Consider the following 112,530-nt stretch of genomic DNA (forward strand, 5'->3'; position numbering starts at 1 on the left):
ACTTGGGTATCGACCTGGAGCATCAATCGGTCTCAGTGTTTCGGCACTTCGAGCAATTTCAACAGATCAACCCGGTGGTCAAGGCGCCCACCCTGGTGCTGGACGACGGCGACGTGTTGATGGATTCGAGCCTGATCATCGACTACCTGGAAGCCCTCGCCGGCCCCGGCAAAAGCCTGATGCCCGGCGACCTGAAGCAACGGCTGCGCGCCTTGCGGGTGATCGGCCTGGCGTTGGCGGCGTGCGAGAAATCAGTGCAGCTATATTACGAACGCAACCTGCGTCCCGCCGAGATTCAATTCCAGCCATGGATGCAACGCGTTGAAGGCCAATTGGCCGCCGCTTATTCATCACTGGAACGTGAACTGGAAAAGCATCCGTTAGCGAATGGGGCCTTGATTGCGCAAGACGGGATTACCGTGGCGGTCGCCTGGAGCTTCACCAATCTGGTGATTCCGGACCAGGTCGATGCCGAGCGCTTCCCGCGAATCGCCGCCTTCACCGCGCAGGCAGAAAAGCTTGAGGCGTTCATCAAAACCCCGATAACCTGAGCTGCCCACCCGCCCGGACTCACCCATGACCGCCGCCGAACAATCCGCCCCGGCGCTGAAGGAAATCTTCAACGCCGAGCGCCTCAAACACATCGCAACTGAAATGACGGCGGTTTACCCCGGGTTCAACGCCAAGGCCTTCCTGAAGATGGCCAACGACGGCCTCGCCGACCTGTCGATCATGCAGCGTATGGCGCGGGTCAGCGAATGCCTGCATGCAGTGTTGCCGCTGGGGTATGACGAATCGCTTGAAGTGCTGCGCGCCCTCGCCCCTCGGCTGAACAGTGGTTTTGTCAGTATTTCGCTGCCGCATTATGTGGCGATGTATGGCGGGCATGATTTCGAGCAGTCGATGGAGGCGCTCAAGTACTTCACCACGTTTGGTTCGGCGGAGTTTGCGGTTCGGTATTTCCTGCGCAGTGATGTGCAGCGCTCATTGGCGCTGATGCAGGAATGGTCGCGGGATCAGAATGAGCATGTCCGGCGTCTGGCCAGTGAAGGCAGTCGACCGCGATTGCCGTGGTCGTTCCGGCTGGAGCAGGTCCAGGCAGATCCAACGCTGGCGGCGGCGATTCTCGACAACCTGAAGGCCGATGAAAGCCTTTATGTGCGCAAGTCCGTGGCTAACCACCTCAATGACATCACCAAGGATCATCCGGAATGGGTGCTGGACCTGATCGAGGGTTGGCCGCTGGATAACAAGCACACGGCGTGGATTGCCAAGCATGCGTTGCGCAGCTTGGTCAAACAGGGCAATCAGCGGGCGCTGGCGATTATCGGCGCCAGTGGCAAGGCTGAGGTCGAGATTGTCGGGTTGACGGTTGAGCCGGCGGTGATTCGACTCGGGGAGAAAATCACCCTGTCGTTTGGTGTGAAATCCACGGTGGCGGAGAGTCAGCGCTTGGTGATCGACTATGCGATTGATTACGTCAAAGCCAATGGCAGCTCGTCGGCGAAGGTGTTCAAGCTCAAGGCCTTGACGCTGCCCGGCAACGCCACCGAACTCGTCAGCCGTGGCCAGCAGATCAAGGAACTCACCACCCGCAAACACTATGTGGGCGTGCATGCCGTGCACATCCTCGTAAACGGCGAACGCCTGGCCAGCACTTCATTCGAAATCCTTCCCTGACCTGTAGCAGCTGACGAGCAGCGCAAGGCTGCGTTCGGCTGCGAAGCAGTCGTAAGATCAGGCAACAGGTTCCGTCAGGAATACCGCGTTTGCCGGACGCCGAGGACTTCAAAACTGTCTAAATCCACCCCTTTCTTCCGCGCATTGTGGCGAGGAAGCTTGCTCCCGCTGGGCTGCGAAGCGGCCCCAACGCATCCACGTCAATGGTCAGCCGCTTCCTGCGAACAGGTTTGAGGGCTTTGGGTTCGGGTCTACGCTGAAGCGATGCGGGTCGTCGATCTAGTGTGATCCACTGTTCACGTTGCGTCCGTCTTTGGAGCGCCCCATGCCGCCCTTCACCACGCGCTTGATGACGCTGCTTTTTCTTTGCCTGCCCCTTGAAGTATCAGCCCAGCCCAACCCCTGCCCGGCTGGCGAGAAACAAGTGTGCCTGGATAGCTGTATCTGTCTGCCAGACGTGGGGCAATTACTCGGCCTCCCACCTGAAGGCATCTATCAGATAGCCGCACCTGCCCTGGCGATGTGGTTGACCCAAGCCCGCGCTGAAGCAGCCACCGCCGACACCCAACCCATTCCACCGCGCATTCGAGAGCAACTGCTGCGCTGGTACGACCCCAGCGTGCTCGATGCCGCGCGCTACAAAGTGAGCGACAACGGCCAATTCAGCGCCGCCACTGCCATGCTGCAAAATCCTGATGTCGGTGCGGTGACGTTGATCGACATCATCCTTTTTCGGGATGCTCAAACGGCAGAACAGAACGTTGCACTCTGGGCTCATGAATTGAAGCATGTGCAGCAGTTTCAGGAATGGGGGGTTCAGGGGTTTGTCCAACGGTATACGCAGGATTTCAATGCGGTGGAAGCGCCTGCTTATGCCGTGCAGGGTGAGGTCAGGCGCTGGGTGCGGGATGGGAATTTTTGAAAAGTTGCGAAGCTACCCTAATCGTGGGGAGCACTGGAAATAAATCCGCCCCCCTTTGTATACAATGCGTTGTTAGCCTTGTGTGTGGTAACAGGAGGCTTCGTTTAAACAGGTTGGATTTCTGTTGTTTAAGCTCCAGCGGAACAGAAGCAATTGACGCATTGCCTCAGGCAAATGAAATCCATGTGGGAGCGAGCCTGCTCGCGAAGGCGCCAGATCATTCAACATCGATGTTGACTGACACACCGCTTTCGCGAGCAAGCTCGCTCCCACAGGATTTGTGTTTTTTCTGATGGATATTCAGGGGCTTCAATAATTTGTGTACCGTCGTTCTGGCCTTACCGCACCCATTTCAAGATCATCGCTGGCGCTGATTCACCGCATTGCCGGATCGACCCGGCAGCATGCGGGTCAGGGTGTTGTCGCGGACCCAATAGTGATGGAACAGCCCCGCCGCCGCGTGCAAACCGATTAACCAGTAACCGGCACTGCCGAGCAGTTCGTGCCAATGCCTGAACTGCCGGGCCAGGTCGGGATCCACCGCCACCAGTGACGGCAGGAAGAACCCGAAATAAGGCATTGGCTTACCGCCTGCCGAGAGCATCAGCCAAGCCAGCATCGGCGCGGCGATCATCAATACGTAAAGCGCCAAATGCATCAGGTGCGAAACGCCGGTCTGCCACAGGGGCAATGCCGGGGTGATGGGCGGACGAGGTGTGAGTCGCCCGAGCAATCGCACCCAGACCAATATGAAAATGCTCAACCCGAACAGCCCGTGAAACCCCAGAAACAGCCCCTTCAAGGCATGCCCGCGGGGGAGCATGCTTCTGAGCTCGATGCTGGTGTAGACGCCGACAAACAACGCCAGCATCAGCCAGTGCAAGGTCATCGACAGTTTTCCATAGCGGGGTGTTGCTGAGTCTCGGGTCATAAGGGGCCTCATCAAAGTCGTTGCCGGCTGGCGAGTCATTCGCCTGCCTGGGTCCGGCGGGGCACCGAACCGACTGAGCGCACACTGCCCGCCAAGTCTTAAGGCAGTCTGAAGACCGCTGCCCTCCTCCTTTTTTCCACCTTCAGACTCTCTTAAGTATTGCCTTCAATACTCCTCCTCAATTGATCCGTGGAGGCGTCTTCCCATGCCCGATTTTGAGTGGAACATCGCGCTTCCCTTGCGTTTCGGCCAATCCGCAACCGAACAGATGTGTTTGCACAGAGCGCTGCCGGACGAGCCCCGGCGGCCCCCCTTTGAAGACTTTATCCAGCAACGCTTCCGCAAGGCCCACGGCGCCGACATCCGTCATTTCATGCCCGAACTGTTCGGCATGAGCAATGCGTCGGGTGAGCTCTGTGCGGTGGCCGGGATTCGCCTGGCGAGTCTTGGGCAATTGTTTCTGGAGCGTTATCTGGACGAATCGATCGACCCGCTGATCAGTGCGGCCGCCGATCACCCCGTGGACCGTAGCGGCATCGTCGAAGTTGGCAACCTGGCCGCCAGCAACACCGGCAGCGCGCGAATAAGCATCATCGCCATCACTTATCTTCTGGCCATGGGTGGCCTGGAATGGGTGGCGTTCACCGGCAATGTCGGCCTGGTCAACAGCTTTCATCGCCTGGGCTTGAAACCCGTGACGCTGTGCGCCGCCGATCCCGAGCGGCTGGGTGATGAACGCCACCACTGGGGCAGCTATTACGAAAACAAACCCTGGGTGCACGTGGGCAACATCCGCGCCGGCTTCATCCATTTGCACAACAGCGGGATGTTCGGGCGCCTGGGGTTGCCAACGTCCAACGAGGAATCCAGCCATGTCGCCTGAAACCGAACGTTTCAAACAGACCCTGCACAGCCATGCCGAACGCACGCCCACCGCGATTGCGTTGTGGGGCGATCAGGTGAAGGTCGACTACGCCACGTTGTACGCAGAAGTGCTGACTCGCCAACAGCGTCTGCGCGACGAACACATCAGGGTGCTGGCGCTGGCGCTGGACAATGGCGTGGAAGCGATGCTCTGGGACTTGGCCGCGCTGTTCGAAGGCCTGACTTGCCTGACGTTGCCTCCGTTTTTCAGTCCGGCCCAACGCCGCCACTGCCTGGAACAGAGCCACGCCGAACGGGTGATAGCCGAGCCGCAGCTGGACGCAGAATTGCAGGAGGCCGGCTACGAGAAAACTGGCGGAGTCTGGTGCCGGACCTTCATGGAGCCGAACCGTATGCCCGAAGGGACCGCCAAACTGACGTTCACCTCCGGCACCACGGGTACGCCCAAAGGCGTATGCCTGAGCGCTGAGAGTATTTTGACCGTCGCTCGCGAACTGGATCAAGCCAGCAAACCCACCGCCCCGCAGCATCACCTGGCGCTGTTACCCTTGGCGATCCTGTTGGAAAACCTGGGTTGCTATGCCGCGTTGTATGCCGGTGCAACCTTGAGCCTGCCCAGCCAGAAAACCCTCGGCATCCAAGGGGCCAGCGGAGTGGACGTGCCACAGTTGCTCGGCTGCCTGGCCGTCCGTGCCCCCGAAAGCCTGATCCTGGTGCCGCAGCTGTTACTTATGCTGGTCAGCGCCGCCGAGCAGAAAGCCTTCAACCCCGGCACGCTGCGTTTTGCCGCGGTGGGTGGCGCCCGGGTTGCCGAAGAATTGCTGCATCGCGCCCAACTTGTCGGCCTGCCGATTTACGAAGGCTACGGACTGTCGGAATGCGCCTCGGTGGTGTGCCTCAATCGGCCCGGCGCACGACGTCCCGGCAGCGTGGGCCAGCCCCTGTCCCATGTAGAGATTCGCTTGGCCCAGGACGGCGAGGTGCTGGTCAAGGGTTCGACCTTGCTGGGCTATCTGGGCGAAGCGCCGCCTACCGATGATTGGTGGCCGACCGGTGATCTCGGCGAATTCGACCCCGAAGGTTTTCTCTACCTCAACGGGCGCAAGAAGCATCAATTCGTCACCAGTTTCGGACGCAACGTGAACCCGGAGTGGGTCGAGTCCGAATTGACCCAGCGTCGCCACATCGCCCAGGCCTTCGTCTACGGCGAAGCCCTGCCGCACAACCATGCGCTGCTCTGGCCCTCGCGCCCGGACTGCACCGACGACGAACTCGCCGCCACCGTCGCCCAGGCTAACGAAGCCTTGCCCGACTACGCCCAAGTCCATCACTGGACCCGACTGGATCAACCCTTCACTCCCGCCAATGGCTTGCTCACTGCCAATGGCCGACTGCGCCGCGACGCCATCGTCGAGCGTTACCGGGCGCAACTGTCTGAACCTGCATTTTCCGAGGAATCCGCATCATGAGTTTTTTCGACCGGCTGCAAGAAGCCACGCAACAAGAACGCCATGCGCTGTTCAATCTGCCGATCATTGTCGACGCCCTGGAGGGCAAGGTCAGCCTGGAAAGTTACCGCGCGTTTCTGGCGCAAGCCTATTACCACGTGCGCCATACCGTGCCCTTGATGATGGCCTGCGGCGCGCGGCTGCCATTGCGCCTGGAATGGCTGCGTAAAGCCGTTTGCGAATACATCGAGGATGAATATGGCCACGAACAATGGGTCCTCAATGACATCGAAGCCTGCGGTGGCGACAAGGTCGCGGTACGCGACGGTCGTCCGAGCCTGCCGATCGAACTGATGGTCAGTTTTCTCTACGACCTGATTGTCCGGGACAACCCGGTCGGCCTGTTCGGGATGGTCAACGTGCTGGAAGGCACCAGCATCGCCCTCGCGACCCACGCCGCTGGCAGCATTCGCGAGCGCCTGGACTTGCCGGAAACTGCCTTCAGCTACCTCAGCTCCCATGGCTCCCTGGATATCGAGCACATGCAGACCTATCGCCGACTGATGAACACCCTCGACGATCCGGCCGACCAGGCCGCGGTGATTCACGCTTCCAAAGTGGTGTACACGCTCTACACCGACATGTTCCGTGGCTTGCCACGCGACGGGGAGACATCACATGCGCCTGTCTGAAGCTCGTGTGGTACTCACCGGTGCCAGCGGTGGCATCGGCCTGGCGATCGCAACCGCGCTGTGCGCCAGTGGTGCCCGGGTGCTGGCGGTGGCGCGGCAAGAGGCACCGTTGTCGCCGCTGCTCGCGAGTTATCCGCAGCATCTGTGCTGGATCGGCGCAGACCTCACCGTCCTCACCGATCGGCGCAAGGTGCTGGCTGCCGCCCAAGCCATTGGCGGGATCAACTTGCTGATCAACGCCGCCGGAATCAATCACTTCGCCATGCTCGAACAACTCGAGGACAGCGACATCCACGCGATGATGGCGGTCAACATCAGCGCGCCGATCTGCCTGACCAAACTACTGTTGCCGCTGCTCAAGGAAGCCGAGAGCGCGATGGTGGTGAACGTCGGCTCAACCTACGGTTCCATCGGCTACCCCGGCTACGCCAGCTATTGCGCCACCAAGTTTGCCCTGCGCGGGTTTTCCGAAGCCTTGCGCCGGGAACTGGCGGACACCCGCGTGAGCGTGCTGTACGTCGCCCCGCGCGCCACCCGCACCCGCATGAACAGCCCGGCGGCGCAGGCATTGAACGATGCGCTCAAGGCCAACGTCGATGATCCGCAAACGGTCGCGGCTGCCGTGATCCATGCCATCGCCGGTGATCACCGCGATTTGTACCTGGGCTGGCCGGAGCGTTTTTTCGTGCGCCTGAACAGCCTGTTGCCCCATCTGGTGGACAAAGGCTTGCGCAAGCAATTGCCGCTGATCCGTCGCTTGAGTGAAAAGCCCGATAACGAGAATCTCAAACCATGAAAAAAATCATCGCTTGCCTGCTGGTGGGCGCCTTGAGCCAAAGCGCCTGGGCGCTGGACCCATCCGACCAGCAACGCCTGAAGGGCATTCAACAAGAATGGGCGCACATTCAATACGAAGTTCCCGAAGCGCAGCGCACCGCAGCGTTTGAACAATTGGCGGCCCAGGCGTCGGCGTTCACCCAGCAACGCCAGTCAGTGGCAGAAGCCTGGATCTGGTCCGGCATCGTCACCAGCAGTTGGGCCGGCGCCCAGGGTGGTCTCGGCGCGCTGAGCAAGGTCAAGGCGGCAAAAGCCGATCTCGAAAAAGCCCTGGCCCTGGACCCCAAAGCCTTGCAAGGCTCGGCCTACACCAGTCTGGGCGCGCTGTATGACCGCGTGCCGGGCTGGCCCATCGCCTTTGGTGACTCGGACAAGGCTGAACAGTTGCTCAAACAGGCCTTGCAACTCAACCCGGACGGCATCGATAGTCTGTACTTCTGGGGTGATCACCTCTACCGTCAAAAGCGCTACAGCGAAGCCAAAAGCGCGTTGCAGAAAGCGTTGAAAGCGGCGCCAAGGCCCGGTCGGGAAACCGCCGACGCGGGGCGACGCAAAGAGATCGAAGCGTTGCTGGTGGACGTGAACAAGAAACTCGACTGACAGGAGTTCGTGTGCGCTTATTACTGATCGAGGACGACGTTGCCCTCGGCGAGGGCATCCATCAGGCCCTGGGCCGCGAGGGATACACCGTCGACTGGTTACAGGACGGCGCCAGTGCCTTGCACTCGCTGCTGAGCGAAACGTTTGACCTGGCGGTGCTCGACCTCGGCCTGCCGCGCATGGGCGGGCTTGAAGTATTGCGGCGTTTGCGTGACAGCGGCTCCAACTTACCGGTGCTGATCCTCACCGCGCGGGACGCTACCGAAGACCGCATTGCCGGGCTGGATGCCGGGGCCGACGATTACCTGATCAAGCCCTTTGACCTGGCTGAACTCAAGGCGCGCCTGCGGGCCTTGCTGCGGCGCAGTGTCGGGCGGGCGCAAATGCTGATCGAGCACGCCGGCATCAGCCTGAACCCTGGCACCCAGCAAGTCAGTTATCACGGCGAGCCGGTAGCGCTGACGCCCAAGGAATATCAGCTGCTACACGAATTGCTCTCGCCGCCTGGCCGGGTCATGACCCGCGATCACCTGATGCAGTTGTTGTATGGCTGGAGCGAAGAAGCCGAAAGCAACACCCTGGAAGTGCATATCCACCACTTGCGCAAAAAATTCTCCACCGACCTGATCCGCACCATTCGCGGTGTCGGCTATCTGGTGGAGGAGCGTCGATGACGTCGATCCGACGCCGCAGCCTCACGCTCATCATCGGCCTGATGCTGGTCGGCGTCGCAGTGATCAGCCTGTTCAATCTGCACGACAGCAATCACGAAATCGCCGAAGTCTATGACGCCCAACTGGCTCAAAACGCCCGGCTGTTGCAAGGCGTGATGAGCATGCCCATCGCCAACAAGGAACACGCCGACCTGTATCAGGCCTTCAATAAAGCCTTGGGTGAAGCAGATACCAGGGTCGATGGCCATCCTTATGAAACCAAAATGGCGTTTCAGGTCTGGAACCGTCACGGCGAAGTGCTGGTACACACCGCCAGCGCGCCCTCTTTCAGCACCCCGCCAGCCACACCCGGTTTCAGTGATGTGGTCGACCTGTCCAACCGCCACTGGCGCGCGTTCCTGCTGGAAGACAAACAAAATGAGCTGAAAATCTGGGTCGGCGAACGGGACGACGTGCGCGCGGACCTGGTGGATCGGATCATGCGTCATACCTTATGGCCCAATGTGCTGGGCAGCTTGATTCTGGCGTTGCTGATCTGGATCGCTATCGGCTGGGGCCTCAAGCCTCTGGAAAATATGGCGGCAACCTTACGGGCACGGCACAGCGGCTCGCTGGAACCGTTGCAACTGACCCCGCTACCCAGTGAACTGGAGCCGATGCAAGCAGCGCTCAATCGCATGCTTGCGCAAATTCAGGAAGTGCTGGCCCGCGAACACCGCTTCATCGCCGATGCCGCTCACGAAATGCGCACGCCTTTGGCAGTGCTGCGCGTGCATGCGCAAAATCTGCTGGAGGCTGGCACCGAAGAAGAACGCCGTGACTCGCTGGAGTTTCTGATCTCTGGCGTCGACCGCACCAGCCGCCTGGTCAATCAATTGCTGACCATGGCCCGCCTGGAACCCAAAGCCATGGCGCCGGTGCAGCACAGCATCGACCTGGCCGAAATTGTGCGCGGCAGCCTGGCTCAGCTTACGCCGTGGATACTGAGTAAAAACCTTGAGCTGGCCTTCGATGTCCAGGACCGCCCCTTTAAAGTGGTGGCCGACGCTCCCGTGATCGACATCGCGCTGAATAACCTGATCAGCAACGCGGCAAACTTTTCCCCTGATAAAGGCGTGATCACCGTGCAGTTAGGTCAGGCGGATGGGTTCTATTTACTGAGTGTCGAGGATCAGGGCCCTGGCATCGACGAAGCAGATCGCGAGCGGTTGTTCGAACGGTTTTACAGTCGTGGCAATGTCCAGGGCGCGGGACTGGGGCTGACCATTGTCAACACCATCGCGACCCGGTTGGGCGGATACATCAGGCTGGTCAACCGACCGGAAGGCGGGCTGCGTGCGACGCTGGCTATTCCGGATAGTCCGCCGCGTACTTCTTTACCGGACATTGCACGGGAGTTGCCGCCGGGCGGTTGAGTAAAACTTCTCGCCTCGCTAGCTGATCGGAGTCGATATGGGAGCGAGCAGGAGCTCCTGAGTACCTGATTTTTTGCCGATTGCAGGCTGTCGCGAAGTGCAACAAAAAACTGTCAGCGGACTATCGCAAGCTGCGGATCATCGATTTTTTGAAATAATACCCCCCATGTATTGATTCAAATCGCGCAGATCTTTAATACTCCATGAGTGCGGCGATAGCTTTACACCATTCTCTCGCAACGTTTTTGGAATCAAGTCTCCATTTGGACGAAGTATTATCGATGACACAATCACGCCCGGATAATCATTCAATCGTTTTTTGAAAGTGGAGGTTGTTAGATCAGGTGCAGGAGGATTACTTTTATTAGCCAATGGCCCTGTTGCCTTGAGATCTATTCCGTGGCACATGGTGCATCGCTGTAAATAGAGATTTTTTCCATTAACATTTTCAGCGAAGGCTAGTGATGTTTGAACTAGCGATAAAACCCCTAGCGAAGCGATGAATAATATTTTCATTGTTTTTATCTTCCTTGACGGGATCAGCGTTTGATTGGATGCGATTTGGAATTCCCTGTGGGAGCGAGCCGGCTCCGGGCGGCGTTCCGACGAAAGCGGTGTGTCAGCCAATATCCATGTTGAATGTGTTGGCCTCTTCGCGAGCAGGCTCGCTCCCACAGGAGGATTGTGTTGTGTCAGGCGGGTACTGGGGGACATGAACATACCCCCCTGCCCGATCACTTTTTGTTGGCTGCCAGATAGTGCGCGACCAACGCATTGGCATGGCCATGGCCCATGCCGTGTGCATCTTTCAGCCAGGCCACGATTTCCATGTGCTTCTTGTCGCTCACTGTTCCGAGCAACTCCAGCCAGTGGCTAATCGGTTGTCCATACTTTTTCTCAATGGACGGGAAGTACGACGCCGGTCCTTTTACTTTTGTCTCTTCGGTCATGCTGCTAGCTCCCTTTATCACGACGGAGTGTCGGATAACGCTCCTTGTCGTCAGTCAATAGAGTGGCCGCGATTGGCTATCCCAGCAACAACCCCTGCTCCGCCTCACACAACCCCACCACATAATCCCAGACCACCCGCAGCCGCACCGACTTGTGCAACTCGCGCCGGGTACTGATCCAGTAGCTGCGTTCAATATTCTCATCCGGCAACAACGCCACCAGATCCGCATCGGCACTCGCCATGTAACAAGGCAACACGGCAATCCCCAATCCGGAACGCGCAGCCTGTTGCTGGGCAATAACACTAGTACTGTGAAACACCACCCGTGGATTGCGGCAGAAGCTATTCAGGAACATCAGTTCCTGGCTGAACAGCAAGTCGTCGACATAGCCGATCCAGGCATGGCGGCCGAGGTCTTCGCGACTGCGCAATGGCGCGGAACGGTCGAGATACGCCTGGCTGGCGTAAAGCCCCAGTCGATAGTCGGTAAGTTTGCGGGTGACCAGCATGTCGGCGGCCGGGCGTTCGAGGTGGATGCTGATTTCGGCTTCGCGGTTGAGGATGCTGACGAAGCGCGGCACCGCCACCAGTTCCACTTCCAGCCCCGGATAGCGTTCGAACAGGCCGTTCATGCGGCTGGCGAGGAACATGATGCCCAGCCCTTCCGTGACGCCGACGCGAATCTTGCCCAGCGGTGCGGTGGACTGGGTGATTTCTTCCTGGGCCAGCAACGCGACGTTTTCCATGGCTTCGGCGTGTTTGAGCAGTGCTTCGCCGGCCGGGGTCATTTCATAACCCTGGGCATGCTGCACGAACAGCGCGGTGCCGAGGCTCTTTTCGATGGCCTCGATGTGCCGGGCAACCGTGGCGTGGGTGGTGTTTAAACGCCGGGCAGCGGTGAGCAAACGCCCGCTGCGCTGCAACTCGAGAAAAAACCGCAGGTCATTCCAGTCGAACATGATCCGTCCTTGAGGCAAGGCTGTTTAAAAACGCACAGCGGCTGCGCAAAAACTAACATTCTTTTGACGAAAGCGAACAACTAGGATGACGGACAACAAGAACAACAAGACGAGGTCAGGGATGAAGACTCTCCTGGATGAATTCGACTACATCGTGGTCGGCGCCGGGCCCGCCGGGTGTTTGCTGGCCAATCGACTGTCGGCCAACCCGCAACACCGGGTGCTGTTGCTCGAAGCCGGTGGCCGGGATAACTACGCGTGGATTCACATTCCCGTGGGTTACCTGTTCTGCATCGGCAACCCGCGCACCGATTGGTGCTTCAAGACCCAGGCGCAACCCGGCCTGCAAGGTCGCACCCTGAGTTATCCGCGCGGCAAAGTGCTCGGCGGCTGTTCTTCCATCAACGGCATGATCTACATGCGTGGCCAGGCCGGGGACTACGACCGCTGGGCTGCCGATGGCAATCCGGGCTGGAGCTGGAACGACGTGTTGCCGTTGTTCAAAAAGAGCGAAAACCATTATGCCGGAGACTCCGAGTTTCACGGCGCCAGCGGCGACTGGCGGGTCGAGCGGCAGCGGCTGTCTTGGCCGATTCTTGATGCCTTTCGCAACGCCGCCGAGCAAAGCGGCATTGCCAGCATCGATGATTTCAACCAGGGCGATAACGAAGGCTGCGGCTACTTTCAGGTCAATCAGAAGGCCGGGATCCGCTGGAACGCGGCCAAGGCGTTTCTCAAACCGGTCCGCCACCGCGCCAATCTCACTGTGCTGACCGATGTCGAGGTGGACCGCGTGCTGCTGGAAAACGGTCGCGCCTCAGCGGTGATTACACGCTGGCAAGGTCAGGCGAAAAGCTTCAAGGCGCGCAAGGAAATCGTCTTGTGCGCCGGCTCTGTCGGTTCACCGGGCATCCTTCAACGCTCGGGGATCGGTCCGCGTCCGCTGCTGCAAAAACTCGGGATCGGCGTCGCCCATGAGCTGCCGGGGGTGGGCGGCAATCTGCAGGATCACCTGCAATTGCGGTTGATCTACAAACTGGAAAATGCGCGGACGCTGAACCAGATCGCCGGCAGCGTGTGGGGCAAGATGGGCATGGGTTTGCGCTACCTGTATGACCGCAGCGGCCCGCTCTCGATGGCGCCGAGTCAACTGGGGGCCTTTGCTCGCTCGGGACCGGAACAGGCCTCGGCGAATCTTGAATACCACGTGCAGCCACTGTCGCTGGAGCGCTTCGGCGAGCCGTTGCACCCCTTCCCGGCTTTTACCGCTTCGGTCTGTGATCTACGGCCGCAAAGCCGTGGCCGGGTGGACATCAGTTCTGCCAATCCGCAGGACGCACCGCTGATTCAGCCGAACTATTTGAGTCATCCGGAGGATTTGCGCGTAGCGGCTGATGCCATTCGCCTGACCCGGCGCATCGTTGCTGCGCCGGCGCTGCGTGCGTTCAAACCGGTTGAATATTTGCCCGGCGCGCGCTTGCAGACTGAAGAGGAATTGCACGAGGCCGCTGCGCAGATCGGCACGACCATTTTCCATCCGGTGGGCACTTGCCGGATGGGGAACGATGCGGATGCGGTGGTGGATGCCGAGTTGCGGGTTCATGGTATTCCCGGGTTGCGTGTGGCTGATGCGTCGATCATGCCGCGTATTACCTCGGGTAATACTTGTTCGCCTACGCTGATGATTGCTGAAAAAGCCGCCCAGCTAATACTCGAGCCCACTGCCAACACAACCCCTGTGGGAGCGAGCCTGCTCGCGATGACTGACTGATATTCAACATCGATGGTGACTGATACACCGCTATCGCGAGCAGGCTCACTCCTACAGTGGGTATTGCGCTACATGGAACACGCAACACCAGTGGAACAACAAAAACAATCACTGTGAGGGATACCGATATGTCAGAACATGTTCAGCCCCTGGAAGCCGCGCCCGTCGCGGTGATCACCCATGACACCCGCAAAGTCATCTTCGCCTCGTCACTGGGGACGGTGTTCGAGTGGTACGACTTTTTCCTCTATGGCGCCCTCGCGGCGGTGATCAGCAAGCAGTTTTTCGCCGGGGTCAACGACACCACGGCGTTCATCTTTGCGCTGATGGCCTTCGCCGCAGGTTTCATCGTGCGGCCTTTCGGCGCGTTGGTGTTCGGTCGGTTGGGGGACATGATCGGGCGTAAATACACCTTCCTCGCGACCATCGTGCTCATGGGCCTGGCGACCTTCTGCGTCGGTTTGCTGCCGACCTACGCGAGCATCGGCATCGCCGCGCCAATCATCCTCGTGGTGCTGCGCATGCTTCAGGGCCTGGCCCTGGGCGGTGAATACGGCGGCGCGGCCACCTATGTCGCAGAGCATGCGCCGATCGGCAAACGCGGTTTCCACACCAGCTGGATTCAGTCCACGGCGACCCTCGGTTTGTTGCTCTCGCTATTGGTGGTGCTCGGTTGCCGGTACTTCACCGGCGATCAGTTTGAAGTCTGGGGCTGGCGCATTCCGTTTCTGTTTTCGATCATTTTGCTGGGCATCTCGACCTGGATTCGCCTGAGCCTGCACGAGTCGCCGGCCTTCGTGAAAATGAAAGAGGAAGGCAAACTCTGCAAGTCGCCACTGCGTGATTCCTTCGGCAAGTGGGAAAACCTCAAGGTCGTGCTGATTGCCCTGTTCAGCATCAACGCCGGGCAAGCGGTGACGTTTTACGCCGCACAGTTTTACGTGCTGTTTTTCCTCACCCAGTTCCTGAAGATGGACCCGGCCGTGGCCAATGGCTTGCTGATTGTCAGCGTGATCATCGGCGCGCCGTTCTTCATTTTCTTTGGCTGGCTGTCGGACAAGGTCGGGCGCAAACCGGTGCTGATGATCGGCCTGCTGCTGGCCACCGCGCTGTATTTCCCGATCTTCAAATCCCTGGCGCATTACGCCAACCCGGCCATTGACCAGGCCAGCCGTCAGGCGCCGATTACCGTATTGGCCGACCCGGCGACGTGCACGTTCCAGTTCGACCCGGTGGGCAAGGCGAAATTTGACAGCCCGTGCGACAAGGTCAAAACCTTCCTGGTCAAGCAAGGCCTGCCATACGCCAGCGCCGCCGCACCCGCCGGCAGTGGCGTGCAGGTCAGTGTCGGTGACGTGAAAATCGACGGTTACGACGAAGCGGCCCTGCGTGGCGCGGTGACGCTGGCCGGCTATCCGTCACAGGCTGACATGCAGCAAATCAACAAGCCGATGATTGTGGCGCTGATCGTCGCGCTGATCATCATCTCGGCCATGTGCTACGGCCCGCTGGCGGCGTTGATGGTCGAACTGTTCCCGACGCGCATCCGCTACACCTCGATGTCGCTGCCCTATCACATCGGCAATGGCTGGTTTGGCGGTTTCCTGCCGACCGTGTCGTTTGCATTGGTGGTCTACACCGGCGACATCTTCTACGGGCTCTGGTACCCGGTAGTGATTACCGCGGTGAGCCTGGTGGTGGGGATGATCTGTTTGCGCGAGACCAAGAACGTCGATCTCGATAAGAACTGACGAGGTCTTGTGGCGAGGGCCTCCCTCGCCACACACCTTGGGAAAAACGATCCTCAGACCTCGGAATCGAGCAACTCGAATTTCACCTGATCCGGGTAGAACGCCACGTAATTGCGAATCTGATCGACGGATACTTTAGGGTCCTCGTAACTCCAGACCGCATTGGCGCCTTCATGCCCCGGGACTTGCAAGCTGAAATAAGTGGCATCGCCCTTGTAGGGGCAATAGCTGGTGTGGTCGGTGCGGGCGTAATACTTTTCGTCGATATCCTCTCGCGGCACGTAGTACACCGGCGGGTAATTGGCCTCCAACAGCACCAGGGCGCGCGCGGAAGCGGCTACCTGAATGCCATGAAACTTCACCAGCAGGCAGCCCGGCTGCTCGGCGATGGTGATGACAGGACTGGGACCAGAGCTTTTCATGGAATACGTTCCTCATGACGGTGATGAACCTGGGAGCGTGCGGTGCGGCGATCCGACATGCCCGTGATCGCGCGTGCAGTTGCCCCGAAACCTGAGACCACAACTGTCAGGTATAACCCAAAATTCGACATCGCCACGACCCCGCAGCCGAACGGACCGTTTGACGGCCGCAACCAAACGCAACAGCTTTGCTGTACATCCATACAGATAAAGATTGATCCGGCGCTCATCACCGGCCATTCTGTGCGCCTCTTGCACACTTGATGAACGATGGTGGTTATGCGGCTGTACCTCTGTGAAAAACCTTCCCAGGCCAAAGACATTGCAGCAGTGCTCGGCGCCAAGCGTCGGGGCGATGGCTGCTGGCTGGGAACAGACGTCACGGTGACCTGGTGCATCGGCCACTTGCTGGAAACGGCACCGCCGGACGCCTATGACGCGCGCTACAAACGCTGGGTACTGGCCGACCTGCCGATCATTCCCGAAAAGTGGAAAATGACCGTCAAACCGCGAACGGCCAGCCAGTACAAAGCCGTCAAACGCTTGCTCGGCGAGGCCGACGAGCTGGTGATCGCCACCGACGCCGACCGCGAAGGCGAGATGATCGCCCGCGAACTGGTCGAGCACTGCCGTTATCGTGGGCCGATCCGCAGGCTGTGGCTGTCGGCGCTGGACGACGCATCGATCCGCAAGGCACTGGCCGCGCTCAAGCCGGGGGCCGAAACGTTCAGCCTTTATCATTCGGCGCTGGGTCGCTCCCGGGCCGACTGGCTGATCGGGATGAACATGAGCCGGTTGTTTACGTTGCTCGGCCGTCAGTCCGGTTATCAGGGTGTGTTGCCGGTGGGTCGAGTGCAGACGCCGACGTTGCGGCTGGTGGTGGATCGCGATCGCAGCATTGCCGATTTCGTCCCCGTGGCTTACTGGGCCATCGACGTGCAGTTGTTGCATGAGGGTACGGCGTTCACGGCTCAGTGGCGTGCGGCATCCGACGCTTGTGATGATCAGGATCGCTGCCTGAACCAGGGCCTCGCGCAAAATGCGGCTCAAGCGCTCGCTAACGCAGCGACTGCGAGGGTGATCAAACTGCGTACCGAGCGCATGCGTGAAATCGCCCCGTTACCGTTTGATCTGGGCACCTTGCAGGAAGTCTGTTCGAAGAAGCTCGGGCTTGGCGCCCAGGAAACCCTGGATATCGCCCAGGCGCTCTACGAAACCCACAAAGTCATCACCTACCCGCGCAGTGATTGCGGTTTTCTGCCGTTGAGCCAGCACAGCGAAGCCCCGAGCATTCTCGCCGCACTGCGCCAGGCCGATCCGTCCCTGAACGCGCTGAACGATCACCTGGAACCGCAACGGCGCTCACGGGCCTGGAACGATGCCAAGGTCACGGCGCACCACGGCATCATTCCCACGGCGGCAGCGAAGAATCTGGATCGTCTGGTGGGCAAACAGCGGGCGGTCTACACGCTGATCCGTGCCCGTTATCTCGCGCAGTTCCTGCCTGACCATGAATACGACCGCACCCAGGCCGACTTCAACTGTGCCGGTGAAGCCCTGCGAGCCGTCGGCAAGCAGATCGTCGAACCCGGCTGGAAACGTGCGCTGCCGGAAGCCCTCGCCCCCGCGAAGGGCCGCGAGGCGCCAGCGCCACAAACCTTGCCGGCACTGGCCGAGGGGCTGGATTGCGCCGTGGCCGATGTGAAGCTCAAGGACCTGTGGACGCAGCCACCCAAGCCATTCACCGAAGGCGACCTGATCAAGGCCATGAAGAACGTGGCCAAACTGGTGGAAGACCCGCTGCTCAAACAAAAGCTCAAGGACACCACCGGCATCGGCACCGAAGCGACACGCGCCTCGATCATTCAGGGCCTGCTCGACCGCGGTTACCTGATCAAGAACGGTAAAGCGCTGGCCGCCACTCCGGCGGCCTTCAGCCTGATCGATGCAGTGCCGCGCGCGATTGCCGACCCCGGCACCACCGCGATCTGGGAACAGGCGCTGGACATGGTGCAAAGCGGCGAAATGAGCCTGGAAGAATTCGTCACCAAACAAGCGGCGTGGATGAGCAAGCAAGTCGCCCGTTGCGCCGGTTTGAGCCTGACCATCAGCGGGCCAGCCAGCCCGGCCGGGCGTGGTGCCGCACCGTGGAAGAAAAAACGCAAACCGGCGACTCGCAAACCCTCGGCGGGCAGCAAACGCACCGCGAAACCGACCAGCAAGGCTTGATGGCACTTCGAACGGACCGGGATGGTCTAGTGTTCTTCAAGTCCGGCGACTGCCTGTTCTGAAAAGGCATCGCAGCCTCGTTCCACTCGACAGCTGCTACAGGAATCATATTTATGATTATCGTGCACCACCTGAACAACTCCCGCTCCCAGCGCATTCTCTGGCTGCTGGAAGAATTGGCGATTCCTTACGAGCTGAAACTGTATCAGCGCGATCCAAAAACCAACCTCGCCCCGCCGGAACTGAAAGCGATCAATGCGCTGGGCAAATCCCCGGTCATCGAAGACGGTACGCAGAAGCTGATCGAGTCCGCGGCGATCATCGACTACCTGATCCGCCGTCATGGCCAGGGTCGTCTGCAACCCGATCCCTCCACCCCCGCCTACGACGAATACGTCCAGTGGCTGCACTTCGCCGAAGGCTCGGCCATGTTGCCGCTGATGTTGAACCTGTATGTCGGGCGCCTGGGTGAAGCCGGCGCACCGCTGCATCCGCGTATCAACTCGGAAGTGGCCAATTACCTGGGCTACCTCGACACCGCACTGAGCCAGTCCGATTACCTGCTCGGTCACGAGTTCAGCGCCGCCGATATCCAGATGAGCTTCATCGGCGAGATCGCCCGGGCCCAGGGCAAGTTGGCCAACTATCCTCATGTAGCGGCCTGGGTCCAACGTTTCCAGGCGCGCCCGGCTTACCTCGCCGCGTTGAAGAAAGGCGGCAAGTACGACTTCGCGCCGCACTGAGTGATCCTGACAGGGCCACGGATGGCCCTGCGTAACCTGGAGCGCCTCGAATGCCTTCGATAGAACTGCACGCCGCCCAGCGTGACGACTTCGACACCCTCGAAAACCTGATGCAGTTCTACGTCTACGACTTCAGCGAATGGCTGCCGCTGGAACTGGGTGAGCATGGTTTTTTCAATATCCAACCCAAACTCGATTACTGGCGCAACCCCGCGACCCGAGCGTTTTTGATCCGGGTCGACGGTGAGCTGGCCGGTTTTGTGACTGTGGATGACGGCACACACCTCGAAGGCGCCGAGTACAACATCGGCTACTTTTTTGTCAGCCGGCGCTTCCGTGGCCAAGGTGTCGCGAAGTTTGTCGTTTCCACCCTCTTGAGCCAAATCCCCGGGCAATGGCAAATTTTCCACATCGATGCGAACCCGCCTGCACGGCGGTTCTGGGCCAAAGTGATGCCTGATCTTACGGGCAATCAATTCACCCTGCATCGGCAGCCAGCAGACGGTTATCCCTGCACCTTCTACCGCTTCCAAAGCCCGCAGCCATCGGCCTGACGGGCGTGTTCCGGCCTCGCTTTTTCATTCCAATCCGTTTTGTCCGACAATATGTAGTGACTGAAAAAAATCACTACATAACGGTTGACGCCTCCGTTTTGCCCTTGCATGATGCAGACATCTCCCCGATCGGGAGTACAGCAACATGTTTGAGCAAGCTCGTCTGACCGCCGAGCTGTTTTTCCCGGATACACGCTGCCCACAAGGCAGATTGAAGAAGCTGACCTGGCCCGAACGTCCAGTACAAGGACGAGAAGCGCTGGCGATCAATCCTCATGAAGCTTGTGGCCGACCCTGAAAAGTCGGCAGTGGCCTCCAGGTATTCGCCGCTTCTCTTCGTTGTGACGCTAACGCGTAGCAGTTATTCAACACGACTACATGCAACAGACGCAGGACCCCGTCGAATTCGACGGCCGACCGCTGACGTCCTGGTTTCGGTGCCAGGGATCAACTAACCGATGGGCTACTTGTATTAGCGACTCAACTTTGAAAAATCACCAAATGGTCAAGGGGCATATTATGAATCTGAACAATCAACCAACTATCGATGAACTGGCTCGTATGTTCGCGGCGCAAAAAGACAGCCTCGACAGCCACATTCTGTGGATCAGCAAATCGGGCCAGGTTCATATCGACTGCCTGTCGCCTCACGCTCATGAAGCGGAGTTCGACCAGAACAACCAGAACCTGCTTGCCCGACTGAAGATGTACCGTCGCGGCCAGGGCTATGTCGGCAAGAAAGCCGCAGCCGACAAGGACTTCATCGGTAATGTTCTGCAAACGCTGAAACAGGCATGGGCTTCGCTACAGAACCAAAACGAAGTTCGGGTGATTGATCGGTTCTACTAATAAACTGACTCACTGATAAAAAAGGGCCTGCTCCCATTAAAGAGCAGGCCCTTTTTTGTGCCTGAGTGTTTTACAGCGCCAACAGCAGATTCATAAACGCCACCGACGCCGCGCTGTGATAGTTGTTTTTACGACGCAACAACGCCGCCCCGCGAGTTGGCGCCTCCCCCAACAACGGAATCTTGCGCAGGGCGCGTTCCTGGCTGGCGATGGCTTCCGGCAGGATGGTGGCAATCGCCGTGTGCCGAATGACTTCCAGCAAGGTGCTGACCGAATTGACCTCGATCACCACCTTCGGTGTGATCTGCTCCTGGGCAAAATACTCATTGATGCGGGTACGGGTAATGAAATCGGGGGTCAACAGCGCGAACTCCAGTTGCGCGAGTTCTTCAGCAGGCAATGCGAGCTGACTGTCATACAACGGGTGAGCGCGCCCCACCATCACCCCCAGCGTTTCGGTAAACGCCGGAATCGATTCGATGTCGGCGTTTCTGACTTCATTGAACGCAATGGCGATGTCCAGTGAGTCATCCGCCAACCCCGCTTCAATGTCATCCATCGACAGCTCGAAAATCTCCAGATGGATATTCGGAAACCGCGCCACGTAATCGCGCACCAACGGCCCCACCAGATACGCCATGAACGTCGGCGTCATCGCCAGGCGCAAGGTGCCGCGGGACAAGTCCTTCACGTCATGCAACGCACGCTTGCCGGCCTCCAGTTCCACCAATACGCGACGGGCGCACTCGATGTAGGCCGCACCGGCATCGGTCGGCTTGACCGTGCGTGAGGTTCGGTCGAACAGGCTTACGCCCAGGGTTTCTTCCAGCTGGCGGATTTGCTGGGACAAGGTCGGCTGCGACACATGCAACGCCTCGGCGGCCCGGGTGAAGCCGCCGTGGTCGGCGACCGCCAGCAAGTAGCGCAGATGTCGGAGCAGCATGGGAATTCCATCTATAGGCAGGGCTTATGCGCAGCATTGTATATCGATCTTGGACGCTATGGATAAATCGGCAGAAGATTGCTTCACACCCAAGCAACACCACGCCGACAGGAGAATCACCATGCAACAGTCTCACGCCTACAACGACCCAAGCCTGGCCCTGACCACCTCGATCCTCGATGCCAAGGCCCGCAAGAATCTGTCCTGGCAGGACCTGACCGACGGCACCGGCCTGGGTCTGGCCTACGTCACTGCCGCCCTCCTCGGCCAGCATCCACTGCCCAAAGCCGCTGCCGAAGTGATTGGCGACAAATTGGAGCTGGACGCCGACGCGGTGGCCCGCCTGCAGATCATCCCCCTGCGCGGCAGCCTCTCCGGTGTCCCGACCGACCCGACCATTTACCGCTTCTACGAAATGATCCAGATCTACGGCACCACGCTCAAAGCCCTGGTTCATGAGCAATTTGGCGACGGCATTATCAGCGCGATCAACTTCAAGCTCGACATGAAGAAAGTCGAAGACCCGGAAGGCGGCTCCCGCGCGGTAATCACCCTCGACGGCAAGTTCCTGCCACTGCGCCCGTTTTAAGTTGAGACTGGCCCGCGCTACCGCGCGGGCCACCCCACATCACGCATGAGGACACCCGCATGAAAGCGCTCATCGACGGTTTTTTGAAGTTCCAGAATGAAGCTTTTCCACAACGCACCGACCTGTTCAAACACCTGGCCACCACCCAGCATCCCGGCACGTTGTTCATTACCTGTTCCGACAGCCGTGTAGTGCCCGAATTACTGACCCAACAAGAACCCGGTGAATTGTTCGTGATCCGTAACGCCGGCAACATCGTGCCTTCCTATAGCCCTCATCCGGGCGGTGTGTCGGCGACTGTGGAATACGCGGTCGCAGTCCTCGGCGTGACCGACATTGTGATCTGCGGACACTCCGATTGCGGCGCCATGACCGCCATCGCCAAGTGCAAATGCATGGATCACCTGCCGGCAGTCAGCGGCTGGTTGCAACATGCCGAATCGGCAAAAGTCATCAACGAATCCCGTCCTCACGCCAGTGATGCGGCGAAGGTCAGTTCAATGGTCCGGGAAAACGTCATCGCGCAGCTGGCCAATATCCAGACGCACCCGAGCGTGCGCCTGGCGCAGGAAAAAGGTCTGTTGAATTTGCATGGCTGGGTCTACGACATCGAAACCGGTTCGATTGACGCCCTGGAGGCCAGCAGCCGCACCTTCGTCTCGCTGGCCGAACACCCGACTACCTGCGCGGTGTACGGCAAAGCCGTCGAAGCCGCGTGATGAACAGCCCTTGCGCAGCGCTCCCGATCCCGGAAGCGCTGCTGTCAGGGTCATTTGTCGTCTGACGAACATGGCCGTTGCTCAGCGCTTTCCTCAGCGTTGGGCGCTTCGGGAAAACTGCCTGGCTTGAACACGTGGGTCAGCAACTCCCGGGCATCGACGTCGACCACACCCTGAACCGAGCGAGTCAGCGCAACCGCCTGCTCACACTCCCGGTGGGTGTTGACCCGGCCACTCAATGCCACGGTGCCCGCATGGGTTTTGACGTGAATGTGCATGGCAAGGGTGGGCTCGGCCATGGCCAGGGCTGACTTCACCCGGGTCGTCAGCCAGGTATCGTGAGCGACCGATTCCAGGTGATGGGAATACTGCTCGAAGGAACGAAGTTTCATGATGGATCCCTCTTTCAGAACGAAGGAGCAAACACCTTAATTATAGTGCGCCCCCTCGCCTGCGGTCGGAATGCCTTAGCGTTTGACCGACAGATCGGTCTGCGTCATGCGACTGCGAATGGTGAACACACCGTCTCCCGAAAGAATCGCGCTGCGCGCAAACAGACGACCGCTCTCCCAGTTCGAAAGACCCAGTTCCGGCTTGTTCAGCGCGTACTGTCCATCGACCCAGCGCGTGATGCCGTTGCCGACAAACGGCGCGTTGACTGCGTTGTAGAAGCGCTCATGCGCCGCGTCATCCTCACTGATCAACGACACGGTGAACTGCGGGCTGTAGCGATTGAACAAGGCAATCGCACGGTCCAGGTCATCGACGATCATCAGGCTGACTTCCGGGGTTTCTTCCCATTCCCACTCGCGGCCCAATTGCTCCTCCGGCAGTGGTTCGGCCAACGCTTCAGTCCGATAACCTTCGGCGCGATACACCTCGACGCTCGCGCTCGACCATTCACTCGGCAAACAAGCCTCGCTGCCTTCGACGATGTGCAGCTTACAGCCCTGGCCCCGTGCAATGCCGGCCTGTTGCAACGCACCGAGAAACAGCGGCACCAGATCGGCGGCACGGTCACGCTGGATCAGGCAGACGTTGAGGGTGTTGCAGACCTTGCGATCCAGGGAATTGCGCACCACGGCGGCGAAACGCGTCGCGTCGGCGTGCTGGTCGGCGATCAGCCAGGCGCCACCGGTGCCGTGCAGGCTGACGGCGGTGCCCGCCTGTTGGGCGATGCTGCCCAATTGGCTGACCGCACGCCCCGAACCCCGGGCCACGGCCAGCGACAGACGCCGGTCGGCGAACATCGCCCAACCGGCCGCGTGATTGACGCTTTCGACCAGCGACACCGCGCCGACCGGCAATCCGGCATCGCTCAGCGCCGGGTTCAGCGCATGGGTGACGATTGCCTGGGCGGTGCCCAACGCATCGCTGCCAATACGCAGCACCGCGGTGTTGCCCGTGCGCAAGACACCGGCGGCGTCGGCGAACACGTTCGGCCGACCTTCGAAGACAAACGCGACGATGCCCAGCGGCGACACCACTTGCTCGACTTTCCAGCCGTCATGCTCGACGCAGCTGATCACTTTGCCGCGCGAGGCCGACGCATCGCGCCAGGCCCGCAGGCCGGCGATCATGTCGCGGCGCATGCGTTCATCGGCCAGCAAGCGTGTTGTGGAACGTCCACGGGCCTTGGCGCGCTCGATGTCGGCGAGGTTGGCGGCGGCGATCAAGTCCCAGCATTGCGGGGTTTCCAGGCGCTGGGCAAACAGGTCGAAGAAGCGGCTGATCGCTTGATCCGACACCGCCGACATCGCGCTGAAGGCTGCTTCTGCGCGTTCTATCGCAACGCTGGCCGCTTGCTGGTCCGCCACCGGGATCAGCAACAATTCGCCGCTGACCTGTTCCACCAGCAGGTGGTCGCCGGGCTGGAAGCGCGCGGCCAGTTCGGGACTAACGAGCGAGACACGATTACCGGCAAAAGGAATCGGCGTACCAGCGACTAGACGTTCGAGCGCAAGAGACATGAAGCGGTTTCACCATGCAGGGGGCGGCCGGAAAATGTATAGGAAATTTTCCGGAGCGTCATTAATCCCTCCCGTTAAAACACCGACCAACCGATCCGCTGGCTCAGCAATTCCAGCGCGGCCATCCCGGCAAGGGAATTGCCGGCAGCGTTCAGTTCCGGCGACCAGACGCACACCGTGAACTGCCCCGGCACTACCGCGACAATCCCGCCGCCAACGCCACTCTTGCCCGGCAAACCCACGCGATAGGCAAAGTTGCCCGCCTCGTCGTACAGCCCGCTGGTGGCCATGATCGAGTTGACCTGTTGCGTCTGGCGCGCGGTGAGGATCTGTTCGCCGCTGTGCTTGCAGAACCCGTCGTTGGCCAAAAAGCAGAACGCCCGGGCCAGGTCCACGCAATTCATGCGCAGAGCGCAGTGACTGAAGTAGCTGCGCAACACCGATTCGACGTCGTTGTGAAAGTTGCCGAACGACTGCATCAGGTAGGCCATGGCGGCGTTGCGCGCGCGGTGCTGGTATTCGGACTCGGCGACTTTGCCATCGACCATGACCTGCGGATTGCCGGACAGCCGCCGGACAAAATCACGCATCGACAACGCTGGAGCCGCAAAGCGCGACTGGTTGATATCGCAGATCACCAGCGCGCCGGCATTAATGAAGGGATTACGCGGACGGCCGCGTTCGAATTCCAGCTGCACCAGCGAGTTGAACGGCTGGCCGGAAGGCTCGTGGCCCAGACGCTCCCAGATCGCTTCACCGGAGTGTTCGATGGCCTGCACCAGGCTGAAGACCTTGGAAATACTCTGCACCGAGAACGGCGTCTCGGCATCGCCCGCGCAGTACAGTTCACCGTCGTTGCTGTACACGGCAATGCCCAATTGATTGGCCGGCACGGTGCCGAGGGCAGGAATGTAGTCCGCCACCTTGCCCTGCCCGATCAGCGGCCGGACGCCATCGAGGATCTCGTTCAACAGCGCTTGCATGCGAGGTTCCAAAGTCACGCCCCATGGGATTGCGGGGACACTGAGGCTAGACGCTGCGGGACGACAACGAATCACAGCCCCCCCAATCCAAAACCCACCACAGGGTTTTGCATTGGGCTTGTATCTGTATGTGTACAGACCCGCCCCTGACACACCCCGCCCATAAAACCCCGCCCAAACGACACATCGCAGATACACCTGCTTGGTCAACTACACCTGTCGATTGGCCAAGCCGATCAAAGCGCTCAACTCACTTACTGTACGGAGTATCACCATGTTCAAGCTCTCCACTTCTTCCCTGACCCTCGGCCTGCTCATCGCGGGTGGCCTGGCCCTGTCGAACGTCGCTTCGGCCTCCGAATCCGAAGCGTTCAGCATGAAACAACTGGCCCACGGCTACAGCCAGGTCCAGGCCGACACCGCGCAAAAACCCGCCGAAGGCAAATGTGGCGAAGGCAAGTGCGGCGCCGCCGAGTAATTCCCTTGCGCGGGGCACTCGATGCCCCGCATTCCTGACCTGACGGAGATCAAGCCCGTGAACACTTCAATCTCTTCGGCCGTGAAAGGCCTGCACCTGAACCTCGACCGTGCTGGTAGCTGGCTCGCGCCCCTGACCTTGCGGTTGTTCATCGCCTGGGAATTTTTTGAGTCGGGCCTGGAAAAATGGAACGGTGACAACTGGTTTGCCGACATTCAGGACCGTTTTCCGTTTCCGTTCGATCACGTACCGGCCACGCTGAACTGGGAACTGTCGATGTGGGCCGAGCTGATTTGCGCGCTCGCGATTCTGGTGGGTCTGGGCACGCGGGTCTCGGCGATCATCCTGATCGTGGTCACGGTCGTCGCCACCGCCGCCGTTCACTGGCCGGCCGATTGGTCTACATTAAGTGAGCTTGCCCAGGGTTACGCCATCAGCAATAAAGGCCACGGCAACTTCAAACTGCCGGTGATCTACCTCGCCGCCCTGCTGCCCTTGCTGCTCTCGGGTGCCGGCAAGCTGAGCCTCGATACGCTGCTGGCGCGAATTTTCTGGCGCCGTCACAATCGCTGAAATGCTACCGTGACACGCTTCACCTTCCACCTCACTTGCGTAGACAGGAGCCACCATGAGCGTGACCACCCAATGGATCGAGATCGACAGCGACGACGGTAAATTTGGCGCTTACCTGGCCATTCCGCATACCCAGCGCGGCCCGGGGATCGTCTTGATCCAGGAGATCTTCGGCGTCAACGAGCACATCCGCTCCGTCGCCGAGCAATACGCCGCTGATGGTTATCTGGTGATCGTGCCGGACCTGTTCTGGCGTAGCGGCCACCGCATTGAACTGACCTACGACGAAGCCGGCTGGAAACGCGCCGTCGAATTGATGAACGCCACCGACATCACCAAGGCGCAGGCCGACATCAAACTGGCCATCGACACCCTCGATGCCCAGCCAGGGCTGGATGGCGGCATCGCTTCCATCGGTTACTGCTTTGGCGGCCTGCTGTCGTACCTCACCGCCACCAACGGGCTGGTGGATGTGGCAGTCGCCTACTACGGCGGCGGCATCCAGAATCACCTGGACCGCGCCGATGACATCCAGGTGCCGTTGCTGATGCATTTCGGTGAACAGGACAGCCACATTTCCCTGGAAGCCGTGGAGAAAATCGCCGAACGTTTCGACACCAACGACAACGTGGAAATTGTCGTGTACCCGGAAGCCGAACACGGCTTCAACTGCTCGCACCGCGACAGCTACAACCAGCGCGCTGCGGCTGAGGCGCATGGCAATACGTTGATCTTCCTCGGTCAGGAACTGTAAAACCGCCCTCCACGAAAAAGGCCCCTTCATCGATGGATGAAGGGGCCTTTTTTATTTGCCGCGTTTACCCGATCACACCTCTTCCGCTAGCGCAGCGACGGCCAGTGCCGGCTGAACATTACGCTCATGCACATGGCGATGCGGTGTGCGGTCGATGTTCAGGCTGAGGATTTCCGGACGGCTGTAGTGACCGCGGCCATCCATTTGGCGCTTGCGGATCTCGATCTGGAACAGGTCGATGTCGGCAATCACTTCGCCTTCTCCTTCGGTCAGCGCGCCGACGACTTCACCTTGCGGGTCGATGATCGCGGTGTAGCAACCGCCGGAGATCGGGCCGATATCGCAACCGGTGTCGGCCATGATTTGTGCTTGCTGTTCCGGGTACAACCAGGCGGTCGAGTTGACCACGAAGCACGCCGATTCCAGGGCATGCATGCGGATGCTGACTTCCATCTGCCGGGTGAACCGCTCACCGGCGAACGAGCCGGGGTACATCGAGGCGTGGATCTGTTCGCCGTCTTCGATCAGGGCATACCGGGCCAGCGGGTTGTAATGTTCCCAGCAGGCCAGTTGACCGATGCGGCCGACGGCGCTGTCGATGGCGCGCAAGCCGGAGCCATCGCCCATGCCCCAGATCATGCGTTCGTGATAGGTCGGCGAAATCTTGCGACGCGCCTGAATCAGCGTGCCGTCGGCATCAAACAGTAATTGCGTGTTGTACAGCGTGCTGCCATCGCGCTCGTTGACGCCGATGGACACCACCATGTTGGCGTCTTTGGCGGCTTTGCCGATTGCATCGGTGGTCGCCGACGGCACGACAACAGCCTGATCCAGCAATTTGTAGTGCTCGGCGCCCATTTCGAAAGGCGACTGCACAAAGGAAAAGTACGGGTAGTACGGCACTATGGTTTCCGGGAAGACGGCGAACTGCACACCCTTCTCGCCGAGTTCGCGAATTTTGTTAACGACCTTCTCTACAGTGCCTTCACGGCTGTAGAGCACGGGTGCGATTTGGACGGCAGCGGCTTTGACGATGGTCATGGCGGTGATCTCACTGAGGAATGGGCTTCAACGAGATCCAGATTACGGCAATCATATTTTGTCTTAAATGTCGAATGCACCACTTTTTAGGACGCGGCGCGATTCGCCCGCTGGATCACCTGCGGCGGTTGGCCGAAAGCGCGGATAAAGGCCCGGCGCATACGCTCCCGGTCACCAAATCCGGTTTCGGTGGCGACCACATCGATGGCATGACGGCCAGTTTCCATCATCAACCGTGCAGCTTCCACGCGCAGATTTTCGATGGCTTTGGCCGGCGATTGACCGGTTTCCGCATGGAACACCCGACTGAATTGCCGGGGGCTCAAATGGGCCGCGCCGGCCAACTCTTCCACCGACAACGCGGATTTCAGGTGCTGTTTGGCGTAGGTCAACGCCGCCTGGATGCGATCGGTCTTCGGTTCCAGTTCCAGCATCACCGAAAACTGCGACTGGCCACCCGCGCGACGGTGATACACCACCAATTGCCGGGCCACCGTGCGCGCCACTTGGGCACCGAGGTCCTTTTCCACCAGCGCCAACGCCAGGTCGACACAGGCACTCATGCCGGCGGCGGTCCAGAGGTTGCCATCGTTGATGAAGATGCGGTCCTCTTCGACCAGCACCTTCGGATACGCCCGTTGCAAGGCCGGTGCATGACACCAGTGAGTGGTCGCCCGTCGACCATCGAGCAACCCCGCCTCGGCCAGCGCAATGGCACCGGTGCAGATCGACCCCAGCCGCCGGGTGGTCGCGCTGGCACGACGCAAAAACGCCACCATGCCTGGCGAAGTGGGCCGGATCAGGTTGTCGCCCATCACCAGCAGCGTATCGAACGCGCGCTGATCGAATGCCTGGGTTTCGACGCCGAATCCGGCGGAGGTCTGCACCGTGCCGCCGTGCTCGGACAGCAGGGAAAGGCTGTACACCGGCTCGTCGGCGGTGTTGTTGGCCAGTTCGAAGGTGGCGCACATGGCGAGGCCGAGGACCTGGAAGCCGGGGTAGACGATGAGTCCGATGTGGTGCATGACGGTGCCTTTGACAAAAAAGGTGGCATGAGAGGTTTCAGGTCATTTGCCGACGACTTTACACCTGCACTGACTGCACCGGTCATATTTAAAACCATCGATCAGTTTATTCTTAGTGTATTACCCGCATTACAACTTTTCCTAGATGCACATCATCCTCCCGGTAGTTACAAGCAATTTAACAACTAACACTTCAAATGAGGAATGGATTATTTCGAAATTTAATATTGGATCCATAGCGCGGAATGGCATTAACCCAAAAAAACCGGTTAACTTAATTCGCTCCAACCAGAGGACTTCAGCGCCTCCCACCAGACTATAAATGCTCTCAATCCTGCGGGCTAGGCGCGTTGGCATTTTCGTTACGCACTACCTCGCACGCCTTTGCTTTCATCATGACAACTTATACCTCGTACGCCACGTTTGCCCTTTCTGATTAACAGATTTATGCGGTGACAATACGGACTCTTTATTAGGTCTATACATAACCTTGAACACTCGGCCGACAATACGAGGTTTAGGCCATGGACAACAACAAAGACTCGGGCACCAACCTGGCGTTCTGGCTGCCCGGCGGCGCTGTTATCCTCAGCTTGGTATTGTCGACGCTGGCATTAACTCGCGAACCTTTCCTGGAACCTCGACCGATTGGTGCGCAATTTCAATCGCAACTACCAATTGAAGCTCGGTTATGGCAGGACCCGTTTGATGCTCTGGAACGCTATCGTAAAAAGCTTACGGACAGTGAGGAGGCCAAGCATCTATGCAACCCCGATATCATCCCGTTGCCTGAAGAGAAATCGACCCCCGACATCATGGTAGTTCTCGTAGAAGGGGGCCCATACGCCGATGAACTGGAGCGACGGCGGCGTATTCGGTATGCATTACTCGCAGGATTCAAAAACTCCCAACGGGTGCCAGATCAGGAGCAATACATACATTGCTTGAAACTTCAGCACGACCTGTCAATTGATCCCCTTGATAACGATCCACAAGCAGTAGATCTACCTTATGAAATGTTTATTTCCAATCAGTTCGACAGACCTGCTTCTGATGTTGAAGGGGGGCCACCACCTTCAGAACGAACGATTGTGTTCTGGCTAAAACAGGACTTGCTGACCTCACAACCGCTCCAGATGCTGGAAAAGCTGCGCAAGGATTTACACTTCAAGGCCTACAAGGCATGCGCTTCCGGAGGGTGCATCGAAGGAATCGACACCGCCACCCTGAAAGTTATCGGCCCTTCTACTTCAACTGTGTTGCTCGACATGTACCAAGAAGAGGCCAACTTCCAGGCTACAAAAAACGTAGAAATCTATTCGCCTCTGGCAACGGCAGATAACGAAGCGCTCAGGAAGAGCCTAAAACCCTTGAAAAAAGAAAAGGACAAGGACAAGGACAAGGACAAGGACAAGGACAAGGACAAGGACAAGGACAAGGATGTGGCAGCGGACAAAAACACCACGACAGAAACGCAAAATAAAGAGGCAATGAAAATTCTGCGTACGGTCAGCGACGATGGCACCATGACCAAACTGTTGTTGGATGAGTTAAAGCTGCGAAGAGTAGATCCAGCCGCAGATATCCGCTGCAGTCAGGGCAAGCTGCGACGCGTCGGAACACCCTGCAACCGTGCTGCTTGGCTAAATGCCAACCGCATCGCATTAATTTCCGAATGGGACAGCTTCTACAGTCGCGCCCTGATCGAAAGCTTTAAGGACCAGGTTGCTCTTGATGCTCGCTTGGGTGACGACGAAAAAGATAAAAAAGGAGTAGTTGAACAGTGGGTATTGCGGTTCAGCTATTTGCGTGGCCTGGATGGTCGCTTGCCGGAGGAGCCCGCCAGCAGCGACAAAGCCACTAGCACCGACACCAGCAAAAATAACAAAAACAGTAGCCAAATCGATCTCAGCCCATTGGAAAAAGCTGACGGCAACTCCCAACTTGACTACTTGCGGCGACTCGCTGATCACATTGCACAGCAAGATGAAGACTATCGAAAGGCAGGTCAGAGCGGCATTGGCGCCATCGGGGTGTTGGGTGTCGACACCTACGACAAACTGCTTGTGCTGCAAGCGCTGAAAAGCCGGATGCCTTACAAACTTTACTTTTCAACTGATCTTGACGCACGCATGTTGCAACGCGGTCAGGCCGAAGCCACGCGCAATCTGATTCTCGCGGCGCCTTATGGACTGGCACTGACACGTGCATTGCAACAGGACATTCCACCGTTTCGAGACAGTTTACAAAGCTCGGTTTTTATATCGGTGCTTGCGGCATTGGCGCCACAGCCCTTCGTCGTCAAACGAGCGAAGTTTGACTACTCCAGATCGGAGCTGCTCTCGCCGGGGATATATGAGGTTGGGATCAGCGGCTTCATTCCACTGGCGAGCAATCTGACCGCTTCGCGCCCGGAAAGCTGTGCCGCTCCTACCCAATCTCAATCAAATCGAGGCATACGCCCCCACGACCTCATGGCATTACGCTGCCTTCAGGATCCATCACCCCCACCCTACCCGGAACCGTCCGACGCACTTCGAAATGGCTTCAAGAACACGCAGTCGTTTTTCTGGGCAGGACCACTGACATTCATGCTGCTGCTAACAGCTGCCTTCATCGTCTGGTGGTGGATCGAGGGTTCGCAAATCAAAGGAAAAACACCTTTCTCCTGGGTACGTGGTGTGCCAATGGCGCTGTATATCACTGCAGCAGCCTGCGCTTTCTTTGCCGCAAGGTTCTGGCATGCGGAACTCCTATGGGTCTGTTTCGCACTGATTTTGCTGGGCACTCTCACTTCAAAACTCGTCCGTCGATCCGAGCGACAGTTATCACTCACGAACAATTCACCTGTTGACCCGGACAGTGGTTTTTTTGACGCCTCGGCGTGGTACATCATCGTGCCATTGGTGATATTCGTCCTCGTGTTACTGCTCGGCTACCAGATGCGCAGTACATTGACGAAGGACGGTTTAGGCGAGCCAATGTTTCTATTCGAAGGAATCAGCGCCTGGCCAACCGTCGCACTGCGATTGCTCGCCGTATTGATTTCACTTTCGGCTGTGGCATGGGGTTGGCGCAACCTGAGGGTCAATAGATTCGAGATCGAAACGGCCTACCATTTACGGCCTCACATGCGTAAGTACCATCTGAGTTTGTGGGGGCAACTGCCACGTCTTGTTCGCGGAGGACAAAAAAGAACCCTCGGACAATGGTGCAAAGAGCTGGGGCAGTGCCTGTTTCTGGTTCTTTTCCCACTGTCGACCGCTAGCATCGACTGGTCAAAATCAAAATCGCTCGCCAGAGATCAAGCGAAGAGCACGGATGGTCGAACAATGATTTCCATCTCACGCTTCTGGGGAGAACATTGTGTATGCGGTACGTTCGGTGCGCGAATGGTGCGCGCCCTGCTCGCCACATGGATTTTCGTCGTGGTAACCAGCCTGCTCTTTGTTGTCTGGCCAATGGAAGGGATTCCCGTGCGTGACACTTCACCTCTCTGGAAGTGGACCTGGCTGATTCCGACTGTCGTGTTCCAGCTGCTGGTGTTCTGGGTGATCGACGCCAATCTCTTGCTGACCCGGTTTATCCGCCATTTGAGTAACTATCACGCCATCTGGCCAATCAGATTGCAAAATGAACATCAAGCCATATTCGGCATCGGAAGACACTCGTGCATCGACGATTGGGTGGACATACAACTGATTGCCAAACGTACCTCAGCGGTCAATCGACTGATCTACGCCCCCACAGTGGTGATGTTGATTCTGATTGCTTCGCGCAGCAGCGTTTTCGATAACTGGCCGACGCCACTCAGCATGATCATTTCATATGCGCTGACAGCACTACTGTTACTTGCCTCAGCCCTGTCACTGCGTCGGGCAGCAGAAAAAGCACGTATGGAGGCGTTACAACGCATCGACGCATATTTGTTGAAAAATCCCACTGATACTAAGGGCTACGATAAATTTCGGATGATTCGCGAGCGTATAGCGACGCTCAATACCGGTTCCTTCTCACGTTACTCGGAAGAACCATTGGTACGCGCGCTGTTGCTGTCGCTGACCGGCATCGGCGGCTCAGCCATTGTCGATGCCTTGAACTACGCCAAGTTCTGACCGCCAATAAGGGGGCGTTCCTCGAACGCCCCCGCCTGGTCACAGTTGATTGGCCACCGCCATATTCACAAACTGCGTATCAAACCGCAGCTTGATGTTGTTCTTGTCGCCCAACGTCGAGCCATCGGCGAATTGCATGCCGACCGCATCAGCGCTGGTCGCCGCCTGACCCAGCAAGCCCTTGGCAAAGGAAAACGTGCGGACCTTGTCCATGGTGTGGCGGATCGCGTCGGAACTGGCGAATTCGAACGCCGTGCCCGGCGTGTAGAACAGCATGGTTTGCGTCAGTTGATCCTCGTAGCCTTTGAGGTCGGTGCCCGAACGTTCAGCCATCGAAGTACGTGCGGCAATGGCCTGACCGTTGTCGCCGGACATCAGTTGCAGCGTTTCGAACCAGGCACCGACCAGCGCCTTGCCCAGTTCCGGGTTGGCCTTCAGGGTCTCGGTGTTGACCGCCATCATGTCGATGATCTCGCCCGGGATTTCCTTGGAGGTGAACACTTCGACCGCCGTCGGTGACTGTTTCATCACCATGCTCAGTTGCGGGTTCCACAGCGCCGCTGCGGTTACGCCGGGGGTGGTGAACGATGCCACGGCATCGGCGTCCGAGGTGTTCATGATCTTGATGTCCCGTTGCGACAGGCCATGGATGTCCAGGGCGCGGGACATCAGGTAGTCCGAGACCGACAACTCCACCAGATTGACCTGTTGGCCCTTGATGTCGGCGAAGGTCTTGCCGTGTTTGAGCACGATGGCATCGTTGCCGTTGGAATAGTCGCCGAGGATCAGGCCGGTGGTGTCCACGCCGTTGGCACTCGGAATGGTCAGGGCGTCCATGTTGGTCATGCCGCAGGCATCGAACGCGCCGGCCGCGTATTGGTTGATCGACTCGATGTAATCGTTGAGCTGCACCAATTCGATCTTGATTCCGTACTTCCTCGCCCACTTGTCGATGATCCCGTGTTCACTGGCGTAACCCCAGGGCATCCAGCCGGAATAGATCGACCACGCCACCTTGAACTCCTGCTTTTTCTCCGCCGCCGAAGCGCCGAATGCGAGACAGGAGACGGCCAGCAACACCGCTGCGAAACGGTAAAACACGCACGAGAATGCCTTCATGGAAACCTCACGGGTTATGAAATGGGTGACGCGTTAAATTCAAACGAGCGGCTGGGTGTAGCGGCTCAAGGTCGGGGATTCACGCTCGTACCATTGCGCGGCGCTGGCGGTGAATCCGGTGGTTTGTGCGTAGCTGATGTCGGGTTCCAGGGTGTCGATGACGAACAGCCGTTCCCGGGCAACGCCATCGACGGTGAGTAATTGCGAGACGTGCTTGCCGTCGGCCAGCCGCTCGAAACCCTCCAGTGAAATCAGTGGCTGACCGACACGCCTGGCGCAGGTGGAAAGCGTCACGCTGTAGCCTGTTTCGAGTGAACCTTCGGCCACCGATGTCTCGAAGTTGAACGCGCACTTGAGCCAGTCCGGGTCCTTGGCGTGACGGGCGACCAGATCGCGCAGTGGCTCGCCACCCGCGCTGGACTCCAGCGGTTCGGCACGTCCCAGCACCAACGCCGCATGCCCACCGCAGACGATCAAGCCACCGCCACGGTGATGCACAAATCCGCTCTGCACTTCTCGTTCCTCAAGCAAGCGCAAGCCGATCAACGCACCCGGCTTTGATAACTGAAGTCGCCAGTCTTCGACATAGGCACCGCTGGGGGAAAACTCGATCATGCAGTTACCGATGCGCTTGAGCACACCCGGCTCTGGCCACCGGTTATGCAACTGAAACGAGGTGTCGGTGTGCCAACTCAACACGTCGCTTTCCCATGAACACAACGCTTCCCAGCCTTCGTAATTGGCCAGGACCTGCAGTTCTTCGGCGCTGTATTCCAGCAGCGGTTTGGCCGACAGTTGTTGGCCTTCCAGCGGCAGGCGCAGATCAATAGTGAAATTGCGGCTCTGGAACCAGCAGACGTGGGTGTGCAGGTCGGTCAGGCCGTCAGCGAAGCTGATCGAGCGGCGTTTGTAGAAGCCGAGCATCCAGTCCGGTACGCCATCAGCGGCGGGTTGCGGATGTTGAATAACGAGATCTTGCAGATTCATCTCAAACCTCCCCCGCCATGGCGGCGCGACCAAACGAAGACAAGCCCTTTGCGCCGTCGGGCAAGCTCAACTCGCCGGCGGCCAGTCGCTGCTTGAGGTAGCGGAAAGTTTGCAGGGTTTGCGCATAGAGGTGATCGCCACAGACAAGCGGCCCATAACGGCTGGGGGTCTGCGCGTCGAGTAACTGCGCGATGGGCTCGATCAGCGTGTCGTAGTCACAGGCGCAAAACATCGGGAAGGCGTAGCGTTCCTGGGCGACCTTACGAACCCGGTGGGCAGTGGCGACGTAGCGGCCATTGCTCAGCACTTCCATCATGTCGCCGATGTTGATTACAAACGCACCGTCCACCAACGGCACGTCGATCCACTGCCCTGCCCCGTTCAATACTTCAAGGCCCGGTGCGGTCGGCAGCAGGATGGTGAAGCATTCGTAATCGGTGTGCGCACCGATGCCGGGGCGATCCACCGGGGCATTCGGCGAGAAGGGATAGTGGATCAGGCGCAATTGACTCGGCGGATTATTCACCCGTTGGCTGATGGCGTTTTCCGCCAACCCCAGCGCCAGGGCGAAGCCGCGAAACAACGTGAGGCTGAGGTTGAACACCGCGTCGTAGTAGGCCTTGATGTCGTCCTTGAAACCCGGCAAGACCGGCCAGCGATTCGGCCCAAGCATCGGTCGCCGCCCCAGCGCTGGCGCATAATCGAAGCCGACGTCGAAGGCTTCCTTGTGGTCGATAGACCCTTCGACAAATTGTTCCTCGCCTTCGGGCACATAGCCGCTGTGGTTGCTCGAAAGGCCGATGTAGTCCTGCATTTTTTGCTCGGTCGACTGGGCGAAATATTCCGCGGCCCGTTGCTTGAGCCGATGGATGATCTGCGGGTCGATGCCGTGCCCGGTCACATAGAGAAACCCGGCCTGCGAGGCGGCGTCGCCCAAGGCAGTCGCGGCGTTTATGCGTTCGGATTCGAGGCTCGAAAACAACCCGCCGATGTCCACGAGGGGCAAGGTTTCGAAAGCTGAATGAGGGGTGATTCGAGGCATGGGCGCCATAAGTAACCTCCTGATGATTAGTCAAAATGTCACCTGGTCGTCCAGATATCGCAGAGCCGTGAGGCCTCCGGGTCGTCCCGGATCAATCGCACCGAAAAAGGTGCGCCAGGACAGGAGCAATGTGCATGCCACGTTTGCGCCCGGCTTGCATCACAGCGCTATCTCGTTGATTTGCAAGCACCGGTTCCCATGCGGATGAGCTGATGGCGCTCGGCGTGCGATGTTAAAAAAGCACCAGGATGGCGCAATGGACTTCCCCTCATTCTGGCGTTTTAATCGCAGGCGGACTTCAAGGCACAACAAGGGATCACCATGCTCGATATATCCATGCAGGACCGCGCCGCACCGGATGGCGTGTGCTACGGCTGCGGCGGCCGCAATCCCCACGGGCTACACGTCAAGAGCCACTGGCACGAGGACGGCGTCCACGTCGTCGCCGAACACCTGCCCGAGGCCAAATACTGTGGCTGGCCGGATCTGGTGTACGGCGGCTTGATTGCGATGTTGGTGGATTGCCATTCGAACTGGACGGCCATGGCGTATCACTACCGGGCCGAAAACCGCGAGCCTGGCTCCCTGCCGCGCATCGACTGCGTCACCGGGAACCTGGGTATCAAGTTCATCAAACCGACGCCGATGGGCGTTGCGTTGACCTTGCGCGCCAAGGTTGAGGGCGAGGTCGGGCGCAAGACCCGTGTCATCTGCGAGGTCTATGCCGACGGGGTGCTCACGGCGGTGGGCGACTCAGTGTTTGTCCGGGTCGATACCGGGCAACTGGCCGCCGCTGCGCATGGTCGTGAGGTTTAGGTGTTGTGAGCCTCAGGGTCGGCCGAGCTACTTCGCCGACCCGTCATGGGGTTTGTAGAACACGAACAAACCGATGCTCGCCGTTTTGATGTACTTCTTGGCCCAGACCGGTTTCACCGTCTTGTCATGGAAATACATCGCGCCGCCGGTGCGATCCGGCAGCTGCTTGTTCAGCGCCTTGCGCGCGATTTCCTTGGCCAGCGCATATTGGGTTTCTTCCTGGACCGAGTCCGACTTCCCGTCGCACCACCAGGAAAACTGGCAGCTCTTGGTTTCGGAACCTTGCTTGACCACTTTGCACACCGTGTCGGGAAAGCCTTCGTGGCCGAGGCGGTTCATCACCACGTTGGCCACCGCTTCCATGTCGTCCGTGTCCTTGCCTTTGGCTTCCCAGTAGATGGAGCGCGCCATGCAGGTAATCGCGTCGTCCAGCGGCGACTTGCCTGCCGGGTCGACGGCCTGGACTTCGGACTGGGTGATGGCCTCGGACTTGGGCACCGGCACATTGCTGCTCTTCTCGGCGGCCTTCTGCTCAAGTACCTGCGCCTTGTCTTCCGCTACTTCCTTTTTTTGTTGTTGATCGTCCGCCATGGACTGAGCGGCCAGTAGAGAAAGGGCGAGAAACGCGGCAATCCAATTCAAGGACATGGTGCAAGCACTCAGGAAGGTGTCGGTTCAGTGTAGTAGCCAAATCATGTCAACTACTAAGCAACAAACTGCAAAAACCCATTGCCTTGTACGGGGGGAGTTCGCGCATCATGGGCGCAGTCCGTCCAAGGGGGTTTCCATGCACGTCTTTTCATCCGCTATGCGCTTGTCGGGGTTGTCGTTGGGTCTGGTGCTGGCCACAACGGCGATGGCGTCCGAGGAAACGCAACTGGCCGATTCGATCAACGCCTTTCGCAGCCTGCCGCAGAATTGCGCCGGCCAGATCTCGCCGGAGTTGCCACCGTTGAACAGCGATCCGCGCCTGATTTTGCCGGCCAGCGGACAGGTTGACTTGCAGCAGGCCATGGTGCGCGCGTCGTATCCGATGCTGCATGTGCAAGCGATATCCCTGACCGGCCCGCGTGATGCGCAAGCGGCGATGATGGCGGTACAGGAAAGCTTCTGCCAGGTGGTGCTGAACCTGAAATTCGTCGACATCGGCGTCAGCCGCCAAGGCAACGACTGGCGCATCGTGCTGGCCCGCCCGCTGTTGACCGCGCGTCTGGGTGATGCCGCCGCCGAAGGCCAGAAGCTGTTGGTTGAGCTCAACGCCGCGCGCAGTAAACCCCGTCAGTGCGGCGCCCAGGCATTTGCCGCAACCACCCCGCTGGCCTGGAACGCCACTCTTGCGTCCGCCGCCGAAACCAACTCGCGGGCCATGGCCAACGGCAACTATTTTGATCACAAGGACCGCGACGGCCGCACACCGGGGGATCGCGCGGAACTGGCGGGTTACAACTTTCAGCAGATCGGCGAGAACATTGCCGCCGGGCAAGACACCGTGCGCAAGGTGGTCGACGGCTGGCTGGCCAGCCCCGGTCATTGCGCCAACTTGATGAATCCACAATTCCGTGAGCTTGGCGCGGCTTACGCAAACGATCCGAAAAGCGATGCCGGCATCTACTGGACGGCCATGTTCGGTACGCAATAAGGACGATGACCAGAGCGGTGAAGAGCCGCTCTTACAACGTTTGCTGACTGTTGCCGACGGTCTTGGCTTTTTCGATGGCCCAGTCCATCGCCGCCTCCATGTCCAGCAAATGCGGGGACGGATGGTGATCCTCTTCAATCACCGAGCCGTCCGGCCGGTACACCCCGATGAGCATTTTCAGGGAGCCGTCTTTCAGTATTTCGGCTGTGACCTTGATCGAGCATCCGTTGGAAAGCGTCTCCTTGTGTTCCTCATGGCGTTCAGTCATCGCTGTCTCCCCCGCGTGGTGGATGGATCGAGTCAGGCATCCTTCTGAGCGTAGTAGAAGTTCGCCCGGGATCATGGCCGGCCACGGCACGTTTCAATGGCGACGAACCTGCCGAGACAGCGGCGTAATGCCACCTATACTGCATTTCACCAACCCCGCCCGGGGCCTGCGCTACCCACAATAACAAGCAGAGGTGGAACATGGTCTGGCAGCAAATCTACGATCCCTTCGGTAACCCGGTCATTTCAACCCTCATGGCCGCCGTGCCGGTGGTGGTGATGCTGGCCTCACTGGCGTTTTTCCACATCAAGGCGCACATGGCGGCGCTGCTCGCATTGGCGTCCGCGTTGCTCATCGCGATCTTTGCCTTCGGCATGCCTGCCAACATGGCGGGCTCGGCGGCGTTATTCGGCGCGGCCAACGGCTTGCTGCCGATTGGCTGGATCGTGCTCAACATCATCTTCCTGCACCGACTGACCACCGAGAACGGCTCGTTCAAGGTGCTGCAGGATTCCCTGGCGCGCATCACCGACGATCGACGCCTGCAGCTGCTGCTGATCGCCTTCTGCTTCGGCGCGTTTTTTGAAGGTGCGGCCGGGTTCGGCACGCCTGTGGCGGTGACCGGTGCGATTCTGATCGGGTTGGGCTTCTCGCCGCTGGCCGCGTCCGGCCTGGCCCTGATCGCGAACACGGCGCCGGTGGCGTTCGGCGCGCTGGGCACACCGATCATTACCCTGGCCAAGGTGACCGGGCTGGATGAAATGGAACTGTCGATGATGGTCGGTCGGCAGCTACCGTTTTTCTCGGTACTGGTACCGTTCTGGTTGATCTGGGCGTTTGCCGGTTGGCGCAAAATGCTCGAGATCTGGCCGGCGATCCTCGTGGCCGGCGTCAGCTTCGCAGTCCCGCAATTCCTCGTATCCAACTACCACGGCCCGATGCTCGTGGACGTGATCGCCGCGCTGATTTCCATGGCCTGCCTGACCGGTTTCCTCAAGGTCTGGAAGCCGGCCACGGTGCACACCTCGGCCGCCCTGACCGGGCGCGTCGACAACTCGAAAATCGATGCTGAACATGAGCAGGCACCGGCGGCCAGTGCAACCTTTTCCGCTGATGCAAAACCGGCGGTGATGCGCGCCTGGATGCCGTGGATCATCCTGACGATCTTTGTGTTCGCCTGGGGCACCCAGGGTTTCAAAAACATGTTCGATACCCGCCCGGCAATTGATCCGCAAACCCAGTCGGTCAAACTCGACCCGCAGGGTAAACCACTGCGCGAAGCCAACCCGGTTTTCGCGCCAGCCCTGACCTTCACCACCTTGCACCAGCAAATCGAGAAGGTGCCGCCGGTGGTGCCGGCACCGAAAACCGAAGAGGCGATCTACAAGTTCACCTGGTTCACCGCCACCGGCAGCGGCATCTTGCTGTCCGCCATCCTCGGCGGTCTGCTGATGGGCTACTCGATCCCGCAACTGGCTCGCCAATACCTGCGAACGCTGTGGGTGGTGCGCTACTCGCTGATTACCATCGCGGCGATGTTGGCCCTGGGTTACCTCACGCGCTACTCGGGACTGGACGCGACCATGGGCCTGGCCTTCGCCGCGACCGGTATTTTCTACCCGATGTTCGGCACCCTCCTCGGCTGGCTCGGCGTGGCGTTGACCGGCTCGGACACCGCTTCCAACGTGCTGTTCGGCGGCTTGCAACGGGTGACGTCCGAACAGCTCGGGATCAGCCCGGTGCTGATGGCGGCGGCGAACAGTTCTGGCGGGGTCATGGGCAAGATGGTCGACGCACAGTCGATTGTGGTCGCGTCCACGGCAACGCGCTGGTACGGCCACGAGGGGGAGATTCTGCGGTATGTGTTCTTCCACTCGATTGTGCTGGCGATTCTGGTCGGCGGGCTGGTGACGTTGCAGGCGTATGTGGCGCCGTTCAGTCACATGGTGGTGGGTGGGCATTAACCACCGTTGACCATGCCCGGGCGCGTTGCCCGGGTATTGGCGGTTACGGCTGGATTCAGTGCAATACGCCGAGCTTGGTGGCGATGTCTTGCGGTTCGAGACGTCGTCCATCGGCGGCTACCAACTGCAGTTTTTGAATCGGTTTACGATCCCGCGCATCGACCATGACCGATCCGGCTTCGCCGGGCTCGTACATGAATTCGTTGCCCCACTGCGAGAGCGCGATGAGCACCGGTTGCAAGGCCCGACCCTTTTCCGTCAACACATATTCCTTGTAGATACTCCCGTCAGCCGCCGGCTCCAGCCGCATCACACCTTCGGCCACCATGTTCTTGAGGCGGATGCTCAGGATGTTTTTCGCCACATCCAGGCTCTTCTGGAAATCGCTGAAACGCCGTGTGCCGGCGAGTGCATCGCGAATGATCAACAACGACCACCAGTCGCCAATGAGATCAAGGGACCGAGCAACCGGGCATGGATCCCCCTGCAAACTTTTGCGCTTCACGTAAACGAACCTCCATGAGATGGCTGCCATTGGTTAACAGGCATATGGTTGCATAATACAACCAATGCTGCTAAAAATCACAGCCACTGGTTTCATAATGAAACCTGTAGCGACCTGACGCGATTCAACCTGTGCCCTCCGCACCTGTGCTTCGTCATCAAAGGTTGCATTATAAAACCACTGGAGTATTCCCATGAAACTGGCTGGAAAAACGGCATTCATCACCGGCGGCAATAGCGGCCTGGGTTTGGCGACGGCGAAGCTGTTCATCGCTGAAGGCGCCAAAGTCGCCATCACCGGTCGCAATCAGGAAACATTGGATCAAGCTCGGGAAGCACTCGGCCCGAATCTGCTGGCGATCAAGGCAGACCTCAGCGATGTCAAAGAGATCGAACGCGCGGTGGCAGAGGCCGTCGCCGTGTTCGGCAAACTGGACATCGTGTTCGCCAATGCTGGCGTTGCCGCACTGACGCCAGTGGGCAGCACGACCCTGGAGACGTTCCAGAACATTATTCAGACCAACCTCACCGGCACGTTCTTTACCGTGCAAGCGGCGGAGCCCCACCTGAATCCTGGTGCGTCGATCATTTTGAATGGCTCGGTACACGTCACGATGGGATGGCCCGGCTACAGCGCCTACGCGGCCACCAAAGGCGCGGTGCGCTCCATGACCCGAGTGATGGCCGCCGAATTTGCCCCGCGTGGCATTCGCGTCAATCAGATCACTCCCGGCGCCGCGCGCACGCCCGTGTGGAACCCCCTCGCCTCCACCTCCGCAGAAATGGATGCACTGGAGCAAAAGCTCGTGACCACCATTCCGACCGGCCGCATTGGCGAAGCGGAAGAAGTGGCGACCGTCGCGTTGTTCCTCGCCTCCAGTGATTCGTCCAATGTCGTGGGTGCGGAAATCGTCGTCGACGGTGGTGCAACGGGCGCACCATTGGGCGCACCGGCGCATAGAAGAAACTGGGAAGCGTAAAAAGGTTCTTCCGCGCAATGCCTGACTTTGAAGGGCATTGCGCGGAAGCCTGCGGCTTCGAAAACTGAATAAGCGCGCCAAACACTGCTTTACTGATTCAAATTCTGATTAAACGGGAAGCGCCCCGATGGAACGTCTCACCGCCAAAGATTTCGCCCCCGAACTGCTCGAACTCTACGACTACTACGTCCATGGCAAGATCAACCGCCGAGAGTTTCTCGATCGTGCGGCGTTGTTTGCCTTGGGCGGTTTGACCGCCAGCGCACTGCTCGCGTCCTTGAGCCCCAACTACGCGCTCGCCGAACAGGTGGAATTCACCGACCCGGACATCCTGCCTGAATACATCACCTACCCCTCGCCCAAGGGCCACGGCAATGTGCGGGCCTATCTGGTGCGCCCGGCCAAGGCCAGCGGAAAAGTCCCGGCGGTGGTGGTCGTGCATGAAAATCGTGGGCTCAATCCTTACATCGAAGACGTCGCCCGCCGCGTTGCCAAGGCCGGTTTCATCGCCCTCGCCCCTGACGGCTTGAGTTCTGTGGGCGGCTATCCCGGCAACGATGACAAGGGCCGCGAGCTCCAGGCGAAGGTCGATCCGGAAAAGCTCATGAATGATTTTTTCGCTGCCATCGAATGGCTGATGAAGAACGACACCACCACTGGCAAAGTCGGCATTACCGGCTTCTGCTATGGCGGCGGTGTCGCCAACGCGGCGGCCGTGGCGTATCCGGAACTGGCGGCGGCCGTGCCTTTTTATGGTCGTCAGCCAAAGGCTGAGGATGTGCCCAGAATCAAGGCGCCCTTGCTGCTGCATTACGGCGAGCTGGACAAGGGCATCAACGAAGGATGGCCGGCGTATGAAGCGGCGTTGAAAGCCTCAGGCAAAACCTATGAAGCCTACATTTATCCGGGCTGTAATCACGGCTTTCATAACGACTCGACGCCCCGATACGACGAGGCCGCCGCGAAACTGGCGTGGGACCGCACGCTGGCGTGGTTTCACAAGTACCTGGCTTAGGTATCAATTCCTTCGATCTTTTACATCACGAAGCCGAATTTTTTATTTGTCCCCGGCTTATTCAAGATGGCGCCATCTCGGATAAGTCGGACGACGCCCTCATGAACCTGAATTTTGCCTTTGCCTGCTTCATCGTCGTGTCGTTCGCGATTGCGCTGGGTCACGCTTGAGCTCAAGCGTCGACCTGAACCACTTCAATGCCCAACCGCTGATAATCCTCAACGTTGCCCGATGCCACCTGCTGCTCGGTGATCAGCGTGTTGATGCGATTGCACGGCGCGACCACAAACGGCTCCACCGCCCCCAGTTTGTCCGCCATGGTCACCGCCACCACGTGTGACGCGCTGTTGAGCATCGCCTGCTTCACCGGCACCTCATCGAAATGCAACGAGCTGATGCCGACATCGGGGTGAATCGCGCAGACCCCGGTGAACAGCAAATCGGCCTTGATCCCCTCAATCAGTCGCAACGTATCCTGTCCGCTGGCCGACATCGTCGCGGGATTGAGTTGCCCGCCAGCGAGGATCACTTTGATGCCTTTGTAGTCGGCCAAGGCAATGGCGATCATCGGCGACGCAGTAATCGCCGTGATGGCAATGTCCGCCGGCAGCGACCGCGCGATCTGCAGCGTGGTGCTCCCTGAATCGAACAGCACAATCTGGCTATCCTGCACCCGTCGTGCGGCGAGTTGCGCCAGGCGCGTTTTCACTTCATCGGTTTCACCGACCCGGGTGAAGAAATCCTTGCCCGTGTCTTTAGGTCGCGGCAACGCCCCGCCATGCACCCGTTGCACCAGTCCTGCGCTGGCGAGCTCTGACAAATCACGGCGGATAGTGTCTTCGGACACCGCAAAATGCTGGCTCAACTCAGAAGCCATGACCTTGCCGTCGCGCTCAAGGATCAGGAGGATTTTTTGCCGGCGAACCGAAGGTAGCTCGGATGCAGCGTGCTGATCTTGCATGTTTATGCCTGTTTTTACGTGTTTGTGCGAGATTAGCCAAGCCACCGGAAAAACACAATCGAGGCGGTGATTGATCAGGTTTCTGGCAAACTCCCCCGGTGCCTTCGTCCAGAGCAGCCATCACCCATGCTTTTTGCCCTTGTCTCCAACGGTTCAACACTGACGCCTGCACGCCCGGAGGTCACGGTTCCCTGGTGGAGTTTCACCAAGACCGTGCTCAGCGCCGCCGCGTTATCACTGGTGCGAGATGGCCTGTTCGACCTGGACGAAACAATGCCGGAAGGACCGTTCACTTTGCGCCAAGTGCTGCGGCATGAAGCAGGACTGGCGGATTACGCAGAGTTGCCGGAATACCACACTGCCGTGGCGAGCAACGAAGCCCCATGGACCGCCGATGAAATGCTGCGTCGACTGGATGCTACCCGGTTGCGCTACACACCCGGTGACGGCTGGCGATATTCCAACGTTGGCTACCTGTATGTAGCGAAACTCATCGAGCGCCTGACCGGTCTTGCACTGGAAGAAGCACTGACCGAACTGGTTTTTTCACCTCTCGGTTTGTCAGGCGTCCATCTCGCCAAAACGCCTGCCGATCTGCAGGGCGTGAACATGGGCACCGCGCAATGGTACGACCCACGCTGGGTTTATCACGGTCTGCTGGTCGGTCCACTGGATCAAGCCGCTGTTTGTCTGGATCGTCTACTGGCCGGTCAGACCCTGCCGCCGGCGTTACTGCGCGAGATGCAATCGGTTCGTACGCTTGGCGGGCCGATCACCGGGCGACCGTGGGTGGCGCCGGGTTATGCGCTTGGCCTGATGCAAGGCGCGGTCGAGGGTGGACTGGTTTTGAGCGGACACACCGGCGGCGGACCGGGCAGCGTGATCGCGGTCTATCGTTGCGGCGAAGGTGCAAACACCGCGAGTTGCGCGGTGTTTGCTGAGGGTGGCGCCGAAGGGGCTGTCGAGGCAGAAGCGGTGAGGCGCTTGATGAACGCGGTGATTCAATAATCCCCGTTTCCACTTTGCACGGCGAACGCCGACATCAGTTACTCGCCACCTGCGCCACATTGCCCGAGGTCACCAGCGCCTTCAGCGAAGCATCAAACTGCTTCAGCGCAGTCACCTGCAATTCGGTTTGCCGGTCGATTTGCGCGGCAATTTCCGGCGCCGCTTTGCCATGCACCCAAACCGAAGGCATTTGCTGTGCGCGTGAGCCTTCGGCCTGGCCGATGTACTGCAGATTCGCATCGTAGAACTTGGCCATGAAACGCGCTTCAACCTGATTATTGCGCTTGGACACCAGGCGACTGTAGGTGTCCAGCATCACCACCACGTCAGGGTGGGCTTGCACCAGTGCGTCGAGGTTGTCGTAGACCGTCACCGAACCGAACTGTTTTTGCAGCGAGCCCATGAGCCAGTTAATCGCAAGTTTCGGATCGGAGCTGTTGACGAACGCGCTGCTGATGCGCGAATCCAGCTGCGGGTTTTTCGCGCCGTTCACTGCCACCGCATGGTATTGCTCGAGGTATTGAAGGGTGTTGACGGTGTTTTCGCTGTAGAGCACACCCACCGATTGGGCGTGTTGCAGCCTGGCGGTGCTGTCGGCGACAGGGGGGAAATGGCAAGCAGGATCAGCCGCGTAGGCCGGCACGGTGGCGGCGACGCTGCCGGTGAATACGGCGATAAAAGCCAGCAAGGTAGACATTCTCATCGCACAGGTTCCTTCAAAGGCGAATTCGGTATGTGGCTATCCTCCTCCCATGGCGAAAAAACAGAACTTGCATTGCTTGATGGTGATTATTGATTAAACCAATGGTTGGGCAATGAACCTCGGTCTACGCTCTCCTGATGCCCCTTTTCCCCGTCGCCCATGGAGCCCAACTGTGAACCGGATGCCTTCCGCCGCCCTCTTGCTGACCGTGTTATTTGCCCTGTCGAATCCAGTCTCTGCCGATGCACCGGCCCTGAATGAAGCGCGCACATTGGTCGCCAAAGCGCACATGGGCAGCAATCTCCCGGTCATCGCCCTGTCGGCGGCGCAGGGCACGGTGTCCTGGTCGGTGATTGCCGAGAAGCTGGGGGCTGATGACACCAACCGCATCGTCTCCGAAGAAATCGCCGCGTTGCTGCCCAAGTACCAGCCGGAATGGGACGAGAACCTGGCGCGGGCCTATGAGAAGTCGTTCTCCGAGGAAGAGCTGTCATCGCTGGTCGCCGATGGACCCGCGTCGCAATACGTGGAAAAGGTCAAAGCCCAACAAGCCACCGTCGCTGGGGATATGCGTTCGACATCAGAGCCGATTGTGCTGGCGCTGGTGACGGAAGCGCTGAAAGCGACCATGGAAAAGCGCGTGCCGTAAAGCGGTCTACGCTGCTTCATGTACGCCACTTCCCACGCGTACCTTGGGAGAGACCGCCATGCTGCGCACCTTGCTGACCGCTTCATTGCTGCTTGCACTCAGCCTCCCGGCACAGGCCGGGGTCACGCCGTTCCCCGCCTCTTTTCATACGCAGGACATCAGCGTCGAAGGCGTCAAGATCCATGTGCGCGTCGGCGGCAAGGGACCGGCCGTGGTGATGCTGCATGGTTTCGGCGACACCGGTGATATGTGGGCGCCACTGGCGGCGGACCTGGCCAAGGACCACACCGTGGTGGTGCCGGACTTGCGCGGGCTCGGGCTGTCGGCGATCCCGGAGAGCGGCTATGACAAGAAGACCCAGGCCGGTGACGTCCGAGGGGTGTTGGCCGCGCTGGGAATCGAGCATTCAGTGGTCATCGGCCACGACATCGGCACCATGGTCGCCTTCGCCTACGCCTCGCGTTATCCGCAGCTGACCGATCGCCTGGTGGTGATGGATGCGCCGGTGCCCGGCATTCCGCCCTGGAACGACATCGTCCGCTCGCCGATGCTCTGGCATTTCGACTTCGGCGGGCCGGACGCCGAGCGCCTGGTGGCGGGTCGTGAACGCATTTACCTGGACCGCTTCTGGAACGAGTTTGCGGGCGACCGCAGCAAAGTCGATGAAGCCACCCGCCAGCATTACGCCAAGCTCTATGCCCGCCCCGGTGTGATGCACGCAGCCTTCGCCCAGTTTCGCAGCATTCGCCAGGACGCCGTGGACAACGAAGCCTCGATGAAGACACGGCTGACCATGCCGGTGCTGGCCATCGGCGGTGAAAAATCCTTTGGGGCCAATGAAGCCATCGTGATGCGCAACGCGGCGGACAACGTCACCGAAGTGGTGATCCCGGGCGCAGGGCACTGGCTGATGGAGGAAGCGCCGACGGCGACCATTCAGGCGATACGCGCCTTCATTGCACCGTGACGGCGTCGCTTGATACGCCCTTGTTACGTGGCTGATTCCGACGAACTCCACGCTGTTACCTCAGCGACCGTGTTGTCACTTCTGCGCGACCTGGCCGGCCAATAAAGTAGTGCCTTCGGTGTGCAGGCACGGACGTTCGGCCAGGCTGCCCATCGATCCCCCCATCACGGAAGAGGTGACACCATGTATTTCGTCATTGTTGAAAAGAACCAGAGCAGCGTCCCATCGGAAGCCGATCTGAAAAAGGCCATGGTCGAATCTGGCGGCAAGCCGGGTGAAGTGACCGGCGACAATGCCCGCCGAAAAATGACCTATATCGGCGAGGTCAGTCAGACGGTGTTCGAGAACAAGCTGATCGAGGTCGCCAAAGGCAAACGCACCAGCTGGAACTTCACCTTTGCTGATGCACCGGTGAGTGCGGCGGCGCACTGAGGCCACGGCGGGGCGGTCGAAGGGCCGCCCCGCTGTCTCATCGCTTGATACTCCGCCGTTACACACGCTGTTACCTGCCGGGCTGGAACCGTGTTGATGCGCCCTCTGACTGTAACGCCAAGACACTTCGCCGCCCCGCTCCGCCCGCCTACAGTGAAGCCGTCGATGTGCTCAATGAGCCATTGATTGCCCGACACACCACACCAAGGAATAGGGAAACCATGAGCAAATCCATTGCAGTAAGCGAGCATCAACAAAAACTTCATGACAACGTGCAGGCCGCCGTCAAATCGCTGCTGGCCGCGCCAACGGCCTTGAAAACCACTGACTACAGCAAGGTCCTGGCGGCGACCCTGGCGGCGACTCAAAAGTCGGTCAAAATCCAGATCGCCGCGGGCGACCTGACCACGCTTAAGCAGTCAGGCTACAAGTTGTGTTTCGCCAAGAAGGTCGGTAACGAAGCCTTCAACGTGGTCTGGCAGTCCTATGTTCAATACCTGAGCAACAACACCTTCAGCTGGACCCCGCAGTATCAGCTGTTCGGCTCCAACTCGTTCCAGGCCAACGTGCAAGTGGAAGTCTCGACCAACATCGTCACGATTGGACTGGGTCAACAGTCAGTACTCGACAATTCGGGGTTGATGGGCCCGGCGACGACCGGCGGCCCTGACACGGCGATCACCCTGATCAACAATTACGGCAACATCCACCCTGGCGTCAGCCAATTGTCCACCGGCATCGATGGCAAGCAGGTCAGCACCCCGATCTACGTGGCCTCCAATCCAGTGGTCCTCGGCTCCACGGCGTTGACCCCGGTCGAAACCATATTGGTGTGGTTCGAACAGAACGTGCAGACCAGCACCATGTTCAGCACCTCACGCTCTCAATCCGTCGAAATCGACCTGACTAACGCCAACGATGCCACCCGCCTCTACTCCGGAGGCAGCTGGACCGTCGTGTAACACCTGCAACCGGGGCAACCTTGCGGTTGCCCCGTCTACTCAAGCGTCACTGCCGCCACGGGCGAAATACCCGGTCAATGACTGGCAGATCGACTCCGCGAGATCCTCCTGAGTGGCGATGCCGTAAGGGCGATTGCGATCAAACTGTTCTGACCAGCGAATTCGCCCCTGTGCGACATCAATCAGGCGCACCGAAGCCCGAACCCGGGTCGACTCAACCCGCACACTGCCCTCCAGCGAATAATTGCCGCGCCCGGCCCGCACCATGTCCGAGGCTTTGACGCTGCTGCGCGGCACCTTCATCAATACATGGTTGCCACGGTTTTGCGTCTGCTCGAACGATTCGAACAGCCTGCAGCTCAGCTCTTCACACAAGCCCCGGGCAAAATCGTCGCCGTCGCGGGTGATGCAGGTGAACGGCTGAATCTGCAACACCGGGTTGCGTGTCGCGATTGCCTTGGGCCGAAGCCGTTGATAGGCGAGGCGATAACACCCGGCCGGAATACTCAGGTGTACCGGGTCTTGCTGACCGCTGGTGGCGTAATGCGCCGCGAGTTTGCGGCGCAATCGCCCCACCTGCACGCGCACCACCGGATCGTCGCCGGTGCAGTAAATCGCCGGATCACGGCGAAACACCGCCAGGCCGATGGCGTGCTCGGTCAGTGCAATGTTCGGACTTTGAAGGTCATGATCGACCAGGAAGCGCAACAGGTCGCCCATCCGCCTGGACTTGGCAAACACCGGGCTGGCCAACAGTTGCGCCAGCACCCGCTCCATTTCTTCACGATCAAGTGGCTCGGGAACACCCTCGGCACTTGAATTGCCAACGTGCTTGATCACCATTGCCTGCCTCCGTGCAGGTTATCGACAATCGCTCGCCACCTCTTTGGAGGTGGAATTGATACTGAAGTCGTACTCCTTGACCCTCTACAACGCCCCCGCCGGGGAAGGCTCGGACGCTGCAAGGTCGAAGCTTAGCAGCCGGCAGGAAATGGGTTGGATAATTGCCGCTGGCAGGGGGGCCTGCTCGTCTGATCCGTAGTTTTTTGCCGGTTCTGTCTCTGTACTGCCACCCGCGCCGGTCCGACAATGACCAGCAGACCGCTACAGTTTGTTAATATCCACGCGCTTTTTTCGTCTGATTCATCAGCCGCCCAAGATTTCACGTCGCTACACAGGATTTTCCCCCATGAGTACGTTGTATTCCCGTCGCACTGTCCTGCGCGGCATGAGCCTGTTGAGCCTCGGCCTGCTGGCCGGTTGTGATGACAGCAGCAAGCTGTCGTTCAAGTACGGCAAGGACCTCAGCGACAAGATCATGGGCCGTACCTTCAAGCTCAAGGACGTCGACGGCGAAACCCGGATGCTGACCAGTTACCGCGGGATGATGCCGATGATTTTCTTCGGCTTCACCCAATGCCCGGCCGTGTGCCCGACCACCCTGGCCCGCGCCGTCCAGGCGAAAAAACTGATGGGCCGCGATGGCGAAAAGCTCCAGGTGATCTTCATCACCCTCGACCCTGAACGCGACACGCCGCAGATGCTCGACAAATACGTCAAATCCTTCGACCCGACGTTCGAAGCGCTGCACGGCACGCTGGAAGAAACCGCCGCCACCGCCAAGGAATTTGGCGTGTTCTTCGAAAAAGTCCCGAACGGTGACAGCTACACCCTCTCCCACACCGCGACCAGTTACGTCTTTGACTCCCGGGGCAACTTGCGCCTGGGCCTGTCCGCGTCCCTTACCGCCCAAGAGTGCGCAGAAGACCTGCTCACCGTCATGGAGGTCTGCTAATGACTGCAACATCGTTCAAACGCATCAAACAACTGGTCCTGGGCCTGTCGCTGATTGGCCTGGCGTTCCAGGCCGCGGCGCAGACCGAAGTCCACGACGCCTGGGTCCGCGCGAGCGTTGCCGGCCAACCGTCCACCGGCGCCTTCATGACCGTGCAAGCCGACAGCGACAGCACCCTGCTGAGCGTCCAGTCCCCGGTGGCTAAAACGGTACAGATTCACCAAATGAGCATGAAAGACGATGTGATGAAAATGGGCATGGTCGAGTCCGTCGCGCTGCCGGCCGGCAAGCCTGTGACTTTCGATCCCCACGGCTACCACGTGATGCTGATTGACCTGACTGCTCAGGTGAAGGAAGGCGATAAAGTCCCGCTGACCCTGACGGTGAAAAACGCCAAGGGCGAGCAGGAAACCATCGAAGTGGAGGCCGAAGCACGAGCACTCGGCACGATGGATCACAGCAAGATGCATTAAGGCGTTGGCCTTAATGCTGTAACCGTTTCAAAACAGGCGTCCGACAACCCCCCTCCAAACCCGCTGCCCAGGCGGGTTCGGACGCTCTGCCTCAGTTATTTATACTCAAATGCCAGCTTAATAATATTTTACCGATACCAGGGTGATCCCTAGTCTTGACCCCAAGAGATGGCAGGCCATTAGCGACCTGAATCCCACTTCGAAGGGTAAAGAGATGACCACAGAAAAAACAAAAACAGACACGCTGATCGTTGGCGCCGGTCAGGCTGGCGTGGCCATGAGTGAACACCTGAGCAAACTCGGTGTGCCGCACCTGGTGTTGGAGCGCAACCGGATTGCCGAGCGCTGGCGCACCGGCCGTTGGGATTCGCTGGTGGCCAATGGTCCGGCGTGGCACGACCGCTTTCCGGGCATGGAATTCGATGACCTGAGCCCCGACGGCTTTGCCCCGAAAGAACGTGTCGCCGATTACTTCGAAGCCTACGCCAAGAAATTCAACGCCCCGGTGCGCACCGGCGTCGACGTGCTGAGCGTCAAGCGCAATGTCGGCCGCCCAGGCTTCACCATTGAAACCTCCGACGGCGTGATCGAGGCCAACCGTGTGGTAGCGGCCACCGGGCCGTTCCAGAAACCGGTTATCCCGCCTATCGCGCCCAAAGATCAGCCGTTCATTCAGATCCACTCGGCGGATTACCGCAACCCCGAGCAACTGCCGGAAGGCGCTGTGCTGGTGGTCGGCGCTGGTTCGTCGGGCGTGCAGATCGCCGATGAATTGCAGCGTTCGGGCAAGCAGGTGTACCTGTCGGTCGGCGCCCACGACCGCCCGCCTCGCGCTTATCGCAACCGCGATTTCTGCTGGTGGCTGGGCGTGCTCGGCGAGTGGGATCAGGCGGCGATGAAACCCGGTCGGGAACACGTGACCATCGCGGTCAGCGGTGCCCATGGCGGCAAGACCGTCGACTTCCGTGGCCTCGCCCATCGCGGCATGACCCTGGTCGGCCTGACCCAATCGTTCAATGGCGCCGTGGCGACCTTCCAGCCGAACCTGGCCGAGAACCTGGCGCGCGGGGACGAGAACTACCTGGCGCTGCTCAATGCCGCCGACGCTTACATCGAGCGCAATGGACTCGATCTGCCTGAGGAACCTGAAGCACGCATTACCTTCCCTGATCCGGCGTGCGTAACCCATCCGATTCTTGAACTCGACCTGGTCAAGGCCGGCGTGACTTCGATCATCTGGGCCACCGGTTTTGCCACCGATTACAGCTGGCTCAAGGTGGGTGCTTTCGACGACAACGGCAAGCCGCAGCATCAGCGCGGGGTGTCGAGTGAGCCTGGGGTTTATTTCCTTGGTCTGCCGTGGCAGTCGCGTCGTGGGTCTTCGTTCATCTGGGGGGTTTGGCACGACGCGAAATACGTGGCCGATCACATCGCCATCCAGCGTTCGTACCTCGACTACCACGATGCGGCGCAGCGTCAGGCTGAAGCCGTGCCGGTCGTCCACAAAACCACTGTCAGCGCATAAGACTTTTTTCAGGAGCTTCACATGGCCACGCCAACCCATACCCGTATTCGCATGTTCAACACCAAGGAAACCTACCCGAACCAGAGCCTGGACAACGATTTGTGCCAAGCCGTGCGGGCCGGGAATACCGTTTATGTTCGTGGCCAGGTCGGCACTGATTTCGAAGGCAAACTGGTCGGTCTGGGCGACCCACGAGCGCAGGCCGAGCAGGCGATGCGTAACGTTAAACAATTGCTGGAAGAGGCTGGCAGTGACCTGAGCCACATCGTTAAAACCACCACTTACCTGATTGATCCGCGGTATCGCGAGCCGGTTTATCAGGAAGTGGGCAAGTGGCTGAAGGGCGTGTTTCCGATTTCGACCGGGTTGGTGGTGTCGGCGCTGGGGCAGCCGCAGTGGTTGATGGAGATTGATGTGATAGCGGTGATTCCTGAGTAAGACCGAGTTGCGGCCATCGCGAGCAGGCTCGCTCCCACAGGGGATTTGTATTCCACGCAGATCAAATGTGGGAGCGAGCCTGCTCGCGAAGACGCCCGCCCAGACACAGCAACAGCCAAGGGTTTAACCAAGGAGCAAAACCATGACCTTCTCCATCGCCGCCCGTTGCCCTGAAACCGGTCAGTTCGGCATCGCGATCAGTTCCTCCAGCATCGCCGTCGGCGCCCGCTGCCCGTGGTTGCTGCCGGGTGTCGGCGCGGTCTCGACGCAAAACATCACCCTGCCCTCACTCGGCCCTGAAACCCTCGCCCTGATGGAACAAGGCCTCGCACCGGCCGAGGCGCTGGACAAAGTCCTGACCCGCAACGGCTACAGCCAATACCGGCAAATCACCGCCATCGACCACCTCGGCCGCACCGCGCATTTCAGCGGCGCGCAAACCCTGGGCAATCACAACGCCGTGTCCGGCGAACAATGCGTGGCGGCCGGCAACATGCTCGCGGAGCGCTCGGTGATCGAGGCGATGGTCGAGGCGTTCGAGCACGGCGAAGGTCAACTGGCCGACCGCTTGCTCGCCGCGATGAAAGCCGCGATTGCTGCCGGCGGTGAAGCCGGGCCGGTGCATTCGGCGGCGATGATCGTCGTCGGTGAACTGACCTGGCCGATCATCAACCTGCGGGTCGACTGGGCCGACGAAAACCCTATCGGTGAGCTCGAGAAATTGTGGGACGCCTACCGCCCACAAGTTCAGGACTACATCGACCGCGCCCTCGCCCCGGACAAATCCCCTGGCTACGGCGTCGCCGGAGACGACCGATGAGCCACAGCCGCGAGTTGTTGCAGACGCTGGTGGCGTTCGACACCACCAGCCGAGAGTCCAACCTGCACCTGATCGAGTTCGTCCGCGATTACCTCGCGGGCTTCGATGTGCCGTGCGAGCTGGTCTACAACGAACAACGCAGCAAGGCCAATCTGTTCGCCACGATTGGCCCGGCGGACGTGCCGGGCATCGTGCTGTCGGGGCACACCGATGTGGTCCCCGTCGACGGTCAGCCGTGGACCGTTGCGCCGTTCGAACTCACCGAGCGCGACGGCAAACTCTACGGTCGCGGCACGGCGGACATGAAAGGCTACATCGCCTGCGTGCTGGCCTTGGTGCCGTCGCTGGTGAAGGCCAGGCTGCGCGTGCCGGTGCACATCGCGCTGTCTTATGATGAAGAAGTCGGTTGCCTGGGCGTGCGTTCGTTGCTGGCGGAACTGGAACAGCGTCCGGTCAAACCGATGCTGTGCATCATTGGCGAGCCAACCGAACTGAAACCGGTGCTCGGGCATAAAGGCAAACTGGCGATGCGTTGCGATGTTCACGGGGAAGCGTGCCATTCGGCGTACGCGCCGCTGGGGGTCAACGCGATTGAATACGCGGCTGAACTGATCGGTGAATTGGGGCGCATTGGTCATCGACTGCAGGCGCCGGAGCTTCACGATGCACGGTTCGATCCGCCGTTCAGCACTGTGCAAACCGGGGTGATTTCGGGGGGCAAGGCATTGAACATCGTCCCCGCTGATTGCCGCTTCGACTTCGAAATCCGCGCCCTGCCCTCGTTTGATCCCAATGATGTGGCGCAGGAACTGAAGGCCTACGCCGAGCAACAGGTGTTGCCGCGCATGCGTGCCGTGAGTGAACAGAGTGAGATTCGCTTCAGTGAGCTGTCGGCGTACCCCGGTCTGGTGACCGATGCGCACTGTGAAGCCGCTGAGTTGATTGCCGCTTTCTCCGATTCCCGAGCCTTCGGCACCGTGGCGTTCGGCACCGAGGGCGGCCTGTTCGACGCCGCAGGAATCCCCACCGTGGTATGCGGCCCCGGCAGCATGGACCAAGGCCACAAACCCGACGAATTCGTCAGCCTCCAACAACTCACCGAATGCGATGCGATGCTGCAACGGATGCTGCTGTCGATCAGCTAATCCGCCCCACACACATCTCCCCTGTGGGAGCGAGCCTGCTCGCGAAGAGGCCGTGTCAGCCAGCATCAATGCAGCTGACCCACCGCTTTCGCGAGCAGGCTCGCTCCCAAAAACCGCGTCCACGCACGATTGTGTGGTGAGCTCCTGTAGGAGTGAGCCTGCTCGCGATTGCGGACTCACATTCAACACCTCTATTGCCTGCCAATCCCACCTCGCAAGCAACCACATGCCCACAGTTTTCCAGCGACCAACCGACATACATTTTTTAACGTCTATACCCACAATCTTACTAATTTATCTCTCCCCGCCCACCGCCCATCATCAACTCCAACAAGAAAAGCGCAGCCCTCGTGCAGCGCTCACCGAAGTACGTCCACGTACTCACATTGCCTTGGAGTTCGTCATGGTTACCGCTGCAACAACCTCCGCCCCGCTCATCGAGAAACACACCATCGGCTACGTGCCGCCCGAAGATCGTCACGGCAAAACCCGTGACCTGTTCACCCTCTGGTTCGGCGGCAACATCGCGCCGCTGCCGATCGTCACCGGCGCCCTCGGCGTGCAAATGTTCCACCTGAACCTGGTGTGGGGCATCGTCGCCATTCTCGTCGGCCACCTGGTCGGCGGCGTGCTGATGGCGCTGCACTCGGCGCAAGGCCCGCAGATGGGCATTCCGCAAATGATCCAGAGCCGCGCCCAGTTCGGCTCCCTCGGCGCCCTGCTGGTGGTGCTGATCGCCGGCGTCATGTACATCGGCTTCTTCGCCTCCAACATCGTCCTCGCCGGCAAGTCCCTGCACGGCGTGGTCGACAGCGTGCCAGTGCCGGTCGGCATCGTCATCGGCGCCCTCGGTTCCGGCATCATCGGCATCATCGGCTACCGATTCATTCATGTGCTCAACCGCATCGGCACCTGGGTGCTCGGCGCCGGCATCGTGCTCGGCTTCGGCTACATCTTCACCCACGTACAAACCGCCGACTTCCTCACTCGTGGCAGCTTCAACCTCTCCGGCTGGCTCGCCACCGTGTCGCTCGCCGCACTCTGGCAAATCGCCTTCGCGCCGTACGTCTCCGACTACTCGCGCTACCTGCCGGCCAACGTACCCGTCGCCGCCACATTCTGGACCACTTACCTCGGTACCGTGCTCGGCTCCAGCCTCTCGTTCATCTTCGGCGCCGTCGCCGTCCTCGCCACGCCGGTCGGCATGGACACCATGGACGCCGTCAAACTCGCCACAGGCTCCATCGGCCCGTTGATGCTCGTGCTGTTCCTGCTCAGCGTCATCAGCCACAACGCCCTCAACCTCTACGGCGCCGTGCTGTCGCTGATCACCCTGATCCAAACCTTCGCCTACCGCTGGATCCCCACCGCCAAAAGCCGCGCCGTCCTCTCGGTCATCGTCCTGGCCGCCTGCTGCTTCGCCGCCGTCGGTGCCTCCGCCAACTTCATCGGCCACTTCGTCGACATGGTGCTGGTGCTGCTCGTGGTGCTGGTGCCATGGACCGCGATCAACCTGATCGACTTCTATGCGATTCACAAAGGTCAGTACGACATCAATTCGATCTTCAAGGTCGATGGCGGGATCTACGGCCGGTACAACCCGCAGGCACTGTTGGCCTACGCGATTGGCATCATCGTGCAGATACCGTTCATGAACACGCCGCTGTATGTCGGGCCGATCTCCGAACACATCAACGGCGCAGACCTGTCCTGGCTAGTCGGCCTGCTCATCACCTCGCCGCTCTACTACTGGCTGGCCAACCGCGACACCGCCTACAAACGCCGCCTCTCCACCGGCAAACTGGCCACCAGTCTCTAACTGAAACCCAATCCCCCTGTGGGAGCGAGCCTGCTCGCGAAGAGGCCCTGACAGTCAACATCAATGCTGACTGTCAGGGCCTCTGCAAGTACTCCCCACAAAACCCAAAATTTAATGAACCCCGCCCACCCCAGCCCACCTAACTGAATGACTATCAGGAGGGTGACCAATGCAAACCGAAACAATCTGGATCGTACTCGTGGCAGTGCTTCTGCTGATCGAACTATGGGCCATCAACCGAGTCCGAAAAGCCCAAGGCAAATCCAGCAACAAACTCTTGTGGATCGTAGTGATCGTCTTCGTGCCGCTGATCGGCGTCGTCGCATGGGCACTGACCGGACCAAAGCACACCGAACACAACCCGCACTCGCCGCAGGCCAGGCAATAACATCAAACGATCAAAGCCCCAATGATTCGGGGCTTTGTCGTTTCTGCCCATCCGAAAATCGTGTAGGAAACCACCCTCCGTGGCGAGGGAGCTTGCTCCCGCTGGGCAGCGAAGCGGCCCCATCCCTCACCACATTTTTAAACACGCTTACATCCTGTAGCAGCTGGCGAAGCCTGCGTCCGGCTGCGCAGCAGCCGTAAATCCAACGAGCAAGGTTCACAGGCACTAAACACGTTTTGATTTACGCCAGTTACCCAGCCTGAAGCACTGCCTCCGACATTAGCCAATAACCCGGCTTTCGGTCCTACACCCCCATTTGCAGGCACGAAAATTACCGCTTAAAGTTCGACCCGTCGCTGACAACCATCAGAGACAGGGTTTCGCAGCCTTAAAAGAAGATCACCAAATAACGTCAGACATGACACGGCCAGTTTCTGTCTGTGAATGGATTTTGACGACTTTGACTCATTTTTTAGGACTAGTAAGCATGTCAACCCAGAACCTGTCTCGCCGCTTCACCCCAATGTCCCAACTCGCCACCGACTACCCCGTCCTGCTCATCGACAGCGACGCCCCAATCCGCGAACTCCACAACTGCGTCAGCGAACGCCTCAGCGCCGTCCTCAAATACCTCAACCTCATGGCCTGCACCAGCCTCCCCGACTACGCCGAAAACGACATCAACACCGTCAGCAACATCGCCCGGATCCTGATCCAGGATGTGAGTGATGTGTTTCGGGTGATTGAGCAGCGGGGGTTTGAGGCTCCCAAGGGATAGTCACCAGCTCTTGAACCGCAGCAACCCTCGTTGTTGCGGTTTTTCACTTCAACATACGTTGTAACGGTCGTTTTCTTTTCAGTGAACGGATTTCAGGAGATCGTTACGTATACCTATCTTGAAGAACGAACCTGCATCTCAAGGTGAGAAAATCTGTCCCTTCACACAGTAGTCAAGGCGCGTACACTACCGAGGAAATTCATATGGACCTGATGACGTTCGAAAGCCCGCCTAATGCAGTACTATCCGGGCTAGAAGCACTAGAGCGCTCGCTCATGCGGAGAATCCCGATGACATCAAAACCCAAAAAGCTTTCGGATAAAGAGATGGATACTCTGGAGCTCCAGATACCCGATCACGCTCAAAGAGCCACCGAGGCTGCTTACGCTCGTGCATTGTTAGTGAGCGATAGCGTACTTTGCGTCGACTCTGGTGATCTGGTGAGGGTCTCACTTGATGGCAGCAAGACCGTTGTAGCCAAGGCCAAGCCGCGCCGCAAAGTCAAAGTAGGTAAGGTGATCACAGTGCGTCGTATCGACGAGAAAACGGCTGGTGATCGTGCCTAGGTTTCGGGTATTTGCGGGGCCGAACGGGTCAGGAAAAAGCACCATTAAGGGAGAAATTGACCCCGCCCTTATCAAAATGTACGTGAATGCTGATGACCTTGAGAAGGAAGCAAAAACTAGCGGATTCATCGACTTGGCTACCTTTGAAGTGACCACTACACTGCCCAAGTTACTCACGTTCCATTCCGAACACTATCTGATAAAGAACAAAGAGCTCAGCGATCAAGCCAAACAAATTGGTTTGCTGGGTACTAAAGTTGATTACAGACATGTCGAGGTCAACTCCTATCTAGCCTCCGTGATATCGGACTTCATTCGCCAGCAGCTGCTTGAGAAAGGTGTGAGTTTTACCTTCGAAACGGTGATGTCACATCGCAGCAAGGTCGACTTCATGAGAGAGGCGCAGGCCCGTGGTTATCGGACATACCTTTACTTCGTTTCGACTGAAAACCCGGCTATCAACATAGACCGCGTAGGAATTAGAGTACGCGAAGGTGGACATCCCGTGGCACCTGAAAAAGTGAGCGAACGGTACCACAAATCTCTGGGCCTTCTGCCCGTCGCCATTGCAGTCAGCAACCGGGCTTATATCTTCGATAACTCTGGCGACAGCGCGGTTCTTCTGGCGGAGATTACAGATGGAATAAGCCTTGAGTTTCGCACCGACGAAGTTCCGGATTGGTTCTTTGAGTCTTATCTCGATAAAGTCGAAGCTACTTAAGAGTTTAGAACAAGCCAGGAAAAGCTTGAAGAAAAAGGAAGATGCAAAGTGCGAGCGGGCGGATGCGGGCTGAGGTCATGAGGTGAAGTCCATTTACTTTGGATAAACGCTGAAACAGCTGCTTCCATTCAGCATGGGTGTCGTCTGCGGACGCAGCCTTCGGCAGTTGCTACAGGATTGCGTCCGTTTTTAGATTAGAAGTTTGCGGGGGTGTTAGCGCTGATGATTTCCGCTTCATCCTGGCCAATGTTGCGAAACTTGTGCGGCAACGTCGTCGGAAAGTAATACCCATCGCCCGCGTTGAGCACGCTGATCTGCCCATCCACGGTCAACTCAACCGTGCCACGCGTGACAAGCCCACACTCCTCGCCTTCCGAATGCACAATCGGCTCTTCCCCCGAACTCGCACCAGGCGCGTACTGCTCGCGCAACAAGCGCATCTGCCGACTCGGCACCGAAGCCCCAATCAGCAATAACCGCAACCCATGACGCCCAAGATCCGGCTGTTCATTGGCGCGGAACACGTACTGATGCTCACGCGGCGGTTGGTCGAAGGTAAAGAAGTCCGCCAACGACATGGGAATGCCTTCGAGCAGTTTTTTCAGGGAGCTGACGGAAGGACTGACGCGATTCTGTTCGATCAGCGAGATGGTGGCATTGGTGACGCCGCTACGCCGGGCCAGCTCGCGCTGGGACAGTTTGTAGCTTTCGCGTACTAATTTGAGTCGTGAGCCCGTGTCCATGACAGCCTTATGCGAAGAATACTTAAGGGTTATGGGGGTGGATGGCGGGCGACTTTTGGCCGCGAGAGTACCGCTTCCCTGTCCCGGAAATTTGAAAGGCGGGTATTAAATCACGTTTGGGGGTGTTGCTCAGCAGGTTCGATAACTGGTTAGTGAAAAAGGACCGAAGCCCGCGATTCCCGTAAGTTCGGCGATGCGGGCTGTGGGAGCGAGCCTGCTCGCGAAGGCGGTGTGTCAGCTACATCTTTTGTGGCTGATATGACCTCTTCGCGAGCAGGCTCGCTCCCACAGGTTTTGCAGCGGGCTTAGATCCCGAAACGGTCGCGCAGCGAGTAGTACACGGCGCCGAGGGCGGTCAGCGGTGCCGAGAAGGTGCGGCCGCCGATCATTGGCATGTGTGGCAGGGAGGCGAACGCGTCGAAGCGTTCGGCGTCGCCGCGGATCATTTCCGAGATCAGTTTGCCGGCCAGGTGCGAGCAGGTGACGCCGTGGCCGCTGTAGCCTTGCATGTAGTAGGCGTTTTTCTCGATGCGGCCGAATTGCGGCATGCGCGACATGGTCAGCAGGAAGTTGCCGGTCCAGCGGTAGTCGATCTTCACGTCCTTCAATTGTGGGAAGGTCTTGAGGATTTTCGGCTTGATCAGCTGTTCGATGTCATCCGGTTCGCGCGCGCCGTAGACCACGCCGCCGCCGTACAGCAAACGGTTGTCGGCGGTGAGGCGGTAGTAGTCGAGCAGGTAGTTGCAGTCTTCGACGCAGTAGTTGTTTTTGATCAGGCTGCGCGCAACCTTTTCCGACAACGGTTCGGTGACGACGATTTGCGAGCCGCACGGCATGCTTTTGCTGGTCACGCGGTTGTCGAGGCCTTGCGGCAGGTAGGCGTTACCGGCGATCAGCAGGTACCTGGCCTTCACCACGCCTTTAGCGGTGCGCACGGTGATTGGTTCGCCGTAGGTGATTTCCACTGCGGCCGATTGTTCGTAGATTTTGCCGCCCAGGCCGATGATGGCCGAGGCTTCACCGAGGGCCAGGTTCAGCGGATGAATGTGGCCGCCCTGCATGTCCAGCAGGCCGCCGACGTAGGCGTCGGAACCGACTTCGCGCTTGATGTCGGCCTTGTCGAGCATTTTCAGGTTCTTGTTGCCGTAGCGCTCCCAGCTCTTCTTCTGCTCGGCCAGGCCATTGAGTTGCTTCTTGTTCATCGCGGCAAAGATGCCGCCCGGGCGGTAATCGCACTGGATGTCATAGTGTTGTATGCGCTGACGAATGATGTCGGCGCCTTCAAAAATCATGCTGCCGAGGATTTCTGCAGTCTTGTCGCCGTAGCGTTCTTCGATGACATCGACGTCGCGGCTGTAGGAATTGACCAGTTGGCCGCCGTTGCGACCACTCGCGCCGAAACCGACTTTGGCGGCTTCGAGGACGGTCACGCTGTAGCCCGCTTCCGCGAGGAACAGGGCCGAGGACAAACCGGTGTAGCCGGCGCCGATGATGCAGACGTCGCAGTCCACCGCCCCTTCCAACACAGGGAAGTCGCCGGTGAAGTTGCGAGTGGCGGCGTAGTAGCTGTTTACGTGGGTTTGTTTCACAGATTCTTGTTTCATAGCTTTCTCCGATGGCCACCGGCAGCGTGCCGGCGACCGTCGCTTTTTTTATAGGTATTAGAGCTTGATCCAGGTCGCTTTGAGTTCGGTGTATTTGTCGAACGCGTGCAGCGATTTGTCCCGACCGTTACCCGACTGCTTGTACCCGCCGAACGGCGCGGTCATGTCGCCGCCGTCGTACTGGTTGACCCACACGCTACCGGCACGCAGGCCGCGAGCGAAGGTGTGGGCCTTGCTCAGGTTGCTGGTCCAGACGCCGGCGGCCAGGCCGAAGATGCTGTCGTTGGCGATCGCCAAAGCCTCTTCAGCGCTGTCGAAAGTGATCAGCGACAGCACCGGGCCGAAGATTTCTTCGCGGGCGATGGTCATGGCGTTGGTCACGCCGTCGAAAATCGCCGGTTCCACGTACAGGCCGCCGGTGCTTTCGAGGGTGCGGCTGCCGCCCGCAATCAGTTGCGCGCCCTGGTCTTTGCCGACCTGGATGTAGCGCAGCACGTTGTCCAATTGGCGTTGATCGACGACCGCGCCGACGGTGGTTTCCGGGTCCAATGCATGTCCCGGTTTCCAGGCTTGCAGCGCTTCCACCAACAGCGGAATGAACTGCTCACGAATCGAACGTTCCACCAGCAAACGCGAGCCTGCGGTGCAGACTTCGCCCTGGTTGAAGGCAATCGCACCGGCCGCCGCTTGTGCGGCGGCGCGCAGATCCGGCGCGTCGGCGAACACCACGTTCGGGCTCTTGCCGCCGGCTTCGAGCCAGACGCGTTTCATGTTGCTTTGCCCGGCGTAGATCATCAGTTGCTTGGCAATCGCGGTGGAGCCAGTGAAGGCCAGCACGTCGACGTCCATGTGCAACGCCAGCGCCTTGCCGACGGTGTGGCCGTAGCCCGGCAGGACGTTGAACACGCCTTTCGGGATGCCGGCGTCCAGCGCCAATTGCGCAATGCGAATGGCGGTGAGCGGCGACTTTTCCGAAGGCTTGAGGATGAACGAGTTACCGGCAGCCAGTGCCGGGGCAAACTTCCAGCTGGCCATGATCAACGGGAAGTTCCACGGCACGATGGCCGCGACCACGCCCGCAGGTTCGCGGGTGATGAGGCCGAGTTGGTCGTGCGGGGTGGCGGCGACTTCGTCGTAGATCTTGTCGATGGCTTCGGCGCTCCAGCGGATCGCGTTGGCGGTCGCTGGAATGTCGATGTTCATCGAGTCGTTGATCGGTTTGCCCATGTCGAGGGTTTCGAGCAGGGCGAGTTCTTCCTGGTTGGCCAGGATCAGGTCGGCGAAGCGGATCAGGATGCGCTTGCGCTCGGCCGGGGCGAGGTTGGCCCAGATGCCGGATTCAAACGTGCGGCGCGCGACGGCGACGGCCGCATTGGCGTCGGCTTCGTCGGTGCTGGCGACGTTGGCCAGGAAACGGCCGTCGACAGGGCTCATGCATTCAAAGGTGTCGCCGCTGAGTGCCGGGCAGTATTGGCCGTCGATGAATGCACGGGCTTCGATAGAGAGGGACTGGAAGCGTTGTTCCCAGTCGCTGCGAGTGTTTGTCATGGTTGTGACTCGACGCAGAGGAATAGTTGATCGTGTTAACCGATGGCATGAACGATGAGTAACCTGTGGCGAGGGAGCTTGCTCCCGCTGGGGCGCGAAGCGGCCCCAAAAAGGCAGTCCTTCGGCCTCCAGCGGGAGCAAGCTCCCTCGCCACAGGTTTAGCGTCAGCCCCGTTAAACGGTGTGCAGATACCAGTTGTACTCAAGGTCGGAGATGGAGTTCTCGAACTCGGCCAGCTCGCTTTCCTTGCACGCCACGAACACGTCGATGTACAGCGGGTCGATGTACTTGGCCATGACTTCGCTGTCGTCCAGCTCGCGCAGTGCGTCGCGCAGGTTGTTCGGTAGGCTCTGCTCGTTTTGCTCGTAGCTGTTGCCTTCCACCGGGGCGCCCGGTTCGATCTGGTTGGTCAGGCCGTGGTGAATACCGGCCAGTACCGAAGCCATCAACAGGTACGGGTTGGCGTCGGCACCCGCAACGCGGTGTTCGATGCGCACCGAGTCCGGCGAACCGGTTGGTACACGCACCGCCACGGTACGGTTGTCGATACCCCAGCTCGGCGAGTTCGGCACGTAGAACTGCGCGCCGAAGCGACGGTACGAGTTGACGTTCGGGCACAGGAACGCCATCTGCGCCGGCAGGGTCTCGAGCACACCGCCGATCGCGTGTCGCAGCGCGGCGTTCTGCTCGGGATCCTCGCTGGCAAAGATGTTGTTGCCTTCTTTGTCGAGAATCGAAATGTGTACGTGCAAACCGTTACCCGCCTGACCCGGATACGGCTTGGCCATAAACGTGGTGTCCATCTCGTGGTCATAGGCGATGTTCTTCACCAGACGCTTGAGCAACACCGCGTAGTCGCAGGCCTTGATCGGGTCGTTGACGTGATGCAGGTTGACTTCGAACTGCGCCGGGGCGCTTTCCTTGACGATGGCGTCGGCAGGAATGCCCTGCTCTTTCGCGCCTTCGAGGATGTCTTGCAGGCAGTCGACGTATTCGTCGAGGTCGTCGATCAGGTAGACCTGGGTCGACACCGGACGCTTGCCCGATACCGGCGAACGTGGCGATTGCGGACGACCGTTCACGTTGTCCTGGTCGATCAAATAGAACTCGAGTTCGAAGGCTGCGCAGATGGTCAGGCCCAGGTCATCGAACTTGCGCACGATATTGGCCAACACTTCTCGCGGGTCGGCAAAGAACGGCTGGCCTTCGAGTTCGTGCATGGTCATCAGCAACTGAGCGGTTGGGCGCTTCTGCCACGGCTCGATGCTGAGGGTGCCGGGAATGGGGAAACAGATTCGGTCAGAGTCGCCGATGTCCAGACCCAGGCCGGTGCTTTCCACCGTAGAACCATTGATGTCCAGAGCAAACAGGGACGCCGGCAGGTTAATGCCTTTTTCGTAGACCTTATGAAGACTGGTGCGCTCGATGCGCTTGCCGCGCACCACACCGTTCATATCCGCAATCAGAAGGTCGACGTACAAAACCTCAGGATATTTCTTAAGGAATGCGTTTGCTTCGTTGAGTTGAACGGCACGCAGAGGGACCGACATGATGCACCTATTTTTTAGCTGTTAATTATTATGTTCACTACCCTTTCACGAGCCCAGTCAACCCGAACGGCAAAGTGAAGTCAATAGCGAACACTTGCCCCTTCAACCTTTATTTTCTGGCCTTTTATGGGCACGAGAGTGCCAGATCAGTCGTGCGCACCGTGTAAATGCTGAAGATCGGACGTGCGGCGTTTAGAATTTTTTACATGAGAGTTGTTAATTAAAATCAACAAGGCTAAGCTCCGGAAAAGCTCGTTCAAGTGTGAAACTTCGAGGTGATAAAAATGGCATTCAAGCCATTGATCGGCGTTACTGCATGCGTCAAACAGATTGGCCTGCACCCCTACCACATCAGCGGCGACAAGTATTTGCGTGCTGTCAGCGTCGCGGCTTTGGGGCTGCCTGTGGTCATACCCTCCTTAGGCGAATTGACTGAAATCGAGGATGTGCTTGCGCATCTCGACGGTCTGCTGCTGACCGGCTCCCCTTCGAATGTGGAACCTTTCCACTATCAAGGCCCGGCCAGTGCTCCCGGCACGGATCACGATCCGGCGCGGGATGCCACGACCCTTCCTTTATTACGTGCGGCGATTGCGGCCGGCGTGCCGGTGCTCGGCATCTGCCGAGGCTTCCAGGAAATGAACGTGGCGTTTGGTGGCAGCCTGCACCAGAAGGTCCACGAACTGCCGGGCATGCTCGACCACCGCGAGGCGGACAGTCCTGAGCTGGCGGTGCAATACGCACCGGCGCATGCGGTGACTGTGCAGCCGGGCGGCGTGTTCGAAGCGCTGGAGTTGCCAGTCGAGTTCATGGTCAATTCGATTCACAGCCAGGGCATCGACAGACTCGCCTCCGGCCTGCGTGCCGAAGCGATCGCGCCGGACGGTTTGATCGAGGCGATCTCGGTGGAGCACAGCCCGACGTTTGCTGTCGGCGTGCAATGGCACCCGGAATGGCAGGTGCTCACCAATCCTCCTTACTTGAGTATTTTCCAGGCGTTCGGCGATGCGTGCCGGCGACGGGCCGCGCTGCGTAAAAGCCGCTGACTTAAGACACAAACAACCGATTACTGCCCCCGCGAGTCAGACGGGCGTGCCTTTGCGCGCCCGCCCCTCGCGACAGCAACACTGCGATAACAACAAGTACTACCAGGCAGCCAGGACGGCGGCGCCGAATAAGCCCGGTTAGGGTGAGACCAGTGAAGCCAGCGAAATACCCTTGTGGGAGCGAGCCTGCTCGCGAATGCAATGTGTCATGCAACATCAATGTTGACTGATCTACCGCTTTCGCGAGCAGGCTCGCTCCCACAGGGGACCAGCGCTGAACCTTCTGGGATCACTCCACAGGGCTTGCAATCAACTATTAAGTCAGGCCGCGTTGGCCCGACGACTGAAACCTGTTGGGAGTTTCACATGGCAAACGCCTCCAGCACTTACAGGAAGGCTCTTGAAGGTCACCAGACATCGAAAAAGGTGTTGTTGAAGGTCGACCGCGTCACCAAGAAGTTCGACGAAACCTGCGCAGTAGACGATGTCTCGCTCGAGATTCATCAAGGCGAGATCTTCGCCCTGCTCGGCGGTTCCGGTTCTGGCAAATCGACCCTGCTGCGCATGCTCGCAGGCTTCGAGCGCCCGACCGATGGCCGAATTTTCCTCGACGGCGTGGACATCACCGACATGCCGCCGTACGAGCGGCCGATCAACATGATGTTCCAGTCGTATGCTTTGTTCCCCCACATGACCGTGGCGCAGAACATTGCCTTCGGCCTCAAGCAGGACCGTTTGCCCACCAGCGAAATCGACGCCCGCGTTGAAGAAATGCTGCGCCTGGTGCACATGACCCAATACGCCAAGCGCAAGCCGCATCAACTGTCCGGTGGTCAGCGTCAGCGTGTGGCCCTCGCCCGCTCGTTGGCCAAGCGTCCGAAGCTGTTGCTGCTCGACGAACCGATGGGCGCACTGGATAAAAAGCTGCGTTCGCAGATGCAACTGGAGCTGGTGGAAATCATCGAGCGCGTCGGCGTGACGTGCGTGATGGTGACCCACGACCAGGAAGAGGCCATGACCATGGCCCAGCGCATCGCAATCATGCACTTGGGCTGGATTGCGCAAATCGGCAGCCCGGTCGACATCTATGAAGCACCGGTCAGCCGCATGGTCTGCGAGTTCATCGGCAACGTGAACGCCTTCGACGGCACCGTAGTGGAAGACCTTGAAGGTCACGCAATCATCCACAGCCCGGACCTCGAGCAGAAGATTTATGTCGGTCACGGCGTCAGCACTTCGGTGCAAGACAAGTCGATCACCTACGCGATCCGCCCGGAAAAAATGCTGGTCAGCACGGTCAAGCCCGAGAACCGCTACAACTGGTCCAAAGGCAAAGTGCATGACATCGCCTACCTCGGCGGTCACTCGGTGTTTTACGTCGAATTGCCAAGCGGCAAAGTCGTGCAGTCGTTCATGGCCAACGCCGAACGCCGTGGCGCGCGTCCGACCTGGGACGACACCGTCTACGTGTGGTGGGAAGACGACAGCGGCGTGGTACTGCGCTCATGAAAACACTCAATCAGCAGTTCATGCGGCTGATGCCGAGTGGTCGAAAGCTCGTCATCGGGGTTCCTTTCCTGTGGCTGTGCCTGTTTTTCCTGTTGCCGTTCTTCCTGGTGATGAAGATCAGCTTCTCGGAAGCGGCGCTGGCCATTCCTCCTTATTCGGAGATCTACACTTACGCCGAACAGAAGTTTCAGCTGTTCCTCAACGTCGGCAACTACCTGTTGCTGACCGACGATGAGCTGTACCTCTCGGCCTACCTCGGCTCGTTGAAGGTCGCGTTTTTCAGCACGCTGATGTGCCTGGTGATCGGTTTCCCGATGGCCTACGCCATTACCAAGGCCAACAAGGAAACACAAAACGTCCTGATGCTGTTGATCATGATGCCGACCTGGACCGCGATCCTGATCCGCGTTTACGCGTGGATGGGCATCCTCAGCAACAACGGTCTGCTCAATGCGTTTTTGATGTGGACCGGGCTGACCGATCACCCGATCGAGATCCTCAACACCAACACCGCTGTGTACATCGGTGTGGTTTACGCCTACCTGCCGTTCATGGTGTTGCCGCTGTACGCCAACCTGGTCAAGCACGATCAAAGCCTGCTGGAAGCGGGTTCAGACCTGGGCTCGAGCAACTTCAACAACTTCTGGAAAATCACCGTGCCGCTGGCCAAGAACGGCATCATCGCCGGCTGCATGCTGGTGTTCATTCCAGTGGTCGGTGAGTTCGTGATTCCGGAACTGCTGGGCGGCCCCGAGACCCTGATGATTGGTCGCGTGCTGTGGCAAGAGTTCTTCAACAACCGCGACTGGCCGGTGGCGTCTGCCCTGGCGGTGGTGATGCTGTTGATCCTGATTGTGCCGATTCTGCTGTTCAACCGCAGCCAGGCCAAAGAGATGGAGGCACGGGGATGAAACGTTTCGGTTTTTCAAAAATGATGCTGGTGTTCGGCCTGTCGTTTATCTACTTGCCGATGCTGATCCTGGTGATTTACTCGTTCAACGCCTCGAAGCTGGTAACGGTGTGGGGCGGCTGGTCGTTCAAGTGGTACGCCGGCCTGCTCGACAACACGCAACTAATGGGCTCTGTGGTGCGCTCGCTGGAAATCGCCTGCTACACGGCGATTGCAGCAGTGGCGCTGGGGACGTTGGCGGCGTTTGTACTGACTCGCGTTACGCGTTTCAAGGGTCGCACGCTGTTTGGCGGCCTGGTGACGGCGCCGCTGGTGATGCCAGAAGTGATCACCGGTCTGTCGCTGTTGCTGCTGTTCGTGGCGATGGCGCAGTTGATCGGCTGGCCGCAGGAGCGTGGCATCATCACGATCTGGATCGCCCACACCACGTTCTGTGCGGCGTATGTGGCGGTGGTGGTGTCGGCGCGCTTGCGTGAGCTGGACCTGTCCATCGAAGAAGCGGCCATGGACCTCGGGGCCAAGCCATTCAAGGTGTTTTTCCTGATCACCATTCCGATGATCGCGCCCTCGCTGGCGGCCGGCGGCATGATGTCGTTTGCCCTGTCGCTGGATGACCTGGTATTGGCAAGCTTCGTGTCCGGACCGGGCTCGACGACCTTGCCGATGGAAGTGTTCTCGGCTGTGCGCCTGGGCGTGAAGCCTGAGATCAACGCCGTGGCCAGCCTGATTCTGTTGGCCGTCTCGATCGTGACCTTCATGGTCTGGTACTTCAGCCGCCGCGCTGAAGCCACTCGTAAACGCGCGATCCAGGAAGCGATGGACCAGACCGCCAGTGAATCGTGGCAGCAACCGAACAAGCAAATGGCTGGAGCAACGGCTTAGTTTTACAGCTGTAGTGAACACAAAACTGTGGCGAGCGAGCTTGCTCGCCACAGGTTCTGTGTTAACTGCCACAGGTATTTGTTCACTGAATTTTGTTTTGCGTATTTGAATAAAAAAGAATGGAGTTGTACCGATGAAAATGTTTGGCAGGACTCTGCTGACACTGTCCTTATTGGGCGCGATGGTTACCGGCGCCCAGGCCAATGACAAGGTTCTGCGCGTCTACAACTGGTCGGATTACATCGCCCCGGACACGGTCAAGAAGTTCGAAGACGAGACCGGTATCCGCGTGACCTACGATGTGTTCGACAGCAATGAAACCCTTGAGGCACGCCTGCTCGCAGGTAAATCCGGCTACGACATCGTCGTGCCGTCCAACAGTTTCCTGGCCAAGCAGATCAAGGCTGGCGTCTATCAGACGCTGGACAAATCGAAGCTGCCGAACTGGAAAAACCTCAACCCGGTCCTGCTGAAAAACGCATCCGCCAGCGACCCGGATAACGCTCACGCCTTCCCATACATGTGGGGCTCGATCGGCATCGGTTTCAACCCGGCCAAGGTCAAGGAAGTGCTTGGCGCCCATGCACCGACCAACTCCTGGGACTTGCTGTTCAAACCGGCAAACGCCGAAAAGCTGAAAGCCTGCGGTATCAGCTTCCTCGATTCGCCAACGGAAATGCTCCCGGCCGCCCTGCACTACCTGGGCTACCCGGTGAACTCGCAGGACAAGGGCCAGATCGCCGAAGCTGAAGCGCTGTTCATGAAGATCCGCCCTTCGGTGGCGTACTTCCATTCGTCGAAATACATCTCCGACCTGGCCAACGGCAACATCTGTGTGGCCGTCGGTTACTCCGGCGACGTCTTGCAAGCCAAGGCCCGCGCGCAGGAATCGGGCAACGCGGTGAAGATCGACTACAGCATCCCGAAAGAAGGCGCCGGCAGTTTCTATGACATGGTCGCCATTCCTCGCGACGCGGCGAACGTCGAGAACGCCTACCTGTTCATGAACTTCCTGATGCGCCCGGACATCATTGCCGAGATCACCAACAACATCGGCTACAGCAACGCCAACGCGGCGGCGACGCCGTTGGTGGACGAAGCGATTCGCGATGATCCGGGGTCGTATCCGCCGCAGGACGTGATGGCGACGTTGTATGCGATTCCGGATATGCCGATCGGGATTCAGCGGGTGATGACCCGGGGTTGGACGCGGGTCAAGCTCGGGAAATAATCGCTGAATGTGAAATCGCTTTCGCGAGCAGGCTCGCTCCCACAGTGGTTTGTGGTGAGACACAGATTTGTGCACGACGCCAATCCCTGTGGGAGCGAGCCTGCTCGCGAAGAGGCCAGCACTGGCAACACAAGACTCAACCGTTTTCCGTTCCCGCAGCGCCTTACCACCGCTGCACGCTCCCTGCAGCAGAACGGCCTCACCTGGCTTCCTCGGTTAAGGTGAATTTGGGCGCCCTCCTCGGGCGCCTTTTTTTAGACTGGCACCAGCGGCCATTCGGCCAACGCCCGATACCGCCCCTTATGCGATTCAAACAACACAAAACGATCCGCCCGCAGAAAAAACTCCGGCGGCGTCGCGGACTCAGGCACCGGCACCTGATAGTCCCGCATCAAGGTCAAATGCGGCCGAAACTCCTTCGCCGTTTCCTCCAGCCCAAACGGCAACATCGCCTGTTCCAACGCATACACCAGCCGCAACAACTCCGGCGGCGCCTGCTCCGGCGCGAGCACCAACACCCCGGCCCTGCGCCACACATCCAGTCGATCAAGCGCCACCCTCAACGCCACACCCGGCACGCGGACCTTGGCGGCGGCCGTGCAGATCTCGCCGATCTGCGCCACGCCGACCGCCCCCAGAAACAACAACGTCAGGTGAAAGTTATCCGCCGGCACCGGCCGCCCGCTGCGCAGTTCAAGCGCGCTGCGCCACTGGGCAATCGCCTTGCGCTGCTCGGGCGGACAGTTCAACGCAAAGAACAGCCGTTTGAGCGGTTCATGGGATTCGTCGCTCATGCCTGGCACCTCCTGACATGCACGTTATAGTTGAACCAACCGAAACAACGGGAGGGGGCCATGCGGCAGATCATCAGCAAAGAGCCATGGTGGGCGATGCCACCGCAACCGGGGCAGGATGAGTCCGAGCTGGAATGGGGCTGGCTGGTTCACTATAGCGAAGGTGAGCCACGTTTCGAGTTCGTCAGGGAGCGGCCGACAGATAACGAGATCCGTAATCGCAAGAGTTGCCGGATCACCCCGAGCGCGGAGTGATCCGGGAGTTTGTGTCAGGACTGGTAGATGATGTTGAAGCCGCCGAAGATCATGCGCTGACCATCGAACGGCATTGAATTGACGTCCGGTTGCATGCGCGGGTCGGCCATCATTTTCTGCATGCCGGCATTGCGGGTCGCCTTGTCTGGCCAGATGATCCAGGAAAACACTACGGTTTCGTCTTCCTTGAGTTTCACCGCCATCGGAAACGAAGTCACTTTGCCGTCCGGCACATCGTCGCCCCAGCATTCAACAATACTCAAGGCGCCGTTCTCCTTGAAAATCGCGCTGGTGATTTCGGCGTGCTGCTTGAATTGCTCGCGCTTGGCGGTCGGTACGGCAATCACACAGCCATCGACATAAGACATGATCATTCTCCTGCGGGGGGTTGAGGGTCGATCTGCTGGTTAGTCGATTGCGTCGGGCTCCAATCGACTTCACCGCTTGGCGAACCGACCGACGGTGGTGCGGCACTCGCCGCCAGATTGCCCTCGATCTGACCCGCCATGTACAACGTCCCCGCCATCACGCCGGTCGTCGGATTCTGCACCAGCTTCAGCCACGCCTTGTCAAACGTGTTACCCAGGCTGCTGCGAATCAACGCCTCGCTGTCAGGCCGGTCGGCGGCTTGGATCAATGCGCGAATCCCGGCCACACCGACGGTGATCAAGCCCCCAGCCAATTTCCCAGCCGCTGCAGCGACGGCACTGGCGGCCCCGCGCGGGGCCATTTCGGCTTCCATGCGCTGACTGGCGCGTTTGGCCACAGGCGCCATGGCGGTGTCGGTCGAGCCGACGCCTTTGTCACCGCCGGCCTTGTGGATCTTGTCGATCAACGCCGCGTACGCGGGCAGCGAGTTCAACGGGTCCGTGTGGACGATCTGATACAGCGAGGCATTGCGTGCAGGCGGCGGCCCGAGGGCGATGGCGGGAATCTTCTGGATGCGCCCGTTGAGCTGGGCCATCGGTATGCCGTGACGTTTGGAAATCTTCTGCAGCTCTTCCTGAAGAATGTCGACGTAGAACGCCATGGCCTGGCTGAGAATCGCATCGGGATCAATCTCGACCGCGACCGGCGCCAGCACCCGTTGCTGGTATTGCTCGAGCAAATACTCCGCCAGGCGCTTGGCCGAGGCATCCTGCTCGCCCTTGGCGCTGATGGTGTACCAGCTGACCTTCATCGACAGCCATTCCTGGGTCCAATAGCTGCTGAACCAGGGGATGAAGTTTTCTTCGGTCAGTTGGTAGACCCGTGTCCGCCAGTAATCCATGGCGCCACGGGAATAGATTCGGGTCTGTTCGGTGGCTGATTGCGAGGCTTCGACGATTTCGCGATCAACCTGGTGCCACGTGCTGTCGGACACCACCACGACCGCCTCCACCACCGGCGCGCGCACAGGCGTGGCGCAACCCGCCAATACCACCAACACGGCGACGATCAGCGAACGCAGGTTCAAGATCGCGGTTTCCTACAGTCGCCCTTGGGCAGAATGCCCGGAACTCACAGGCCTATTGGTTTGAGTATAGGAGTTGGGGTTTGTTCGCTGGGGTGGGTGGCGGGTTTGAGGGCCTCTTCGCGAGCAGGCTCGCTCCCACAGGGGATTGGCGCCGTCCACAAATCTGCGTTCCACCACGGACCATTGTGGGAGCGAGCCTGCTCGCGAAGAGGCCCTGAAGAACACCATCATTAATGTTGATATTCACCATCGCGACGAATGCCTTCCGCAATAAAACCGCCTGGAGCACCATCATCCCATCACAACGCAACGACCCTATCGGAGGGCCACATCATGTTGATCCATCTCCTGACCTGCCTGGCCCTGACGGCCGTTTCGCTGACCCTGTTTTCACGTTTCTTCCTGGACATCGGTCAGACCGAGGAGCAACCATCATGATCCACTCCGTCAGCCTTTCCGTGAGCTTCCCGGTGTTTGGCACCAACTACTACGCGCAGGAATTCGTGTCGCGCAAAGAGTTGTCGCTGGTGTTCGACGAAAACTTTGAAGCGTTGCTGATGCCGGCAGCTGCCAACCACTTCAACAACGAAGTGGTCGGCCTCAATGATCAGTTCCGCTTTCTCAATGACGTGTTGGTTGAGCACTTGCTGGAGATCGAACTGGCCCAAAGTGCGCCCCGCTCGTCGCGTCAGTTTACGTTCTAGGAAGCCACGGGCCGGCGCACGGCCCTGACTTTGCCGCTGTTGCCGCCGCCACAGAAAAACCGCTCGCCACCATCCGACTCAAGCCCTGACACTCCCACCCCTGGCGGCATTTCGACAGCCTCCAGGACCTTGCCGGTGGTCGGGTCAATCCGCCGCAACTCACTCTGATCTTCTTCCCACGTGCCGTGCCATAAATCGCCGTCTACCCAAGTCACACCGGTGACAAAACGGTTGGACTCGATGGTGCGCAGAATGGCCCCGGTGTCGGGATTGATCTGGTGGATCTTGCGCGCCCGATATTGACCCACCCACAGCGTGCCTTCCGCCCACGTCAGCCCCGAATCGGTGCCACCGCCGGGCGCCGGAATCGTGGCGAGCACGCGGCCGCTTTGGGGGTCGATCTTGTTGATGTGTTCCCCGGCAATCTGAAACAAATGCTCGCCGTCAAAGGCAGTTCCTGCGTCTGCGGTTATATCGAGCGAACGCAGCGGCTTGCCACTGTCCGGGTCAAGGGCGTTGAGCTTTTCTCCTGAAGCGAACCAGACGTGCTGGCCGTCAAACGAGACGCCGTGCACGCTGTCGACGCCAGGAAACGGGCCGTATTCACGGATGATTTCAGCGGTTGAACGTTTCATCGTTGAATCCTCTTCACTGGGTGTGTGGAGTGGAGCCTAATCACCCGGTAACAAAGCCGTGAGTAACAAAGTCGTCGCGAATCCCGGCATCGGTGGCGTCATCCAGCGACGCGCGCGGCCACGGCCAAACGCCTGCACTTTGCCGGCGACCGCCAGCGAATCAAGCGCTCGTTGCACGCTGCGCTGACCGGTACCCAGCGCCATCGCCAGCGCCGAACTCGACCACGACTCGCCGTCCGCCAGAAACGCCAACAGCGCCGCGTGCTGTTCTTCGACCGGCCGCGCCAGTACCACGACGTCCGGCGACAGCAGTGCAAAGCCGCGTTTCGTCGCGGTGATTCCGGCCAGCGGTCGAAGCGCCGCACGCAGCCGTCCGACTTCGACGCGCAACCGCGCACGGTGGGATTCGTCACTGAGTTTCAAGCGAAAAGCACAGGCGATGAGTGTTTCGCGGGGGACATCGGCCGGCCAGGCTTCGGCCAATGCCCGCGCGAGGGAAAACAACACCGGGCGCCTGGCCAGCGACACCGACATGCCGGCGCCGCGCACCGTGTATCGACACGCGTCGACCACCAGCGATGTTGAGGTCAGCAGCGTTTCAACCTCATCCAGCAGCAACGGTCGCACCTCGCCGCGGCTGATTAGCCGGGCGGCGGGGACGTTGAGGACGTGAGCGACGTTCTCGACTTCCGCGCTCAGCGCCGGGATCCCCGCCTCGCCGGCGAAGCGTTCGGCCCTTTGCAGTGCAGACCGCGCCTTTCTGATCTCCAGCCGTCGCATGGCGATGCCGGCCACCACCAATTCATGGGCGGCGCGCAAGGCCGGCGGCAAGGGCGCAGGGTCCAGTTGGGCGAGCCGTTCCTCGACCTGTTCGAGATGACCGATCAGCAATAAACGCCGGATTTCCAGATAGCGCGCATGAGCCGCGTTCACCCAATCGCCATGGGCCTCCAGCGTTACCCGCGCGGCGTCGAGGGCTTTTTCCGGCCAGCTCAAATCGCGAGAAGCCAGGGCAATTTCGGCCTCGGCCACCACACATCGGGCTCGGGCCATCGGTTCTTTTGGACCAAATGCACGGGCGGCCCGTTTGACCAATGCCTTGGCGCGCTCCAGGTCGCCGAGCTGCGCCATGGCGATACCGCGCAATGCCAGCGCCGGCGCATCTTCGCGCAGGGCCACCCGGTTCAACGCCCCGAGGGGGTCACCCGCCGCCAGTGCACGGGCGGCGGCGGTGATCAGCGAGTCCATGTGAATCGCGCCACGGTGGTCACTCCCTTCGTTGGATGTCCGCTGGTTAGTCTATCTCACGATGCTGAAACCCTGTGGTAAGCGGGCGCTTGCCGGCCTGCGTCCATTCTCGCGGGCTGACTCCGGTTTTTCGGCGAAAGGCACGGGCCAGCGCCGAGGGGCTTTCGTAGCCAACTTCATCGGCGATCAGCGCAATCGACTTGCCTTCGCGCAGCCGTTTCTGCGCCAGGCTGATGCGCCAGCTCACCAGATAGTCGACCGGCGTCTGCCCCACCACTTGGCGAAAATGCTCGGCAAAACTGGCGCGGGACATGTTCGCCGCCGCCGACAGCTCGGCCACGGTCCAGGATTTTTCAGGTGCGTCGTGCATCAGGCTCATGGCCCGCGCCAGACGCAAATCGGCGAGGCCGGCCATCATGCCCGGAGCCTGATCGCGATCGGTGATGATGTGCCGCAGCAACTGGATCACCAGCAATTCGAACAGTCGATCCATCATCGCTTCACGGCCACAGATGCCGCCGAAGGCTTCGCTGAACAGCCAGTCCAGGGTGCCGGCCATCGTCGGAATGCTGTCGAGCTTGAGCAGCAGGACATCCGGCAGCGCGGCGGCCAGGGCGTTGCCGGCACCGCCGTCGAAATCCAGTGTTGCGCACACCAGTTGCGCGCTCGAGGCTTCACTGGCGAACAAACGGTGACGGTAAGGTCGCGGGAAAAAAATCAGCGTCGGCTCGCTGAGCACCTGGTCGGGTTCATCGGCCAGTTTCAGCGTCACTTCGCCCGCCTGCAGCAGGTGCAAGTGGCCGGTTGACTGCTCGCCATCAAACACCACCGAGCCGCAAAAATGCCCGCTGTAGAAGCTCCCGGCACTGACACCGAAGTGGGTGAGTAAAGTGGACAAGCGATCCATGGCACGGCTCCCGGGCAAATATCTGGACGATCTGTCGCATATCCTCGACGATTTGCACCCTAAAGGCCAGCGTCGCCCCATAGCATAGACCCCGTACCCAGCGCACACCGCGCTTGAATCTACGGAGCTATACCCATGAGCCGCATTACCGCCCTGAGCCTCGAACACGCCACTGACACCACCCGCCCGCTGCTGGAAGGCGTGCAGAAAAAAATCGGCTTTTTGCCGAATGTCTTCAAAACCCTGGCGCATGCCCCTGTGGTTCTCGCGGCCTACCTGCAACAAAGCGCGACGCTGGGCAAAACGTCCCTGAGCGCGACGGAAAAAGAAGTGGTCTTCCTGGCCACCTCGCAAGTCAACGGCTGCGATTACTGCCTGGCCGCGCACACGCTGTTTGCCGGTAAAGCCGGGCTGTCCGCGCAAGACATCCTCAGCGCCCGACACGGCGAACTGAATGCCTATGCCACCCTCGCCCAACAAATCACCGAAAGCCGTGGCCATCTCAGCCTCGAACAACTCGACGCTGCGCGTGCGGCCGGTATCACCGACGCCAAGATCATTGAAGTGGTGGGCCACATCGCGGCACAAACCCTGACCAACTACCTCAACAACCTCGCCCTCACCGAGATCGACTTCCCCGCCATCGATGCGTAAGCGCGGACACTAAATTCAGGAGTATCGACAATGAACAGCGTGACGATCTACACCACCGACACCTGCCCCTATTGCCGCAACGCCAAGGCGCTGTTGGCCAGTAAAGGCATCGCGGCCGAGGAAATAAACGTCCAGTCCAGCCCCGGCAAGTTCAAGGAAATGCTCAGCCGCAGCGGTCGACGCAGCGTGCCGCAGATTTTCATCGGCGACACCCATGTCGGTGGCTTCGATGACCTGGCCAAGCTGGACCGTCAGGGTGGTTTGTTGTCGATGCTGGCCTGAAACCGCTGCCCGTGCACGACCTTGAAGACGGGGCGTGCCGGGTATTCTCTAAATTCTTTATAGGTTGTACGATGACCGACGAGTCACCCTTCCCATAACAACAAGGAAACACCTATGAAGAACGTCAAACTGCTGGTCGGTTTTCTCTGCCTCTTCAGTGGCTACGTCGTCGCTGCGCCGGCGTCGGGCGAGAAAGAGGTCGCCAGCGCCGTCGACCATCTGACCCAAGCCATGCTGCACAAGAACATTTCCGAACTTAAAACCCTGACCGCCGAGAACCTGACCTACGGGCATTCCAGCGGCAAGGTTCAGGACAAGAGCGAATTCATCGCCGACATCGAAACCGGCAGAAGCGCGTTCAAAACCCTGGAAATGCAAAACCAGACCATCAACGTCTCCGGCGATGTAGCGTTGGTGCGCAATCATTTCTCGGCCCAGGCACTCAAGGGCACCGAAGTGATCCCGACCGAAATCGAGAACTTCCAGATCTGGCAGAAAAAGGATGGCAAATGGCTGCTGGTCGGCCGCCAGGCTTTCCACATCTAGCTTTCCATATTTAAAAAAAATCCCGCCCAAGGTCACTTGAGCGGGATTTTTTCACGACAACGCTATCAAGCCACTGGAATCATCGGATCCGCGGCGGCCAATGCGGCGGCACGGTCAGCGGCCGGTGGGTAGATCCACACGGTGTTGATCTGCGTCTTCAAGTTTTTGCCTTCCTGCTTGACCAGTTTGACCTGGCGATCCCAACCCTCGGTGTAGACCGCGCCCCAGGCACCCAGGTCCAGGCACGTTACGTACTTGGGCTGGCTATACGGTGTCGGGTCCACGCCCAGAATCTGCGCCGCCACGTTGTTTCCGGCGTGACGCCCCAGCGAGATGGCGTGCTGGCAGGTCATCATCGCGAAGTTGCCGATGTCGTCGCAGGCCGCGTAAGCCACATCGCCCGTGGCAAAGATGTCGTCCTGACCAATGACTTTCAAATGGCTGTCCACGTGCAGACGGCCTTGGCCATCACGCTCGGCAGGGATTTGCTCGGTCAAAGAGCTCGCGCGCACACCGGTGGTCCAGATCACGGTTTTGGCCTCGATGCGCTGGCCGTCGGCCAGGGTCACACCATTGGCGTCGACCGCCGCCACCGACGACTTCACGCGCCATTTCACTCCCAGTTCAGTGCTTGCCTCGGCAATCGACTGGCTGATTTCGGCGCCCATCGAAGCCCCGACCTTCTCGCCACGGTCGATGATGATCACTTCGATGTCGGCACCCTCACCGAGGATTTCCCGCAGACGTGCGGGCATTTCAGTCGCCGTTTCAATCCCGGTGAAACCGCCGCCGACGACGACCACGGTATTTCGGGCTTTGCTTTCTGGCTGGTTGGCCAGGGATTTCAGGTGGTTTTCCAGACGCACGGCTTGTTCGATCTGATCCACATCAAAGGCATGCTCGGACACGCCCGGGGTGTTCGACTGGGCCAGACGGCTGCCGGTCGCCAGAACGAGTTTGTCGTAGCTGAGGGTCTGGCGGGTGCCTGAAGCATCGGTGTAACCGACACTTTTGTGCTGCACGTCGATGGTCTCTGCGGCGCCCTTGATGAACTTCACACCGACCGCATCGAACAGCTCGCCGAGGGGTGCAGCCAGCTGATGAGCATTCGGTTCGTAGAAGCGCGGACGCACGCGCAGCTCGGCCTGGGGCGCCAGTACCGTGACCTCGACGCCGTTGTGATCATGCAGGTCGAACAGGCGTGTGGCGCTCAACGCCGTCCACATGCCGCCGAAACCTGCGCCGATAACCAGGATGTGCTGTTTCATGGTTTTAACTCCGAGGATGACCAAAGACTGAACTCGTTGCCGAGCGGACAACGGCGACTATAGATATCCGAGTTGCAGTGTGCAATATCCTTTTTACGATGACTGCCATCATCCACTTCAATACCTCGACAATCCCGTCAACAGCTTTTATCTATAAGCAACACGGGGCAGATAGCGATCAGCATGGATTATTGCCCGCCTATCCATCGACTGATAACATTGGCGACTCATTCAGTCGGAGATCCTGATGTCTCTTTACAGTGCGGGCGTTGAATACGGCATTCATTGCCTGATTTTTTTGGTAGGCGATTACGGCGACAGCCGTGAGGCGAGCGTGCGCGACCTCGCCGAACTGCAAGGCGTGCCGCTGGATTACCTGGCCAAGATCTTCACCCGACTGGCCAAGGCCAAACTGGTGATCGCCACCGAAGGCGTGCGCGGCGGATTCAAACTGGCGCGGCCGGCGGACGAAATCAGCGTGCTGGATATCGTCAACGCCATCGACGGCAAGAAACTGATCTTCGATTGCCGCGAGATTCGCGGGCGTTGCGCCTTGTTCGACGGCGCCCCACCGGCGTGGGCCCTCGACGGTCCTTGCGCGGTACACGCGGTGATGATGACGGCGCAAAAACGCATGGAAGAAGCGCTCGCCCAGCAGACCATTCTCGACCTCGCCAGAAGAGTCGGGCGCAAAGCCCCGGCCGAATTCGGCGACCAGTTGAACACCTGGATGAATGATCGACGCGAAAAGAAGACCGCCAGCAGTGTGGCGGTTGAGGACAAGCAGATCATCCCGACGACCGATCTCTCGGACTGACGATTCAGCTATGGGCAAACCGGATTAGAGCGCTCTATGATTAGGGCCCATGACGACCCCTGTTTCGATCCGCTCACCCTGCCCGCCCGGCGCCTGCACCTGCGGGCGTGACCCGCTGCTGGAAACACCGGGTGCGGACGTGCGCATCCTGTTTCTGACCCGCCCGGAAGAAAAGCGCCTGCTCGACCGCCTGGAAAACCTCCAGAGCCTGGCCGACCTCGAACGCCTGCAGCAGCGGATGTACGAGCAACTGGGCATCCGCGTCGAGATCGCCCCCAGCTTCAACGAAGTGCGGACCATGCGCGGCATCGGCATCACCCTCGGCGAGCAGCCGGGGCTGTGCCGCAAAACCCGCCAGTCGATCCCGGCCGCCATTCGCCGTGGCCTTGAGAAGCGCCCGGAGATTGCCTACAACATTCTCAATGCCAACGACTTGTTGCGAGATGCCTGACCGGGCGCCGGCCTATTTCACCTTGCGCAACAGAAAGTGCGACAGCGCCGGAATCAGCACCAACGCCCCGACCATGTTCCAGATGAACATGAACGTCAGCAAGATCCCCATGTCAGCCTGGAACTTGATCGGCGACCAGGCCCAGGTGATCACACCCGCGGCCAGGGTAATCCCGACCAACGCCACCACTTTCCCGGTGAACGCCACGGCATTGCGATACGCCTCGGTCAGCGACATCCCGGCACGTTGCTGCGCCAGTTGCACGCTCAACAGGTACAACGCGTAGTCCACGCCAATTCCCACACCGAGCGCAATCACCGGCAGCGTGGCCACTTTGACGCCCATGCCCAGCCAGACCATCAGCGCTTCGCAGAGGATCGAGGTCAACATCAGCGGCACCACGGCCACCACCACCGCGCGCCAGCTGCGGAAGGTGATGAAGCACAACACAATGACCGCGCCGTACACGTACAGCAGCATGGTGCGGTTAGCGTCACGCACGACGATGTTGGTCGCCGCCTCGATCCCGGCACTGCCGGCCGCCAACATGAACTGGCGCTCGCCGTTGCTGTGCTCTCGGGCGAAGGTTTCAGCCACTTGCACTACGCGGTCGAGGGTTTCGGCCTTGTGATCCGACAGGTACGCCACGATCGGCATCATGGAGCAATCGTTGTTGAACAGGTCCGGACTGCTGACCGAGGCCTGCTGCGCGCCGTAGTTGAGCACGTCCTGATTGCGCGCGATGGTCAGCATCTTCGGGTTGCCTTCATAGGAACCCGCCGTGATCTGGCGTACGGCATTGGTCAGCGACACCGTGGTTTGCACGCCAGGGATCTGCTGCAACAGCCAGCCGAGGCGATCGGCTTCCACCAGCGATTGGTACTTCAGACATCCCTCGCTCGGCGTCTTGAGCATGATTGCGAACTGGTCGCTGGACAGCGAATAGTTGCTGGTGATGTAAGCGTTATCACGGTTGTAGCGCGAGTCTGAACGCAGTTCCGGAGCACCTGGATCAAGGTCGCCGATCTTCAGATGATGGCTGACGATAATCCCGCCAACCGCCAACACAGCCGCCACGCTCACCGCGATGGTGGCCCAGCGGCGCTCGGTAAACTTGTCGAGGAAACTCCACAGCGCCCCGATGCCTTTACCGCGCAGCTCCTTGTTCTCGGCGCGCAAACTGCGCTCGGCGGCCTTGCGACTCACCCCCCAGTACGACAGCAACACCGGCAGCAATACCAGGTTGGTGAAGATCAGCACCGCCACACCGATGCTCGCGGTGATTGCCAAGTCCTGAATCACGGGGATATCGATCAGCATCAACACCGCAAAACCGACTGCATCGGCCAGCAACGCGGTAAGACCGGCGAGAAACAGACGGCGAAAGGTATAGCGCGCGGCGACCAGTTGATGGGTGCCGCGCCCGACGTCCTGCATGATCCCGTTCATCTTCTGTGCGCCGTGGGACACACCGATGGCGAACACCAGGAACGGCACCAGAATCGAGAACGGGTCAAGCGCAAAGCCGAACAGCGCAACCAACCCAAGCTGCCAGACCACCGCGATGACCGAGCAGAGAATCACCAGCGCGGTGCTGCGTACACAACGGGTGAAGTAGAAGATGATCGCCGTGGCAATCACCGCCGCGGCGCCGAAATACATCATCACCTGCATCAGGCCGTCGAGCAGGTCGCCGACCAGTTTGGCGAAACCGATCACGCGGATCTTGATCGGGCCTTTGCCCTCTTCGCCCGACACGCGAACGCTGCCGGAAAATTCGTATTTGTCGCGCAGTTTCTCTTCCAGGGTCTTGGAGAACTGGTGGTAATCGATGGCCTGCCCGGTGACCGGGTCTTTCTCCAGCAACGGCACGAAGATCATGCTCGACTTGAAGTTGTTGCCGATGAGGCTGCCGACGATGCCCGAGCGGGCAATGTTCTGCCGCAACTGCTGCACGCTTTGCGCCGAGCCGTCATAGGAATCGGGCATCACCGGGCCGCCCTGAAAGCCTTGCTCAGTGACTTCGGTCCAGCGCACCGCCGGGGTCCACAGCGACTTCATCCAGGCACGGTCGACGCCCGGCGTGACGAACAGTTCGTCGTTGATTTCTTTCAGGGCGTCGAGGTAGTGCGGGTCGAAAATATCGCCGTTGCTGCTCTCCACCACGACTCGCACCGCATTGCCGAGGCCGCGCAAGGCCTGACGGTTTTCCAGGTAGTTTTTGATGAAGGGCTGGCTCTGCGGGATCATCTTTTCGAAGCTGGCATTGAGCGTCAGCCGGGTCGTGGCGAAGAAGCTCAATGCAATCGTCACCAGCAGACAGGCCAGCACCACCCACAAGCGGTTGTTGAAGATCAGCCGTTCCAGGGCGTTACCGGAGCGTGCGTCGAAGCCCTTGAGCTCGCGGATAACCGGCATTGTTTCGAGTTCGTAGTGACCCATCATGGTGTTCTCTTTGTGATGCCGGGCTTATTCGAGAGGCAATTGACGCAGGCCACGGGTGCCTGCAAGCACCAGCGAACTGCCATTGGCCACTTGGGCAGCAGCCACCGGGGCCATCGTGGTGGTGGGTTGAATATGAAAACTTGCGCCGTCGTCGCTGCTGACCAATACATGGCCGGCCTGACTGACCAGCACGATGCGGCCATCAGACGTGACGGAGCTGGCAGTGATGCTCAGGGGCAAGCCGAGTTCGATTTTGTTCCAGCTCACGCCACTGTCAGTGCTGCGGTAAACGTTGCCGCGCAGACCGAATACCAGCGCCGCACCCGGCTTGCCGGTGATGCCAAAAAAGCTGCCGTTGTACGGTGTCGGCATCGCGTTGAACCGGCCGCTCGCACGGTCCAGTTTCAGCACCAGGCCCTGCTCGCCGACGATAAACAAATCGTCACCCACCGGGCGCAGTGCGTAGAGGTTCAGCGCGCTCGGGTTATCGGTGCGCTCCAGCAACGGCGTCCAGTGGCGACCGCCATCGTCGGTGCGCAGAATCAGGTTGAACGCGCCGACGATGTAGCCGACCTGATCGCTTTCGAACCAGACATCGAGGAAGGGTTTATCGGCGCCCTCCTCGACCATGCGTTGCGCGTCGCTGACCCGGTGTTGCAGGTCGGCATCATCCGGTTGACTGGCAAATTGGTGTTGGTAGTAATCGAGCAGGATCGGACCGACCTGACGGCCATCCAATTGTCGGGTCCAGGTCTGGCCGGCATCGCTGCTGTGCAGGACCACGCCGTCGTGACCGACCGCCCAGCCTTGTTGGGGGGTTGGAAAATTCACGGCAACCAGGTCGGAACTGACCGGTACTTGGGCCTGTTGCCAGTGTTGACCGGCATCATCGGAATAGAGAATGTGCCCGCGTTGGCCCACGGCAACCAGGCGGTCACCAGCGTGAGTCAGTCCGGTCAGCGTCGACCGCGCGGCCAGCTCGCTTGGCAGTGCCGGCGTGTCGAGCACATCGGCAAATTCGCCGGCGAACACCGGGCGGGTGAACGGCACGGCCAGGGCAGCTGACAACGCGGCCAGCAGGAACCACTTGATCATCGTCATTATTATTATCTCGGTGCACACCACGGTTCCCTTGTGGGAGCGAGCTTGCTCGCGATAGCGGCCACACAGTCGACATCCCTGTTGAATGTGCTGGCCTCGCAAGCAAGCCCGCTCCCACATTGGATTGCGGGGGTTTAGCGGATGCCAGCGCCAGCCAGCGATTCAGCAGACCACTGCGCCTTCGACAGCGGATCGATGTACTTCAAGCCGCCGTAAGGACCGTAGAAACCGTTGACGTTGTAGGCACCGGAAATCAGGTCATAGGTCATGTGGTTGATCGTGTCCGGAGCCTTCACGTCGTAGCTGTAGGTCAGGTGCGCGAAACCGCCACGGTAGAGTTGGCCACGGGCGTCATACTCGTCGGAGGCCAGGGCGATCCAGGTGTCTTCGTCGAGGTAGAACGTACGTTTGCTGTAGATGTGACGCTTGCCCGGTTTGAGCGTGGCTTCCACCACCCACACCCGATGCAGCTCCCAGCGCATCAGATCCGGATTGACGTGGTTGGCCTTCATCACGTCGGCCGCGTCTTTGTGGTAGCTCAACTTGTAAGTGTTGTACGGCACATACATTTCTTTCTTGCCGACCAGCTTGAAGTCGTAACGGTCCATCGCACCGTTGAAGACGAAAGCATCGTCATAGGTCGCTGCGCCGACAGTACCCGGGTTTGGCGTGTCATAGGCCAGGTCCGGTGCCAGTTTCACGCGGCGTTGCCCTGGCAGGTATTGCCAGGCGCGACGCGGTTGTTGCAGCGGGTTGACCGAGTCCATCAACAGCAGCGCTTCACCGGCACGACGTGCAGGGCCGGTGTAGGTCAGCTTGATCTTGTAGTACGTTTCATCGGACGTTACCGGACCGGCTGCACGCGACGGAGCAAAGAGCGGGTATTCGATGTTGAACACACCCGTGGAGCTCAACGAGGCAGTACCGGAGGAGTCGACGTTCCACGAGTCGTACTTGTTGGTCATTGCCACGCCTTGATAGCGCTGCAAGTGGTTCCACATGGCTTCGTAGCCGTCAGCGGGGATCGGGAACGGTACGCCCGGCAGGGAGTTTTCCAGACCCAGCCCGCCATCGGTGGTCTTGGCCGTCACCGCGTTTTTCGCGGTGTTGTCCAGGACGGCCTGAGGCATGGCGACGCTGCGGTGAGTCGGGTACACATCAAGGCGATACGATGGGTAGCGGGTGAGCAACGCCTGCGTGGTCGCGGTGAGTTTGTCTTTCTGCTCCGCCAATTCTTTGCCAGTGATGACCAGGCGTGGTTTGTCGGCACCGAACGGGTCCGGACGGAACGAGTCGCCGGTTTTGAAATCAGTCGGAATCGTGGTCAGACCGCCGGTGTACGCCGGAATGAGACCGTCGGCGCTGGCCGCTTTCTCAGCACCGACTGCCGTCAGGCTGGTGCCCAGTCTGGCCGCTTGATCGGCACTGACCGCCGCATGGGCGGAGCCGACGACGGCCAGCGCCAGGGCGGTGGCCAATAGTGTTTTAGCAAAATTCATGGGGTGTCTCCTGTTAACTCACAGCACTCGGATCAGAGGGTGGTTTTGAAAGTGAAAGTGACCATGCCGCGATCCTTGAGCTGGGCCACGGTACCGGCAAACGCAGTGGTCTGGCCGGGCACGCAGTTGTATTGACCGTTGGCACCGGGCGCGGCGCCATCGCCATGAGCGGAAGCGTTGCCGGCAGAACCACAGGTGTCGAAATCGCCAAAGTTATCGACGTACTTGAGGTCGAAGCGGTACTGGCTGTGCACATCCATGCCGACGCCGACCGAGTAGCTGCCGGTGCCTTTGTTGCCGCCCAGTTGCACGGACGACTGGCCCGCGAGGCCAACGTTGTAGCTGACCGGCATGAACATATCGATGCCGGGGAACACCTGGTACCAGGTCGGGTTGAAGTTCATGCCGACGATGTAGTTGTCCTTGGTGACCTTGTCGACGCCGTTGTACCAATCCTCACCCTTGAACAATTGCTTGTTCTCCGTCACGTCCAGCCAGCGGCTGTAGGCGAGCTCAACCAGCAACGAGGAGGAGTCCCAGAGCGGTGTTTCGCCGAAGGTGGTCAGGCCGTTCAGCACCGCGTGCACCGTGTTGCCGCGCGCCACGCCGTTTTCGCCATCGAAGCTGCTGATGAACCCTGGGGTTTCGCGTGCGCCCAATGTCGGGTTGACGGTGGCCGGAACGCTGGACAGCGGCATGTTGTGGCGATAGTTGAGGTCGAAACCGACACTCACGCCCGCAATGTTTTTGGCCAGGCTGAAACCGTAGACATCGATGTCATCCACGTAGAACTGGTTGTAGCTGCCGATGGTGCCCGAGGCGATTGCGGCAGGCGTGACAGCACCCGGTTGCAACACCAGATTGGGCAGGATGTCCGAGGTTTTGCGGTAGTAGAGGCCCATGGTGCCGTCCAGCCACGCCGGACTCCACTTGGCCATCAAACCAAAGTCGCCGCTGTTGCTCGGCGTGAACGTATGACCGTTTTGGAGGCGCAGGAACTGGTTGGCACCCAATGGCCCGGCGACGCCGAAGAACGGGTTCGCCGCACCAATCAAGGACAGGTTATGGCCGCCGCTCTGGATGCCGTCGTTGAAGCCCAGGTACGTGCCGGACTCCGGCAAGCGTGCGGCATCCCAATCGAGAAAATACTGCGCAGCGAGGGTCAGTTCCGGATTGACGGTGAAGCTGGTGGACAGCTGATTACGCGGGATGAACAGCTCTTTGGCTTCGGTGCCCGGCACTGCGAGGGCCTTGGACAAGTCCAGACCCGATTGGCCATAGCTGTTGCCGTGGGCAAAGGCCAGAACGCTTTCACCCCAATAGACCGTGTGCTTACCGGCCTTGCCACTGAGCATCGACTCGTCGCCGATTTCGGTGCTGCCGAACACAAAGGCGTCGAGGATCTCGGAGGACGGACCATTGTAATAACGGTCGGCATAGCCGCTCTGGTGCTTGGAATCAGCTTTGCCATCATTCAGCTGGTTGGTCGACGGGTTGTAGCTGCCGATATCGTCATACGCATGGTCGTACCAGCTGTTGGCGCTGACCCGAAAGCCCATCTGTTTTTTGTACACCACGTCCAGTTCAGACATGACGTCGAGACGCTGGGCGACCGGACTGCCGGAAGAAAAGTTGCGGTCACCGTCGTTGTTGTTCCACGAGTTGGCCAGCTTGCTGTTCGGTGCTTCTACGCGCTGGGCGTAGTTGAATTTCAGGGTGTTGTCGAAACGAACCGTCAGGTCCTCGTTCCCCGTATCAAATTCGAACGCCTGCGCTGGCGCCATGCCCAGCCCGGCGAGTACCGCCGAAGCCAGCAGCCCGCGCCGCAGATTTGGATGGCAGATCTTATTGTTGTTATTCATCTAGCGTGCTCGCCTTCTCTGTGGTTTCACGAAAAGTCATTCAAAAAATGCCGACTTTGGTGGAGTGCCCTGCTCTAAGGAGCACTGACCGGATCGGTCGAGACTGTTGTATCGCGAGGGGTGGGGGGGTCGCCGGTCAATTGGGCCAAATCATCGGTCAGCGCAACTTCCCGCTCACTGTGGCGAGGGGGCTTGCCCCCGTTGGGCTGCAAAGCAGCCCCAAAATCACTGATCGCACCTAGGATCTTGTGAGTGCTACGCACTCAAACGGGGGCAAGCCCCCTCGCCACAGGGACCACTCCTACAGAGGAATTGTTGTTTGTCTGGGGGGTTGGGTTTCAGAGTTGCTGGCGGAAATCCGTGGGCGACAGCCCGGTCCAGCGCTTGAAAGCGCGGGTGAAATTGCTGGTGTCACTGAAACCCAATAGAAAGGTGATTTCAGTCACCGGCCGCGATGCCTGGCTCAGGTAGCTGTACGCCAGTTCCTTGCGGGTGTCGTCGAGCAGTTGCTGGAAATGCGTGCCACGCTGGGACAGTTTGAGCTGCAGCTTGGTCGGGCTCATGTGCAGCGCGCCGGCCACCCGGTCGCGGGTGCAATCGCCGTCCGGAAGGAACTCGATGATCTTCTGGGTCACGCCGGTGATCACATCGCTTTTGTCCAGGCGCGCCAGGTAACTGATGATGATGTTGTCGTTGACCTGCGCCAGTTCCGGGCACGATCCGCTGAGCGGATAGACCATATCCGCCTTGTGAAACACCATCAGGCTGCTGGCCTGCCCGAACAATACCGGCGACCGGTACAACGTTTCGTAAGGCGCCCCGCCTTCGTGGGGCATGGGGCGACAGAACTCCATTCGTACCGGCTTGAACTCCTGTTTATAGAGCAAGCGCATGGTACGGATCAGAAAGCCGAAAAACGCATCTTCAGTCTCGTAGCACAGCTCCAGCAGGTGATCGCAGCGGAACAGCACCTGGTCATCCACCTGCGTGACATGCACCTTGGCGACCTGGGACACCAGGCGAAAATAACGCTCCAGTCGCCGACAGAAATCCAGCAATGTGCCACTCGCCGCCAGGGAGTATCCCAAGGCATGCAGGTGCGTCAGATGAATATGCTTGGCCACCGTCAGGCCGAAATACGGATTGTTGGTCACATCGACGCAGGCCCGATAGAGCTTGGTCATCGTCGCGACCGGCAGGCGGGTCATCGGATCGGTCGCCACGCCCAGCGGAATACCCATCGCGAGGAAAATCCGCTTGCTGTCGACCCCACTGGCGTCCAGCGCGCGGGCGATGGCCACGGTGTAGCTGCTGATGGTGGAAGGCTGCAAGGCTTCTTCACGCAACGAGTTTTCGGTGCCGGGCGTATCCATTTTCGAACCTGACATGGGCCTGCCTGTTGGGGATGCGAAATCCGATACTCGCCCCCCCCCGTCCATCGGTCAATGCTCGGTGATGGGCATATTCACGATGTTCCAGTGCTTGGCGCGATAGACACCTGCCCCACTGACCAGCGAATTGATTCTATTGACCGGTGCCGCGCCGGCCTTATACCCACAATGCGTTCATGTGGTGCATCAAATAAAAAGAGAAGAACAGCATGAGCCAGAACGCAGAGTTCGATTACATCGTAGTTGGCGCGGGCGCGGCCGGTTGCGTGGTTGCCAGTCGCCTGTCGGAAGATCCGTCGATTTCCGTCTGCCTGCTCGAAGCCGGTGGCCCCGACAGCCATCCGCTGGTGCATATGCCGGCAGGTGTCGCGGCGATGGTGCCGACGTCGATCAACAACTGGCAGTACCAGACCGTGCCGCAGCCGGGCTTGAATGGTCGCATCGGTTACCAGCCACGGGGCAAGACCCTGGGCGGCAGTTCTTCGATCAACGCCATGGCCTATCACCGTGGCCACCCGCGTGATTTCGACCGCTGGGCTGTCTTGGGCAACCCCGGCTGGAGCTATCAGGACGTGCTGCCGTTCTTCAAGCGCGCCGAGCACAACGAACACTTCAAAGACGAACTGCACGGCCAGAACGGCCCGTTGAATGTGCGCTTCCATTCCTCGCCCAATCCGTTTGGCGAAACCTTTGTCGAGGCCGGTGTACAGGCGGGTTATCCGCCCTGCCCCGACCAGAACGGCGCGACCATGGAAGGCTTCGGTCGCGTTCAGGTGATGCAAAAGGACGGACAGCGTTGCAGCGCGGCCAAGGCCTACCTCACCCCAAACCGCCATCGCAGCAACCTGCACATCGAAACCCACGCCCACGCCACGCGAATCCTGTTCGACGGCAAGCGAGCGGTGGGCATCGAGTTTGTGCAGAACGGCGCCAAACGCACCCTGCGCGCCCGGCATGAGTTGATTTTGAGTTCCGGTGCCTTCAACTCCCCACAACTGCTGCTTTTGTCCGGTATCGGGCCAACCAGCCAGTTGCTGAAATTCGACATCCCGGTGGTTCACGAACTGCCAGGGGTCGGTCAGAACCTGGTGGATCACATCGATTACGTGCACTCCTATCGCGTCAAGTCGCGCAACTTGATCGGTCTGTCGCTGGCCGGTGCCTGGGACATCGCCAAAGCGGCGATCCGTTACTGGCGCCGCCGCAGCGGGCCGCTGACCACCAATTTCGCCGAGGCCTGCGCCTTCGTCAAAACCTCACCAGAACTGGCCCAGGCCGACATCGAACTGGCGCTGACCATCGCCATGTTCGCCGACCATGGGCGCACGCTGTATCGAGGTCACGGGCTGAGCGTCCATGCCTGCCTATTGCATCCGAAAAGCGTCGGGCAACTGACCCTGGCGAGTGCCGACCCGATGGTCGCGCCGCTGATCGACCCGGCGTTCCTGACCCATCCTGATGACATCAAGACGCTGGTCGAAGGCTACCGGATCATCCAGAAGGTCATGGCCACCCCGGCGTTCAAGGCGTTCTGCCCGCAGGATGTGATTGACGCGCCGATGAACAGCGACGCTGAAGTCGAGCAGGTGTTGCGCAACCGTTCCGACACCCTCTATCACCCGGTCGGCACCTGCAAAATGGGCGCCGATGAGCTGGCGGTGGTGGATGCCCGATTGAAGGTGCATGGCCTGGAAGGTTTGCGCGTGGCCGACGCCTCGATCATGCCGACTATCATTGGCTGTAGCACCACCGCCGCAACAGTGATGATCGGCGAAAAAGCCGCCGAGTTTATTTGTCAGGATCGCGCTGCAAGCGCCTCTCTTTCCTCGAAGGACGATCATGAATCCAGTACGCAGCCTTACCCCGCATAAGCTGCTGGTGGTTTCAGCGGTCATCGAACTGGCGACCGGCGTAGCGTTGCTGCTCACGCCGGGCCTGGTCAGCCAGCTGTTGCTGGGCATCGCGACGGACGCGAGCGATCTGATCGCCCGTTGTTTTGGCGTCGCTTTGATTGCCCTCGGCATCGCCTGTTGGCCGCGACCGGCCAACCCTGGCGCGCTGCGTTCGATGCTGTTCTACAACGGCGCGATTGCGTTGTACCTGGCGTACATCGGCGTGCTGGTCGGCGGCGGTTTATTGCTGTGGCCGGCGGTGGTGTTGCATGCCGTGCTGAGCGCGTTGTTTTTGCGTCGTTAACCTCCCCTCATTTTCAAACATCCAAAGGAGTACGCACATGGGCGTATTGGACGGCGTTCGTATCGTCGAAATTGCCGGTATCGGACCGGGGCCGTTTTGCGGCATGTTGCTGGCGGACATGGGCGCTGAGGTGATCCTGGTGGAACGCGCCGGCAAGGGCGGCGACATGCTCGACCTGGGCAAGCACGCCATCGTCAATCGCGGCAAACAGTCGATTGCCCTCGACCTCAAGGACCCCGACGCCATCGAAGCGGTGCTGCGTCTGATCGAGGGCGCCGACGCGCTGATCGAAGGCATGCGTCCCGGTGTCATGGAGCGTCTGGGCCTTGGCCCCGACGTGTGCCTGGCGCGCAATCCGCGACTGGTTTACGGGCGCATGACCGGTTGGGGCCAGCACGGGCCGTTGGCCCAGGCTGCCGGCCACGACCTCAACTACATCGCCCTCTCCGGCGCCTTGTGGTTCAGCGGCGAGGCCGGCCAGCCGCCGATGGCACCGCCGACGTTGGTGGGTGATCTGGGGGGTGGTGCGTTGTACCTGGCGATGGGCATTCTGGCGGGGATCATTAACGCCAGCACCAACGGCGTCGGGCAGGTGGTGGACGCGGCGATTGTCGATGGCAGCGCCAACCTGATGAACCTGTTGCTGTCCGCGCACTCCGCCGGTCAGCAGCCGCTGGAACGCGGTCGCGGGTTGCTCGACGGCGCCCATTGGGCCCGCACGTACGCCTGCGCCGACGGTTTGTTCGTCAGCGTGCAAGCCCTTGAACCGCAGTTCAATGCCTTGCTGTTCAGCAAATTGGGACTGGGTGACGACCCGGACTTCAAGAGCCCGTACGATCCGCGCCAGTGGGGCCCGTTGCGCACGCGCCTGGAAGCCGTGTTTGCCAGCCAGCCACGCCAGCACTGGATCGATCTACTGGAAGGTACCGATGCGTGCTTTGCCCCGGTACTGACGCCGGCCGAAGCCCTTGAACATCCGCACATGGCCGAACGCGGCGTGTATTCGCGCAAGGATGGCGTGTTGCAGGCGGCACCGGCGCCCCGGTTTTCCGCGACGCCTTCGGCGGTGGGCAACGTGCCGATCCGTGGCGAACACAGCACAGGCATTCTGCGCAAGGCAGGCTTGAGTGAAGAGCAGATCCAGCGGCTGCTCTGAAAAACCGGCGCCAGATGCCCATCAGATAAGTACCGGAGTTCCACAATCCCCTGTGGGAGCGAGCTTGGTCCCACAGGTTCTGCGTTTTAACTGGGTCGCAGGACGTGGGCCAGACACGCTTTTGTGGCGAGGGGGCTTGCCCCCGTTGGGTCGCGAAGCGGCCCCCTCTTCACCCCAAAAAAAGGGGACTGCTGCGCAGTCCAACGGGGGCAAGCCCCCTCGCCACATCAGTTTTCAGTTGAGGCGTCTCATCATTCAACCCCGCTGCTGGCGACGACGCCGCCACACCAGCACGCCCACCAATACCACCAGCACCGCAAGCGCGGCAGCCTTGAGTTTGGGAATGACCACGTGTTTCAAGGCATACATTTGCCCCTGGTGCATGTAGTCATAACCGGCCGGCATCGGCAGCACGCCGTTGACGCGGGCGTACTCGGCGTAGTCGGCCTGCATGGCCACAAAGCGCCCGGGCATCTGCTGTTGCAGGTCGCTGACCTCACCTGGGTCGGTGACGATGTTGTAGAGGTGCCATTGCTCGTTGCCCACCGGTTTGAGGCTTTTCACCAGTTTGTAATCGCCTTTGAACAACGCGGCGCTGCCGGACAGTTCATAGCCGATGGCTTGATCTTCTGGGTGCACACGCTCCGTCACGCCAGTGACCACCGGCACCAGGCTGTTGCCGATCATTGGCTCCACGGCTCGACCTTGAAACTGGCCGTTATGCACCGGCACGCCGGCCACTTCCAGCAAGGTTGGGACGATGTCATTGACGTGGGTAAAGGCTTTGGCGATGTGATTGGCCTGAATGCCAGGCACGCCTGAAACGATCAACGGCGTGCGCAAACCGCCCTCGCCGGCAAAGAACTTGTAGCCGCTCAATGGCGACGCGGCGGCACTGGCCCAGCTCGGGCCGATGCTGGTGAAGGCACCCTTGCTGCCCAGGCGATCGAGCTGGCGGGTGTAGTTCATTTCCAGCCACAGCCGCACGGCGGGGATGGCATACGGGTCGGTGGGTTCGCTGCCGTTATCGGACAGGAACACGAACACGGTGTTGTCGTACTCGCCGGTGTCTTTCAGGTGCTGGATCAAGCGGCCGATTTCCTGGTCCATGGTTTCCGCCATGCCGGCATAGACTTCCATGCGCCGCGCTTCGTAGCGTTTTTCATGCTCATCCAGCGCGTTCCAGTCGGCGGTACTGGCCATGGTTTGCATGCCGACACCGGCCGGGATCAGGCCCAGTTCCACCGCCCGGTCGCGTCGCTCATTGCGCAACGCGGTCCAGCCAGCGTCATAGCGTCCCTTGTACTTGTCGATGTTCGCCTTGGGCGCCTGGACCGGAACGTGGTTGGCCTGAAAACCCAGGTAGGCGAAAAACGGCTTGCCGTCCTGCCGGTCGTTCTCGATGTACTCCAGCGCCTTGTCGACGATGAAGGTCGAGGAGTAATAGTCCTTCGGCAGATGCGCCGGCTGGCCGTTCTCGAACCAGGCGGCCTTGTCGTACAGCGGCGCGTAAGGGCGTTCTTCCCAGTTATCCGAGCCGCTGTCGGCCTGGATGAACGAGCGGTCGAAGCCACGGTTGTTTGGCAAGGTGTCCGGGGTTTTGCCCAAGTGCCATTTACCGGTGATGTAGGTGCGGTAACCGCCCTCCTTGAGGCGGCGGGCGACGGTGATTGCATTGTCGTTGAGTACACCGCTGTAACCGGGTTTGCCCAAGTGTTCCTCGGGCATGGTTTCCGGCATGTTGCCGACACCGTTGCGATGGTTGTCGACGCCGGTCAGCAGCATCGAACGCGTCGGCGAGCAGGAGGCGGTGACATGGAAGTCGGAAAAGCGCACACCTTCGCGAGCCAGGGTGTCGATGTTCGGCGTGGCGATTTCACTGCCGAAAGAACCGACATCGCTGTAGCCCCAGTCGTCGGCGACCAGCACCACGATGTTCGGCTGTTTGGAGGCGGCGAAACTTTGGCTGGCGAACGCCAGGCAACACATTGCCAGGGCTAGTGGCTTCAACGGAGTCATCCAGGGTTTCCTTTGTTTTTGCCTGTCATAAAATCTGTTTCACATGGCTCCCACAGTTGATGGGTGTTGGGCTCGGGTCAGGGTTTCAATAGAGCACCAACGACCCGGCGAAACAGCCGGCCGTAGGGCGGGCGTAAAAGACCCATGACGTCCCAACGCGGCGGTGTGAACACCGAACGTTCCAGGCTGAATGCCTTGAACCCGTATCCGCCCCGGTAACGACCAAAACCTGAGTGTCCACAGCCGCCAAAGGGCAAGTCAGTCTGGAACAGGTGCTGCATGACTTCATTAATACACGCGCCCCCCGAATGGGTGCGTTCCAGCACGTGCTTGGCTTCAGCGCGGTTGTCACCGAAGTAATACAGCGCCAGAGGCCTTGGATGCGCATTGATGTACGCAAGCACTTCGTTGATATCGCGATAACCGCGAATCGGCAGCAACGGGCCAAACACTTCCTCTTGCATCACCCGCGTCGAGTCTGGCGGATCAACTACCAGGGTCGGTGCGATCTTGCGTGAAGCGCTCAAATCCTCGTTACCCGGATTGACCTCGATCACCCTGACGCAATGCTCACGGGCGTCTTGCAGACAGGCTTGCATCCGCTGGTATTGCCCGGGCGTCGCCATGGCCGTGTAGTCCGGATTGTTCAGCAGCGTCGGGAACAGGCGCTGCATTTCGACCTGCATGAAGGTCAACAAGCGTTCGAGGTCATCCTCGTGCACAAACACATAATCCGGGGCGATACAGGCCTGCCCGGCGCTGACGCCCTTCCCGCCCCAGATACGCTTGGCGGCGTTTTGCAGATCGGCGCCGCGACCGATGATGGTCGGCGACTTGCCGCCCAGTTCCAGGGTCAACGGTGTCAGGTTTTCTGCGGCGGCGCGCATCACCAGCCGCCCGACCCGTGGACTGCCGGTAAACACCAGGTGATCCAGCGGCAACGCGGAAAACGCCGCGCCGAACTCGGCACCGCCGATGAAGCCTGCCACTTCGGTGTCGTCGAACTGCCTGGTCAGCAGTTCGATCAGCAGGCTGGCCGTGGCGGGCGACTGATCGGAAAACAGCAGAATCGCCCGATTGCCCGCCGCCAGCGCTTCGGCCAATGGCCCCAGCGCGATGGCAATCGGGAAATTCCACGGCGAGATGATGCCGATCGTTCCCAGCGGCTGAAAACGGATTTCAGCCCGGGCACCCAGCCAACCGCTGCCCAGTTCGGCTTTGCGGCGCTGCGGACGCATCCATTGGCGCACGCGATCGCGCGCATATTTCAGGCCCTGCACCGGAAGCAACACATCCGCCAGCAGCGACTGATCATGACTGCGCCAGGTGAAGTCCTTGGCCAAGGCGTCGCAAAGTGCCTGCTGGTTGTCCAGCAACAGCTTGATCACCCGGTTGATCCGCTCAATGCGCAGCTCGGCGGACGGCGGCCCCTCGGCCAAGGAAGCGGCCTGTTGACGGGCGAGCACCGCCGCGACCCGTGTCGAGGCAGGAACAAACAGACTGTGCGCATCATCAGCAAGAGGCGAGTGCATGGTCGTCATCCTATTGTGCGGGCGCATTGGGGCCGATCAGTTCGAAGTCCGGCGAGAATTTGTCCAGCGAGCCCAATACGTCATAGACCGCGATCTTGCTGCCGTCGATCTTCAGCTGACCTTTGATCACCGCCTCAATCGGCGAGAGCTTTTCCGCCAGGATGGCGTTCAGCGTTTCGCGGGTCAGGGACAGCGTGGCGTCGGCCTTGTCGGCGCTGTAATCGGCGACGTAGGTCAACGCCGAGTTTTCCAGATTGAGCATGTAGCGCTTGCCGTCAGGCCCGACATCCGTGAAGTTCCAGTTGAGGACAATGTGCTTGCCCTCGACATCCGGCGCCTTCAGGCGCACACCCAGGTAATCGAAAATGTTGTCGATGGTCAGCGAACGCAGCATGTCGGGACTGGCGGTGCGCAATGGCGAAGCGAGTTTCTTCCCGCCACTGCGTTGTTCCATGGCCGCGGCCAGGTAGCTGTTGCGCTCCACTGCGGACTCGGCCTGATAACCCAGTTGCTCGAGCGCATCGGCGGACAACTCTCGCGCAGCCTTGTTGTCCGGTTCGGCGTAGATCAAATGGCTCATGGCTTGCGCCACCCAGCGGTACTGACCGTTGGCAAAGTCAGTGCGCGCGTGGGCCAACACGGCGTCGGCACCGCCGCCATATTCGACGAATTTCTTGCCGTAATCGCCATCGGACAACGCATCCATGTTGGCCGGGTTGGCGTCATACCAGCCCATGTATTGCTGATACACCGCTTTGGAGTTGCGTTGTACCGAACCGTAAAAACCATGGGTAAAGGTTTCGCTGGCCAGGCTCGCCGGCACGTGGCTGCGCATGTATTCGGCGATCTCGACTGGTTTGTAGCCCTTGTTGATCAGGCGCAACGACTGGTCGTGCAGCCACTTGTACATGTCCCGTTGCTTGGACAGATAGTTGACCACGCGCACCTGACCAAACACCGGCCAGCCGTGCTGCCCCACCAGAATGTCGGCGCCAGGTGCGAATTGATGCATCGCTTGGTTCAGGTATTTGGACCAGGCCAGACCATCGCGAATGGTTGCCCCGCGCAACGTAAGCAATTGATGTTGGGTCGGCAGCGCCAGTTCACCGGTATCCAGCACTTTGAACTGCGGGAAGTAGTGGATGAACTCAGCGGGGGCTTCGGTGCCGGGTGCGAGCATGTTGACGATTTCGACGCCATCGATTGTGAGGGTTTGCACCGGCTGGTCGAGTTCCAGGGTCGGCGGGATCAGGGTGATGGTGCCGTTGGACAAGGCCTTGGCGCCGCCTAGGTCAATCTGGCCCTGGGGGCTGCGCGGTAACGTGGTGCCAAACTGGTACTCGGCGCGACGGCTCATGGCATTACCGGCCATCACGTTTTCGGCGACCGCTGTCTCCATGAAGCCTTTCGGCGCAATGATCTGCACCTTGCCCGATTTCACGTCCGCTTCATCGACGATGCCGCGAATACCCGCGAAGTGATCGACGTGGCTGTGGTTGTAGAACACCGCGACCACCGGTTTGCGCGGGCGGTGCTGGTAATAGAGTTCCAGCGAGGCGTGCGCCACCTCAGTCGCGAGGTTGCAGTCAATGATGATCAGGCCGGTCTTGCCTTCGATGATGGTCATGTTGGTCAGGTCGAGACCGCGCACCTGATAAAAACCATCCGTGACCTTGAACAGCCCGTTGGCCATGCTTTTGCGCGCCTGCTGCCACAGGCTCGGGTTGACCGTGGCCGGCGCGTCGGCGGCACCGAGGAATTCATAGCCCTTGAGGCTGTACACCACGTGACCGTCGGCGGCGATGGTTTCGGCGTCGGGCAGGCTGGCGATGAAACCGTGCTGGATGTCCGCTTCTACCAGCGGATCAACGGCCGGCATGCTGTGCGCGGTGTTCGCGTTGGCGGCGATGGTCGACTCGGTCGCGGCTTTCTGGCCACCCTGCCCGGCGCTGTTATCGACTGCTTGCAGATGCAGGCCGCTTTGACCTCGCGACCATTGCAGCCCACCGACAATGCTGGCGGCCAACACTGACACCGTCAGCACTACACGGACTTTCTTCATCGCACGGTCTCTCTCTAATTGTTGTTCGAATACCGTTCCGATGGTGCAAGCAAGGCGCCCGGGTTGCGGGTCTTCTCAATCAATTCATCTGTCTTCACAGACCGTACAGATAGACCGGGCAATGAGTAACCTGTGGTGAGTGATTACCTGTGGCGAGGGGGCTTGCCCCCGCTGGGCTGCGCAGCGGCCCCCTTCGCCCGTAATAAAGATAGGGACTGCTGCGCAGTCCAACGGGGGCAAGCCCCCTCGCCACAGGTCAGCATCCGAACTGACGGATAGCCCTCCCCTGCGGACAACCGCTTTCGTTGCAATGACCTGCGACAGCCCCGCTTGCGTTCCTACTATCGGCCCATCAACAACGCCAATAGAGCGCAAACAATAAGGGGAGTTGTCATGAGTGATGATGTGCTGCTGTATGAAATCGTCGGCCCGGTGGCGCGTTTGACGCTCAATCGCCCACGAGCCATGAACGCGTTGAACCTGGCGACCCTCGCCGAGCTGGAACGCTGCCTCGACGACATCGCGCTCAACGATGATCTGCGGGCGGTGATCCTCACCGGCAACGGTCCGGCCTTCTGCGCCGGTGCCGACCTGAAAGAAGTGTTGGCCGGCAGCAGCCTGCCCGCTGGCGAAGCCGATTTCCTCGACCGCGCCAATCAAGTCTTCGGTCAGCTGCGTAATTTCCCTAAACCAGTGATCGCCGCCCTTAACGGCGTGACCATGGCCGGGGGTCTGGAACTGGCGATGTGCGCCGACATCGTGGTCGCCGCACAAAGCGCGACCCTGGCCGACGCCCATGCCAATTTCGGTGTCTTTCCTGGCGCTGGCGGCGCCGCCGTGCTGCCGCGCCTGATCCCGCTGAACATCGCGATGTACTTGCTGATGACCGGCAAATCCCTCTCGGCTGCTGAAATGCAAGGCTACGGCCTGGTATGCGAAGTCCACGCCGACGACGAACTCGCCAACGCCGCCGTGAAGCTGGCCACGCAAATTGCCAAAAAGAGCCCGATCGCCCTGCGCCGCATGAAAGAAGTGGCCCGCGCCTCGGCTGACAAATCCCGCGACGACGCCTTGCTGCACGAGCAAGTGATGCTGCGTCAGCACCTGCGCACCGCCGATTTCCAGGAAGGCCTGCAAGCCTTCGGCGAAAAACGCGCACCGAACTTCAAGGGCCGCTAGGCCACCACGCCCCCACCCCCGCAGGAACAGACAATGAACGATATTTATGTAGTGGGCGTTGGCATGACGCCGTTTGGCCGATTGCTTGACCGCAGCGTCTACGACATGGTCGACGAAGCCGTGGGCCTGGCGCTGAAAGATGCCGGCGCCACCACCGCCGACGTTGGTTCGGTGTATTACAGCACCATGACCAACGGCATGTTGCAGGGTCAGACCGGGATTCCCGGCCCAATTGCCATGCGCCGCATCGGCATCGAAGGCGTACCCGTGTTCTCCGTCGAGAACGCCTGCGCCTCCGGCTCTTCGGCGTTCAACCTCGCCACCCTGGCCTTGCGTGCCGGGCAGTGCGACATCGCCCTCGCCGTCGGCGCAGAGAAGATGAATGTCCCGGACAAATCCAAGATGTTCGCCGTGTTCGATGGCGGCTGGGACGTGTCCACCGTCGAGCAGAACAAGCAGACTTTATTGGCCATGGGCGAAGGCATCGTGCCGCCGCCGGGCACCGTTTCCGAGCGTCCTTACAGCGTATTTATGGACGTCTATGCCTCCATTGCCCGCAATCACATGCTGCGCTACGGCACCACGCAACGGCAAATTGCCGCAGTCGCCGCCAAGAACCACCAGCATTCGGTGCACAACCCGCTCTCGCAGTTCCAGCAAGCCTTCAGTATCGACGAAGTGCTGGGGTCGCCCGCGATCTGCTACCCGCTGACCACCTTGATGTGTTCGCCGATCAGTGACGGCGCTGCCGCCGTGCTGCTGTGCAACGCCGACGGCCTCAAGCGCCTGAAAAGTGACGGCGAGCGCGCGGTTCGTGTCCTCGCCAGCGTAGTGCAGACCGGCAGCAACCGTGGCCTGGACGAGCCGGAAAAAATCATCGCCCATCTCGCCGCGAAGAAAGCCTACGCCCTGGCCGGTGTGAATCCGTCCGACGTCGACGTCGCGGAAGTCCACGACGCCTCTGCCATCGGCGAAATCCTCAACGCCGAATCGCTGATGCTGGTGCCGTTCGGCGAAGGCGGTCCGGCTGCCGAGCGCGGTGATTTCACCGTTGGCGGACGCATGCCGATCAACCCGTCCGGAGGCCTGGAATCCAAGGGCCACCCGATTGGCGCCACGGGCCTTGGGCAAATCCATGAGCTGGTCACGCAACTGCGCGGCGAAGCCGGCAAGCGCCAGGTCGAAGGCGCAAGCATTGCCATTCAGGAAAACGGTGGTGGCCTGTTCGGCATCGAAGAAGCCGTGGTCGCCGTCAACATCCTCGCCAACAAGAATAATTAAGGAGCCCCCATGGGACACGTCATGCGCACCCCGGAACAACTCGAAGCCGTCGAGAGTTTCCGTCGTTTCCTGGCCGACAAGATCGACCCGGTGTTCAACAAGGAATACCGCGACACGTTCATGCCGAAAGAGAAAATGGCCGAGATGATGCGCCAGCTCTCCGAGTTCGGCATGGTCAGTGGCGCCGTCAGCGAGGCCCATGGTGGTCTCGGTCTGGACTGGCCGACCATGACTATGTTGTTCGAAGAGGTCGCCGCCTGCTCGGTCGACCTGTCGACGCCGGTGGTCATCAACTCCTTCGGCGCACAAATGCTCGAGAAGCTCGCCCCGGACCACCTGCGCGAACGTTACCTGCCGGGCCTGATCAGCGGCGATTCGTTCGTCAGCGTCGGCATCTCGGAGCCGGATGTCGGCTCCAATGTGCTGGAAATCAAGACTCGCGCCCGTCGCGACGGTGACGACTACATCATCACCGGCGAAAAAACCTGGATCAGCAACGGTTCATACTCGGACTTCCTGATCTGCACCTGCCGCACCGGCGAAGACCCGCGCAAGGGCCTGACGCACTTCCTGCTCGACCGCAAAGAACATCCGTATGAAGTGCAGAACATCCACAAGATGGCCTGGAACAGCCAGTCCACCGCGCAGATCTTCCTCAACGACGTGCGCGTTCCGGCCAGCAACATCATCGGCGGCGAAGGCCAGGCACTGAAAAACACCCTGTCGTTCTTCGAACGCTCCCGCGTGTTCGTGGCGGCTCAAGGCCTGGGCATCGGCCGTCGCGCACTGGAAGAAGCCGTGCGTTACGCCAAGGAACGCAAGCAGCACGGCAAAGTGATCGCTGGCCACCAGTTGATCAGCGCCATGCTCGCGGAAATGGCCACCAACGTCGACGCCGCCCGCCTGCTGACTTACCGCGCCGCCGAGATGATCGGTGCCGGCATTCCGGCAGAAATGGAAGCGGCGATGGCCAAGTACTTCGCGTGCGAAGCGGCGGTCACCATCGCCCGCCAAGCCGTGCAGATTCACGGCGGTGCCGGTGTGACCACCGACTTCCTGGTCGAGAAACTCGCCCGCGAAGCCATCATCGTGCCGATTCCGGAAGGCACCACGCAGATCCAGCAACTGATCATTGGCCGCGCCCTGACCGGGGTCAACGCGTTCTGATCAACCGCTCGTTCCACTTCTAACAATAACAACCCGGTCCGTTTGGGCCGGGCAGCGAACAAGGACACACTCATGCGTATTCAAGACAAAGTGATCGTGATCACCGGCGGCGCTTCGGGCCTGGGCCTGGCCACTGCGCACTACATGGCCGGTGAAAAAGGCGCCCGCGTGGCAATTTTCGACCTGAACATCGAAGCCGGCGAGAAAGCCGTGGCCAGCATTGGCGGCGATCGCGCGATGTTCGTGCAAACCGACGTCAGCGACGAAGCCTCGGTGCAAAACGCCGTCAACGCAGTGGTCGCAAAATTCGGCGCCCTCCATGTGTGCATCAACGGCGCCGCCGTACCGACCGGTTTCAAAGTCCTCGGTCGTGAAGGCAAGGCTGCCCCGCTGGCCCGCTTCGCCCAGGCCACCGCGATCAACCTCAACGGCGTGTTCAACGTCATGTCCAAATGCGCCGAGCAGATGGCCAACAACGAAGCCGAAGCCGGCGAAGAACGCGGTGTGGTGATCAACGTGTCGTCCGGCGCGGCCTATGAAGGCCAGGTCGGTCAGTGCGCCTACGCGGCCACCAAGGCTGGCGTGATCGGCATGAACATGCCGGCTGCCCGTGAACTGGGCGAGATTGGTGTGCGCGTCAACGCCATCGCGCCGGGCCTGTTCCTGACCACCATGGTCGCCGGTCTCGACGAGAAGATTCTCAACTCGCTGAAAGAGCAGATGGAATCGCCGAAACGCCTGGGTGACATGCGTGAGTTCGCACATTGCTGCGCGTTCCTGATCGAAAACGCCTACGTCAACGGCGAGACCATCCGCCTGGATGCCGCCTCGCGCATGCGTGCCCGATAACTCGCGCTGCGGTCTTCTGGAGCTATTGGAGCGGTCCACCATGAAAATGAACTTTAGCCGGGTCATGCACTTGCTCGCGTTGCGTCATCGCGACCAGGAAGCCATCGTCAACATCGAGCGTAATCGGCGCTACACCTACGAGCAGTACCATCTGCTGACCAACCGTATCGCCGATGTCCTGCGCTCGATGCTGAACGTGCGCGCGGGCGAACGCTTCATGCTGATCCTGGAAAACGACAACCTCAGCCTGATGATGTTTCCCAGCACCTTCAAGCAGGAAGGCACGGTGGTCATGACCAACCTGCGCGATCCGCTTGAAGAGCATGCGCGGCAGGTCGAGCTGGTCAAACCCCGGGTGGTGTTTCTCGAAACCCGCTTGCTGGACAGCTACTACGGCATGCTGCGCCACCGTGGTTGCGAGATCGTGGTGATGGACCCGCCCACAGCCGAGCAAGCCAGCCTGCCAGGGGTTCACAGCTTCTGGTCGCTGGTGGACGCTGCGTCCGACCTTGATAACGATGTGAGCCTCGATACCGACCAGCACCTCTGCATGTTGCGCTTCACCGGTGGCACCACCGGCAAAGGCAAGTGCGCAATGTACTCGATCGACAACTGGATGGCCTGCCGTGACGCGGCGTTTATCAACACCGATCTGGGCTTGAATTGCGCAACTCGGCTGTTACATGTGTCGCCGCTGTCCCACGGCACGATCATGCTGTTTTTCCCGACGTTCTACGGCGGCGGCACCAACCTGACCATGAACCAGCTGGACATGGAAGCCTGGCGTCAGCAGGTGGAAAAGGAGCGTGTGACCCACTCGTTCCTGGTACCGACCGTGCTGTATCGCTTGCTGGAAATGCAACGCGCCGCGCCCAAGGATTTCTCCTCGCTGAGTACCTTGATCTACGGTGCTGCGCCGATGAGCCCGGACAAGCTGGGTGAACTGGTGGAATGCTTCGGGCAGATTTTTGTCCAGGGCTACGCCGCCACCGAAGCACCGATGATCATCGCCGCGCTCGACAAGGCCTCGCACCAGCCCGGCGACGCCACCGCGTTGCAACGCTTGTCGTCGGCCGGTCGTCCGACCCCCGGTGTCGAAATATTTATCGCCGATACCGACGGCACGCCGTTGCCGATTGGCGAAACCGGTGAGATCCGCATTCGCTGCAAAGCGGTGATCAAGGGTTACTACGAGAACCCGGAAGCAACGGCCGCCGAGTTCGACGACGGTGCGTGGAAGTCCGGCGACCTGGGTTACATCGACCGCGACGGTTTCCTGTACATCGTCGACCGGCTCAAGGACATGATCATCAGCGGCGGTTTCAACGTCTACGCCGTGGAAGTCGAAGCAGCGCTGGCGGCGCATCCGTCGGTACTGATGGCGGCCGTGGTCGGCATCCCGCATGCAGAATGGGGTGAGGCCGTGCATGCCGAAGTCATCCTGCGTCAGGGTGAAACCGTGACTTGCGAAGAGTTGATCGCACAGACCCGCACGCGACTGGGCGGCTACAAGGCGCCAAAAACGCTGGTGTTCGTCGATGAACTACCGCTTTCAGTGGTCGGCAAGGTGCTGCGCCGACAAGTGCGGGAAAAGTACTGGAAGGGATCGTTGCGCAACGTCAGCTGAAGCTAAGCCAACGAAGCTCCAATGTGGGAGCGAGCTCGCTCCCACAGGAATTGGGGCGATCACGGCGGTGTCACCACGGTGTAATACACCCCGTTGGCGCCATAGGCCGGTTGCAACCAGGCATTGCCGCATTGGTAGTACGTGTTCTGGGAGAAAGTCTGCAAATTACATCCGGGAGGCAGGCTGGCGTAAGTCTGGCCCAAGGGCAATGTCGGCGGTCCTGAAGCCACCATCCCGGCGTTATAGCCAGCGCTGAAATCGTCGGCGTCGGCGTTCTCGTCGACCATCGACCCGACAGCCGAGCCCACCGCCACGCCCGTCGCAGCGGCGGCAACCGGATTGACTCCGCCGCAGTAATAACAGCCGCTGCTGGCAATCACAGCGGCGGGCGGATGGTAGTAAGCCGTCCCGTAGGGGACGGACTGGTAAGCGCCTCCCCCATAAGCGGGTCCCCGGTAAGCCGTCGTGCCATAACCGTCCGCGTGGTAGCCAGCAGCAGCGGCGCCATTTTCACCTTGTGCATGCCAGGCACCCTCCCCACCGGCAGCTGTTCCACCTTCGGCACCCGTGCCTGCCCAAGACCCATCGCCACCGGACGCCGAACCGCCGCGATAGCCTGAACCGCTCCAACTGCCGTCACCGCCGGAGGCCGAGCCGCCGCGATCGGTTTCGCCACTCCAGCTACCATCGCCGCCCGACGCCGAGCCGAATTCGCCGGAACGATTCCATGAACCGCCACCGCCGTATGAACGCCCAAAACCGCCGGCATGCGACCAGGCTGCCGCCTCGTTACACATCAGCGCGGCGATTAACAGGCCCGCGAACTTCAAGGTAGATCTGTGCATGATTCACCCTCCTCGTTCAGGGTTTTGTGACCGGGTCTTTAACGCCTTGCGGGGCACGAAGGGCGGGAGGCGGGGCAAACTTGATACGGTGCGCCGATTCGATCTGGTCGGGTTTGAAGAACGCCGCAGGCATCGCTGAACTGAGCTTCCAGTCCATGAAATCGACTTGATGCCGGGATCGGCTCGGGTCATCGAGAAACACGGCGCGCAACCGACGCGGAAGCTTGTCCTCGGTACCGATCCAGGCTTGGACGAACACGGTGTCGCTGGTGTAGGCAATCACATCGGTGGTGGTATCGCCGACCACCGTGGACTGGCCGACGTAAAACGCCACACGCATGTCCCTGGACAAGTCTTTATACGGATCAGCCACGATCACGTCGGTAAAAGGAAAATAAATGGCGGCGCGCTTGTACGCAGCCTCCAGCGTCGCATCGATGGTGGGCGGCGCATCGGCTTGTGCAAGCAAGTTGCCTTTTCGCTCATAGGCATAGGCCTGCTTGCCGTCGTAATAAAATTCGGTGGCCGGGCCATCGCCCGAGGTCAAGACACGCAGACGATCCGGGCGCTGCTCATTGACCAGCGCCACCGTGCTATAGGCCAGGGGTGGCCCCAGCCGGCTGGGCTTTTCGTAGGTGGTCACGGCTTTGAAGCTCAGGCCCTGAGTGCTGGTCAGCCGGGCGCTCATGGCCTTGAGAACATCCAGCGCCTTGGGCTCCAGCTGCACCGTCGGTGCATCGACGGTTGGCGCCTGGGCGGCATACAACGGGGTCGCGAACGCAGCGATGACAACGCTGAGAGAGAGCCAGCGAACAGGTTGTTGGAAGGTGGGCATCGGCTGTTCTCCGCAGAGAGGTCAGGCGCTAAACGCCTGGCGACGGATGTGACGTCGCACTTCAGCAAAGCCCAGTTTTATGGCATTCGCCATTCCAACGACAAAATAGCGGGCCCAACGCAACGCAAACGATCAGCGAAGACAGCAATTGCTGGATATTTCGCAATTGCTACCTACGCTCTCCGCAGCGGTATCTGGATATCGAGAGCCGGTGGGCGCTGACCGGCTGTATCACGAATGAACCATTGGGCTTTATCGATGGAGCACGCATCACCATGAACCTGTCCCGAAACCTGCTCCTCGGCACCGCATTGGCCGGGCTCCTGCTCGGCGGTTGCACCTCGAAGGTCACCGAGACGACGCAGTACTCCGGCTACCTGTCGAACTACAACAACCTGCAGGAAGTCCAGACGCCCAGCGGTGGAACGGCGATGCGCTGGGTGAGCCCGTCGTGGAACCCGGATGCGTACGACACCATCGCGTTCAGGACGCTGGAGTTTTATCCCGCGCCGAAACCCAATGAGCAGGTCAATCAGAAAACCCTGGCCGACTTGCAGAACTACATGTCCAGCAAAGCCAAAAGCGTGCTGGGCCAGAAGTACCGCAGAGCGTCCAGTGCGGCCGCCGCACCGGCCGGGTCACATCCGCTGACCCTGCGTGCAGCGATCACCGGCGTCAGCGCTTCGAACGAAGGCATGAAGTGGTATGAGGTGATGCCGATCGCGGCCGTTATCGGCGCGACACAGGCAGCCACCGGCCACCGGGATCAAGACACCAATCTGTTCATCGAAGCCGAGTTCGTTGATGCAAGAACCCATCAGTCGATGGTCAAAGTGGTGCGCAAGGTATTCGGCAGTCAACTGGAAAACGAGAGTCAGAAAATCACCACCAAGGACTTTAAAGACGCGATCGACAAACTGATTGCCGATCTGCGGGCGTTCATTAGCAGTTGAGTCCTGTTCCAACCCACTCCTGATAAAGAGGTCAAAGTATGAAAACTGTCCTGTCCTGGATGACTGTCACGTTAGCGATGGTGTTGATCAGTGCCTGTGCCGCCGTGGGCTCAAGCGGTGGTGGTGCCGGTGAGATGGAGATTCGCTCAGGAAAGATCGAGCAGATAACCCTCACACAGATGCAAACCAACCACGACAGTGGTGTCGGCGCTGTGCTCGGTGGCCTGGGTGGGCTCGGCATCGGCAGCCTGATCGGGCATGGCACCGGGCGCGATGTCGCCATGGTTGCCGGCGCGCTCGCCGGTGCCGTAGGCGGTAACTACGCCGAGAAGAAAAAGTACGACCAACCGGTTGAGGCGCAGCAGATCATCGTGCGGGTCAAAAGTGGCGTGCTGGTATCGGTGACCCAACCGATCAATCCCGCCTTGGGTAAAGGCATGAACGTTTACATCGAAGGTTCAGGTAACGATGCCCGAGTGGTACCACAAGGCGGTTAACGCTCGCGGATGAACATGAACAGGCTGGCGTCGAAAGTGCTGTGTGATGACGCACGACATTCAATTGCTCGGCAAATCGCATTTTTGAGCCGGCCTGGCCTCTTTTCGCATGTCCGTTTCTGGATATTTCACGATATTTACCTACGCTGTTCGCGGGGGGATCCAATATTTCAGTGAGGCCGGGGGGCTTCTCTCCGAGTGCTAACGCTCTGCACAGGAACTCGATATGAACCGGAAAAAATTATCCTCCGTACTCGCCGTGCCGCTACTGTTGTCTGCGATGTCTATGGCCGGCATGTCTCACGCCGCCGATAAGCCTCCCAACATCCTGGTGATCATGGGCGACGACATCGGTTGGTCCAACATCGGCGTCTACAACCAAGGGATGATGGCCGGTCGTACGCCCCATCTCGACCAGCTCGCCAATGAGGGCATGCGTTTTACCGACTATTACGCCGAGGCCAGTTGCACGGCCGGACGCGCCAACTTCATCACCGGCGAATTGCCGATCCGTACCGGCATGACCACCGTCGGCCAGGCCGGTTCGCCGATTGGTATTCCCGCCGAAGCCGTGACCATTGCCACCACCCTGAAAGCCATGGGTTATGCCACCGGCCAGTTCGGCAAGAATCACCTGGGCGACCTGAACGAATTCCTGCCAACCGTCCACGGTTTCGACGAGTTCTTCGGTTACCTCTATCACCTCGACGCCATGGAAGACCCGGCGCACCCCAACTATCCGCAGGATCTGCTGGACAAGGTCGGGCCACGCAACATGGTCCACAGTTGGGCCACCACCACCGATGACACCACCGTCATGCCGCGCTGGGGCAAGGTCGGTAAACAGAAAATCGAAGACGCCGGCACGCTGTATCCGGAGCGGATGAAAACCGTCGACGACGAGATTCGTGACAAAACCTTCAGCTTCATCGACAAGGCCAAGCAGGACAATAAACCGTTTTTCGTCTGGCTGAACCCGACCCGCATGCACATCGTTACCCACCTTTCCGACAAGTACGAAGGCATGCGCAATGCAGAAAACGGCTGGTCGGAACAGGAAGCCGGCATGGCTCAGCTTGATGACGTCGTCGGCGATGTCATGGCCAAGCTGAAAAAAGACGGACTGGATGACAACACCATCGTCATTTTCACCACCGACAATGGTGCGGAAAACTTCACCTGGCCGGACGGTGGCACTACCCCGTTTGCGATGGGTAAAGGCACCGTGATGGAAGGCGGTTTCCGGGCACCGGCGATTATTCGCTGGCCGGGCAAAGTACCGGCCAACCAGGTCGCCAACGGCATCATCTCGGGCATGGACTGGTTCCCGACCCTGGTGGCTGCGGCGGGCAACACGAACATCACTGCTGAACTGCTCAAGGGCAAACAACTGGGCGATACCACCTACAAGGTGCACCTCGACGGTTACGACCAGACGCCGATGATTACCGGCAAAGGCCCGTCCAACCGGCATGAAATCTTCTACTTTGGAGAGAGCACCCTCGGTGCAGTGCGCATCGATGACTACAAATATCGTTTCATTGACCAGCCAAGTGCATGGCTGGGCGCAAAAGTTCAGGTGGACGTGCCGTTCCTGACCAACCTGCGCCTCGACCCGTTCGAGCGCATGGGCTGGGCGAACAATGGGGCTGCGGAAGGTTCGACGCAATACTTTGACTGGTTCAAGTTTCAGTTCTGGCGTTTTGTGTTCGTGCAGCAACAGGTGGCCAAACTGGCTGAGACCGCCATTGAGTTCCCGCCGATGCAAAAAGGCGCGAGTTTCAACCTCGACTCGGTCAAGGCCAAGATCGAGGCAGCCCGGGCAGCCATGGGCAAGTAAGCAGCCGAATCCAAGGGTGGCTGGCGCCAGCTACCCTTGTTCGAAGGGACATTTTCTGGGGGGAAAATCATGCGAACAAGAACAGTTGCCCTACCCGCTTTCACACTCCTTACGCTGTGCTGCCAGCAAGCTTGGGCCGGCGGCATCATGCTCTATGAAATCGGCACCGATAACGCCGGACTGGCCAACGCCGGTGCTGCTGCCCGCGCTCAAGGCCCCTCGACCATCGCCAGCAACCCGGCGGGCATGAGTTACCTGCCGGGCACGCAAATCACCGGCGGTTTGCAAGTGCTTTACGGTGACCTGTCCTTTGATCGCGATTCCGGCACCAACACCCCCGGCAGTGGCAGTGGCAATGCCCTCGACCCCATTCCTGGCGGCAGCTTCTTCATCACCCATGAGCTCGACGATCACTGGAGCGTCGGTTTCGGCCAGTACGGCGATTTCGGGCTGGCGCTCAATTACGACAACGATTGGTCCGGGCGCTACTTCGCACAGAACGCCTCCCTGCTGGGTTTATCCCTGGTGCCGAGCGTGGCTTACCGCTTCAACGAGCAATGGTCCGTGGGCGTAGGCGTGAAGGCCATGTACGGCATGTTGCAGGCAGATACCGCCATCGACCGCTCGCCCTTTGGCTTCACCGACCGCGCGGATGGCCAGTTCAAGTACAAGGATGGCACCTGGGGCTACGGCGCCAACGTGGGGGTGATCTATGCCCCGCAACCCGGCACGCGCATCGGCCTGACCTACACCAGCAAAGTCGATCTGGACTTCGAAGACCGGCTGGATGTGAAAGGCGATGGTCGCCTGCTGGATCGCATCAACAACACCAACACTAAAATCGACACCACAGTGCCGCAGACCGTGACCTTGAGCCTGTTCCAGCAACTGGACCGGCAATGGGCCTTGCTGGCCTCGGCGAACTGGCAGGACTGGTCGGAGTTCGGCGAAATCGGCGTGGAGGTCGATACCACCGCGTTGGGTGCTCAATCGAAAACGGTCGACGCCGGGTTCAAGGACACCTGGCACCTCTCGCTGGGCGCGCAATACCAGGCCACCGAGCAATGGCTGTGGAACGTCGGCGTGGCCTACGACAGCAGTGCCGTATCGGACGGAAATCGCTCCGTTATCTTGCCGATGAACGAATCCTGGCGCATTGCCACAGGAGCCACCTATGCTCTGAACAAGGACACCGACGTGAATGTCAGTTGGGCCATGGTTTGGCTCGGCGATATGCCCGACGACCAGACCAAGTCCGTGTCAGGCGATCGAATTTCCGGTCAATTCGACAACGCCTGGATACAAGCGCTGACCGGGAACATGACTTGGCGTTTTTGATGTGTAGTTAATGAAAAAAAATGAATCAAACCATGGAGTAAACACCACTATGAATCTGTCCCGAAACCTGTTCATCGGTGCTGCATTGACCGGCGTCTTGCTGAGCGGTTGTACCTCGAAAGTCACAGAGAAGGAGCAGTACTCCGGCTACCTGACCAGTTACAACAACCTGCAAGAAGTCGAAACGCCAAGCGGTGGCACGGCGATGCGCTGGGTGAGCCCGTCGTGGAACCCGAGTGCGTATGACACCGTGGCGTTCAACAAGCTGGAGTTCTACCCGGCGCCGAAACCCAATGAGCGGGTGAATCAGCAGACGCTGACTGATATTCAGAACTACATGACCAGCAAAGCCAAAGCCACGCTGGGCAGCAAATACCGGGTTATAACCAACTCCACGACAGCACCGGCCGGCTCCAGGACCTTGGTCCTGCGCGCGGCAATCACCGGGGTCAGCGCGTCGAACGAAGGCATGAAGTGGTATGAAGTGGTGCCGATTGCGGCCGTTGTCGGCGCGACACAAGCAGCCACCGGTCACCGCGACCAGGACACCGAATTGTATATCGAGGCTGAATTCGTCGATGCCAACACCAACCAGACCGTGGGCAGAGTCGTGCGCAAGGTCTTTGGCACCACCCTGGAAAACGAAAGCCAGAATGTCACTGCCAAGGATTTCAAAGTGGCCATCGACAAGCTGAACGCCGACTTGTGGGCGTTCATCAATAAAAAATAAGTCCTTGCCGGCTAACACACGTTAGTAGCCGTAACACTGAACCTGTGGCGAGGGAGCTTGCTCCCGCTGGGCCGCGAAGTGGCCCCAAAAATGGGCCTGCTACGCAGTCCAGCGGGAGCAAGCTCCCTCGCCACAGGTAATCAGCGTGCCCTCTATCACTTTTTCATCCCCACCCGCCGTCGCATCTCGGCCGTAATCGTCTGCCGGGTTTTCTTCAGATTCGCCCACGGCTCATCACCCACCTCGGCCAGGCGCTCATGCACGTTGTGCACGTTCCATTGATTGCCGCCCTTGAGCTCGGCTACCTCCTCACGAAAGATCGGCACTGACACCGGCAACCCCTCACGGGTGCGCACCGCGTACGCGCAAATGGTGGTGGCGCCCAGACCATTGCGCAGGTAATCGATGAAGATCCGCCCTACCCGATTCTTCGGTCCTGACACCGCGGAAAAACGCTCCGGCAATAGCTTGGCCATATGGCTGACAATCGCATGGCTGAAGTCCTTCACTTCGTCCCAGCCGAGCTTGCGGGTCAACGGCACCACCAGGTGGATACCCTTGCCGCCACTGGTTTTGAGAAACGCTTTCAAGCCCAACTCATCGAGCACCGACAGCGTCAACTGAGTCGCCTCGACCATGCTTTTCCAAGGCAGCGCCGGATCAGGGTCGAGGTCGAGCACAAAGCGGTCGGGCCGGTCGAGGTTGTCAGCGGTGGCATTCCAGGTGTGCAGCTCCACGGTGCTCATTTGCACGGCGCCGATTAGCGCTTCGGCATTGTTGATGATCATCACCGGTTGGCCGGTCAGTTCCTTGTCCAGCGTGGTGATGCCCGGAATGGCCAGGCGCTCGGCGTTCTTCTGGAAAAACAGTTCGCCGGCGATCCCATCCGGCGCGCGCACCAGTGCAACGGGACGGTCCTTGAGCTCGGGCAAAATCCACTCGGCAACACGGGCGTAATACTCGGCCAGTTGCACTTTGGTGGTGCCGCTGGAGGCGTCGATTACCCGGTCAGGATGAGTGATGCGCACCTTGCCCTCGCCCAAACCGATTTGCGACGGCGCGGGTGGCTCGGTTTTCTTTTTCGCCGCAGCGACGGTT

The 112,530-nt window shown here is 59.7% G+C and carries 110 protein-coding genes (2 of these 110 running past the window's edge); 68 read left to right on the top strand and 42 right to left on the bottom strand.

Going from position 1 to position 112,530, the window contains the following annotated elements; all coding sequences use genetic code 11:
* The 3 genes from ACWKV5_RS01095 to ACWKV5_RS01105 form a co-directional block, all read left to right on the top strand.
* Window positions 1-551, top strand: partial view of a glutathione S-transferase gene (locus ACWKV5_RS01095; RefSeq protein ID WP_483839782.1) — the 3' portion only. 61 nt of this gene lie to the left of the window's left edge; 551 of the gene's 612 nt are visible here — the last part of the coding sequence; the start codon falls outside the window, past its left edge; it ends in the stop codon at window positions 549-551.
* A 25-nt stretch (window positions 552-576) separates the two neighbouring features.
* Complete coding sequence (locus tag ACWKV5_RS01100; RefSeq protein ID WP_483839783.1) at window positions 577-1,680, top strand: DNA alkylation repair protein; 1,104 nt, start codon at window positions 577-579, stop codon at window positions 1,678-1,680.
* A 325-nt stretch (window positions 1,681-2,005) separates the two neighbouring features.
* On the top strand, window positions 2,006-2,602 hold the full coding sequence (locus tag ACWKV5_RS01105; RefSeq protein ID WP_483839784.1) for an eCIS core domain-containing protein: 597 nt from the start codon (window positions 2,006-2,008) through the stop codon (window positions 2,600-2,602).
* A 358-nt stretch (window positions 2,603-2,960) separates the two neighbouring features.
* Here the strand turns inward: ACWKV5_RS01105 and ACWKV5_RS01110 are convergent, their stop codons facing one another.
* The gene (locus tag ACWKV5_RS01110; RefSeq protein ID WP_483839785.1) at window positions 2,961-3,533 is read right to left on the bottom strand and encodes a cytochrome b; all 573 of its coding nucleotides are present in this window, start codon (window positions 3,531-3,533) and stop codon (window positions 2,961-2,963) included.
* Between the two features lie 205 nt (window positions 3,534-3,738).
* Here ACWKV5_RS01110 and ACWKV5_RS01115 point away from each other — a divergent pair, with 205 nt between their 5' ends.
* The 7 genes from ACWKV5_RS01115 to ACWKV5_RS01145 are packed head-to-tail and all read left to right on the top strand — an operon-like array spanning window position 3,739 to window position 10,084.
* Entirely contained in the window at window positions 3,739-4,416 is a 678-nt protein-coding gene (locus tag ACWKV5_RS01115; RefSeq protein ID WP_483839786.1) for a thermostable hemolysin, read from the top strand.
* Window positions 4,406-5,887, top strand: coding sequence for an AMP-binding protein (locus ACWKV5_RS01120; RefSeq protein ID WP_483839787.1), 1,482 nt, complete (start codon window positions 4,406-4,408; stop codon window positions 5,885-5,887). Before ACWKV5_RS01115 ends, ACWKV5_RS01120 begins: the two co-directional genes overlap by 11 nt.
* Window positions 5,884-6,558: an iron-containing redox enzyme family protein gene (locus tag ACWKV5_RS01125; RefSeq protein ID WP_483839788.1), complete on the top strand. Its 675-nt coding sequence runs from the start codon at window positions 5,884-5,886 to the stop codon at window positions 6,556-6,558. The genes ACWKV5_RS01120 and ACWKV5_RS01125 overlap by 4 nt, the downstream gene beginning before the upstream one ends.
* Window positions 6,545-7,354 carry an SDR family oxidoreductase gene (locus tag ACWKV5_RS01130; protein ID WP_483839789.1) on the top strand — a complete coding sequence of 270 codons (810 nt, stop codon included), beginning with the start codon at window positions 6,545-6,547 and terminating at the stop codon, window positions 7,352-7,354. Before ACWKV5_RS01125 ends, ACWKV5_RS01130 begins: the two co-directional genes overlap by 14 nt.
* Entirely contained in the window at window positions 7,351-7,995 is a 645-nt protein-coding gene (locus ACWKV5_RS01135; protein WP_483839790.1) for a tetratricopeptide repeat protein, read from the top strand. The genes ACWKV5_RS01130 and ACWKV5_RS01135 overlap by 4 nt, the downstream gene beginning before the upstream one ends.
* 11 nt (window positions 7,996-8,006) lie before the next feature.
* Entirely contained in the window at window positions 8,007-8,669 is a 663-nt protein-coding gene (locus ACWKV5_RS01140) for a response regulator (protein ID WP_123435838.1), read from the top strand.
* Window positions 8,666-10,084: a sensor histidine kinase gene (locus tag ACWKV5_RS01145; protein WP_483839791.1), complete on the top strand. Its 1,419-nt coding sequence runs from the start codon at window positions 8,666-8,668 to the stop codon at window positions 10,082-10,084. The genes ACWKV5_RS01140 and ACWKV5_RS01145 overlap by 4 nt, the downstream gene beginning before the upstream one ends.
* A gap of 138 nt (window positions 10,085-10,222) precedes the next feature.
* Here the strand turns inward: ACWKV5_RS01145 and ACWKV5_RS01150 are convergent, their stop codons facing one another.
* The 3 genes from ACWKV5_RS01150 to ACWKV5_RS01160 form a co-directional block, all read right to left on the bottom strand.
* The gene (locus ACWKV5_RS01150) at window positions 10,223-10,600 is read right to left on the bottom strand and encodes a c-type cytochrome (protein WP_483840305.1); all 378 of its coding nucleotides are present in this window, start codon (window positions 10,598-10,600) and stop codon (window positions 10,223-10,225) included.
* Between the two features lie 218 nt (window positions 10,601-10,818).
* Complete coding sequence (locus ACWKV5_RS01155) at window positions 10,819-11,034, bottom strand: DUF4287 domain-containing protein (RefSeq protein WP_483839792.1); 216 nt, start codon at window positions 11,032-11,034, stop codon at window positions 10,819-10,821.
* Between the two features lie 76 nt (window positions 11,035-11,110).
* Window positions 11,111-11,995, bottom strand: coding sequence for a LysR family transcriptional regulator (locus ACWKV5_RS01160; RefSeq protein WP_483839793.1), 885 nt, complete (start codon window positions 11,993-11,995; stop codon window positions 11,111-11,113).
* Window positions 11,996-12,116: 121 nt separating this feature from the next.
* Between ACWKV5_RS01160 and ACWKV5_RS01165 the strand changes: the two genes are divergently transcribed.
* Together ACWKV5_RS01165 and ACWKV5_RS01170 are read left to right on the top strand one after the other, a co-directional pair.
* Window positions 12,117-13,766, top strand: coding sequence for a GMC family oxidoreductase (locus tag ACWKV5_RS01165; RefSeq protein WP_483839794.1), 1,650 nt, complete (start codon window positions 12,117-12,119; stop codon window positions 13,764-13,766).
* Between the two features lie 128 nt (window positions 13,767-13,894).
* Window positions 13,895-15,517, top strand: a complete 1,623-nt coding sequence (locus ACWKV5_RS01170; RefSeq protein ID WP_483839795.1) for an MFS transporter — start codon at window positions 13,895-13,897, stop codon at window positions 15,515-15,517.
* Between the two features lie 53 nt (window positions 15,518-15,570).
* Here the strand turns inward: ACWKV5_RS01170 and ACWKV5_RS01175 are convergent, their stop codons facing one another.
* Window positions 15,571-15,939, bottom strand: a complete 369-nt coding sequence (locus ACWKV5_RS01175) for a DUF427 domain-containing protein (RefSeq protein WP_483839796.1) — start codon at window positions 15,937-15,939, stop codon at window positions 15,571-15,573.
* Between the two features lie 279 nt (window positions 15,940-16,218).
* On the opposite strand from ACWKV5_RS01175, the gene ACWKV5_RS01180 reads away from it, so the two are divergent.
* From ACWKV5_RS01180 to ACWKV5_RS01195, 4 genes are all read left to right on the top strand, one after another.
* Entirely contained in the window at window positions 16,219-18,168 is a 1,950-nt protein-coding gene (locus ACWKV5_RS01180; protein WP_483839797.1) for a DNA topoisomerase III, read from the top strand.
* Between the two features lie 113 nt (window positions 18,169-18,281).
* A complete protein-coding gene (locus ACWKV5_RS01185) occupies window positions 18,282-18,911 on the top strand; it encodes a glutathione S-transferase family protein (protein ID WP_483839798.1) in 630 nt (209 codons plus the stop codon).
* A gap of 50 nt (window positions 18,912-18,961) precedes the next feature.
* The gene (locus ACWKV5_RS01190; protein WP_483839799.1) at window positions 18,962-19,465 is read left to right on the top strand and encodes a GNAT family N-acetyltransferase; all 504 of its coding nucleotides are present in this window, start codon (window positions 18,962-18,964) and stop codon (window positions 19,463-19,465) included.
* Between the two features lie 519 nt (window positions 19,466-19,984).
* Complete coding sequence (locus tag ACWKV5_RS01195; protein WP_007946256.1) at window positions 19,985-20,314, top strand: hypothetical protein; 330 nt, start codon at window positions 19,985-19,987, stop codon at window positions 20,312-20,314.
* Window positions 20,315-20,384: 70 nt separating this feature from the next.
* Here the strand turns inward: ACWKV5_RS01195 and cynR are convergent, their stop codons facing one another.
* Window positions 20,385-21,257: a transcriptional regulator CynR gene (cynR, locus tag ACWKV5_RS01200; RefSeq protein WP_483839800.1), complete on the bottom strand. Its 873-nt coding sequence runs from the start codon at window positions 21,255-21,257 to the stop codon at window positions 20,385-20,387.
* 121 nt (window positions 21,258-21,378) lie between these two features.
* Here cynR and cynS point away from each other — a divergent pair, with 121 nt between their 5' ends.
* Both cynS and ACWKV5_RS01210 read left to right on the top strand, forming a co-directional pair.
* On the top strand, window positions 21,379-21,846 hold the full coding sequence (cynS, locus tag ACWKV5_RS01205; protein ID WP_027925323.1) for a cyanase: 468 nt from the start codon (window positions 21,379-21,381) through the stop codon (window positions 21,844-21,846).
* A 59-nt stretch (window positions 21,847-21,905) separates the two neighbouring features.
* The gene (locus ACWKV5_RS01210) at window positions 21,906-22,565 is read left to right on the top strand and encodes a carbonic anhydrase (RefSeq protein ID WP_483839801.1); all 660 of its coding nucleotides are present in this window, start codon (window positions 21,906-21,908) and stop codon (window positions 22,563-22,565) included.
* A gap of 50 nt (window positions 22,566-22,615) precedes the next feature.
* Here the strand turns inward: ACWKV5_RS01210 and ACWKV5_RS01215 are convergent, their stop codons facing one another.
* From ACWKV5_RS01215 to glsB, 3 genes are all read right to left on the bottom strand, one after another.
* The gene (locus ACWKV5_RS01215) at window positions 22,616-22,957 is read right to left on the bottom strand and encodes a BON domain-containing protein (protein WP_483839802.1); all 342 of its coding nucleotides are present in this window, start codon (window positions 22,955-22,957) and stop codon (window positions 22,616-22,618) included.
* A gap of 75 nt (window positions 22,958-23,032) precedes the next feature.
* A complete protein-coding gene (locus tag ACWKV5_RS01220; protein ID WP_483839803.1) occupies window positions 23,033-24,535 on the bottom strand; it encodes an aldehyde dehydrogenase family protein in 1,503 nt (500 codons plus the stop codon).
* Between the two features lie 74 nt (window positions 24,536-24,609).
* Complete coding sequence (gene glsB / locus ACWKV5_RS01225; protein WP_483839804.1) at window positions 24,610-25,518, bottom strand: glutaminase B; 909 nt, start codon at window positions 25,516-25,518, stop codon at window positions 24,610-24,612.
* 274 nt (window positions 25,519-25,792) lie between these two features.
* Between glsB and ACWKV5_RS01230 the strand changes: the two genes are divergently transcribed.
* The 3 genes from ACWKV5_RS01230 to ACWKV5_RS01240 are packed head-to-tail and all read left to right on the top strand — an operon-like array spanning window position 25,793 to window position 27,323.
* Entirely contained in the window at window positions 25,793-25,996 is a 204-nt protein-coding gene (locus ACWKV5_RS01230) for an HvfA family oxazolone/thioamide-modified RiPP metallophore (RefSeq protein ID WP_483839805.1), read from the top strand.
* A 57-nt stretch (window positions 25,997-26,053) separates the two neighbouring features.
* The gene (locus ACWKV5_RS01235; protein WP_483839806.1) at window positions 26,054-26,569 is read left to right on the top strand and encodes an HvfX family Cu-binding RiPP maturation protein; all 516 of its coding nucleotides are present in this window, start codon (window positions 26,054-26,056) and stop codon (window positions 26,567-26,569) included.
* 55 nt (window positions 26,570-26,624) lie between these two features.
* Complete coding sequence (locus ACWKV5_RS01240; RefSeq protein ID WP_483839807.1) at window positions 26,625-27,323, top strand: dienelactone hydrolase family protein; 699 nt, start codon at window positions 26,625-26,627, stop codon at window positions 27,321-27,323.
* Window positions 27,324-27,395: 72 nt separating this feature from the next.
* Here ACWKV5_RS01240 and ACWKV5_RS01245 read toward each other — a convergent pair whose 3' ends face one another.
* Window positions 27,396-28,364, bottom strand: coding sequence for a nitrilase-related carbon-nitrogen hydrolase (locus tag ACWKV5_RS01245; RefSeq protein WP_483839808.1), 969 nt, complete (start codon window positions 28,362-28,364; stop codon window positions 27,396-27,398).
* A gap of 86 nt (window positions 28,365-28,450) precedes the next feature.
* Window positions 28,451-29,389 carry a GlxA family transcriptional regulator gene (locus ACWKV5_RS01250; protein ID WP_483839809.1) on the bottom strand — a complete coding sequence of 313 codons (939 nt, stop codon included), beginning with the start codon at window positions 29,387-29,389 and terminating at the stop codon, window positions 28,451-28,453.
* Window positions 29,390-29,913: 524 nt separating this feature from the next.
* Between ACWKV5_RS01250 and ACWKV5_RS01255 the strand changes: the two genes are divergently transcribed.
* Window positions 29,914-33,504, top strand: coding sequence for a hypothetical protein (locus ACWKV5_RS01255; protein WP_483839810.1), 3,591 nt, complete (start codon window positions 29,914-29,916; stop codon window positions 33,502-33,504).
* A gap of 39 nt (window positions 33,505-33,543) precedes the next feature.
* On the opposite strand, the gene ACWKV5_RS01260 is transcribed toward ACWKV5_RS01255, so the two are convergent.
* From ACWKV5_RS01260 to ACWKV5_RS01270, 3 genes are read right to left on the bottom strand one after another with little or no spacing between them, the layout of a single operon-like run.
* Window positions 33,544-34,623, bottom strand: coding sequence for a putative urea ABC transporter substrate-binding protein (locus ACWKV5_RS01260; RefSeq protein ID WP_483839811.1), 1,080 nt, complete (start codon window positions 34,621-34,623; stop codon window positions 33,544-33,546).
* Between the two features lie 39 nt (window positions 34,624-34,662).
* On the bottom strand, window positions 34,663-35,610 hold the full coding sequence (locus tag ACWKV5_RS01265; protein ID WP_483839812.1) for a hypothetical protein: 948 nt from the start codon (window positions 35,608-35,610) through the stop codon (window positions 34,663-34,665).
* Window position 35,611: 1 nt separating this feature from the next.
* Complete coding sequence (locus ACWKV5_RS01270) at window positions 35,612-36,652, bottom strand: isopenicillin N synthase family dioxygenase (RefSeq protein WP_483840306.1); 1,041 nt, start codon at window positions 36,650-36,652, stop codon at window positions 35,612-35,614.
* 321 nt (window positions 36,653-36,973) lie between these two features.
* Here ACWKV5_RS01270 and ACWKV5_RS01275 point away from each other — a divergent pair, with 321 nt between their 5' ends.
* Window positions 36,974-37,468, top strand: a complete 495-nt coding sequence (locus ACWKV5_RS01275) for a PaaI family thioesterase (RefSeq protein ID WP_483839813.1) — start codon at window positions 36,974-36,976, stop codon at window positions 37,466-37,468.
* A gap of 27 nt (window positions 37,469-37,495) precedes the next feature.
* Here ACWKV5_RS01275 and ACWKV5_RS01280 read toward each other — a convergent pair whose 3' ends face one another.
* Window positions 37,496-38,116: a cell wall hydrolase gene (locus tag ACWKV5_RS01280; protein ID WP_483839814.1), complete on the bottom strand. Its 621-nt coding sequence runs from the start codon at window positions 38,114-38,116 to the stop codon at window positions 37,496-37,498.
* 139 nt (window positions 38,117-38,255) lie between these two features.
* Here ACWKV5_RS01280 and ACWKV5_RS01285 point away from each other — a divergent pair, with 139 nt between their 5' ends.
* Window positions 38,256-39,107 (top strand): CAP domain-containing protein, encoded by an 852-nt coding sequence (locus ACWKV5_RS01285; protein WP_483839815.1) that lies wholly within the window; start codon window positions 38,256-38,258, stop codon window positions 39,105-39,107.
* 31 nt (window positions 39,108-39,138) lie between these two features.
* Here the strand turns inward: ACWKV5_RS01285 and ACWKV5_RS01290 are convergent, their stop codons facing one another.
* Complete coding sequence (locus tag ACWKV5_RS01290; RefSeq protein ID WP_477791104.1) at window positions 39,139-39,375, bottom strand: hypothetical protein; 237 nt, start codon at window positions 39,373-39,375, stop codon at window positions 39,139-39,141.
* A gap of 200 nt (window positions 39,376-39,575) precedes the next feature.
* Between ACWKV5_RS01290 and ACWKV5_RS01295 the strand changes: the two genes are divergently transcribed.
* Window positions 39,576-41,339 carry an L-lactate permease gene (locus ACWKV5_RS01295; RefSeq protein ID WP_483839816.1) on the top strand — a complete coding sequence of 588 codons (1,764 nt, stop codon included), beginning with the start codon at window positions 39,576-39,578 and terminating at the stop codon, window positions 41,337-41,339.
* 55 nt (window positions 41,340-41,394) lie between these two features.
* Here ACWKV5_RS01295 and ACWKV5_RS01300 read toward each other — a convergent pair whose 3' ends face one another.
* A complete protein-coding gene (locus tag ACWKV5_RS01300) occupies window positions 41,395-41,844 on the bottom strand; it encodes a winged helix-turn-helix transcriptional regulator (RefSeq protein WP_483839817.1) in 450 nt (149 codons plus the stop codon).
* Window positions 41,845-42,037: 193 nt separating this feature from the next.
* Here ACWKV5_RS01300 and ACWKV5_RS01305 point away from each other — a divergent pair, with 193 nt between their 5' ends.
* Both ACWKV5_RS01305 and yghX read left to right on the top strand, forming a co-directional pair.
* On the top strand, window positions 42,038-42,823 hold the full coding sequence (locus tag ACWKV5_RS01305; protein ID WP_483839818.1) for an SDR family oxidoreductase: 786 nt from the start codon (window positions 42,038-42,040) through the stop codon (window positions 42,821-42,823).
* A 127-nt stretch (window positions 42,824-42,950) separates the two neighbouring features.
* Complete coding sequence (gene yghX / locus ACWKV5_RS01310) at window positions 42,951-43,838, top strand: YghX family hydrolase (protein WP_483839819.1); 888 nt, start codon at window positions 42,951-42,953, stop codon at window positions 43,836-43,838.
* 172 nt (window positions 43,839-44,010) lie between these two features.
* Here yghX and ACWKV5_RS01315 read toward each other — a convergent pair whose 3' ends face one another.
* Window positions 44,011-44,799 (bottom strand): DeoR/GlpR family DNA-binding transcription regulator, encoded by a 789-nt coding sequence (locus ACWKV5_RS01315; protein ID WP_483839820.1) that lies wholly within the window; start codon window positions 44,797-44,799, stop codon window positions 44,011-44,013.
* 126 nt (window positions 44,800-44,925) lie between these two features.
* Here ACWKV5_RS01315 and ACWKV5_RS01320 point away from each other — a divergent pair, with 126 nt between their 5' ends.
* Window positions 44,926-45,807 carry a serine hydrolase domain-containing protein gene (locus ACWKV5_RS01320; protein WP_483839821.1) on the top strand — a complete coding sequence of 294 codons (882 nt, stop codon included), beginning with the start codon at window positions 44,926-44,928 and terminating at the stop codon, window positions 45,805-45,807.
* A 34-nt stretch (window positions 45,808-45,841) separates the two neighbouring features.
* Here the strand turns inward: ACWKV5_RS01320 and ACWKV5_RS01325 are convergent, their stop codons facing one another.
* Complete coding sequence (locus tag ACWKV5_RS01325) at window positions 45,842-46,510, bottom strand: ATPase (protein ID WP_483839822.1); 669 nt, start codon at window positions 46,508-46,510, stop codon at window positions 45,842-45,844.
* Window positions 46,511-46,682: 172 nt separating this feature from the next.
* Between ACWKV5_RS01325 and ACWKV5_RS01330 the strand changes: the two genes are divergently transcribed.
* The 4 genes from ACWKV5_RS01330 (at window position 46,683) to ACWKV5_RS01345 (ending at window position 49,520) form a co-directional block, all read left to right on the top strand.
* Window positions 46,683-47,159 (top strand): DUF2059 domain-containing protein, encoded by a 477-nt coding sequence (locus ACWKV5_RS01330; protein ID WP_483839823.1) that lies wholly within the window; start codon window positions 46,683-46,685, stop codon window positions 47,157-47,159.
* Window positions 47,160-47,217: 58 nt separating this feature from the next.
* Window positions 47,218-48,126, top strand: coding sequence for an alpha/beta fold hydrolase (locus ACWKV5_RS01335; RefSeq protein WP_483839824.1), 909 nt, complete (start codon window positions 47,218-47,220; stop codon window positions 48,124-48,126).
* Window positions 48,127-48,309: 183 nt separating this feature from the next.
* Window positions 48,310-48,558, top strand: a complete 249-nt coding sequence (locus tag ACWKV5_RS01340) for a hypothetical protein (RefSeq protein ID WP_123436051.1) — start codon at window positions 48,310-48,312, stop codon at window positions 48,556-48,558.
* Window positions 48,559-48,779: 221 nt separating this feature from the next.
* The gene (locus ACWKV5_RS01345; RefSeq protein WP_483839825.1) at window positions 48,780-49,520 is read left to right on the top strand and encodes a hypothetical protein; all 741 of its coding nucleotides are present in this window, start codon (window positions 48,780-48,782) and stop codon (window positions 49,518-49,520) included.
* Window positions 49,521-49,559: 39 nt separating this feature from the next.
* Here the strand turns inward: ACWKV5_RS01345 and ACWKV5_RS01350 are convergent, their stop codons facing one another.
* Window positions 49,560-50,363 (bottom strand): hypothetical protein, encoded by an 804-nt coding sequence (locus tag ACWKV5_RS01350; RefSeq protein ID WP_483839826.1) that lies wholly within the window; start codon window positions 50,361-50,363, stop codon window positions 49,560-49,562.
* Between the two features lie 346 nt (window positions 50,364-50,709).
* On the opposite strand from ACWKV5_RS01350, the gene ACWKV5_RS01355 reads away from it, so the two are divergent.
* The 11 genes from ACWKV5_RS01355 to ACWKV5_RS01405 all read left to right on the top strand — a co-directional run bounded on the left by ACWKV5_RS01355 (window position 50,710) and on the right by ACWKV5_RS01405 (window position 59,988).
* The gene (locus ACWKV5_RS01355) at window positions 50,710-51,315 is read left to right on the top strand and encodes an SCO family protein (protein ID WP_483839827.1); all 606 of its coding nucleotides are present in this window, start codon (window positions 50,710-50,712) and stop codon (window positions 51,313-51,315) included.
* Window positions 51,315-51,788 carry a copper chaperone PCu(A)C gene (locus ACWKV5_RS01360; RefSeq protein WP_483839828.1) on the top strand — a complete coding sequence of 158 codons (474 nt, stop codon included), beginning with the start codon at window positions 51,315-51,317 and terminating at the stop codon, window positions 51,786-51,788. Before ACWKV5_RS01355 ends, ACWKV5_RS01360 begins: the two co-directional genes overlap by 1 nt.
* Before the next feature lie 178 nt (window positions 51,789-51,966).
* Window positions 51,967-53,313 carry a flavin-containing monooxygenase gene (locus ACWKV5_RS01365; protein WP_483840307.1) on the top strand — a complete coding sequence of 449 codons (1,347 nt, stop codon included), beginning with the start codon at window positions 51,967-51,969 and terminating at the stop codon, window positions 53,311-53,313.
* A 21-nt stretch (window positions 53,314-53,334) separates the two neighbouring features.
* Complete coding sequence (locus ACWKV5_RS01370) at window positions 53,335-53,751, top strand: RidA family protein (RefSeq protein ID WP_027925290.1); 417 nt, start codon at window positions 53,335-53,337, stop codon at window positions 53,749-53,751.
* A 142-nt stretch (window positions 53,752-53,893) separates the two neighbouring features.
* Entirely contained in the window at window positions 53,894-54,571 is a 678-nt protein-coding gene (locus ACWKV5_RS01375) for a DUF1028 domain-containing protein (RefSeq protein WP_483839829.1), read from the top strand.
* Window positions 54,568-55,716 carry an acetylornithine deacetylase gene (gene argE, locus ACWKV5_RS01380; protein WP_483839830.1) on the top strand — a complete coding sequence of 383 codons (1,149 nt, stop codon included), beginning with the start codon at window positions 54,568-54,570 and terminating at the stop codon, window positions 55,714-55,716. The genes ACWKV5_RS01375 and argE overlap by 4 nt, the downstream gene beginning before the upstream one ends.
* Window positions 55,717-56,119: 403 nt before the next feature.
* Window positions 56,120-57,535, top strand: coding sequence for a purine-cytosine permease family protein (locus ACWKV5_RS01385; protein WP_483839831.1), 1,416 nt, complete (start codon window positions 56,120-56,122; stop codon window positions 57,533-57,535).
* A gap of 169 nt (window positions 57,536-57,704) precedes the next feature.
* On the top strand, window positions 57,705-57,923 hold the full coding sequence (locus ACWKV5_RS01390; protein WP_027925286.1) for a PLD nuclease N-terminal domain-containing protein: 219 nt from the start codon (window positions 57,705-57,707) through the stop codon (window positions 57,921-57,923).
* A 487-nt stretch (window positions 57,924-58,410) separates the two neighbouring features.
* A complete protein-coding gene (locus tag ACWKV5_RS01395; RefSeq protein ID WP_483839832.1) occupies window positions 58,411-58,701 on the top strand; it encodes a fructose-bisphosphate aldolase in 291 nt (96 codons plus the stop codon).
* A gap of 203 nt (window positions 58,702-58,904) precedes the next feature.
* Window positions 58,905-59,267 (top strand): hypothetical protein, encoded by a 363-nt coding sequence (locus tag ACWKV5_RS01400; protein WP_483839833.1) that lies wholly within the window; start codon window positions 58,905-58,907, stop codon window positions 59,265-59,267.
* Window positions 59,254-59,988, top strand: coding sequence for an ATPase (locus ACWKV5_RS01405; protein ID WP_483839834.1), 735 nt, complete (start codon window positions 59,254-59,256; stop codon window positions 59,986-59,988). Before ACWKV5_RS01400 ends, ACWKV5_RS01405 begins: the two co-directional genes overlap by 14 nt.
* A 194-nt stretch (window positions 59,989-60,182) precedes the next feature.
* Here the strand turns inward: ACWKV5_RS01405 and ACWKV5_RS01410 are convergent, their stop codons facing one another.
* The 4 genes from ACWKV5_RS01410 to ACWKV5_RS01425 form a co-directional block, all read right to left on the bottom strand.
* On the bottom strand, window positions 60,183-60,731 hold the full coding sequence (locus ACWKV5_RS01410) for a cupin domain-containing protein (RefSeq protein ID WP_007946335.1): 549 nt from the start codon (window positions 60,729-60,731) through the stop codon (window positions 60,183-60,185).
* A gap of 305 nt (window positions 60,732-61,036) precedes the next feature.
* Window positions 61,037-62,320 carry an NAD(P)/FAD-dependent oxidoreductase gene (locus ACWKV5_RS01415; RefSeq protein ID WP_483840308.1) on the bottom strand — a complete coding sequence of 428 codons (1,284 nt, stop codon included), beginning with the start codon at window positions 62,318-62,320 and terminating at the stop codon, window positions 61,037-61,039.
* A 72-nt stretch (window positions 62,321-62,392) separates the two neighbouring features.
* On the bottom strand, window positions 62,393-63,883 hold the full coding sequence (locus ACWKV5_RS01420; RefSeq protein WP_483839835.1) for an aldehyde dehydrogenase: 1,491 nt from the start codon (window positions 63,881-63,883) through the stop codon (window positions 62,393-62,395).
* 173 nt (window positions 63,884-64,056) lie between these two features.
* The gene (locus ACWKV5_RS01425; RefSeq protein WP_483839836.1) at window positions 64,057-65,433 is read right to left on the bottom strand and encodes a glutamine synthetase family protein; all 1,377 of its coding nucleotides are present in this window, start codon (window positions 65,431-65,433) and stop codon (window positions 64,057-64,059) included.
* Window positions 65,434-65,717: 284 nt separating this feature from the next.
* Here ACWKV5_RS01425 and ACWKV5_RS01430 point away from each other — a divergent pair, with 284 nt between their 5' ends.
* From ACWKV5_RS01430 to ACWKV5_RS01450, 5 genes are all read left to right on the top strand, one after another.
* The gene (locus tag ACWKV5_RS01430; protein ID WP_483839837.1) at window positions 65,718-66,479 is read left to right on the top strand and encodes a gamma-glutamyl-gamma-aminobutyrate hydrolase family protein; all 762 of its coding nucleotides are present in this window, start codon (window positions 65,718-65,720) and stop codon (window positions 66,477-66,479) included.
* Between the two features lie 366 nt (window positions 66,480-66,845).
* Window positions 66,846-67,988 (top strand): polyamine ABC transporter ATP-binding protein, encoded by a 1,143-nt coding sequence (potA, locus tag ACWKV5_RS01435; RefSeq protein ID WP_483839838.1) that lies wholly within the window; start codon window positions 66,846-66,848, stop codon window positions 67,986-67,988.
* A gap of 29 nt (window positions 67,989-68,017) precedes the next feature.
* Complete coding sequence (locus ACWKV5_RS01440) at window positions 68,018-68,899, top strand: ABC transporter permease subunit (RefSeq protein ID WP_170219144.1); 882 nt, start codon at window positions 68,018-68,020, stop codon at window positions 68,897-68,899.
* Window positions 68,896-69,780, top strand: a complete 885-nt coding sequence (locus tag ACWKV5_RS01445; protein WP_483839839.1) for an ABC transporter permease subunit — start codon at window positions 68,896-68,898, stop codon at window positions 69,778-69,780. The genes ACWKV5_RS01440 and ACWKV5_RS01445 overlap by 4 nt, the downstream gene beginning before the upstream one ends.
* Before the next feature lie 133 nt (window positions 69,781-69,913).
* On the top strand, window positions 69,914-71,011 hold the full coding sequence (locus ACWKV5_RS01450; protein ID WP_483839840.1) for a polyamine ABC transporter substrate-binding protein: 1,098 nt from the start codon (window positions 69,914-69,916) through the stop codon (window positions 71,009-71,011).
* A 254-nt stretch (window positions 71,012-71,265) separates the two neighbouring features.
* On the opposite strand, the gene thpR is transcribed toward ACWKV5_RS01450, so the two are convergent.
* Complete coding sequence (gene thpR / locus ACWKV5_RS01455) at window positions 71,266-71,805, bottom strand: RNA 2',3'-cyclic phosphodiesterase (protein WP_483839841.1); 540 nt, start codon at window positions 71,803-71,805, stop codon at window positions 71,266-71,268.
* Between the two features lie 60 nt (window positions 71,806-71,865).
* Between thpR and ACWKV5_RS01460 the strand changes: the two genes are divergently transcribed.
* The gene (locus tag ACWKV5_RS01460) at window positions 71,866-72,060 is read left to right on the top strand and encodes a hypothetical protein (protein WP_007946346.1); all 195 of its coding nucleotides are present in this window, start codon (window positions 71,866-71,868) and stop codon (window positions 72,058-72,060) included.
* A 14-nt stretch (window positions 72,061-72,074) separates the two neighbouring features.
* Here the strand turns inward: ACWKV5_RS01460 and ACWKV5_RS01465 are convergent, their stop codons facing one another.
* Both ACWKV5_RS01465 and ACWKV5_RS01470 read right to left on the bottom strand, forming a co-directional pair.
* The gene (locus tag ACWKV5_RS01465) at window positions 72,075-72,428 is read right to left on the bottom strand and encodes a DUF1428 domain-containing protein (protein ID WP_483839842.1); all 354 of its coding nucleotides are present in this window, start codon (window positions 72,426-72,428) and stop codon (window positions 72,075-72,077) included.
* A 2-nt stretch (window positions 72,429-72,430) separates the two neighbouring features.
* The gene (locus tag ACWKV5_RS01470) at window positions 72,431-73,516 is read right to left on the bottom strand and encodes a hypothetical protein (protein ID WP_483839843.1); all 1,086 of its coding nucleotides are present in this window, start codon (window positions 73,514-73,516) and stop codon (window positions 72,431-72,433) included.
* Between the two features lie 434 nt (window positions 73,517-73,950).
* Here ACWKV5_RS01470 and ACWKV5_RS01475 point away from each other — a divergent pair, with 434 nt between their 5' ends.
* Window positions 73,951-74,220 (top strand): hypothetical protein, encoded by a 270-nt coding sequence (locus tag ACWKV5_RS01475; RefSeq protein ID WP_140668964.1) that lies wholly within the window; start codon window positions 73,951-73,953, stop codon window positions 74,218-74,220.
* Here ACWKV5_RS01475 and ACWKV5_RS01480 read toward each other — a convergent pair.
* From ACWKV5_RS01480 to ACWKV5_RS01490, 3 genes are read right to left on the bottom strand one after another with little or no spacing between them, the layout of a single operon-like run.
* A complete protein-coding gene (locus tag ACWKV5_RS01480) occupies window positions 74,217-74,855 on the bottom strand; it encodes a Vgb family protein (RefSeq protein ID WP_483839844.1) in 639 nt (212 codons plus the stop codon). The two genes, ACWKV5_RS01475 and ACWKV5_RS01480, sit on opposite strands and share 4 nt — an antisense overlap.
* Before the next feature lie 36 nt (window positions 74,856-74,891).
* Window positions 74,892-76,103 (bottom strand): helix-turn-helix domain-containing protein, encoded by a 1,212-nt coding sequence (locus ACWKV5_RS01485; protein ID WP_483839845.1) that lies wholly within the window; start codon window positions 76,101-76,103, stop codon window positions 74,892-74,894.
* A 46-nt stretch (window positions 76,104-76,149) separates the two neighbouring features.
* Window positions 76,150-77,010 carry a helix-turn-helix domain-containing protein gene (locus tag ACWKV5_RS01490; protein WP_483839846.1) on the bottom strand — a complete coding sequence of 287 codons (861 nt, stop codon included), beginning with the start codon at window positions 77,008-77,010 and terminating at the stop codon, window positions 76,150-76,152.
* Window positions 77,011-77,145: 135 nt separating this feature from the next.
* Here ACWKV5_RS01490 and ACWKV5_RS01495 point away from each other — a divergent pair, with 135 nt between their 5' ends.
* The 3 genes from ACWKV5_RS01495 (at window position 77,146) to ACWKV5_RS01505 (ending at window position 78,492) form a co-directional block, all read left to right on the top strand.
* Window positions 77,146-77,664 (top strand): carboxymuconolactone decarboxylase family protein, encoded by a 519-nt coding sequence (locus tag ACWKV5_RS01495; protein WP_483839847.1) that lies wholly within the window; start codon window positions 77,146-77,148, stop codon window positions 77,662-77,664.
* Between the two features lie 30 nt (window positions 77,665-77,694).
* On the top strand, window positions 77,695-77,946 hold the full coding sequence (gene grxC, locus ACWKV5_RS01500; protein WP_483839848.1) for a glutaredoxin 3: 252 nt from the start codon (window positions 77,695-77,697) through the stop codon (window positions 77,944-77,946).
* A gap of 114 nt (window positions 77,947-78,060) precedes the next feature.
* Window positions 78,061-78,492: a nuclear transport factor 2 family protein gene (locus ACWKV5_RS01505; RefSeq protein ID WP_483839849.1), complete on the top strand. Its 432-nt coding sequence runs from the start codon at window positions 78,061-78,063 to the stop codon at window positions 78,490-78,492.
* A 65-nt stretch (window positions 78,493-78,557) separates the two neighbouring features.
* Here ACWKV5_RS01505 and ACWKV5_RS01510 read toward each other — a convergent pair whose 3' ends face one another.
* Entirely contained in the window at window positions 78,558-79,760 is a 1,203-nt protein-coding gene (locus tag ACWKV5_RS01510; RefSeq protein ID WP_483839850.1) for an NAD(P)/FAD-dependent oxidoreductase, read from the bottom strand.
* Between the two features lie 247 nt (window positions 79,761-80,007).
* Between ACWKV5_RS01510 and ACWKV5_RS01515 the strand changes: the two genes are divergently transcribed.
* Window positions 80,008-80,577, top strand: a complete 570-nt coding sequence (locus tag ACWKV5_RS01515) for an RrF2 family transcriptional regulator (protein WP_483839851.1) — start codon at window positions 80,008-80,010, stop codon at window positions 80,575-80,577.
* A gap of 49 nt (window positions 80,578-80,626) precedes the next feature.
* The gene (locus ACWKV5_RS01520; RefSeq protein ID WP_483839852.1) at window positions 80,627-81,028 is read left to right on the top strand and encodes a hypothetical protein; all 402 of its coding nucleotides are present in this window, start codon (window positions 80,627-80,629) and stop codon (window positions 81,026-81,028) included.
* 12 nt (window positions 81,029-81,040) lie between these two features.
* On the opposite strand, the gene ACWKV5_RS01525 is transcribed toward ACWKV5_RS01520, so the two are convergent.
* The 5 genes from ACWKV5_RS01525 to ACWKV5_RS01545 form a co-directional block, all read right to left on the bottom strand.
* On the bottom strand, window positions 81,041-83,470 hold the full coding sequence (locus tag ACWKV5_RS01525; RefSeq protein ID WP_483840309.1) for an efflux RND transporter permease subunit: 2,430 nt from the start codon (window positions 83,468-83,470) through the stop codon (window positions 81,041-81,043).
* Between the two features lie 27 nt (window positions 83,471-83,497).
* Entirely contained in the window at window positions 83,498-84,574 is a 1,077-nt protein-coding gene (locus ACWKV5_RS01530) for a WD40/YVTN/BNR-like repeat-containing protein (protein ID WP_483839853.1), read from the bottom strand.
* Between the two features lie 134 nt (window positions 84,575-84,708).
* A complete protein-coding gene (locus ACWKV5_RS01535; RefSeq protein WP_483839854.1) occupies window positions 84,709-86,073 on the bottom strand; it encodes a DUF1329 domain-containing protein in 1,365 nt (454 codons plus the stop codon).
* A gap of 32 nt (window positions 86,074-86,105) precedes the next feature.
* Window positions 86,106-87,935 carry a DUF1302 domain-containing protein gene (locus tag ACWKV5_RS01540; RefSeq protein ID WP_483839855.1) on the bottom strand — a complete coding sequence of 610 codons (1,830 nt, stop codon included), beginning with the start codon at window positions 87,933-87,935 and terminating at the stop codon, window positions 86,106-86,108.
* Between the two features lie 338 nt (window positions 87,936-88,273).
* On the bottom strand, window positions 88,274-89,323 hold the full coding sequence (locus ACWKV5_RS01545) for an AraC family transcriptional regulator (protein ID WP_483839856.1): 1,050 nt from the start codon (window positions 89,321-89,323) through the stop codon (window positions 88,274-88,276).
* Between the two features lie 212 nt (window positions 89,324-89,535).
* Here ACWKV5_RS01545 and ACWKV5_RS01550 point away from each other — a divergent pair, with 212 nt between their 5' ends.
* The 3 genes from ACWKV5_RS01550 to ACWKV5_RS01560 are packed head-to-tail and all read left to right on the top strand — an operon-like array spanning window position 89,536 to window position 92,678.
* Window positions 89,536-91,197, top strand: a complete 1,662-nt coding sequence (locus ACWKV5_RS01550; protein WP_483839857.1) for a GMC family oxidoreductase — start codon at window positions 89,536-89,538, stop codon at window positions 91,195-91,197.
* Complete coding sequence (locus ACWKV5_RS01555; protein ID WP_483839858.1) at window positions 91,166-91,522, top strand: hypothetical protein; 357 nt, start codon at window positions 91,166-91,168, stop codon at window positions 91,520-91,522. Before ACWKV5_RS01550 ends, ACWKV5_RS01555 begins: the two co-directional genes overlap by 32 nt.
* Window positions 91,523-91,559: 37 nt before the next feature.
* Window positions 91,560-92,678: a CaiB/BaiF CoA transferase family protein gene (locus tag ACWKV5_RS01560; protein ID WP_483839859.1), complete on the top strand. Its 1,119-nt coding sequence runs from the start codon at window positions 91,560-91,562 to the stop codon at window positions 92,676-92,678.
* A 255-nt stretch (window positions 92,679-92,933) separates the two neighbouring features.
* Here ACWKV5_RS01560 and ACWKV5_RS01565 read toward each other — a convergent pair whose 3' ends face one another.
* The 3 genes from ACWKV5_RS01565 to ACWKV5_RS01575 all read right to left on the bottom strand — a co-directional run bounded on the left by ACWKV5_RS01565 (window position 92,934) and on the right by ACWKV5_RS01575 (window position 98,291).
* Entirely contained in the window at window positions 92,934-94,697 is a 1,764-nt protein-coding gene (locus ACWKV5_RS01565; protein ID WP_483839860.1) for an arylsulfatase, read from the bottom strand.
* Between the two features lie 77 nt (window positions 94,698-94,774).
* A complete protein-coding gene (locus tag ACWKV5_RS01570; RefSeq protein WP_483839861.1) occupies window positions 94,775-96,229 on the bottom strand; it encodes a coniferyl aldehyde dehydrogenase in 1,455 nt (484 codons plus the stop codon).
* Window positions 96,230-96,239: 10 nt separating this feature from the next.
* Window positions 96,240-98,291: an alkyl/aryl-sulfatase gene (locus ACWKV5_RS01575; RefSeq protein WP_483839862.1), complete on the bottom strand. Its 2,052-nt coding sequence runs from the start codon at window positions 98,289-98,291 to the stop codon at window positions 96,240-96,242.
* Window positions 98,292-98,684: 393 nt separating this feature from the next.
* Here ACWKV5_RS01575 and ACWKV5_RS01580 point away from each other — a divergent pair, with 393 nt between their 5' ends.
* From ACWKV5_RS01580 to ACWKV5_RS01600, 5 genes are all read left to right on the top strand, one after another.
* Window positions 98,685-99,470, top strand: coding sequence for an enoyl-CoA hydratase/isomerase family protein (locus tag ACWKV5_RS01580; RefSeq protein WP_483839863.1), 786 nt, complete (start codon window positions 98,685-98,687; stop codon window positions 99,468-99,470).
* Between the two features lie 33 nt (window positions 99,471-99,503).
* Window positions 99,504-100,751 (top strand): thiolase family protein, encoded by a 1,248-nt coding sequence (locus tag ACWKV5_RS01585; RefSeq protein WP_483839864.1) that lies wholly within the window; start codon window positions 99,504-99,506, stop codon window positions 100,749-100,751.
* Between the two features lie 9 nt (window positions 100,752-100,760).
* Entirely contained in the window at window positions 100,761-101,918 is a 1,158-nt protein-coding gene (locus tag ACWKV5_RS01590) for an acyl-CoA dehydrogenase family protein (protein WP_483839865.1), read from the top strand.
* Window positions 101,919-101,990: 72 nt separating this feature from the next.
* Window positions 101,991-102,767: an SDR family NAD(P)-dependent oxidoreductase gene (locus tag ACWKV5_RS01595; RefSeq protein ID WP_483839866.1), complete on the top strand. Its 777-nt coding sequence runs from the start codon at window positions 101,991-101,993 to the stop codon at window positions 102,765-102,767.
* A 40-nt stretch (window positions 102,768-102,807) separates the two neighbouring features.
* The gene (locus ACWKV5_RS01600; protein WP_483839867.1) at window positions 102,808-104,394 is read left to right on the top strand and encodes a class I adenylate-forming enzyme family protein; all 1,587 of its coding nucleotides are present in this window, start codon (window positions 102,808-102,810) and stop codon (window positions 104,392-104,394) included.
* A gap of 59 nt (window positions 104,395-104,453) precedes the next feature.
* On the opposite strand, the gene ACWKV5_RS01605 is transcribed toward ACWKV5_RS01600, so the two are convergent.
* Window positions 104,454-105,239: a hypothetical protein gene (locus ACWKV5_RS01605; protein ID WP_483839868.1), complete on the bottom strand. Its 786-nt coding sequence runs from the start codon at window positions 105,237-105,239 to the stop codon at window positions 104,454-104,456.
* 16 nt (window positions 105,240-105,255) lie between these two features.
* Entirely contained in the window at window positions 105,256-106,074 is an 819-nt protein-coding gene (locus ACWKV5_RS01610) for a DUF2092 domain-containing protein (protein ID WP_483839869.1), read from the bottom strand.
* A gap of 275 nt (window positions 106,075-106,349) precedes the next feature.
* On the opposite strand from ACWKV5_RS01610, the gene ACWKV5_RS01615 reads away from it, so the two are divergent.
* The 5 genes from ACWKV5_RS01615 to ACWKV5_RS01635 all read left to right on the top strand — a co-directional run bounded on the left by ACWKV5_RS01615 (window position 106,350) and on the right by ACWKV5_RS01635 (window position 111,432).
* Window positions 106,350-107,027, top strand: a complete 678-nt coding sequence (locus ACWKV5_RS01615; protein WP_483839870.1) for a DUF3313 domain-containing protein — start codon at window positions 106,350-106,352, stop codon at window positions 107,025-107,027.
* 38 nt (window positions 107,028-107,065) lie between these two features.
* Window positions 107,066-107,524, top strand: a complete 459-nt coding sequence (locus ACWKV5_RS01620) for a glycine zipper 2TM domain-containing protein (protein ID WP_483839871.1) — start codon at window positions 107,066-107,068, stop codon at window positions 107,522-107,524.
* Between the two features lie 226 nt (window positions 107,525-107,750).
* Window positions 107,751-109,364, top strand: a complete 1,614-nt coding sequence (locus tag ACWKV5_RS01625; RefSeq protein ID WP_483839872.1) for an arylsulfatase — start codon at window positions 107,751-107,753, stop codon at window positions 109,362-109,364.
* A gap of 69 nt (window positions 109,365-109,433) precedes the next feature.
* Window positions 109,434-110,702, top strand: a complete 1,269-nt coding sequence (locus tag ACWKV5_RS01630; RefSeq protein ID WP_483839873.1) for an OmpP1/FadL family transporter — start codon at window positions 109,434-109,436, stop codon at window positions 110,700-110,702.
* Window positions 110,703-110,751: 49 nt separating this feature from the next.
* Window positions 110,752-111,432, top strand: a complete 681-nt coding sequence (locus ACWKV5_RS01635) for a DUF3313 domain-containing protein (protein WP_483839874.1) — start codon at window positions 110,752-110,754, stop codon at window positions 111,430-111,432.
* 155 nt (window positions 111,433-111,587) lie between these two features.
* Here ACWKV5_RS01635 and ligD read toward each other — a convergent pair whose 3' ends face one another.
* Window positions 111,588-112,530, bottom strand: partial view of a DNA ligase D gene (gene ligD / locus ACWKV5_RS01640; RefSeq protein ID WP_483839875.1) — the 3' portion only. It continues 1,637 nt past the right edge of the window; the window shows 943 of its 2,580 coding nt (coding positions 1,638-2,580); its start codon lies beyond the right edge, outside the window; its stop codon occupies window positions 111,588-111,590.

This window comes from Pseudomonas oplopanacis (assembly GCF_057128725.1).

Bases quoted from the DNA above. Each gene is read 5' to 3' on its own strand.
- ACWKV5_RS01575 (WP_483839862.1), bottom strand. From the start codon at position 98,291: ATGAAGAAAGTCCGTGTAGTGCTGACGGTGTCAGTGTTGGCCGCCAGC.
- cynS (WP_027925323.1), top strand. From the start codon at position 21,379: ATGCAACAGTCTCACGCCTACAACGACCCAAGCCTGGCCCTGACCACC.
- ACWKV5_RS01120 (WP_483839787.1), top strand. From the start codon at position 4,406: ATGTCGCCTGAAACCGAACGTTTCAAACAGACCCTGCACAGCCATGCC.
- ACWKV5_RS01580 (WP_483839863.1), top strand. From the start codon at position 98,685: ATGAGTGATGATGTGCTGCTGTATGAAATCGTCGGCCCGGTGGCGCGT.
- ACWKV5_RS01155 (WP_483839792.1), bottom strand. From the start codon at position 11,034: ATGACCGAAGAGACAAAAGTAAAAGGACCGGCGTCGTACTTCCCGTCC.
- ACWKV5_RS01425 (WP_483839836.1), bottom strand. From the start codon at position 65,433: ATGTCGGTCCCTCTGCGTGCCGTTCAACTCAACGAAGCAAACGCATTC.
- glsB (WP_483839804.1), bottom strand. From the start codon at position 25,518: ATGCAAGCGCTGTTGAACGAGATCCTCGATGGCGTCCGGCCGCTGATC.
- ACWKV5_RS01480 (WP_483839844.1), bottom strand. From the start codon at position 74,855: ATGAAACGTTCAACCGCTGAAATCATCCGTGAATACGGCCCGTTTCCT.
- ACWKV5_RS01550 (WP_483839857.1), top strand. From the start codon at position 89,536: ATGAGCCAGAACGCAGAGTTCGATTACATCGTAGTTGGCGCGGGCGCG.
- ACWKV5_RS01525 (WP_483840309.1), bottom strand. From the start codon at position 83,470: ATGGGTCACTACGAACTCGAAACAATGCCGGTTATCCGCGAGCTCAAG.
- ACWKV5_RS01150 (WP_483840305.1), bottom strand. From the start codon at position 10,600: ATGAAAATATTATTCATCGCTTCGCTAGGGGTTTTATCGCTAGTTCAA.
- ACWKV5_RS01530 (WP_483839853.1), bottom strand. From the start codon at position 84,574: ATGACGATGATCAAGTGGTTCCTGCTGGCCGCGTTGTCAGCTGCCCTG.
- ACWKV5_RS01595 (WP_483839866.1), top strand. From the start codon at position 101,991: ATGCGTATTCAAGACAAAGTGATCGTGATCACCGGCGGCGCTTCGGGC.
- ACWKV5_RS01190 (WP_483839799.1), top strand. From the start codon at position 18,962: ATGCCTTCGATAGAACTGCACGCCGCCCAGCGTGACGACTTCGACACC.
- ACWKV5_RS01540 (WP_483839855.1), bottom strand. From the start codon at position 87,935: ATGAATAACAACAATAAGATCTGCCATCCAAATCTGCGGCGCGGGCTG.
- ACWKV5_RS01420 (WP_483839835.1), bottom strand. From the start codon at position 63,883: ATGACAAACACTCGCAGCGACTGGGAACAACGCTTCCAGTCCCTCTCT.
- ACWKV5_RS01345 (WP_483839825.1), top strand. From the start codon at position 48,780: ATGAGCAAATCCATTGCAGTAAGCGAGCATCAACAAAAACTTCATGAC.
- ACWKV5_RS01610 (WP_483839869.1), bottom strand. From the start codon at position 106,074: ATGCCCACCTTCCAACAACCTGTTCGCTGGCTCTCTCTCAGCGTTGTC.
- ACWKV5_RS01220 (WP_483839803.1), bottom strand. From the start codon at position 24,535: ATGTCTCTTGCGCTCGAACGTCTAGTCGCTGGTACGCCGATTCCTTTT.
- cynR (WP_483839800.1), bottom strand. From the start codon at position 21,257: ATGCTGCTCCGACATCTGCGCTACTTGCTGGCGGTCGCCGACCACGGC.
- ACWKV5_RS01100 (WP_483839783.1), top strand. From the start codon at position 577: ATGACCGCCGCCGAACAATCCGCCCCGGCGCTGAAGGAAATCTTCAAC.
- ACWKV5_RS01400 (WP_483839833.1), top strand. From the start codon at position 58,905: ATGGACCTGATGACGTTCGAAAGCCCGCCTAATGCAGTACTATCCGGG.
- ACWKV5_RS01135 (WP_483839790.1), top strand. From the start codon at position 7,351: ATGAAAAAAATCATCGCTTGCCTGCTGGTGGGCGCCTTGAGCCAAAGC.
- ACWKV5_RS01265 (WP_483839812.1), bottom strand. From the start codon at position 35,610: ATGAATCTGCAAGATCTCGTTATTCAACATCCGCAACCCGCCGCTGAT.
- ACWKV5_RS01375 (WP_483839829.1), top strand. From the start codon at position 53,894: ATGACCTTCTCCATCGCCGCCCGTTGCCCTGAAACCGGTCAGTTCGGC.
- ACWKV5_RS01275 (WP_483839813.1), top strand. From the start codon at position 36,974: ATGCTCGATATATCCATGCAGGACCGCGCCGCACCGGATGGCGTGTGC.
- ACWKV5_RS01545 (WP_483839856.1), bottom strand. From the start codon at position 89,323: ATGTCAGGTTCGAAAATGGATACGCCCGGCACCGAAAACTCGTTGCGT.
- ACWKV5_RS01110 (WP_483839785.1), bottom strand. From the start codon at position 3,533: ATGACCCGAGACTCAGCAACACCCCGCTATGGAAAACTGTCGATGACC.
- ACWKV5_RS01630 (WP_483839873.1), top strand. From the start codon at position 109,434: ATGCGAACAAGAACAGTTGCCCTACCCGCTTTCACACTCCTTACGCTG.
- ACWKV5_RS01315 (WP_483839820.1), bottom strand. From the start codon at position 44,799: ATGCAAGATCAGCACGCTGCATCCGAGCTACCTTCGGTTCGCCGGCAA.
- ACWKV5_RS01185 (WP_483839798.1), top strand. From the start codon at position 18,282: ATGATTATCGTGCACCACCTGAACAACTCCCGCTCCCAGCGCATTCTC.
- ACWKV5_RS01370 (WP_027925290.1), top strand. From the start codon at position 53,335: ATGGCCACGCCAACCCATACCCGTATTCGCATGTTCAACACCAAGGAA.
- ACWKV5_RS01615 (WP_483839870.1), top strand. From the start codon at position 106,350: ATGAACCTGTCCCGAAACCTGCTCCTCGGCACCGCATTGGCCGGGCTC.
- ACWKV5_RS01250 (WP_483839809.1), bottom strand. From the start codon at position 29,389: ATGCACCACATCGGACTCATCGTCTACCCCGGCTTCCAGGTCCTCGGC.
- ACWKV5_RS01605 (WP_483839868.1), bottom strand. From the start codon at position 105,239: ATGCACAGATCTACCTTGAAGTTCGCGGGCCTGTTAATCGCCGCGCTG.
- ACWKV5_RS01165 (WP_483839794.1), top strand. From the start codon at position 12,117: ATGAAGACTCTCCTGGATGAATTCGACTACATCGTGGTCGGCGCCGGG.
- ACWKV5_RS01195 (WP_007946256.1), top strand. From the start codon at position 19,985: ATGAATCTGAACAATCAACCAACTATCGATGAACTGGCTCGTATGTTC.
- ACWKV5_RS01115 (WP_483839786.1), top strand. From the start codon at position 3,739: ATGCCCGATTTTGAGTGGAACATCGCGCTTCCCTTGCGTTTCGGCCAA.
- ACWKV5_RS01280 (WP_483839814.1), bottom strand. From the start codon at position 38,116: ATGTCCTTGAATTGGATTGCCGCGTTTCTCGCCCTTTCTCTACTGGCC.
- ACWKV5_RS01510 (WP_483839850.1), bottom strand. From the start codon at position 79,760: ATGAAACAGCACATCCTGGTTATCGGCGCAGGTTTCGGCGGCATGTGG.
- ACWKV5_RS01255 (WP_483839810.1), top strand. From the start codon at position 29,914: ATGGACAACAACAAAGACTCGGGCACCAACCTGGCGTTCTGGCTGCCC.
- ACWKV5_RS01260 (WP_483839811.1), bottom strand. From the start codon at position 34,623: ATGAAGGCATTCTCGTGCGTGTTTTACCGTTTCGCAGCGGTGTTGCTG.
- grxC (WP_483839848.1), top strand. From the start codon at position 77,695: ATGAACAGCGTGACGATCTACACCACCGACACCTGCCCCTATTGCCGC.
- ACWKV5_RS01355 (WP_483839827.1), top strand. From the start codon at position 50,710: ATGAGTACGTTGTATTCCCGTCGCACTGTCCTGCGCGGCATGAGCCTG.
- ACWKV5_RS01565 (WP_483839860.1), bottom strand. From the start codon at position 94,697: ATGACTCCGTTGAAGCCACTAGCCCTGGCAATGTGTTGCCTGGCGTTC.
- potA (WP_483839838.1), top strand. From the start codon at position 66,846: ATGGCAAACGCCTCCAGCACTTACAGGAAGGCTCTTGAAGGTCACCAG.
- ACWKV5_RS01210 (WP_483839801.1), top strand. From the start codon at position 21,906: ATGAAAGCGCTCATCGACGGTTTTTTGAAGTTCCAGAATGAAGCTTTT.
- thpR (WP_483839841.1), bottom strand. From the start codon at position 71,805: ATGAGCGACGAATCCCATGAACCGCTCAAACGGCTGTTCTTTGCGTTG.
- ACWKV5_RS01145 (WP_483839791.1), top strand. From the start codon at position 8,666: ATGACGTCGATCCGACGCCGCAGCCTCACGCTCATCATCGGCCTGATG.
- argE (WP_483839830.1), top strand. From the start codon at position 54,568: ATGAGCCACAGCCGCGAGTTGTTGCAGACGCTGGTGGCGTTCGACACC.
- ACWKV5_RS01495 (WP_483839847.1), top strand. From the start codon at position 77,146: ATGAGCCGCATTACCGCCCTGAGCCTCGAACACGCCACTGACACCACC.
- ACWKV5_RS01170 (WP_483839795.1), top strand. From the start codon at position 13,895: ATGTCAGAACATGTTCAGCCCCTGGAAGCCGCGCCCGTCGCGGTGATC.
- ACWKV5_RS01230 (WP_483839805.1), top strand. From the start codon at position 25,793: ATGTTCAAGCTCTCCACTTCTTCCCTGACCCTCGGCCTGCTCATCGCG.
- ACWKV5_RS01240 (WP_483839807.1), top strand. From the start codon at position 26,625: ATGAGCGTGACCACCCAATGGATCGAGATCGACAGCGACGACGGTAAA.
- ACWKV5_RS01410 (WP_007946335.1), bottom strand. From the start codon at position 60,731: ATGGACACGGGCTCACGACTCAAATTAGTACGCGAAAGCTACAAACTG.
- ACWKV5_RS01350 (WP_483839826.1), bottom strand. From the start codon at position 50,363: ATGGTGATCAAGCACGTTGGCAATTCAAGTGCCGAGGGTGTTCCCGAG.
- ACWKV5_RS01620 (WP_483839871.1), top strand. From the start codon at position 107,066: ATGAAAACTGTCCTGTCCTGGATGACTGTCACGTTAGCGATGGTGTTG.
- ACWKV5_RS01305 (WP_483839818.1), top strand. From the start codon at position 42,038: ATGAAACTGGCTGGAAAAACGGCATTCATCACCGGCGGCAATAGCGGC.
- ACWKV5_RS01390 (WP_027925286.1), top strand. From the start codon at position 57,705: ATGCAAACCGAAACAATCTGGATCGTACTCGTGGCAGTGCTTCTGCTG.
- ACWKV5_RS01485 (WP_483839845.1), bottom strand. From the start codon at position 76,103: ATGGACTCGCTGATCACCGCCGCCGCCCGTGCACTGGCGGCGGGTGAC.
- ACWKV5_RS01465 (WP_483839842.1), bottom strand. From the start codon at position 72,428: ATGTCTTATGTCGATGGCTGTGTGATTGCCGTACCGACCGCCAAGCGC.
- ACWKV5_RS01325 (WP_483839822.1), bottom strand. From the start codon at position 46,510: ATGAGAATGTCTACCTTGCTGGCTTTTATCGCCGTATTCACCGGCAGC.
- ACWKV5_RS01160 (WP_483839793.1), bottom strand. From the start codon at position 11,995: ATGTTCGACTGGAATGACCTGCGGTTTTTTCTCGAGTTGCAGCGCAGC.
- ACWKV5_RS01295 (WP_483839816.1), top strand. From the start codon at position 39,576: ATGGTCTGGCAGCAAATCTACGATCCCTTCGGTAACCCGGTCATTTCA.
- ACWKV5_RS01570 (WP_483839861.1), bottom strand. From the start codon at position 96,229: ATGCACTCGCCTCTTGCTGATGATGCGCACAGTCTGTTTGTTCCTGCC.
- ACWKV5_RS01245 (WP_483839808.1), bottom strand. From the start codon at position 28,364: ATGACCATCGTCAAAGCCGCTGCCGTCCAAATCGCACCCGTGCTCTAC.
- ACWKV5_RS01175 (WP_483839796.1), bottom strand. From the start codon at position 15,939: ATGAAAAGCTCTGGTCCCAGTCCTGTCATCACCATCGCCGAGCAGCCG.
- ACWKV5_RS01215 (WP_483839802.1), bottom strand. From the start codon at position 22,957: ATGAAACTTCGTTCCTTCGAGCAGTATTCCCATCACCTGGAATCGGTC.
- yghX (WP_483839819.1), top strand. From the start codon at position 42,951: ATGGAACGTCTCACCGCCAAAGATTTCGCCCCCGAACTGCTCGAACTC.
- ACWKV5_RS01490 (WP_483839846.1), bottom strand. From the start codon at position 77,010: ATGGATCGCTTGTCCACTTTACTCACCCACTTCGGTGTCAGTGCCGGG.
- ACWKV5_RS01590 (WP_483839865.1), top strand. From the start codon at position 100,761: ATGGGACACGTCATGCGCACCCCGGAACAACTCGAAGCCGTCGAGAGT.
- ACWKV5_RS01560 (WP_483839859.1), top strand. From the start codon at position 91,560: ATGGGCGTATTGGACGGCGTTCGTATCGTCGAAATTGCCGGTATCGGA.
- ACWKV5_RS01385 (WP_483839831.1), top strand. From the start codon at position 56,120: ATGGTTACCGCTGCAACAACCTCCGCCCCGCTCATCGAGAAACACACC.
- ACWKV5_RS01105 (WP_483839784.1), top strand. From the start codon at position 2,006: ATGCCGCCCTTCACCACGCGCTTGATGACGCTGCTTTTTCTTTGCCTG.
- ACWKV5_RS01520 (WP_483839852.1), top strand. From the start codon at position 80,627: ATGACGACCCCTGTTTCGATCCGCTCACCCTGCCCGCCCGGCGCCTGC.
- ACWKV5_RS01460 (WP_007946346.1), top strand. From the start codon at position 71,866: ATGCGGCAGATCATCAGCAAAGAGCCATGGTGGGCGATGCCACCGCAA.
- ACWKV5_RS01515 (WP_483839851.1), top strand. From the start codon at position 80,008: ATGTCTCTTTACAGTGCGGGCGTTGAATACGGCATTCATTGCCTGATT.
- ACWKV5_RS01625 (WP_483839872.1), top strand. From the start codon at position 107,751: ATGAACCGGAAAAAATTATCCTCCGTACTCGCCGTGCCGCTACTGTTG.
- ACWKV5_RS01290 (WP_477791104.1), bottom strand. From the start codon at position 39,375: ATGACTGAACGCCATGAGGAACACAAGGAGACGCTTTCCAACGGATGC.
- ACWKV5_RS01340 (WP_123436051.1), top strand. From the start codon at position 48,310: ATGTATTTCGTCATTGTTGAAAAGAACCAGAGCAGCGTCCCATCGGAA.
- ACWKV5_RS01600 (WP_483839867.1), top strand. From the start codon at position 102,808: ATGAAAATGAACTTTAGCCGGGTCATGCACTTGCTCGCGTTGCGTCAT.
- ACWKV5_RS01395 (WP_483839832.1), top strand. From the start codon at position 58,411: ATGTCAACCCAGAACCTGTCTCGCCGCTTCACCCCAATGTCCCAACTC.
- ACWKV5_RS01335 (WP_483839824.1), top strand. From the start codon at position 47,218: ATGCTGCGCACCTTGCTGACCGCTTCATTGCTGCTTGCACTCAGCCTC.
- ACWKV5_RS01445 (WP_483839839.1), top strand. From the start codon at position 68,896: ATGAAACGTTTCGGTTTTTCAAAAATGATGCTGGTGTTCGGCCTGTCG.
- ACWKV5_RS01440 (WP_170219144.1), top strand. From the start codon at position 68,018: ATGCCGAGTGGTCGAAAGCTCGTCATCGGGGTTCCTTTCCTGTGGCTG.
- ACWKV5_RS01180 (WP_483839797.1), top strand. From the start codon at position 16,219: ATGCGGCTGTACCTCTGTGAAAAACCTTCCCAGGCCAAAGACATTGCA.
- ACWKV5_RS01585 (WP_483839864.1), top strand. From the start codon at position 99,504: ATGAACGATATTTATGTAGTGGGCGTTGGCATGACGCCGTTTGGCCGA.
- ACWKV5_RS01505 (WP_483839849.1), top strand. From the start codon at position 78,061: ATGAAGAACGTCAAACTGCTGGTCGGTTTTCTCTGCCTCTTCAGTGGC.
- ACWKV5_RS01270 (WP_483840306.1), bottom strand. From the start codon at position 36,652: ATGCCTCGAATCACCCCTCATTCAGCTTTCGAAACCTTGCCCCTCGTG.
- ACWKV5_RS01555 (WP_483839858.1), top strand. From the start codon at position 91,166: ATGAATCCAGTACGCAGCCTTACCCCGCATAAGCTGCTGGTGGTTTCA.
- ACWKV5_RS01475 (WP_140668964.1), top strand. From the start codon at position 73,951: ATGATCCACTCCGTCAGCCTTTCCGTGAGCTTCCCGGTGTTTGGCACC.
- ACWKV5_RS01535 (WP_483839854.1), bottom strand. From the start codon at position 86,073: ATGAATTTTGCTAAAACACTATTGGCCACCGCCCTGGCGCTGGCCGTC.
- ACWKV5_RS01360 (WP_483839828.1), top strand. From the start codon at position 51,315: ATGACTGCAACATCGTTCAAACGCATCAAACAACTGGTCCTGGGCCTG.
- ACWKV5_RS01430 (WP_483839837.1), top strand. From the start codon at position 65,718: ATGGCATTCAAGCCATTGATCGGCGTTACTGCATGCGTCAAACAGATT.
- ACWKV5_RS01130 (WP_483839789.1), top strand. From the start codon at position 6,545: ATGCGCCTGTCTGAAGCTCGTGTGGTACTCACCGGTGCCAGCGGTGGC.
- ACWKV5_RS01125 (WP_483839788.1), top strand. From the start codon at position 5,884: ATGAGTTTTTTCGACCGGCTGCAAGAAGCCACGCAACAAGAACGCCAT.
- ACWKV5_RS01320 (WP_483839821.1), top strand. From the start codon at position 44,926: ATGCTTTTTGCCCTTGTCTCCAACGGTTCAACACTGACGCCTGCACGC.
- ACWKV5_RS01285 (WP_483839815.1), top strand. From the start codon at position 38,256: ATGCACGTCTTTTCATCCGCTATGCGCTTGTCGGGGTTGTCGTTGGGT.
- ACWKV5_RS01450 (WP_483839840.1), top strand. From the start codon at position 69,914: ATGAAAATGTTTGGCAGGACTCTGCTGACACTGTCCTTATTGGGCGCG.
- ACWKV5_RS01635 (WP_483839874.1), top strand. From the start codon at position 110,752: ATGAATCTGTCCCGAAACCTGTTCATCGGTGCTGCATTGACCGGCGTC.